Raw genomic sequence first — 114,960 nt, 5'->3', positions numbered from 1 at the left:
TGGTGCGGGCCGGGCTCGAGGGGGTCGTGCACTACCAGGAGACCTACGACCGCACCCGGTACGCGCAGGTGCACGTCGCCGGATGGAAACGGGACTACGACCGTCGGCTGTCGTCGTTCGAACGCGCCGCCTCGGCCGGGGCCCGCCGCCTCGGGATCGGCGCCCTGCTCGGCCTCGCCGTGGACTGGCGGGCCGATGTGCTCGCCCTCGGTGCCCACGCCGCGTTCCTGACCCGGCGGTACTGGCGGACCGAGGTGAGCGTGGCGCTGCCCCGGATGAAACCGTCCGCCAGCGCGTTTCCGCCGGTCGTCGTGGTCAGCGACGCGGAGTTCGTCCAGGCCCACGCCGCGTTGCGGTTGTTCGGACCGGATCTGGCACTGTCCCTGTCGACCCGGGAACCGCCGGGTATGCGCGACGGACTGGCCCGGATCGCGGTGACCACGATGAGCGCCGGATCCTCCACGGAACCCGGCGGATACGCGGCGCCCGGCACGGCCGGCGAACAGTTCTCGATCTCGGACGAACGACCGCCCGCCGAGGTCGCCGCGATGCTGGTGGCGGCCGGTTATGAGCCGGTCTGGAAGGACGCCTTCCCGCTCTACGGCGGGAATCTCGCAGGGCAGTCGTACTAAGCTGCGCCGATGCAGCGAATTGTCATTGTCGGCGCCGGTATGGCGGGTGGCCGGGCGGCCGTGGAGCTGCGTAAGCGCGGCTTCGAGGGCGACGTGGTGTTGGTCGGTGCCGAGGCGCACCGCCCCTATGACCGTCCGCCGCTGTCCAAGGCGGTGCTGACCGGGCGGATCGACGACACGACCATCCCGCTGACGCTCGACGGCGTCGAGGTCGTCACCGGGCGCCGGGCCACCGCGCTTCGGCCCGGCACTCTGGAGACCGACGGCGGCCCGCTGGCCTACGACGGGCTGGTGCTGGCGACCGGGTCCGACCCGATCCCGCTGCCCGGTGACGGTCCGGTGCGGGTGCTGCGCACCGTCGACGACGCCATCGGGCTGCGCGAGGTGCTGCGCCCCGGGCTGCGGCTGGTGATCGTCGGCGCGGGCTGGATCGGTGCCGAGGTGGCGACGACGGCGGCGGCCGCCGGCGTCGAGGTGACCGTGGTGGAAGCGGCGGACACGCCGCTGCGGGCGGCGCTGGGTGCCGAGATCGGCGCGCACACCATCGACTGGTACGCCCGCGCCGGGGTCACGCTGCGCCTGGGCGTCGCGGTCGAGCGCACCACGGCGGACGGTCTGGTCCTGGCCGGCGGTGAACTGCTGCCCGCCGACGAGATCCTGGTCGGTATCGGTGCCCGCCCTGATCTTGGCTGGCTCGCCGACAGCGGTCTCGTCCTCGACCGGGGCATCGTCGTGGACGAGTACCTCGCCGCGACCTGGTCGGGGGTGGACGGGCCGCCGGTCGTCGCGGTCGGTGACTGCGCCGCCTGGTGGTCGCGGCGCTACGAGCGGCGGTTGCGGGTCGAGCACTGGGACTGCGCGCAGCATTCCCCCTCGGTGGCCGCGGCGACGTTGCTGCGCGCACCCGGCCCTGGTGCGGCCGCGGCCGACAGTTCCACCGACGCGCCGGCCACCGACGCCGCTGTCTACGACCCGGTGCCGTATTTCTGGTCCGAGCAGTTCGGCCGGATGGTGCAGTACGCCGGACTGGCCGACCCCGACCATGAGCTGATCTACCGGGGTGACCCGCGTGAACCCGAGCCGCCGGCGGGTACCCGCCCGCCGGGTTGGTCGGCCGGCTGGTTCACCGCGGACGGAACGCTGCGAGCCCTGGTCTCCATCGGGCGTCCCATGGATGTGGCACCGGTGCGGCGACTGCTGGTCGCGGGCGGAACCGTCGATCGCAAGGGATTCGCCGACCTGTCGGTGACGATGAAGGAGCTGGTCGCCGCCGGGTGATTCCGGGCGATTCACGCGATACGCCAGTGGCCGCGGCGAATCGTGTCAAGACAAAGCGCGACAGCCGGTCGGTCAGCCAGTTGCTTCTGCACCCGAATGTGAGCAACGGGGCGCTTAGCGCACTAGAGTGCCGGGCGTGCCCCGCATTCACCTGGTGTCAAACCTTCCCGGTGTGAACGTGCTCGGCGACCATCTGCGTGCGGCGGGTCTTGGCCCGACCTCGGCGCGGTCGGCCGACGCGTTGCTCGTGCTCATCGACCGACCGCTTGATCACGTCGAGCAGGAGTTGCTCGACCGGGCCCGGCAGTCCGTTCCCGTCCTGCTGGCCGGGCCCACGGCGCGGGCGCTGCCGCCGGGAAGTCCGCTGCTGGAGGCCTCGGGGCTCACCCCGGGGCGGGTGCTGCCGGCGCACGACCTGCACCTGATGCCCGGGCCGCACGGCGGTGCGCTGATGGCCCGCGCGCCGCGGTTCGTCCCGCGGGAGACCTGGGTGCTGCCGGAGAAGGTCGCCGACGATGTCGAGCGGCTGATCCACCTGCGCCACGACGGCACCGAGCACGCGGTGTGCACCTGGCGGCCGGCCACGGGCCTGGGCATGTTCACCCTGGGTGCGGGGCCCGCCGTGCTGGCCGATTCCGCCTACCACCGGCTGGTCGGTCGGTGGCTGCGCCACTGCCTGGGGGTGCCGGACGGGCCACCGGTGCTCGTCGGTCTGCTCGGGCTGCCCGACACCACCGCCGTGCACCAGCCCGCGATCGAGGCCACCGAGGGCCTGGCCCTGACCGCGGTGTGCGACGGTGAACCGCGCCGGACGCCCGCGCACGCCGCGTCCCGGCTGCCCCGCCAGGTCGACGACCCCGACGACCTGGTGCACGACCCCGAACTCGACCTGGTGGTCGTCGCCACCGGCAACCAGTCCCACCTCGACTGGGCCAGCCGGGCGCTGGAAGCCGGTAAGCACGTCGTCGTCCAGGCTCCGTTGTGCCTGGCTCCCGCCGATGCCGATCATCTGGCCGAACTCGCCGCCGCCCAGGGCCGCGTGCTCGCCGTCGTCGCGGCGGGTCGCAGCGACCCCGGGTTCGAGGTGCTGGCCGCGGCCGTACGCCGCGGCGCCATCGGTGAGCCGCTGCGGCTGGAGGCGTACCGCGGCGGCTGGAGGCGTCCCACCGGCGGGTGGCGCGACGACGCCGCGATCAGCGGCGGGCAGCTGTTCGCCCAGGCGACCGGGGCGGTGGAGCAGATCCTCGCCCTGGTGGACGAGTCGGTGGAGAGCGTGACCGCGACGGCGTTCAAGCGGGTCTGGCACCACGTCAGCAACGCCGACCACAGCAGCCTGACGCTGCGTTTCCTCAACGGCGCGCAGGCCCAGATCACCGTCTCCGACCTCACGGTCTGGCCGCGACCCCGGTTGGAGGTCCTCGGGACGACCGGCAGCCTCCTGCTCGACGTGGATCGCGGCGAACATGACGTGGCCGGGTTCGCGGCCGCGGGCGCGCTGGCCCCGGCCGGTCGCCATACGGGCGGCCCGCCGGTCGGTATGGCCGGCTTCTCCGCGGTGGGTGGCCTGGGCGGCCTGGGTGGCATGGGTGAGGCTGGGGCAGGGGTGCTTCAGGTCACGGCCGACGGCGTCTGGACCCGGTATCCGATCCCGCTGTTGGCCGGCACCGCGCTGGATGGCGGTGCGTTGGGTGGCGGCGGGGGGGCGGCGGCCTTCTATGGGGCGCTCGCCGATCGGCTGGTGTCCGGCTGGCCGCTGTCGGCGGACGTGGGCCTCGCGACCGCCCGTCCCGTGGTGTCGGTGCTGGCCGCGGCCGTGCGGTCGGCGGCGACCGGTGGGGAACCGGTCACACCGGCCTGAGGCCGCCGGCACCACGACATGGGTGTTTACTGATGACCATGGATTGGCTGACCCTGCCCGACGTCGCGGAACAGCTGCGGGTTCCCGTGACCAAAGTCCGGCAGATGGTGAACGAACGTATGGTGCTGGCGCGCCGCCAGGACGGTGTCCTGCGGATCCCGGCGGAGTTCATCCAGGGCGGTGCGGTGGTCAAGGGACTGCCCGGGCTGCTGACGGTGCTCGCCGACGCCGGCTTCACCGACGACGAGGCGATGGACTGGATCTTCCGGGAGGATCCGAGCCTGCCCGGCACCCCGATGCGCGCCCTCGCCGAGAACCGCGGCCGTGAGGTCAAGCGTCGGGCGCAGGCCGCGGCGTACTGATCCGCGCGGCTGGCGGGAACGGTTCACCACGCGGCGGGGCCTGCCGTAGGGTCAGCGCATGGGCAGTCCCGCATCCGAAGCCAGGCCGGTGCCTGAGGTCAGGCCGGTGCCTGAGGTCAGGCCGGGGTCGGCGGCCGTCGTCGTCAACGGAGCACGCCAGCTCGTGGTCGAGGGGCAGCCGCTGACCGACCTGCTGGTCGGGCTGGGGCTGCGGCCGGGGTCGGTCGTCGTGGAGCGTAACGGCGAGGCGCTGACACCCTCCGAGGCGAGTACCGTCCGACTCGCCGACGGCGACGTTCTGGAGATCGTCCGTGCCGTCGCCGGGGGATGACGCGCGGGCCGAGCGGCTACGGCGGTTGGCCGACGCCCGGCTCTACCTGTGCACGCCGCGGCGGGCCGAGTTCAGCCTGTTCCTCGACGCGGTGATCGGTCCGCCCGGGCGGGGCGGGGTCGATCTCGTCCAGCTGCGGGAGAAGAGCCTGGAGTGGTCCGACGAGGTGACGGCGCTGCGTCGCATCCAGGTCGCCGGGGCCGGGCAGGGCACGCTGGTCAGTGCCAACGACCGGGCCGACCTCGCCGCCTTCGCCGGTGTCGACGTGCTGCATGTCGGGCAGGACGACGTGCCCCCGGAGTTCGCCCGGCGGATCGTCGGGCCGGACGTGCTCATCGGGCAGTCCACCCACAGCCCGCAGGAGTTCGTCAGGGCGCTCGACGATCCGAACGTCGACTACGTGTGTGTCGGCCCCGTGCACGCCACCCCGACGAAGGAGGGGCGTCCGCCGGTCGGGCTGGGTCTGCCGCTGCTGGCCGCCCGGCACGCCCCGCCGTTCGAGGCGGGCGCCAAACCCTGGTTCGTCACCGGCGGCGTCGCACCGGACACGTTGGATGACATCCTGGCGACCGGGGCGCGTCGGGTCGTCGTCGTGCGCGCCCTGACCGATGCCCCCGACCCGGGGGCGATGGCGGCCGACCTCGCCCGCCGGCTGCGGGCCAGCTGACCCGCCGGATCACCCACGTCCGATGCGGCACCTCGTCTACCTGGCAGTTCTCCTCGGCTGCCTGCTCGGCACGGCTCCGCTGGAGCTGTTTCTCGGTACCCGCGTGTACGCCCGCCCGCGTCGGCTGGCGCTCACCCTGCTGCCGGTCCTCGTCGTCTTCGTCGGCTGGGACGTGTACGCGATCGCCGCCGGGCACTGGACGTTCGATCCGCGTCACATCACCGGCGTCCGGCTGCCGGGCCGGCTGCCCCTCGACGAGGTGCTGTTCTTCGTCGTCGTCCCGGTGTGCGCGATCCTGACGCTGGAGGCGGTGCGGGCGGTGCGCGGCTGGACCGTCGGCGACGAACCCGCGGCCGACCTCGACGGGGCGCCGGCGCGGACCGACCGCCGGTGAGCTACACGGCGCTGGCGGTGCTGGGCGTGGCGGGCGCGGTGGTGGCCGATCTGTGGGTGCTGCGCACCCGACTGCTCACCCGGCGAGTGTTCTGGGTCACCTACGCGATCGTGGTCTGCGGGCAGCTGGCGGCCAACGGCGTGCTGACCGGGCTGCGGATCGTCCGCTACGACCCGGGTGCCATCCTCGGGCCGCGGATCGTGTTCGCCCCGGTCGAGGATCTGCTGTTCGGGTTCGCGCTGGTGACCTGGACGCTCGTCTGGTGGGTCTGGTGGGGCCGCCGAGGGGTCAACTAGCAAACCACAGCCGCCGCGTGATCTGCATGAAACTGAGTGAATTGTTGACGGAGGTGGTGACAGAAACGAGTCATTTGGCCCTGGGGAGGTGACCCGTCGCTCTAGCCTCGACCCTAATGACGCGGGATGTTGCGGGAGATGCCGTTGCGACCGGACGCCACCGGTCGCCCTGGGGCCGTTCGGGTCGCATCCTGCCGATCCGGTGGGGGCGGATCGGCGCCGCGGTGCTGGCGCTGGTCGTGGTGCTGGCAGGCCTCGTCCTGGTGCGCCTGCGGCTGGACGAGAGCGGCCATCAGGGCCGCACCGGCGCGCCGGGCGAACGGCGGGCGATGACCGGCACCGCGGCGCCGGACGTGCTCACCGCCGCGCCCGGCTCCCCACGTCCGCACAGCAGTGCGGCCGCCGGCTCGGCCGCGCCCGGCGTCGCCACGGCGAGTCCACCCGACGGCCAGCCGGGCAGCGCCGACGGCGTCGCCGGCACCGCCGTCGGCCCGCCCGCCGGGCGACCGAGTGCCACCGGCGGCCCACCGACGGCCCGGCCGGTCGGAGCGGTGCTGGGGCTGAGCGCCACCCGGGTCGACCTGGGCACGGTCGACTCGACCTGGCGGCTGGACCTGCGCGGGGAGGGCACGGCACCGGTCGATGTCGTGGTCGGTCGGACGCCGTCGTGGCTGGCCGTCGTCGCGGACACGCCGCGGGTCAACCCGGGTGCGAGCGTCCCGCTGGTGATCAGCCTGAACCGGTCGGCGGCACCGGTGGGCACGCTGGACGTCTCGGTCCCGGTCAGCGCCGCCAACGGCACCGGCGGCGCGGACCTGCGCATCACCGCCCGGGTGGACGGCTCACCGCGGGTCGAGTCGGCGACCGCCACCCCGAACCGCATCACCCGCGCGGGCTGCCCGGCCCCGGCGGCCGCCGGCGCCGCCGCGCCCGTGACCTCCGCCGCGGCCGGAACCGGCGGGTCCGCCGCCACCCCCGATCCGACCGGCGCCACCGGGGCCGGGGCCGGGGCGGACACCGCGGCGGCGCCGGTAAGCACGGACACGACGACGGTGACGGTGACGGCGGTGGACGAGACGGGCGTGCGGTCAGCCCGCCTGACCGGGACGTTTCCCGACGGTCGGACCCTCGACCAGCCGCTGACCCTGGGCCCGGCCACCGGCGACCGCACGACCTGGACGGCGAGACTCGTCGCCCAGAGCACCGGGACGATCGCCTACACCGCCGTCGTCACCAGCATCACCGGCCGCACCGCACAGGCCTCGGGAACCGTCGCCGTCCTGCCGTGCCCGGCCTGACCGGCGGGCGCCGAACATGATGGTGCCGCCCGGCTCGGGGGGGGCCGGGCGGCCTGTCCCATGATGACAGGCTCGCGGATTCCCGCCAAGCTCGACGCAGGTTCCCTGACCGCGAATCGCGATCACCGAAACGAGTAACGCCAGCTCACGGCGCCTCGCCCTGGCTTTCGGCGGCCATTGTGGACACCCCGGCTAACGAAGGTGGCATGGCCAGCGTGTGCTGGGTGGGTGTGGGGAGGGGGCGTGTGTACAGGCGCGTCGCGGTCACGGTGCCGAGTGGGGTGGCGGCCGCCGGGGGTGCGGCGATGAGGCCGGGGCGCAGCCGTTCGGTGACGCGCAGATACTTGCGTCCGGCTCGCAGGTCGGCGTCGTTGCGTAGTCGGACGATCAGAGGGAACGCGGACAGCGCCGCCGTGTCGAACAGTCCGGTGGTGTAGACGAGCTGGACGCCGAGCCGGTCGGCGACGGCGAGTTGCAGGTCCAGCAGGTAGCCGGCGCTGGCCCGGCCGATCGGGTTGTCCAGGAACAGCACACCGGCGTGCGCGGCGCGGACCTGCCCGCGGTCGTTGGCGCGCAGCGCCGCCATGGTGCAGTACAGGATGATCGCCGTGGTGAGCTGCTGACCGCCGGAGAACACGTCACCGAGGTCGCTGACCCGGACCCGCTCGGTGCGCAGCACCGCGTCCGGTTTGAGGATCTCGACCCGCACCCCGCGTGGCTGCGCGGCCCGCACGCCGCGCAGCAGCAGAGCCATCCCGTCGCGGCGGGCGCCGGTGGCGGCCGCCGTCTCGTCGACGACCCGGCCGAGTGCCTCGGTCAGTTCTCGGTCGTCGGGTTCGGCGAAGGTGACGCGCAGGAACTCCTGACCGGACCAGTCCCCGAGCCGTTCGGGCAGGCGGGAGAGCCGTCCGGCGGCTCGCAGGGTGCCAAGCGCGGCCCGGACCATGCCCTCCAGCCGGGCGACGATGGCCTCACGGTTACGGCCGATGTGCGCGAGATCGTCGGAGAGGCTGCGTAGCCGTGGTTCGAGTGCCGCAGACCAGGCCGCGGCGTGGTCGGCGACCGTCTCCTGGCCGGCACGCGTCATCTGCCGCCGGGCCGGGGCGGAGACCTGGTCGAACTCGTCCTGGGCCGCCCAGGCGGTGACGGCTTCGGCCGCCGTCCGCACGTCCGCCGCCGCCCGCCCGTGGGCCGCGGCGCTGTCACGCCAGGCCGCTCGCAGCGCGCGGGCCTGTTCCCGGGCGTCGCCCGCGTCCCCGTCGAAGGGGATGGCCGGCGCCGCCGCGGTGCCGCCGCCCTGGTCGGGCGGCCGGGTGGCGGGCAGGTCGGCGAGGTTCTCGGTGACGGCCTCGAGTGCTGTGAGCTCCTCGACGATCCGGGCGGAACCCTCGAGCAGGGCCTCCGCACCGGCTCGGGCCTGGGCGTGCGCCGCCTCGGCCCGTTCGACGGCGCTGGTCGCGGCGTGCAGCAGTTCGGCCGCCTCGGACTGGCTGGCCGGAACGCGTCCGGCGGCCAGGGGGGCGGCACCGAACCGGCGGGCCGTCTCGGTGGCGGTGCGCAGCTCCTCGCGCAGGGCACCGAGCCGTTCCCGGGCGTCGTCGAGTTCGGCGCCGAGCGTGGCGGCGGTCTCCCGGGCCCGGGTCTCCCCGGCGAGCCGGGCCGCGCCGTCCCCACCGCTGACGCCCGCGAGCAGCGCCGAGGCCCGGGTCCGCACGGTCGCGCCGACGGCGTCGAGGGTGCCGCGCAGCGCCGCCTCCTCCCGCCGGGCCCGGTCGAGCTCGCCGCGCAGGTCGGCACCGACCTCGACCTGCGCGTAGGTGCGGCTGGTCGCCTCGTAGGCGACCCGCAGGACCGCGACCGGAGGCGCCGGCGGGGAGATCGCCGGGTCCGCGGGATCGGCGGCCGCGGCGCCGAGGACACCGGCCGCCTCGGCGCGGGCCGCCGCGGCGTTGCGGAGTGCCTCGTCGGCCCGGCGGACGGCCTGGGCCGCGGCCCGTCGGGCGACACCGGCGTGTTCCTGCGCGGCGCGGGCCGCGGCGAGGGCGTCCTCGGCGATGGCGGCGGCCTGCGTCGCCTCCCGTTCGAGACCGGCCGGCTCACCGACGGTGCGCGCCAGCCGGTCCAGCGCGCCGGCCCGCGCGGTGGCCGTCTCCGCGGCGGCGCGCAACGGTTCGACGTCCTCGAGCGCGTCCCGGGCGCCGCGCTCCGCCTGGGCGACGGCGTCATGGGCGTGGGCCAGCCGGGTTCGAGCGGCGTCGACGGCGTCGTGTGCGGTGGACACCTCGGTGGCCAGCCGCGCCGGCTGGCCGGGTGGCCAGGCGCGCAGCCAGGCGGCGAGGGCCACGGCGAGGTCACGGTCGGCGGTGATCCGGGCGAGCGTGGCCGCCGCCTGTTCCGTCCGCTCGTCCTGCCGGGCGCGGATCCGCTCGCGTTCCGTCGCCGCCGCGGCCGGGTCGAACAGTGCCGGGTTGGGGCGGACGAGGACGACCCGTTCCCCGTCGACGACCGGGTCCTGGCCCGTCGCCGCCGCGGTGAGGTCCTCGGCGAGACCGACGGCGACGAGCGTGTCGGGTAGCAGCGCCGCCTCGGCCAGCGCCTCGCCCACCCGGGCGAGGCCGGTCCGGTCGGTGACGACGACCCCGTCGACCAGGTGCGGGCGGGCCCGCACGATCCGGTCGCGTTCGCCGGCGGGCACGGTGTGGGCGAGCCGGGTCCAGCCGGCGACCGCGGCGATCCCGGCGTCCCGCAGCGCCTCGACGGTGGCGGTGACCTCGGCTCGGGCCGGACGCAGACCGTCGCCACCGAGGGCGCCGAGCAGCCGCCGATCGCGGTCGGCGGCGACGGACAGTTCCAGCTGCCGCGCCTCGGCCGACCGGATCGCCGCGGCGAGCTGCCGCGCCGCGGCCTCGGCGAGGGCGGCCAACGTGCTGGCCGCCCCGAGCGTGCCGCCGTTCGCCGGATCGCCGTTCGCCGGGTCGCCGTCGGGACCGAGCAGGGCGGCGATCCGGCCGTCGGCGAGCAGCGCGGCCGCGCCGGTGTCGGCGGCGCTGACCTGAGCGCGGAGCTGGTCGAGGGTGTTCTCGGCGAGGGCGAGGGCCCGTTCGGCGTCGCGCCGTTCGGCCTCCACCGCGGTGCGGTCCTGGGCGCGGGCGGCGGCGCTGAGCGCATCGCGGACGGCCACCCGGGCCTGTTCGGCCTGGGTCGCCGCCTGCCGCGCCTGGGCGGCCGGATCGGTGCCGCCGGGGCTGACCAGCCCGTCCCGGACGGCGGTGGCCAGCGCGTCGCGTGCCGCCCCGCTCTGCTCCCGGAGGGCCTGCTCGCGGGCACGGGCGGTCGCGGCGTCGTCGGCGGCCCGTCGGGCGCTGTGTTCGGCCGCCCGCGCCCGCTGTTCGTGTTCGGCGCCGTCGCGCTGGGCCGCGCGGGCCGCGTCGTCGGCGGCCTCGGCGAGGTGACGCAGGCCGCGTAGCAGGTCGCGGGCGGCGGCGTCCCGGTCGGCCAGCGCCGTGGCGGCGGCCCCCTCGGCGTCGGTGGCGAGCAGGGTCAGCCGGGTGGCCTCGGCGCTGGCCGCCTCGAGGCGCAGCACGTCCTCGACGGCCCGCCATGCGTCGATCTCTGTGCCCGCGTCGGCGACGGCCGCGGCGAGCCGGTCCCGCTCGGCGATCGCGTCGTCGACGCGCAGTTCGACGCCGCGTCGGCGCAGCGCGAGCACCTCGCCGTGGGCCCGGGCGCGGGCCTGAGCGGCGTCCCGTTCCGCGCCGCGGGCCGCGTCCAGCTGGGCGTCCAGACCCGCCCGCGTGGCCTCGTCGCGGCGCAGCCGGGCGCGCAACCGGTCGTGCAGGTCGCCGGTGCGGGCGGCGGCGCCGGCGTGGACCCGCGCCGCGGCGGTGCGCTGCGCCACCGCGGTGACCAGCGGTGCGAGCCGTTCCAACGCCCCCTGGACGAAGTCGCGTTCGGCGCTGAGCACCGCCCGTTGGGCCAGCCGCGCCGCGTACCCGTCGACGACGTCGGCGAGGCCGTCCGGATCCTCGGTGGCGGTGACCGCGCGCAGCAGGAACTCGACGAACTGTTCGTCGCTGCCGAAGGAGAACGCCTCCGCGGCCTCACCCTCGCCGGCGTTCATCGCCCGCTGGTAACGGAAGAGCTCCGGGTCGAGACCGAGCGTGTCGAGCTGCTCGCTCCACGCGCCCTGCTGGGTCACCCAGGCCAGTTCCAGCGCGGGCTCGAGGGTGTGCGCGTCCTGCAACCGGGTGCGGAACCCGGACAGCGTGACATGACGCCCCGCCTCGGTGAACGGCAACCTGTCGATGCCCACCCCGGACGCCCCGGACGCCCGGCCGTCGTCGGCTTCGCAGGTGGGACGCAGCGAGTACCAGGCCTCGGCGGGTCGTCCGGCGTCCGCGCCGCGCCCGCGCCACTCGCTGACCTTGCCGGTCAACAGGCGTCGTCCGGTGACGGCGTGCTGCCATTCGCAGACGACGTGGCCGGTGTCACCGGGCAGGACGAAGTTGTCCAGCACCCGTCCGTTGGACGTGCCGACCACCTGGCGTCGTCCCGGCAGGACCACCGAGAAGATCAGTTTGATCAGGACGCTCTTGCCGCCCCCGTTCTCCAGGAACAGCACCGACGCCGGGGACGGCCGCCGCGGCCGCACGCCCCCCGCACCGGCCGCGACGGATCGCGGGGCGACACCCGCCACGGGCGCCGGGCCGCTGCCCGTGGTCGAGCCCTGGGCCGGGGCGGTGGTGAAAAGGGCGTCCTGGCGGGGCCCGGTGACCTCGTCGCCGACGCCGGAGAAGTCCAGCGTGACGTCGGCGAACCGGGCGCCGGGTGGCCCGATGGCGTGCAGCCGCACCCGGGAGAGCTCATACATCGGCGGACTCGAGATCGTCGGTGGAGTCGAGCCTGCCGGGGGAGCCGGGGCTGTCGGGGGAGCCGAGGCTCGCGGCGGAACCGGGCAGGGACGGTTCGTCCGGGCGGACCTGGAGGGTGCCGGAGCCATCGGTGACGGTGACGACACCGAGCGCCAGCAGCTCCTCGAAGGCGGCGTCCGCGGCGAGTTCGCGGACCTGGACCTGATAGCGCCCGGTGGTGCGGAACGTGCCGCCGGCCTGGTCGCCGACGTGGACGAGGCAACCCGAGTCGACCAGGAAGTTCATCGCCCGCGCGACGATGCCGGTGGTGGAGCCGGCGAGCCGGCGGGCGTCGCGGGTGCTGCCGGTGGACGCCCGCCGGGCGTACAGCCGCCACGCGGCTTCCAGCCGCGGCGCGTCCACCGGCGGGTCGAGGGTGAGGTCGTCACCGTCGCAGCGTTCGGCGAGCAGCCGGCAGGATTCGCGGACGAACGCGTCGACGCCGTGCACACTGACCCGCCCCACATAGGACGCGTCGGCGAGATCCGCCGGTCGGGGGAAGGCGAGGGCGGCCACGGCCAGCTGGGCGAGCGCGTGCAGCAGCCGGTCGGCGGCCCGGTGTTCCCCGCCGGCCCGCCGGGCGTAGTCACCGATCCGCACGGTGAACGCGGACTCGGCCGCACCCGCCGGCACGATCCCGGCCCGTTCGGAGACGTCCAACACGATCAGCCCGAGACCCGCGGCGATCGCCTGGGTGAGCGCGGCGAACCCGTCGTCCGCCAGATAACGGCGGACCAGCTCGCGATAGTCGGGGTCCCGCGCCGGCACCAGCCGTGGCCGCAGCCCGAACGACAACAGCCGGGCCGCGTCCTGCGCCCCCCGCAGCGCCTCGCTCATCGCGCCGACTCCGCGGCCAGCGCCCGAGTCGGCTTCGGCTTCGGCTCAGATGCGAGCGCGAGCTCGGACCTCGTCGCGGGGCCGGGTTCCGGTTCGGCTTCCGGCTGGACGAGCCAGGCGCGTCCGACCAGCAGGTCCGCTCCGCCGATGCGCGGGTCGGACAGGGGCGTGCCGTCATCGACGGCGATCATCAGGGTCGGGTCCCCGGCCTGGCGGGCCGGCTCGATGCGCGGACTGACCGCGTGCAGTGCCAGCAGTGCCACCAGCTCCGCCACCTCGTCACCACCGGCGACCGTCCCACCGGCGACCGTCCCGCCGGCGGTGACCCGGCGGGCGTCGGCGAGCAGCGCGGACAACCGGCGCGGGCCGGACGGGTCGAGGTCGAGCAGTTCCAGGGCCCGGGCCCAGGTGTCGTCGTCGAAGCGTGGCGGTTCGACGAGTTCCACCAGGTCGGCCTCGACGACCTCCGCGCCGAGCACCTCACGGTCGAGCGGGGGACGCAGCAGCAGATCGACAAGATCGAGCACCCGGGGCGCCCGCGGGGTACGCACACCGACCGCACCGGGAAAGAAGGCGACCGCGGGCCGCTCGGCCGCACCCGCCGGCAGCGCCAGGGTGGGCACCAGCAGTTCGGCGTGCAGGTCGATTCCGCCGCGGGCCGATGACGCGGCGAACTGCTGGCGGTCCTGCTCGGCGCGGAACACCCCACCGGCCTCCAACAGCCTGGCCTGCAGCTGGGTGTGCCGGCGGATGCAGTCACCCACGATGGTGACCAGGTCGGCCGCCTGCCGCTTGTGGTCCGGGTCGTCGGCGGAGTCGCGATAGCGACGAATGTGGGTCAGGATCGCGTTCTCGTACCGGTAGCGCTGCTCGACGTGGTGCAGCGCCTCGTCGATGAGCGTGGGCATGGCCTCCAGCCAGTCGACGGCGAGGACGTTGCGCCTGGTCGCCTCGAGTCGGCTCCGCAGCTGCTCGGCGTACTGCACCGTGCGGTAGCGCGCGGCCTCGGCGGCGGCCCGGGCGTCGGCGAGGCGGCCGCGGCGGATCAGCGTGTCGAGCGCGACCTCGGCGGCGATCTGCGCCGAGGTGATGTCGGTGTCGAGCGCGCCGACCAGCACCGTCACCGCCTCGTCGGTGGCGCGCAGGTAGATGTCGCCGGCCGGGTCGGCCAGCTCCACCAGAAGCTTGAAGTCGAACCGGCGCCGGACGTAGCGACCGTCGGCGTGCACGGTTCCGTAACCGGCGTCGAACCCGCGGTTGACGTTGCCGACGTTGATCAGGCTGTGCAGCACCCAGGACGCCACCCGCTCGTGCTCGGCCGCGGGCCGTTCGGGCGCCTGCGCCGCGGCCAGGGGCACCAGCCGCCGCAGCACCTGATCGTGATCGGCCCCATGGTCGAAATCCATCGACACGGTGACCTGGTCGATCGCGTGCAGGCCGAGTTCGGCCATCGCGTACCTGGAGAAATCCGCCGTGTTCTCGTCGCCCGCACCGGCGCCCACCAGATGCGCCTTGCGGACATCAAGATCGTGGAGAGGCTGGGTCAGCGCGAGCGCCTTGAGCCGGCGCACCATCCCGACATCACCGACGAGCCCCATCGCCACCGGGGACGACACCGGCGACGCCACCGGGGGCGGCACGGGGGACGAGGTGGGCTCGATCATCGCCTCCGACACTAACGGGTGGCTCCGACAGTTCTGTCGTCCACCCGAACGGGGACCCCGCTGCCGTGGCCCGTCGGTGGTCCGGGTGGGACGGGCCCGGTTGACCCGCGTCGCCGCCCAGGAGTGCGCATCGTGGCGTCCTCACATCGCGCGAAGCCGCAGCGTCCGGGTGGCTGTGTCCGTCCCCACGGGAGCGCGGGGCTTCGGGCCGTCCGGGCGGGCACGGGACGTCCATACGCTCGTGATGGATCCGGTGCCGGCGTCAGGCGTCGCCGTGCGGCCCGACCGCCGTCGACTCCCCTGACCGTATGGAGGCACGACGCCCATGACCACGATGCCCGACGCTTCCCCCAACGCCCCAACCCCGCGCACCCCTACCTCGGACACCTCGGCCACCTCGACCAGGTCGGCTCCGAGCGCCCCAGCTCCCCGCACCTCGACGTCCGGCATCTCGACGCAGCCCGGCACCGCCGCGGTGCCGGTCCAGCGCCGGGCGTTGCCGCCGGTGGAGCAGATCCGCCCGGGGCTGTGGAGCGTGCCCGTCCCGCTGCCGGTGCGCCGGCCGGCGTACATGTTCGTGTACGTCTTCGAGACCGCGGTCGGCCCGTACCTGGTCGACGCCGGCTGGGATCACGACGAGGCCTTCGCCGCCCTGGAGGCCGGCCTCGCCACGATCGGCACGTCCGTCGCCCAGGTGCGGGGCATCCTCGTCACCCACGCGCATCCCGACCACTACGGGCTGGCGCACCGGGTCCGGGCGGCCAGCGGCGCCTGGATCGCGCTGCATCGGCTGGAGGCGGCCGCGCTGCACCACAGCGAGATGATCCGGGACGCCGAACTCGCCGCCATGCTCGTCGACGCGGGCGCCCCCGACGACGTCACCGCCGAGCTGCTCGCCCGCGACCCGCTGCCGATCGCCACGGTGCGCCCGCCGGACCTGCTGATCTCCGACGGCGACCGCCTCGACGTTCCCGGCTGGTCCCTGCACGCCCTGTGGACGCCCGGTCACACTCCCGGCCACCTGTGCTTCTGGGAGTCCGAGCAGCGGCTGCTGGTGTCCGGCGACCACGTCCTGCCGGCCACGATCATCAGCACCCCGCTGCCGAGCCCCACGAACCCGGATCCGCTCGGCGACCACCTGCGCTCGCTGTCCCGGCTGCGGGGGCTGGGCGCCGACCTGGTCCTGCCCGCGCACGATCACCGCATCACCGACCTGGACCAGCGCCTGCTCGAACTCGAGGCCTGTCACCGCGCCCGGATGACCGAGCTTGTCGAGGGCCTGCGCGCCGGCGTCGGCACCGTCTGGGAACTGGCCTCCCTGGTCAGCTGGCACCGCCCGTTCACCGAGCTGCGCGCCATCGCGATGCAGATCGCCGTCCAGGACACCCTGTCCTACCTGGCCGCGCTCGCCGCGACCGGTATCGCCACCGTCGAGGACGCCACCCCCACCCGCTGGCGCCTCGTCACCTGACCATCCCGCACCACCCGACCATCGCTGTCCGCCGGCATCCGGGACCCTGGCTGACCATCCCGCGTCTCCCAGTGCCCTGACATCCATCCGCAGCCCGGCGGGGACACCCCATGGCGTGCCGACCGGTGAGAGCGCGCAACGGGGGTCGGACGCCGGGTGTCGGGTCGCCGACGTCGCGGGCGACCGGGCGGGGGATGTCGGGGCGGATGCGTCGGTACTAGGGTGTGGTCATGACGTCGGTGTCGTTGTCCAAGGGCGGGAATGTCTCGCTGAGCAAGGTCGCGCCGAACCTCACGACGGTGACGGTCGGCCTCGGTTGGAAGGTCCGCCAGACCAGCGGCGCCGACTACGATCTTGACGCGAGTGCGATCGTCGTCAACGAGGCCGGTCGGGTGCTCTCCGACGGCTACTTCGTCTTCTTCAACAACCTGGTGAGCCCCGACGGCGCCGTCCAGCACCTCGGCGACAACCTCGTCGGTGGCGGCGGTGGCGACGACGAGCAGATCAACGTCGAGCTGCGCACCCTCACCCCGCAGGCGTCCAAGGTCGTCTTCACCGTGTCGATCTACGACGCCGACCAGCGCCGGCAGACCTTCGGCCAGGTCCGCGACGCCTTCATCCGGGTCACCGACGCCAACACCGGCGCCGAGGTCGCCCGCTACGACCTCACCGAGGACGCCTCCACCGAGACCGCCATGATCTTCGGCGAGCTCTACCGCTACGGCGGCGAGTGGAAGTTCCGCGCCGTCGGCCAGGGCTACTCCACGGGCCTTCGCGGCATCGCCCTCGACTTCGGCGTCAACGTCTCCTGACCCGCGCCGTCTCTGACCTGCGCCGTGAGCGGCGGCAGCGTGCCAGGCGTGGCGCCGCTGGATGAGTTCGACCCTCCTCGGCCTGGCCCTTACACCTTTCTTGGCCGTCTCGGTTCCGGGGGAATGGGCACCGTCTATCTCGGTCGCCGCGGTGATACCGATGGCTCGCTCGTGGCGATCAAGGTGATCAGGTCCGACTTCGCGTCCGATCCCGAGTTCCGCCGACGTTTCGAACGGGAAGCCCGGACCGCGCAGCGGGTTCACCACACCTATACGGCGGCGGTGCTCGATGTCGACATCAACGGCAGCCGGCCGTATCTGGTCACCGAGTACATCGAGGGGCCGACGCTGGCCGCCCGGGTCATCGACTTCGGCATCGCCCGCGCCCTGGAAGGGCGGAGATGGCGACAGTGCTGGTGTTGGAGGCTTTTGGTGGGGAGTCGGAGCGCCGCGAGATAGCCAGGCCCGAGCGGGGATGGGTGAGGTGCTGGTCGAGGGAACGTTCCCTGATGCGGGGTCACCCTCGCCTTCGGCGTCATCACCTGCACGGTCTTGTGACCTGCGGGTCCCGACGGGTTTCGGGCAGCCAGAACGGAACTGTGAAACCCTCTTTCATGCGAAACTTAGCGGCCACTGACCCGTTACCGGCTTTCCACCCTGATCTGCACGCGGCCCGGTTCCTGCCTCGTTCCTCGGTAGGGCCACGCAGGCTGCGGGTGGTCCGGGCGCTTACCCGGCTGTCCACCCGCAGCTCGAAGGCCCAGACCTCGGTGGAACAGATCGTCCCGGGCGTCACGGTCCGGGTGTACCGGCCAGCCCGGCCGACGCCGGATGAGCCGACCCGGTTGCCCGAGCAGGGTCGTCCGGCGTTGCTGTGGATCCACGGCGGCGGCCTCGTTTTCGGGGTCGCGGCCATCGACGACCCGTTCTGCCGTCAGATCGCCGATGATCTCGGCATCGTGGTGGCGTCGGTGGACTACCGGCTCGCCCCCGAACACCCGTACCCGACCCCGCTGGACGACTGCTACCGCGGGCTGCGCTGGCTCGCCGAGCAACCCGACGTCGACCCTGAGCGCATCGCGGTCGGCGGCAACAGCGCAGGTGGTGGACTTGCCGCCGCGCTCACCCTGCTCGCCCGGCAACGCGGTGAGATCCGGCTGGTCTTCCAGCTGCTGACCTATCCGATGATCGACGACCGCAGCAGCGACCGCACCGACATCACCCCGCGGCAGCTGCGGCTGTGGAACCAGAAGAGCAACCGGTACGCCTGGACCTCCTACCTTGGCCCCGCCGCGACCGACGCCGCCGGCCAGGTGTCACCGCTGGCCGCGCCGGCCCGGGCCGAGGACCTGACCAACCTGCCCCCCGCCTGGATCGGCGTCGGCACCCGCGACCTCTTCCACGACGAGGACGTCACCTACGTCCACCGGCTGCGCGCCGCCGGCGTGACCTGCACGTTGCACGAGGTACCCGGCGCCTACCACGGCTTCGACGTCGTCGAGGCCACCGCCCCCGTCTCCCGCGAATTCCGCCGCGCCCAGATCGCCGCTCTGGCTGTCGCCCTAACAGATCCAGCCCCCGGGAACGAGGAGAACAGTGTGGCATCGCCCCCGGCTTCGGGGTCACCCTCGCTTTCGGACGAGGCGTGAACAGACGCCGTTCGCGGTGGCCGGAGCCCGCTGGTTTCTCGCTGGTCAGGCGCGGTGCAGGGCGGCAGTGACCTTGCCGCCGAGTCGTCCGGTGAGCTCTGTGGCGGGAACCCAGCGGTGGGCAGTGACTTCCTCCAGTTGAAGATCAACGCCGGTACCTGGGCCCAGGGGCTGTATTCCGAGGAGAAAGCGAAAATCGTAATGGGTGTGCGCCGGTTCGCCTTTCCCGAGGTTTTCGGGGATCTCATGGGCATCGATATCGATCGGGTACCCGGCGATGGGAGTAACAGCCGAGGCCGAGATCCCGGTCTCCTCGGCAAGTTCGCGGACGGCTGCGTCCAACAGCGTGCGGTCGTCGGCTTCGACATGTCCACCGGGCAACAGCCAGCGGTCAAGGCTCCTGTGCCGGATCTGGAGCACTCCCCGATCCTCACCCACGGCGATCGCACCACAGGTGACATGTCCCGGCACCGTACGGCGGGACGCGACCGGCTCTGACCCGGTGGCCAGGTCGAGCAGAGGAGCGAGCGTGTCATGTTCCTCGGGGTGGACGTCGAGATACTGCCGAACCGCGGCCAGGATGTGTTCGTTCACCGAGGATCCTCACTCTTCGTCGAAGGTGCGCAGCCATGCCCGCGCGATGCTCTCACGGACCCGGTGGGCGACCTGATGCAGGCCCGGTTCCGCCAGCCGGCCCGAGGTCAGCAGGGACAGCGCCGCCAGGATCTCGCCCTGTACCAGGTAGATGAACGGTCCAACGGCCGCGCCGTGGACGAAGTTGACGGCGTTACCGTCGTTGAGGAGGTAGAAATGATGGCCGGTCGCGCACGCCACGATGTTCGCGCGTGCCAAAGCTTCCGCTTTCGACCTGCTCACCGCGAACGCGCGGGATCTGGGCCGGGTGCCACTCGGCGTGGCCCAGGCTCGTTCACTGGTCGCCGGGTGGGAGCCGGACGCGGTAATCGCGACCGGCGGGTATGTCGGGGTGCCGGTGGGGCTCGCGGCGCGGATGTGCCGTCGTCCGCTGGTAGCGTACGAGCAGACGGTTCGGCTGGGCTTGGCGAATCGGACGTTGGCAGAATCCGACGTTGGCATGGGTGGCCGCGCGGGAGCACGGCGGGTCTGGCGGCGCCGGGACGATACTTCCTGGCGGGGTTCCCCTCTGCGGAGAGGTCGCCGACGTCCTCGCGCTTGCGGATGTGGTGGTGTCGCGTAGTGGTGCGGGGGCGATCGCTGAGCTGACCGCTCTTGGTGAGGCCGCTGTGCTGATCCCGTTGGCGTCCGCCGCGGGCAACGAGCAGGCGGTGGCCCGGGCGGGCCTCGTCCAGCGCCCGGGGAAGAAGAGGACCACCTCCTGCTCACTGCAGCGCTCCGCCGTTCTGCTGCCGGAGCCGACATTTATACTTCAGTACGAGGATATCGGGCCTGAGGTGACACTCAATTCATCGCGGTTTTCTGGTGAAAGTCGCACGATGTTTTTTGTGTTACCTATATGGCCTCCAAGGACGATGAGGATAGGTTCCACCGCCTGATGGGGGTCGATGTCGGCTCGGCAGGTGAAGATGTCGATGTGGGCGAGTCGGTGTTCGGGCCAGGTGGATACGGTGATGTGCGATTCGGCGAGGATGAGGACGCAGGTGGCGCCGTGGGGCTGGAATGGTTCGATGAGGTGGGATCTGATGGTGCAGCCGAGTTGGCGCGCGGTTTCTCGCATCGCGTCCATGATGTGGTCTGCTGAGATATTTCCGGGGTGGCAGGCAGTGACGTCGAATATGGCGTGAATCATGGTGTGATCCGGTGTTCAGGCGGTGCGGATGGGGGTGATGGGCAGGGTGGCGTCGAGGAGGGCGGTGATGTAGTCGACGGTGTAGGTGCGGTGCAGGCGGCGGGGTTCAGCGGCCCAGCGGGTGGCTTCGGCCCAGAGGATTTCGAGGACGTCGTCGCCGTGCTGGGCGAGCAGGGTGTCAAGGTTGAGGAAGAGCTCGGGTAGGTCGGCGTAGGCGCCGTGGGTGACGTAGAGGGTTTTGGACAGCTTGCCGCCGGTGCGGTCGGTGATGAGCGGGGTGAACAGGGAGATCGGCCAGTCGGTCGGGGAGATGCCGAGGGTGGCGAGGGCGGGGGCGAGGACGTGGGCGTGCCAGGCTCCGCCCCAGTCGGCGCCGTCGACGGAGACGGAGCAGGCGTCGTACAGGTCGCGTTCGGCGGCGAGTAGGTAGCCCTTCTGAATGGACCGGACGGGGGTGTTGGCGTCATACCAGCCGCCGCCGTCCACGGGGATCATCTCGGTGTAGGGGCCATGGTGGGGGCAGCGGCTGTCGAGGCGGATCGCGTCAACGAGCGCGGTGATGCGCAGATCTTTGGCGGATTTCTGCATGAGCCGGCAGACGGGGCAGCGGGGGCGGATACGGATGATGCCGTCTCGGGGGGCGACAATCGGCGCGAAGTCGTTGTGGCGGTAGGCGAGGGTGCGCAGGCAGGTGCGGACTGAATGCAGGCCCTGGTAGGCGTCGTAGGGCCGGAACTCAAACGGAACACCGCAGCGGCGATGTGCCCAGGCAAGGAGGTGTTCGAAGCCGCTGACACGCTCGGTACGGTCAAGGTGGCCGGAGTCGATGAGGTCTCCGACGGTACGGGTGTAGGTCTCGCCGTCGATGGTCAGGTGTTCGGCGGGGGCGTTGTCGAGGGCGTCGAAGACGATGCTCGCGGGCAGGCCGAGGACGTCGCTGGTGTGCTGCGCGAGGGCAAACACGGTGAGCAGGGTGACGACGGTGCCGAAGTGGGGGACGCCGTTGAGCTGGGCTGCGGTGGTGAACCGCAGCCGGGAGCGGCCAGCCGCGGCGGCGCGCAGGAGATCGGCGTTGTCGGCCGTGAGGTGGGAGATGCCGACGGGCGCGAAAATCAGCCGGTCGCTGGGGCTGGTCCCGATGGGGGTCATGGTTTCCTCCCGAGGTAGATCCAGACGGCGTTGAAGTCGGGGTCGCCGGTGATGGGGATCCGTTCGAGGTGGTGCACGGTGATGCGGCTGCGGGCGAACGCCGCGGTGTAGAGCTGACGAGACAGGTGGACCCGGTTGGTGTCGGGTCCGGTGGTGGTCCAGTTCGCTCCCGCTGTCCAGCCACCGGTCGCCAGGAGCTGGTGGGCGTGGTGCCAGCCGGACAGGAACTGCTCGGGGCTGGTGGTGAGGCCGAGCAGTCCGAACTGGGTGACGAGGTCGACGCTGCCGGGCCGTAGCGGTAATGACCGGCCGGTGAGACAGTCCGCGACGACGACGGCGGCCAGACGGTCGCAGCGTTCGGCGAACTCGGCCGCGGTCCGACCGCGCAGGGCGAGCGCGGTCTGGTAGGCGGGACGGGGCCGGCGGGTGGCCGCGAAGGCGCGTAGGAGGGTGAGCCGGCGCGGATCGAGGTCGACGGCAACAAGGCGGCGGGTCTGCAGGGCGATCGACCACAGCAGGGACTCCGAGCCGGCTCCGAGGTCGATCCAGGTCCCGACGGGCGGAATCTCGGCGAGAGCAGCCAGGACGGTCTCGGTCCCGAGTCCGGCGATGAACTCTCCGCTGTAGTACCGGTCCCAGTAGTCGTCTGCGTCGGCGATGGTGCGCGCCGTCACTTGCGGTCCCCGAGAGGGCGGGCCGCGAGGAGCTCGGCCAGACCACCGGCGCCCGGAGTGAGACGCACGTCGGCGAGGCCTGCGGCTTCGAAGGCGGCACGCAGGTCCGCTGCGGTCAGGGGGCGCACGGTGACGCGGTCTCGGTAGACGAGTTCGTCGCCGCGGTGCAGCTCCAGGTCGAGGTCGACCAGGCCGGCCTGGTGCTGCTGGCGGCGTCGACGGACCATCGGCTGCCCGGTGTCGTCGGTGAAGCGGCGATCGACCTGCCATCTGCCGTCGTCTGCGTGAGGGTCGTAGAAGCTGCAGGTGCGACCGGCCGCCAGCACCTGGGCGAGCAGGCGCCCTCCCGGTGCCAGCAGCCCAGCGGCCACGGTAAGCAGGTCAGCCGGGGCGGTGTCGACCGCAAGCTGGTTGAGGGAGCCGTTGGGCATGACGATCAGGTCGAACGGGCCGGCCTGCGGTGAGAGGTCTTCGAGGGCTGAGCAGAAGAATCGTGTCTGTGGGGTGTGGGCATCGGCGTGCTGGCGGGCGATCTGCAGCATCTGCTCGCAGATGTCGACCAGGGTGACCTCAGCGCCCGCAGCCATGTAGGCGGCCAGGAAATGGCCGGTGCCGCTGGGCATTTCCGCGACCCGCAGTCCCGGGCGTAGCAGGCCCGGCAACACCATCGGCGGGGGAACCTGGGCGATCTCGGCCGAGTAGTGGCGGGAGCGTGTCGCGTAGCCGCTGGTCATGGCCGCATCCCGTAGATCCGGGCATGTGCTCGTAGCACCGGATGGACCAGCTCGCCGTCGCTGGCGATGCGGGCCGCCTCGATCGCGGGGTCCGCGGCGCCGGCGAGCGCGGCCTGGGCGAGCCGCACCAGGTACGGTGCCGCGTTGGCCGCATAGGCGGCGGACGCGGTGACCGGGACCAGCGTCGGAAACACGGCGATCTTCACATGGAGGATGCCCGCGACGACCCGGGGTGGATCGCCTGGGGCCTGCACCGGCCCGGCGGTGGGCAGATAGCCGGGCCCATAGCCGCAGGTAGCATCCACGATCACCGCCCCCGGCCGCATGAATTCAAGATCGCCATGGTCGATCATGGGTGGGGTGTCATAGGTGGACACCAGGATCGTACCGATCACCAGGTCCGCCTCCGCCAACCCTGCCAACAGGTTCTGCCGGGTGTTGACCTGGATTCGCACCCCCTGCGGCGCCTGACGCTGGTAGTCCGCGGCGGACCTCTGTGTGCGGGTCAGGACAGTCACCTGGGCGCCGAGAGCGGCGGCGGTCTGTGCGGCTGCGGCGCCGACGTTCCCGCTGCCGATCACCAGCACGCTCGCCCGCGGGGCCCCGTCGACCGGTGCCAGCAGCACCCCACGCCCGGCCGGGGCCTGCAGGGTGTGCGCACCGGCGAGGACAGCTTGAACGCCGGCGATCCGGCCACTTGGCCGGCCGAGGGGGAACCGTCCGTCTTCGGCGACGAATTCGTAGCTCCACGCGGTCGCGCCGCATCGCCGCAGTGCGTCGAGCAGGTCGATGTCACCTTCGGCGTGGAACAGGGCGGCGATGTGCTGCCCGCGTGCGAGCCGGCTCAGGTCGGCGGGATCCGTGCAGGTGTAGCGCGCCACCAGCGGCGCCGCCCACACCTGCTCGCCCGCGGCGAACCGCACTCCGGCGGTGGCGTACTCCTTGTCCTCGAGGAATATCCCGGCCCCGATCCCTGGTTCGGCGATGACGTCGATCCCGGCGCCGAGCAGGGCGCGGGCGAGTAGGGGGGTGAGGATCGTGCGCCGGTCGGTCCCGCTCTCACGCGGGAATCCGACGGTGGCCTGGAGGGGGTGGGTGTGCATGACCGTGTCCTTCGCGGCAGGCGACGGCTGACACGATCAACGATCGGGCGCGGAGTGCCCACCGACCAGCGCACTGGCTGGTGTGCGTCTGCTGCCGGGGTGTCGACCGGTTGTCGACGACAGGTACGTCCCCGCAGCTCAGCGCGAGGGCAACAGGGTGAGGAGCGCCTGGTGGTAGACGGCGTGGACGAGGGGGATCGACGCGACCGCGATCTGTTCGTCGGTGCCGTGTAGCCCGCGGTAGTCCACCCCGAATCCGGCGGTCGCCGGGATCCCGAGCCCGGCGAGATAGTTGCCGATGTTGGACGGGCCGGCGATCTTCGCGTTGGTGCGGATCCCGACGGTGTCCGCGGCGGTCAGCAGCGCGGCGTGCAGCGGCGCCTCGGTGTCGAGGGCGAACGCCGGCCAGCGGGTCGTCACCTCCACCAGCGTGGGTTGCGTGCCCGTCCAGGCGGCATCCACCTGTGCAGCCTGGGCTCGCAGCAGATCCAGCGCGGCCGCGTCGTCGAAGGCGGGGGTGAGCCGGATATCGACGTGGAACGTGCACAGATCCGGGACCGCCGAGTACCCCTGCCCGCCGCTGATCGCCGTGACCGTGAGCCGGGCCGGCAACGGGAACCCCACCCCCGACGGCCCCGGCAACGCAGCATCATGCAGGCGGGAGATGAGCGTGGCGGCCTTCGCGATGGCCGACGGCGTGGGGGTACTGCCACCTGAATGGCCGGCGATGCCGTGGACGTGCATCCGGGCCCGCAGCACGCCACGGCCGCCGGTGACGACATGCGCCAGCCCCGGATAGCCGATCATCACCCCGTCCACCCGCCCCGCATCCGGTCCGTCGAAGAAGGCCTTCGCTCCGCCGAACACGCCGGTGTGCTCGTCGACGTCGAACAGCAGCACCACGCTGCCCGCCCACCGATCCGCCGTCCGCGCGAGCCGAACCGCGAGATGCGCGAAGATCGCCGCCCCCGCCTTCGAGTCGGACGAGCCACGCCCGTGCAGCCAGCCGTCCACAACCTCCCCGGACGTCGGCGGGTAGGTCCAGGCGTTCTCGTTCCCGAACGGGGCGGTGTCCAGGCAGGCGTTGAGCACGTACCGCGGCCCCCGATCATGTCCGTGGACCTCGCAGACCAGCGCGACCGTGGCCCCCGCTGGCCCCGCCAGACGGCGGCTGACCAGTCCTTGGCCGTGCAGCCAGGTACTCATCCGGTCCAGCACCGGCTCGTAGGAGTCGACCCCGCCGCGGCTGGGAATCCGCACCAGCTCCCGGGTCAGGTCCACCACCCCGGCTTGGTCCGCCGCCGCGGCGTGCAGCAGGCCTACCGCGGCCGCGGTTATGTGCCCGTGCGTGCTCGTCATGCCGGTGCTCTCCGTTCCCGCAGGACGTCCAAGGCGCGGACCTCCCCCAGACTCTCCACCCGGCGGGCTGCCGCATAGGCCTGACGGCCGTGGTCGAGCAGCCGTGCCGCCGCGGCCCTCCCGAGCAGCACCCCGGAATCGAAGGCCTCGTGCGAGGTCAACGACGGGATCGGCACCACCGCCTTCTGTTCGCTGGCGCAGAAGAACCGCTCCGGTACCAGCGCGGTGTCCTCCACGATGCCCAGATGCAACGTCTTGATACCCACACTCCGATCGTGCGGATCTCGCAGCTCCAACAGTCGCACCAGATGATCCTTGAGGACCTGGTGGTGTGGTGGCCCGAACAGGACCCGGTAATAGATCAGTGGGGGGCGTTCTGCCAGCGCCATCTCGATCGCGGCGAGGTAGGCGCCGTCACGAGACCGTGACCCCATCACCACCAGACACTCCTGGGCGCCCTCGACGATGGACAGCATCGCCTTCTGCAGGTCTGCGAAGCCGGCGAGCAGTCTCGGCTCGGTCGAGTCGGTCAGCTCCTGGTCCTGGTGGGCGAACAGCACCTCCGGTGGCTGCCCGTAGATCGCGCACAGCGTCGCACGGTGCCCGATACTCGTCGTGTGCCGGCCCAGCTCCCAGCCCGACACCATGCTCGGCGTCACCCCGCTGTGACCACCCACGGTCCGCAGATCGATCTCCTGAACCATCCGCTCCAACGTCCAGTTCCGGGCCAGCCGGACCTGACGCAGCGGCGAGACCGGCCGCGCCGAACGGGAAGAAGAGGGAGACATGTCCGGTCACCATCCAAAGCCCGTTTCGGGACGCGGCGCGAGCGCGACGCTGGCCTCAGCGATGATGCACGGACATCGTCCGCAACGGGTTCTCCATGGCGATTTTTTCGCAGACCGCCAACAGCTGCGGATGCCCCCTCAACCGGACATATCCCTGCGGCGGATGGAACACCCCCAGCTCCACCCGCAGCTCGTCCACTGACCGGCCCGGGTACTCGGCGACACCCAGGATCGGAATCGCATACGCCCGCTCCAGATCCTGCACGTACTCCAGCACGCTCGCGCCGTTGCCCACCCGGGCCCGCTCCGCGATCGCCGCGACCTGCCCGGGGACATCCACCACCGCCGGCCCCAGATCGATGACCGCCGCCAGCCGCGACACCGGCGCGTTCAGGTACACGAACCAGCGGACCGGACGATCCTCAAGAAACCTGCGCCGGAACTCGTGCGTCTTCAACCCCTGCCAGATCTGCTCGTAATACTCGGCATGCAACGCCATCAGCACCGGCTCGCCAGCCACCGCCTCGCCAGAGATACCGAAGAGATCCTGCTGCAGGGCGCCCGCGCCATCCCGACCCATCACAAGACCTCATCGTGCCCAACCCACACCTCCTCCGCCCACCCGGGGGTGCCCCGTGCCACGGCCAGCCCCACTGGCACCGCACCTGTCCGAAACGGAACGTGAGACCAGCTACCACCAGCACGGCGAAACCGTGCGCCTCATCGGCCCGCGCCGCGCTGGCACAACCCGCGGCTATGACGACGGCACTTACGTTGGAGACCTTCGGTGGTGGGCTGGAGCGCCACGAGGTACCCAGGCCCGTGCCGGCGGCCGGTGAGGTGCTGGTGGAGGTGGAGGTGGCGGCGAGTGGGGTGAATCCGCTGGATCTGAAGATCCGGGACGGGGGAGCGGCCCACGCGCGGGTGAGTGTGCCGGCAGCGCTAGGGATCGACCTGGCCGGGACGGTGGTAGCGGCCCGGCAACTACGACAGGCCGGCGCTCAGATGCGGCGCCAGCCGGCGGCGGTGCCGGTGCGGCCGACCGTCGGGACGACCCGGGTGCGGGCGCCACGGGGGCCGATCACCATGACCCGCACGGTCTGGGTGTTCGCGTCCACCCGGTAGAGCACCCGCCAGGTGCGGGTGGTCGCCTCGAACATGCCGACCTGCTCGCCGGGGATGGGTGTGCCGGCCTTGCGCGGGTCGTCGCGCAGCTTGCCGTCGAGGAAGCTGCGGACCTCGGCGCGGGTGAGCTCGGCCAGCTTGGCCAGATCCCGTTCGGCCGAGGCGGACAGGGTCACCTCGTGCTTGTCGCTCACCGCCGACCGCCCACGTTCATCACCAGATGATCCTATGCGTCCGGCAGTCGACAAGCCGCCCGTTCGCCGCCTCGCCTCCTCGTCTCCTCGCCCCCTCGCCTCCTTGCCGCATCGGGCGACGGGACGTGGCGCAGAGCCGGATCACCGGGGACGGGCCGCCGCGGCGCGGATGACGTCGACGGTGAGGTCGGCGGTGACGGGGACGGTCGCCGCGGCCAGGGCCAGGGCGTCCGCGGCGGGTGGGAAATGGGCGTTCGGGACGGCCACCACCGCCATGCCCGCGGCCGACGCGGCACGCAGCCCGTTGCTGGAGTCCTCGACCGCGACACACGCCGCCGCCGGCACACCGAGGCGACGGGCGGCCTCGAGGTACACCTCCGGCGCGGGCTTGCCGCGCGACACCTCCTCCGAGGACACCGCCACGGCGAACGACGCGCAGAGCCCGGACCGGTCGAGCACCAGCTCGATCAGCGCCCGCGGAGACGAGCTGGCCAGCCCCAACAGGTGGTGCGCCGCGATCGCCTGGACCGCCTCGACCGCACCGGGCAGCAGCGGCGGTGCCGCGCCGTACCGGGCGGCCACCAGGTCGATCACCTCGGCGGCGATCCGCCGCGGCGTCCCGGCGATGCCGAGGCTGGTGAGGTACGTCGACCATTCGGCGGTGCTCATGCCCATCATGCGGGCGGTGCTGTCCGGCTCCCAGCGCCCGCCTCGCTCGGCGACATACGCCTGACGCACCTCGTCCCACACCTGCTCGGAGTCGATCAGCACGCCATCGAGATCGAACACCACCGCCGCGACCGGGTTGGTGCCGCCGCCCATCGCACCTCTTCCGGTTCTCGCCCGGAGACCAGCTCCGGTTTCGCACAGCCGGTGTCGGTTCCGGCGGATATCCCAGCCGGACGATACGCCTGGCCCGTCCGGGCCAGCGGGGGTCGACCGCGTCGAATCCCGGATGACCTGGAGGGGGCCCGGTGTTGTCAGTGGTCATGCGCCACGGAGACGACGAGACGATCCGGCATCTGCTGACCGACACCGAGGTGTGGGCGGTCGTCGGCCTGTCCACCAACACCGCCCGAACGGCCTACGCGATCGGCGAGTACCTGCGCCGCGGCGGCAAACGGGTCATCCCGGTGCATCCCACGGCGCCGACGATCGCGGGGGAGCGTGGCTACGCCACACTCGGCGACATTCCGTTCCCGGTGGATGTCGTCGACGTCTTCGTCCGCTCGGAACTCGCCGGTCCGGTCGTCGATGAGGCGATCAAGGTCGGCGCGAAGGCCGTCTGGTTGCAGCTCGGTGTGCGTGACGAGGCCGCCGCGCGACGCGCCGAGGACGCCGGCGTCCCCATCGTGATGGACACCTGCCCGGCGATCGAGGCCCCCCGCCTCGCCCTGTCCTGGCCGCCCCGCTGACATCACCATCCACGCCGCGGTGGTGGGGCCACGGCGGCCGCCGCCACGCTGACATCGGGGCTATCGCTATGGCCCGGGGCGTCCACAGGGCAAAATGATGCGCCATGTCGGGGGATCGTGACGCAAAGCCAGGGTGGGACTTCTTCGTCTCCTACACCGCGACGGATCGGCCCTGGTCGGAATGGATCGCCTGGCAGCTGGAGGAGAACGGCTACCGTGTGCTTGTCCAGGCCTGGGACTTCGTGCCCGGTGTGGACTGGCGACGCAAGATGGACCAGGGTGTCACCCACGCCACCCGCACCATCGCGGTCGTCTCCGCGGCGTACCTGATCTCCGTCTACGGTGGTGAGGAGTGGCGCGCCGCCCGGGCCGCGGACCCCGAGGGCCTGCAACGTCGCCTCCTGCCGATGCGTGTCGAGGACTGTGACCTGCCCGACGAGCTGCAGACCGTGGTGTCGGTCGACCTGTTCGGTCTCACCGCCAGCACCACCCGCGACCGTCTGCTCACCGCGGTGCGGGCCGCGCTGCTGGGCCGGGAGAAACCGACCGTCGAGCCCGAGTTCCCGCTGTATCCCCGACGCTCCTCACAGCGCCGCCCCGGCACACCCACCAGCCCCACCGCGGACGTCGAGGACCCCACGATCGATGCGGGTAGCCCGGGCGCCGGCAGCGACGATGTCACCCTGCCCCCCTCGAACGGACTACCCCAGCCCGTCCCCCCGTCCGTGGATCCGCCCACCCCGCCGTCCTTCCCGACCACCCCGACGCCCTCCTTCGCCGAGACGGTCCCGGTGGACGCCTCCGCGGCGACCCTCCCGGTCGCGCAGGACCACCCCGCCATGGCAACCGTCCCCGTCCCCGTCCCCGCGGCCGACCTGAACCCGACCGCGGACCGCACTCTCCCCGCGGATCGCACCGCCCAGAAGCCCCCGACGGTGGCGGCAGGCCAGCAACGCGGCCCCCGACCGATCAGCGGACGCCTCACCGGCCACGCCAGCTGGGTGCGATCGATCGCGTTCGCACCGGACGGCCGCACCCTCGCCAGCGGCAGCCACGATCGCACCGTCCGGCTGTGGGACGTCACCGCCGCGCGACACGCCCCGACGGTGGCAGCCTCCCTGACCGGACCTGCCGACCGGGTCCTCTGCGTCGCCTTCGCCCCCGACGGCACACTGCTCGCCGCGGGCAGCGCCGACGGAACGGTCCGCCTCTGGCAGGTCACCAACCGACGCCACCCGAACCTGGCCGTAGTCCTGCGCGCCGGCTCCACCAAGGCGCCCTCGCCGGTCTGGTCCGTGACCTTCGCCCCGGACGGCCGGAGCCTCGTCGCCGGCTGCCACGACGGCCGGGTACGCCGCTGGGACACCAGCTGGCACACGGCGACGGGACGCCCGCCCCGCGGCGACGCCCTCACCTCGCACGTGTCCCTGCCCGGACACCCCGACCGCGTACTCTCCGTCGCCTGTTCGCCGGACGGACACCTGCTCGCCGCCGGTGGCGCCGACGGGACGGTCCGGCTGTGGGACATCTTCGACCGCTTCCCCGCCCATCCGCACGTCACCCTGCGTCCCTCCCCACCGGCCGCCTCGACCACGCCCGGCCCCCGGCCCCCGCGCGCGGACGGCCAGGCCGGCCGGATCTGGTCCCTCGCCTTCGCCCCCGACGGCCGCACCCTGGCGGCCAGCGGCGACGGAGCCATCCGCCGGTGGGCGCTCGGCCGGACAGCCGCGCAGACCAAGCCCCTGACCAGCATCCCCACCGGGAGCGCCGCCCGCGTCCTGTCGGTGGCCTTCGCCCCGGACGGCCGCACCCTGGCCGCCACCAGCGCCGACGGCGCACTACGCCTGTGGGACCTCACCCGCCCACCAGACCCCGCTCACCCTTCGGGCCCCGCTCACCCTTCGGGCCCCGCTCACCCTTCGGGCCCCGCTCACCCTTCGGGCCCCGCTCACCCTTCGGGCCCCGCTCACCCGCCAGGCCTCGACCCCGCCCATCCGCTGGACCCAGTCCGCCCGATCGGCGAAAGCCTCACCGGGCACGCCGACCCGCTCGTCTTCGCGGTGGCCTTCGCCCCGGACGGCCTCACCCTCGCCACCAGCAGCGCCGACGGCACCATCCGCCTCTGGGATCGCTCCGGCCCCTGACCGCAGCCAGGCACGGTCGGTTGCCGAGGGTTGTGCGGCCACATGCCGAGGGTTGTAGGGAAAATCGACCCCCGGAAATCCGAACAACCCTCGGCAGAGCATGATCTCGGCCGCGATCTGGACGCGCCAGCGCGCCCGACATCCGAGCACCGACATCGGAAAGTAGCCGATTTCGTCCTATATAGGACGGTCGAGCAGTGACGTGCTGGTTCGGATCGACCGACTGTCAGCGGCGACGGCGACGCCGTGGACCAACGTCATCCAGGTGATCACCGAGTCGGACGGGCGCGGTGTCGAACCCGGCATCGTCGGCCCCGACCGCCGATGCCCCGACCGCCGACTCCCCGACCGACGCGGCGGCCGATCCCGTCGAAGCCGTGGCGGCGGGGCCGCTCGGAACAGTCGGACGGATCTCGGCGCCGCGCCGGTCATCGGCGCCGGCTCGGTCATCGGCGCCGGCTCGGTCATCGGCGCCGGCTCGGTCATCGGTGCCCACGTGGTGATCGACCTCGGCGTGCCGCTCGGCGTCCGCTCGGTGATCAGCGCTCGGTTGGCGGTCGGCTTCCATGCGGTGATCGGCCTCGACGCGCCGGTCGACGTCCACTCGGTGATTGGCTTCGAGTCGGTGATCGGCATCGGGCTGGATCTCGGTATCGGTGTCGACCTTGGTGCTGGTGCTGGTGGTGGGGCGGGGAGCGAGGGGGTCGGGGGCCCACAGGTCGGTGCTGGTGATCTCGTCGGGGGCGCGCCGGGATCGGTGGACGAGGGTGAGCCGGCGGGCACCCAGCGCGGCGGCCGGGGGGAACAGGACGAGCACCGGCAGCATGTAGCGGTAGTCGAAGCAGACCGTGGCGGCGGGGACGACGAGGAAGGCGAGGCCGGCGGCGGCGAGCAGGGCGATGTCGGCACGCAGCCGGGCCTGTTCCACCGTCCGAACGCGGAAACGACGGCGGGCGGAGCCGCCGCGCGACCCCAGGCGGGGGGCGCGCCGCCGTCCGGGGATGACGATCGCGAGCACGGCCAGGGCGAGCAGGCCGGCGAGCAGCGGGCCGGGGGTGTAGCCGTACCGACCGTAACCGCGCAGGTGGCCGGCGATCGGTTCGCGGATGGTTCGGGTCGGGTGCTGCCCGTCGAAGCCCAGCAGCGGCTCGGCGTTGTGCAGGTAGCGGGGCTCGTCGACGGTGGGGAAACGCCAGGTCTCGATGGGCCAGTCGCGGTGGCCGACGGGGTGGCCGGGGCGGAAGTAGTGCAGGACCTCGCCGGCGACCATCCGGGTGTAGTCGACGAACTGGTAGCGGATCACCTGATGGGTGAACTCGCGCATCAGGGCTTCCTGCTCGTCCGGTGTGCCGGGCAGGCGCCAGTGCGGGCTGGAGCCACTCCACACGTAGAAGCTCGGGTCGGGCCGTTCGGCGACGGGATGCGGCGAGCACAGCACGAGTGCCTGCACCGGCAGGCGCAGTCTGTCGCATTCGGCGATCGGGGCGACCCGCCCGTACATCCAGACGGCGTCCCCGCCGGTCAGCGAGTACGTGCCATGGGCGGAATGGAACCAGCTCGCGTAGCCCGCGAGCGGGACGGCTAGGGCCACCGCGAAGGTCCCCAGCCGCAGCCAGCCCACCCGGCGCAACAGCAGCCAGCCGAGCACCAGGACGGCGACCCCGACCCCGATCGTGCGTACCAGCCCGGCCCCGGCCAGCAGCAACCCGGCCAGGCCGCACGTCCACAGGGCGGGGCGGGGCGACCACAGCAGAGCGACCAGTGCCCCGACCAGCAGAGCCAGGTAGAGGCTCTCGGCCATCACGTAGTGCTCGAGGACGAGTTCGTACGCGTCGAGCAGGACGGGTGCGGCGGCGAGCGCGGCGATCGGCGCCGCCACCCGACGGTGGACGAGCAGCGCGTACAACGCCACGCCGATCGCGAGCCCGGCGCCATGCTGGATGACGGTGACCCACCACAGGTCGCCGGTGTGCGACATCAGCCGCAGAAAGGCGGGATAGCCCGCGGGACGCATCGGGTCGGGGGAGCGCAACGTCGACAGACGCAGGTAGGCGTACGAGTCGCCGTTGAACTCGAAGGCGGGACGGTACGCGTAGGCGACCAGGGTCCGCAGCACCACACCGGCGGCGAACAGCACCGCGAACGGCAGATGCCGCACCAGCCGACGGCCGTGCCATGGCCGCACCTCACCCCCGGCCGCGTCCACACCGCCCAACCGGACCGGCGCGACCGACGCCGCCTCGTGGGCCGGCTCGGCTGCCTCGTGGGGGAGGGTCGGGTCGGCTGTCTGGTGGGTGGGGTCGGTGCGGGGAGCCGGGCGGTCCGGCGAGGTGACCATGGTGGGGGAGCCGTCCGGGGTTCCGTGGGTGGAATGGCGTCAGAAGCCGAAGGTCCCAGGGGCGGACCGGGCCGTCTCCCGGGCATGTCCGCCGAGTGCTGACGCATCGGCGGACGAGGTTGACCGGGCCGGTGGCGTCCCGCCGGCTGGCAGCGTCCCGCCGGCGGGTAGCGCGCCGCTGGCAGGTGGCGTCCCGCCGGCCAGCGGCGTCGGGCCATCCGAAGGGCCGCCGGACGGGCCGCCGCCAAGCGGACGGTCCGCCGGTGGCGGCGTCGGACGGGCGGTGGCGCGCTGGTGTTCGCCGCTGGGCCCGGCTGTGAGCAGGCGAAGGAAGAACGAACCGAAGGCGGTCTGGGCGCCGAGCACCATCAGCGTCATCGCCAGCAGCGCGGGCCGCATCTCGTCCAACGGGCCAAGATCGTTCGCGAGCCAGCGGATGAGGACCACGACATCGACCACGAAACCGAGGCCGAACAGCAGCCCGCCGAGTGCCAGGCCACGCTCCAGGGTGAAGGACCGGTGGATCTGCGGCAGCGGCCAGCGGCGCCGTTCGGGCCAGCCTGCGGTGTGGTTGTGCACATCCGCGCAGACGCCGAGCAGCACCACCTGCCAACCCAGCAGCGCCATCAGGGCGAACAGGATGCTGAAGTGCAGATCCAGCCGGTGGAAGCCGAGATCGAGCGCGCCGGGCAGCAGCACGGCCTGGCCGAGCAGTCCCAGCACCAGCAGGACGAGCCCGGGCAGCACGAACAGGTGGCGCGGGGCGAGCAGCAGCATGAACCGCAGGTGGCGCCAGCCGTCGCGCAGCGAGTGCAGCTTCGAGTCGCCCACCCGCGGGTGGTAGGTGATCGGGACCTCTTCGATCCGCAGCTCGGCCCGGCCCGCGGCGATCACCAGCTCGCTGGCCAGCTCCATCCCCTCGCAGCGCAGCCGCATCCGCAGGTACGCCTCGCGGCTGAACGCGCGCATCCCCGAATGGGCGTCGGACGAGCGGACGTCGAACAGGCGGTTCAGGACGCCGGTGAGCGCCGGGTTGCCGACATAGCGGTGCAGCCAGGGCATCGCCCCGGGCAGGATGCTCCCGGCGAACCGGGAGCCGAGCACGTAGTCGGCGCGACCGGCGCGCAGCGGGGCGAGCAGCGCGGACAGATCGGAGAAGTCGTAGGAGTCGTCCGAGTCGCCCATCACGATCAGCCGGCCGCGGGCGGCGGCGAACCCGGCCAGGTAGGCGTTGCCGTAGCCGCGTCGGGACTCCGGCACCACCCGGGCGCCGGCCGCACGCGCGACCTCGGCGGAGTCGTCCGTCGACCCGTTGTCGACGACGACCACCTCACCGGAGGCGCCAGCCGCCGCGAGACCGGCCACCGCCTTGCGCACGCACACGCCGACCGAACCCTGCTCGTTGAGGCACGGCATCACCACCGACACCTCGATCGGCCGTGCGGGCGCCAGCACGTCAGCCTGTGCACCCTCCATCGTGCGTACCCCCTCCATGGGCGGGCGGGCCGCGGAACACGGCGGGACCGACGCGAGTCATTGTGGCCGCCGACGCCAGCGTTCGCCGGGCCGCAGCCCCGTAACCTACCGATCTGCCCACCAGGTTCGGATACCGGTATCGGAAGACGGACACGCCGTGACCTGTACAGGGATGCCCGGATGTGGGCCTACTTGCGTCATCGCAGGTCAGTGTGGGTGGCTGGCGAGGACAGTCCCCACTGGTACGTCCACGGACCGGGCAGCCGACAGACACGCCAGGCCCTTCACATGCGCCTCGGTGTGACGCTTCTTACGAGGAGGCGTAACGTCTGGTGCTCGTGCAAGGTGTTCGTGTTTCAGACGAGTCGCAGGCGCCCCAGGTGCTTGGCGACGACCCGGATCCCTCTTCTACCTCCACCGGCGCCGCGGCCCCCTCGGTTGCTGCCGTGCCCGCCTCGGCCGACGCCGTGGTTGCCTCGGCCAACGCGGGCGTGCTCGCCGGTTCGGCCGGTTCGGCCAGAGCCGGGGGCCCGACCCCGCACGGGGCCGGTCCAGCGCCCTGCGACTGCCCGCACTCGCCACCCTGCCCTGCCGCCGACGACGTCGACCGCGACGCGGCCCGGCTCGCCAGCGAGCACTGGGACCAGGGCTGGTGCCTGCTGTGCAACGGCGTGATCCGTTTCGAGGACACCGGGGAGATCCTGCCGACCGGCCGCACGGTGGAGCCTCGACGCACCCCGCCTCGAGCGGCATCGTTTCCTTGCACGCCGGCACCGCGCCGGGCCGGTCACACCGCTCTGCCCGTCTGAACCGACCCGGGGCATGTGACGTTCGCCCCTGATGATCGGACGGCGGCCCAGCTGGGTACGGTGCGGTCGTGGCGGTGAGATCGAAGGACTCGCGGGCAGTGGCAGCGGTCGCCCGCGCCGGAACGGTTTTCCGGCGCGGGGCGGATCGCTGCGGACCACCAGGCTGGTCAGGACTGCCGGGAGCGCTGAGTCCGCCTGGCCGGTCAGGGCCGCCGGGCTTGGCGGGCCTGGCGGGGCTGGCGGGGCTGGCGGGGGGCGGCGAGGGGCCGGGGCTGCGGCGGGCCCGACTCCTGATGCGGCGTGACATCGCGGCTGGTCAGACATTCGCCGCGGCGTTCTCGCGGGCGGACCGGTCGCTGTTCACCGCGCTGGCCGGTGGGCGGCCACTGATCGACCCGCTGCTGCCCAGGCTGTCCCACGCGGCCGACCACGGCCTGCTCTGGTGGGGTGTGGCCGCCGCGCTGGGCACGACCAAGGGGCGGCGCCGGCCGGCGGCGGCCCGGGGTCTGCTCGGCCTCGGTGTGGCCAGTGTGATCGCGAACGGCCCGGCCAAGTTCGTGTTCCGCCGCGACCGGCCGCCGACCCACGGCATCCCGCCGCTGCGTCGGCTCTCCCGCGACATGTCCACGTTCTCCTTTCCGTCCGGACATGCGGCGTCGGCGGCCGCGTTCGCCACCGGTGTCGCCCTGGACGCCCCGGCCGCCGCGGTGCCGGTGGCCGCGCTCGCCGCGGCGGTCGCGTTCTCCCGGGTGTACGTCGGTGTGCACTACCCCGGGGACGTGCTGGCCGGCGTGGCGCTGGGTGTCGGTGCGGGGCTGCTGACGACCAAGGTGATGCCACGCCGACCCTGGGCTCCGGCCCGGGCGAGCCCGGCGTCGGCGTGGGCGCCGGCCCTGCCCGACGGTGAAGGTCTCACCGTGGTCGTCAACTCCCGTTCGGGCCAGGGGCATCACGACGACCTGGTGGCGGTGTTGCGCGCGGATCTGCCGCGGGCCCGCGTCATCGAGGTCGGCCCGACCGAGGACATGGGCGACGCGCTGGCGAAGGCGGCGGCGTCGTGTCGAGTACTCGGGATCGCCGGCGGCGACGGCAGCATCAACTCGGCCGCGCAGCTCGCGGTCGCCCAGGGCACCCCCCTGGCCGTCTTCCCGGCCGGCACGCTCAACCACTTCGCCGCCGACCTCGGCCTCAACGGCGCGGGTGACACGGTGCAGGCCATCCGGACGGGCTCGGCGGTCGCCGTCGATCTTGGGTACGCGGACGGCATCTCGGCGAAGTTCGACCGGATCTCCCGCATCTTCGTCAACACGGCGAGCCTCGGCGGCTATCCCGACATGGTCGCCCTGCGCGAACGGTATGAACGTCGGCTCGGCAAATGGCCATCGATGATCATCGCGTTGAGCTGGGTGCTGCGCCACGAGACGCCGTTCGAGGTCGAGATCGACGGCGAGCGACGGCGGGTCTGGCTGATCTTCGTCGGCAACGGCGTCTACCATCCCGACGGCTTCGCGCCGACCTACCGCAGCCGCCTCGACGAGAGCAGACTCGACCTGCGGGTCGTCGACGCCGCGGCGCCGCTGGCCCGGGCCCGCCTGATCGGCGCGGTGCTCACCGGTCGGCTCGGCCGCAGCCGGGTCTACGAGCAGCGCACCGTCGAACGGGTCCTGATCGCGTCCAGTGCGGCCAGCCCGCTGCCCTTCGCCTGCGACGGCGAGGTGACCGAGGGCGTCGACCGGATCGTGATCGCCCCCAGTTCGGCCCGTCTGATCGTCTATCGTCCCCGCCGGGCCGGCGAGGCCTGACGACCGTTCCGTCACACCCCGCCGGCCCGCCGGTCCGGTGATCCCGCCCGGTCAGCTACCGCGGTGCTGCAGCGGGACGAGGGTGTGCAGTGGCCGGGTGAGCTGGGTGAACTGGTCGGTGTCGAGGAGGTCCTCGACGAGCAGGGCGCAGGCGAGATCCGCGCACAGCTCCATCACCCGGTGATCCTCACCGGAGTCGAGGCCGGCCCGTCGCCCACGGCAGTCCGGGCACAGCCGCCAGAATCCCTCGGCGGCGCTGCGGCGTACCAACGTCCAGACCCGGCGCCGGCCGGTGACCACGGCGCTGGCGAACGCCGCCTCCATGGCCTGCTGGTGAGCGGTGTCATCCCGGGTGAGCGCGCTGACCAGCAGGCCGTCGTAGACCTCGAGGCTGTCCGGGTTGTGGCAGCGACCGGCGAGTACCGGCAGGGCCGCCAGGACCCGTTTGACGTCCGCCGCGGCGGGGCCGAGGTCAGGCTCGTGTGAACGAGCCCGCGGGTAGACCGTCCGCCATGGCCGCATCAGCGCCGCGTACTCGGCCCGGCCCAGGATCGGCCGCGAGTAGGAGGCGGCGACCGCGTCGCGCATCGCCCGCAGCGCGGTGGCCGCCACCGACGGCTCGACCGTCACGTACTGGGCGCCGGCCAGGTCGTCGGCGTAGATCGCGCTGAGTGCGTCGAAGGCGGCGAGCACCTCGACGATCAGCGGCGAATCCGGTGACAGCGCCTTGTCCCGCGCCGCGGCCAGGTAACCGGAGTTGCGCCAGGCACCGGCCAGCGCGCCCAGTTCGGTATCGCTGGTGTGCACAAGCTGGGCGAGGATGCCGAGGATGCCCCGCAGGTTGGGATGCTCCTCCAGCCGTTCGATCCGACGCGCCCGCAAGATCATGCCGCCCACCAGGCGGCTGTCGGGACCCCGTTCAACTTGTCCTCCTCGACCGTCACGGCGTGGTCCTCCTCGACCGTCACGGCGTGCACCGGGCAGCCGTCGTCCACATCCTTGCGCGCTGTGCCGGTGAACCGGGGGCCGGCGTTGATCAGCCGGCTGGACCGGATCCCCACGTGGCCCGCGATATCGCGAAGACCACGCACCGTTGTTCTCGGACACCGTAGCGGCGTGTGGCGGCTGATGAGGGGAGTGCCACACACAGCCGGTCCGTGGCTACCTACTCCACGTCGCCGATCTCCGGATGCCACGCTCGTGAGACTAATGATTGGCGACCCGATGTGGAACTCGTCGTGCCATTCGGTGGGGCATGACAGTGCTGGTCCGGGGGTAGCTCCGCGTTGGACGGGCCGCCCTGCGCAGCTGGCCCGCGCCGCCTCGCCCGCGCAGCGCCCTGCGGTGTTCGTCACTGACCGCGACGATGGTGCCGGCGTGCGTTGGCCCGTCCGCACCCCGCCTCACCTGCACCACCCGCTGTGCCCAGCCGGATGCCGAGCCGTCTCGCCTGTCCGTTGCGCGGTGTACCGGACCGCTGGCGGAGAAATTTTTTCTCGGTTCACCCTCACCCGGCCCGCCGCGCCGCCCGCGTGGGCGCCTCCCCCCGACCGTGCCGGTCCGAACGGGCTCCCCCGCGGCTCCCCGCCGGCGCCCGGTGGTCGGCGTCCGGGTGGCCGCGTCGCCCTGGCGGGCTCCGTCGTCCACCCGTGAGGCCCAGCGGGGTTCCGGTGTGCGGCCGGGGCGCCCACCGGCGGCCGGCGCCGGTGGACGTCCGGTGGCCGCGCACACGCGAGTGGGTTCCGAGACGTCCCGGCCGAGGCCGCTCCCGCGTTCGTGGCCGCCACGCCCGGCACATCGGGTAGCCGGATCGTGCCCGCTGCCCCCGTGGGCCTCACGTCGCCACTTTCGAAGTCGTAAGGATCCGCCGGACGGGCGGTGGGGACGGACGCCGACGCGGGTCGGGCCCGCACCGGAAGCCATGACGGCTGCCGATGCGGGCCCGAGACGACGCGTGCGACCGGGGTCGGTCAGGCGTCGGGGGTGCCGCGCAGGCCGAAGCGGCGGATCGCGTCCTCGACCGTGCTGGCCTTGACCTCGCCGGCCCGCACCAGGGATTCGAGGGTGGCGACGACGATGGACTCGGCGTCGACCTTGAAGTGGCGGCGCAGGGCGGCCCGGGTGTCGGAACGGCCGTAGCCGTCGGTGCCCAGTGAGGTGAAGGGCTGCGGTACCCAGCGGGAGATCTGGTCGGGGACGGCACGCATCCAGTCGGAGACGGCGACGACCGGGCCGGGGGCGCCGTCCAGGACACGGGTGATGTACGGAGCGGGGCTGTCGGCCTCGGGGTTGAGCAGGTTGTCCTGCTCACGCTCGAGCGCCTCGCGCCGCAGCTCGTTCCAGGACGTCGCCGACCAGACGTCGGCGGCGACACCGTAGTCGCTGGCGAGCAGCTCCTGCGCGGCCAGCGCCCAGTGGATGGACGTGCCGCTGGCCAGCAGCTGCGCCCGCGGCGCGGTGCCGCCGTCGGAGCCGCCGTCGGGTCCGCCGCCGGTCAGCGCGGTGGCCCGACGGAACAGGTACAGGCCGGCGAGGATCTGGGCCGGGTCGAGACCTTCGGGCTCGGCCGGCTGCGGCACCGGCTCGTTGTAGACGGTCAGGTAGTAGAAGACGTTCTCGTCGCGCTCGCCGTACATCCGGTCGAGGGCGTCGCGCACGATGTGCGACACCTCGAACGCGAACGCCGGGTCGTAGGAGATGCAGGCCGGGTTGGTGCTGGCCAACAGCAGCGAGTGGCCGTCCTGGTGCTGGAGCCCCTCGCCGTTGAGCGTGGTGCGTCCGGCGGTGGCGCCGAGCAGGAAGCCCCGGCCGAGCTGGTCACCGAGAGCCCACATCTGGTCACCGGTGCGCTGGAACCCGAACATCGAGTAGAAGACGTAGACGGGGATCATGAACTGCGCGTGGGTCGAGTAGGACGTCGCGGCCGCCATGACCGAGCCCATGCTGCCGGCCTCGCTGATGCCCTCGTGCAGCATCTGCCCGGACTCGGACTCCTGGTAGGACAGCAGCAGTTCGCGGTCGACGGCCTCGTAGCGCTGCCCGTGCGGCGAGTAGATCTTCGCCGTCGGGAACATCGCGTCCATACCGAAGGTGCGGGCCTCGTCCGGGATGACGGGGACGAAGCGCGGCCCGAGGTCCTTGGTCTTCATGAGGTCCTTGAGCAACCGGACGAACGCCATCGTCGTGGCCACCGGCTGCTTGCCCGAACCCCGGCGCAGCTCGTCGAAGATCTTCGCGGGCGGCTGGGGGAGCGGCTTGGCCCGCACGACCCGCTTGGGCATCGAACCGCCGAGGCCGGCCCGACGCTCCCGCATGTACTGGATCTCCTCGGAATCCTGCCCCGGGTGGTAGTAGGGCGGCAGGTCGCCGGTCAGCGCCGAGTCCGGGATCTCCAGGTAGAGCCGGTCGCGGAACTCCTTGAGCTCCGTCTTGGTCAGCTTCTTCATCTGGTGGGTGGCGTTGCGGGCCTCGAAGTCCTTGCCCAGCGTCCAGCCCTTGATGGTGTGCGCCAGGATGACGGTGGGCTGGCCGGTGTGCTCGGTGGCCGCCTTGTACGCCGCGTACAGCTTGCGGTAGTCGTGGCCACCGCGGGAGAGCTTGCGCAGCTCGTCGTCGGAAAGGTCCCCGACCATCCGGCGCAGCCGCGCGTCCGAGCCGAAGAAGTGCTCACGGATGTAGTCGCCGGACGAGGTCGAGTACGTCTGGAACTGCCCGTCCGGGGTGGTGTTCATCCGGTTGACCAGGACACCGTCGGTGTCCTTGGCCAGCAGCGGGTCCCAGTCGCGACCCCAGACGACCTTGATCACGTTCCAGCCGGCGCCGCGGAACAACGACTCCAGCTCCTGCATGATCTTGCCGTTGCCGCGGACCGGACCGTCGAGGCGCTGCAGGTTGCAGTTCACCACGAAGATGAGGTTGTCGAGCTCCTCGCGGGCCGCGACGCCAAGGGCGCCGATCGACTCCGGCTCGTCCATCTCGCCGTCGCCCAGGAACGCCCACACCCGGCTACCGGAGGTGTCCTTGATCTGGCGGTTGAGCAGGTAACGGTTGAAGCGTGCCTGGTAGATGGCGTCGATCGGGCCGAGCCCCATCGAGACCGTGGGAAACTCCCAGAAGTCCGGCATGAGGCGCGGATGCGGGTAGGACGACAGGCCGCCCGACTCGCTCTCGCGTCGGAACGCGTCCAGCTGGCGCTCGGTGAGCCGGCCCTCCAGAAAGGCCCGCGCGTAGATACCCGGCGAAGCGTGACCCTGAATGAAGATCTGGTCGCCGGAGTCGCTGCCGGGGGAGTGCGACAGATGGTCCTTGCCCCGGAAGAAGTGGTTGAATCCCACTTCGTAGAGACTGGCACTCGAGGCGTAGGTGGCGATGTGACCACCGACGTTGAACTCCGGGCGGTTCGCCCGGCTGACCATGATGGCCGCGTTCCACCGGATATAGGCGCGGATACGGCGTTCGATGTGCTCGTCCCCGGGGAACCAGGGCTCCCGCTCCGGGGGAATGGTGTTGATGTAATCCGTACTGGTCAGGCCGGGAACGCCGACCGCCTTCTCCCGGGCTCGCTCGAGCAGCTTCAGCATGAGGAACCGGGCCCGGCCGCGGCCGGACTCCTCGATGACCGCGTCGAGGGACTCCAGCCACTCGCCGGTCTCCGCGGGGTCGATGTCGGGCAGCTGGCTCGGCAGACCATCGGTGATGATCGAGAAACTCCGGTTCGTGTCCTGCGCCACGCCTTCTCCTGCTCCTCAAGCTTCCGGGGCCGTCGGACCACGCGGGAAGATCCTCCCCGCGTGGGCGGCGGCCCATGTGTCATGCCTCGTGGTCTGACCTCGTCCAGGCCGGCAGCGCCCCGGATGTGGGGGCGGCCGGCCACCGCTCGGGCATGCGCCTTGGTTCCATCGTGCTCCGTCGTCGGGACGTCGTCACGTACGTCTCGGTTACTTTTGAGTAGTGAATCGGGCGATGGGCGTGGCGTTGTTGACATGTCGTCCGCGTCGATGCCGCGCTCACGGCACTTTCTGCGGCACAATCACCGTGATGGACACCCGGATGAAGACCACCACGGTGACCGTGCACACCGGCCATCGTGAGTGTGTGGTGGATCTCACGGCGAGTGCGGCGCAGTTCGTCGCCGATTCCGGTGACGGCCTGTTGTCCGTGTTCGTGCCGCACGCCACGGCCGGCCTCGCCATCCTGGAGCTGGGCTCCGGTAGCGACGCCGACCTGCTCGCGGCCCTGGCCGAGCTGCTGCCCGCCGACGATCGCTGGCGTCACGCCCATGGTTCGCGGGGTCACGGTCGGTCCCATGTGCTGCCCGCGCTCATCCCGCCGTCCCTGACCGTCCCGGTGCTGGCCGGTCGGCTCGCCCTGGGCACCTGGCAGTCCATCGCCCTGGTGGACCTCAACGTGGACAACCCCGACCGTACGGTCAGGCTGTCCCTCATGGCGGGGTGAGACGGGGCCGGGCGAGGATGAAGGTCCGTGTCGCCGGGATGAAACGACTCGCAGCCGGGTACCTGCCACCCACCTCCATCATCGAGGATGCCCTGGTCGGCCCACGATTGACGGCGTGGCACTTGCGCAGCCACCGGCAGGTCCGGTGGACTAGGTCGAGACGCGTCGCGTGATGGACACCATCGCGGGCTGTGTCGACACACGAACAGGACGTCTCCGCGCCCACCGCGGAGCGTCAACAACGAACAGGAGGTAGCGCAGGGTGAGTCCGACCGCGGCGAACGCCGAGGGTCAGCGCCGGGCGGAGCGGCTGGGAGTCTCCGCCGGGACCCAGGTGCAGTCGCTCAACGAGGACGATGACATCGCCCAGGACCTGCTGGACGCGGTGACCAGTGCCAGCGGTACCGAGCTAGTCCCCGAGGGCTCCGACGACGTCGTCGACATCGTGCTGCTGTGGTGGCGCGACGACGACGGTGATCTGGCGAACGCGCTTATCGACGCGCGCCGCCAGCTCTCCGACGATGGTGTGATCTGGCTGCTGACACCCAAGGCGGGACGGGACGGTCACGTTGCTCCCAGCGACGTGCTGGACGCGGTGCCCACCGCCGGCCTGGTGCAGACCAGCACGCTCAGCGCGGCCCAGGAGTGGTCCGGTCAGCGGCTCGCGGCCCCCAAGTCGCAGCGCACGCGCCATCGCTGAGTAGCGCGTCGGCGTCGTCCCCGGGTGCCAGGCCGGCCCGGGGGATCGGCGTGGCCGGAGCCCGCCTTGGGGGTGGGCGGCTTCCGGTCGGCCGAGCGGCGCGTGGCCGGAGTCCGCCGCGCGGCGGCGTCCCGGTGGTGGTGTGCCACCGTCGGCGCCGCGGGCGCGCGCGGGCGTGGTCCGACCGCGTCCGCGGTTTTCGCCTGCCCGCGGGCGACACCCGGGCACGGGCCGGAGGGGTTGGGTCAGCGGTGATGGGTTGGGTCAGCGGTACAGCGGGACCTGCTGGCCTTCGACGGCACCCGGGTAGCGATCCCAGAGGCGGTTGAGCTCGAGCTGCAGGAACAGCGGTCCGAAACCGATCAGGAACAGGACGAACGCGAGCACCGGGTTGGTCTCCGGCACGCCCGCGGCGTGCTGGGCGGCGCGGGTGCGGGTACCGAGCCGCCAGGCCGCGACGAACGGTGGCACGATCACCAGCCAGCCGATCAGGAAGGCCAGCACTGACAACGTCGGGTTGACCTGGATGCGCCGGTCGTACTCGGCCAGTTCCCGGTTCGTCTTGTAGACCCAGACGAACGGGTAGACGCCGAGGGTGAGCAGCGGCAGGCCGAGCCAGGCGGCGAACGGGTTGCGATGCCTGCCGAGCATGCCGGCGCCGCCGAGGTCGCGGACCGGGCCAGCGGGCCCGTCCGGCCCGGGGAAGCCGTAGTCGGGGGTCGCCGGGTAGCCCTGCTCCGGTTCCGCCCCGGACAGCGACTCGCGGAACGCGTAGATCGGGAAGCCCCCGGTGGACGTGCCCGGCCCGTCGATCGGGTGCGGCTCCCTGGCCGGCTGGCCGCCCGGACGCGGCTGCTCGGCGGGGTAGGGCGGCTCCGGGGGAAGACCCGTCTGGTAGGCACGATCGGATGACCAGCCATGGCGGTCGTGGACATCTGGTTGGCCATGCGGCTCAGGGAAGCCGTGGGGGGTCGCGCTCTGGTCGGTCAACGTTGGTCCTGCCCTCATCGGTGTCCATGCCGGTGGCGTACGCGGATCGTGCACCCTGGTACCGCACGTCTGGTCGATGGCTCCCGCGTCGATCGGCCAGACTAGGCCAGTCTGGCCGATGACACCTCAACACTCGCCGCCTGTGTGTCTCGGGAGCGTGAAACTTGCCGGCGGCGCGGGCCCCGAAACATCCACGCCGCCCGTTGTGGGCCACACCGCGCCGCACCGATCGGTTCCCGGCCGGCGGAAACTGGCATGCTGGCGGTAACTGGCATGCTGGCAGTAGGGGACGGCGGGCCCGGTCGTGGTGGTGTCCTGGACGGATGTCGGCCTGATCGGAGTTGGCGTCACCGTGATCATCCCCATCGTTGTGGAGAGGAAGCGCTCGTGACTGTCGAAGTTGGCTCCGTCGCCCCGGACTTCTCGCTGAAGGACCAGAACAACGAGGTCATCACCCTGGCCGACTTCCGCGGCAGGCGGAACGTCGTGCTGCTGTTCTACCCGTTGACCTTCACCGGTGTCTGCCAGGGCGAGCTGTGCTCCGTGCGGGACGACCTCGGTTCCTTCCAGAACGACAACGTGCAGGTCCTCGCCGTTTCCGTGGACTCGCCGTTCGCCCACAAGGTCTGGGCCGACCAGCAGGGCTACGAGTTCCCGCTGCTGGCCGACTTCTGGCCGCACGGCGCCGTCGCGTCCTCCTACGGCGTTTTCAACGAGGAGCGGGGCATCTCCGTACGCGGCACCTTCGTGATCGACAAGGAGGGCGTCGTGCGCTGGAAGGTCGTCAACAACATTCCCGACGCGCGCGACCAGGCCGAGTACCTCAAGGCCCTCGCCGCCCTCTAGACTGTGGGTACGGGAGTCGGTGCGCGTTGCCGGGCCCTCGGGGCCCAGGTGCCGCCATCCGCGAGCACTGCCGCCACCGGCTCCCCCTCCGCCGCGCTACGGCTGCGGTGTCGTCCTCATGGCGCACAGGCGTAAGCTTGGCGGGCTGTGGCTCCGGCTACTTCTGGAGCTCTGGCTACTCCCGGGCGCGTAGCTCAGCGGGAGAGCGCTCGCCTTACAAGCGAGTGGTCGCAGGTTCGATCCCTGCCGCGCCCACCCACCGATTCCGCACGATCACCGCTCCTGTGGGCCAGCCGCGGCATGGCCGTTGGCCGTTGGCTGAGCCCCCGAATCCCTCCACGTGGTGGTTCCGCGGTGTCGGCGAGGGCCCTACCACGTGGGGGCATGGCTGGCACGAAGGACCGTTAGGGTCGAGGGAGCCGGGCGGCGGGCCGGGTTCCGCGGGCGGGTGTCGTCCGGAGGCCGGTCTGCTTGCCTCCATCGAGGTAGGAGAGGCATTTCGCATGGGTGTTTCGATCGAGACGCTGTCGCCGGGGGATGGCAGGACGTTCCCGAAGAAGGGCGACACGGTGACGATCCACTACGTCGGCACCTTGCGCAGTGGCAAGGTCTTCGACTCGTCCCGTGACCGGGGTACACCGTTCACGACCGAGATCGGGATCGGCCGGGTCATCCAGGGCTGGGACGAGGGCGTGCCCCAGCTCTCCCTCGGCCAGAAGGCCGTCCTCACCATCACCTGGGACTACGCCTACGGTGAGGCCGGCTTCCCACCGGTCATCCCGCCGAAGTCCGACCTGCTCTTCGAGGTCGAACTGCTCGGGATCTCCTAGTCCGGCGGGCGGCCTGGCCGGCTGGGGTGTCCTCGCACCGGGCAGGCCGCCGCGGCGTGGCAGTAGTGCGATCCTGGGCGTAGCGCGGCCGGGCGGCTGCGCGCAGTGGTCATCAGTGCTGCCCATGTTGTTGGTGGCGCGTTCAGCGGGTCGTCGCCGGTGTGCGGAAGGCTTCGCCACGGCAGGGAGCGGGGTTTCCCCCCTGCCTGGTCCGTGGAACAGGAGTCCGCTCCGTGCGCCGATGGTCACGTGGTTCCCTACCTTCCCTGCCGACATCTGCCCCGTCGGCAGCTACCCCACCGGCGGCTTCCCGATCGGTGTGGTCACGGTCGCGCTCGGGGTCGCACCGCCGGCCCGCGATCGCCGCGGCGGGGACAGCGCTGGTGCTGGGCCTGGCGAGTGTCGCCGGCCTGGTGGCGCTGCCCCAGGCGGCCCAGGCGGCGACGACGGTGCGGATCAACGAGATCGAGTCCAGCGGCGGCAGCCCGGGTGACTGGGTGGAGCTCGCGAACACCGGGACGACCGCGGTGGACGTCTCCGGCTGGAGCGTGCGGGACAACGACGACACCCACGTGTTCACGATCCCGGCCGGCACCTCCGTGGCCGTCGGCGGCCACCTGGTCCTCGACGTGGACCCCGTGTTCGGGCTCGGCGCCGCCGACTCGGTGCGGCTCTACCAGGCCGGCGTCACCACCCCGGTCGACTCCTACACCTGGACGTCGCACGCGTCGACGACCTACGGGCGCTGCCCCGACGCCACCGGGGCGTTCACGACCACCGCGGCGTCCACCCGCGGGGCGACGAACTCCTGCCCGCCGGCGACCTGGCCGGGCGGCAGCGCCGTGTCCGTCGCCGACGCGGCGAACGTGTTCGGGGAGAACCTCAGCGGCCTGTCGTTCGAGAACGCAAGCCAGCTGTGGGCGGTGAAGAACGGCCCCGGCACCCTCTACCGACTGGTCCCCAGCGGGTCGAACTGGACGCCGGACACCACCGGTGGCTGGACGTCCGGCAAGGCCCTGCACTACCCCGGCGGCACCGGTGACCCGGACGCCGAGGGCGTCGTCACCACCCCGGACGGACTGTTCGTCGCCACCGAGCGCAACAACGCCAACAGCGGCGTGAGCCGCCCGGAGATCCTCCGGTTCGACGCCACCTCCAGCGCGTCCGCGCTGACCGCGACGGGGGAGTGGAACCTCACCGCCGACCTGCCGGCGGTGGCCGCGAACAGCGGACTGGAAGCCATCTCGTGGATTCCCGACTCCTACCTGACCGCGCACGGCTTCCATGACGACCACACCGGCGCCGCCTACAACCCGGCGAGCTACCCCGGGCACGGCACCGGCCTGTACTTCGCCGGGCTGGAGGCGAACGGCTCCGTCTACGCCTACGCGCTCAACCAGGCCGGCACCACCTACACCCGGGTCGCCACGTTCGCGAGCGGGTTCTCCGCCGTCATGGACCTGGAATTCGATCCGAGTACCGGTCACCTGTGGGCGGAATGCGACGACACCTGCCAGGGTCGGACGGCGGTCCTCGACATCAACGCGTCGGGAGTCTTCGCCGGCACCGCCGTGTACGCGCGTCCCAGCGGAATGAGCAACTACAACAACGAGGGATTCGCGCTCGCACCCGCGGCGAGCTGCTCCGGCGGATCCCGTCAGGTCGTCTGGTCCGATGACAGCAACGATGGCGGCCACGCCCTGCGCCGCGGAACTCTGACCTGCTGACCTGTTGACCTGTGTGCGAGCGCCCGCTCAGCCCGGCCGGCGCTCGCACACAGGAGGATTCGTCAGGCGGCGCCGCCGACAGCACATGCACCCGGCACCACACCGCCGGGGGTCGACGTCGAGCAGGGCGACCCGCAGCCGGTGCACACTCACCCGATCACCGTAGTGAGCGGGATCCGGGCTGCGGGGGCTGGTACGGCCAGTGACACGAGGACGAGGAACGACCGCGCATTCAACCAGAACGGTGCGGGCCCCCGATCCGTGCAGCTACCGCACCGCGGCGCCAGCGCTGGCGCGTTCGAGCGCCAGGCTGCTCTCTGACCCACCCATCCAGTCGCGGTTCTTCTGGTCCCTCGACCATGAGCGCGGCGTGACATCCCATGGTTTGCCCGGTCTGTCCGGCTCGCCGACGCTGTGACGGTGATCCGAGAGGCTCAGGTTCAGTAGGTGACGATGATCCGGCGCGCCGGGCCGTCCACCCGGATTCGTCCTCCGACGGGGATCACGAGTTGCGGGTCGGTGTGGCCAAGGTCGACGTCGAACACTGTCATGGTGCGGGGAGCGTACTGCCGGAGAGCCCGTATGACGGCCGCACGCTGTTGCTGGCGGAAGTGCGCTTTCTCCTGAGTACTGAGCGGCTTCTCGAACGACCAGCTTTTAGCCCTACCCATCAGCAGCGCGGGAAACTGTTGCAGTAGCCCTCGCTCGCCCATGTTCCGAAGAATCCGGTAGACCTCCTCGGCGCGTGGCATTTCCTCGGAAGTCTCCAGGAACAACACGTTGCCTGCGTAGGCGTCAACCGGTTGTACTGTGCGGTCGGCCATCAGTAGCCAGGAGATGATCTCCAGATTGCCGCCCCAGCTGATGCCTTCGACCACCCGGTCGCCGTTGTGCCAGGACCAGCCGTCCGCGGGTTCCATCTCCGGTTCGGACCCGAAGGTGTGCGGGTCCTCCCACGGTCGGCCAACGTCCCCACAGGTGTTTGACGAGGTGAGTTCATACTTGCCAGAGGTGAACAACGCCGACCGAAGGGAGCCCTCGGTCATCGGGTGCATCGCGCCGGGCCGTCCGAACTCGACCATCACTGAGCCACCGTGGTAGCCGACGATGCCCAGGTTTCGCAGGAACAGCAGCAGGTTCGTGTTGTCGCTGTAGCCGAAGAACGGCTTGGGGTTGGCGCGGAGGAGAGTGTGGTCGAGGTGCGGGAGGACAGTGATCTGGTCGTCGCCGCCAATGCTGGCGAGCACCGCCTTGATGCCGGGGTCCGCGAAGGCCGCGTGGATGTCCGCGGCCCGTTCCTGCGGCGTGGCACCCATCTTCCGGCTCGTCGGATATTCGACTGGCTTCAGACTGAAATCCTCCAGGAGCCTGCGCAGGCCCAATTCGTAGGGCAGCGGGAAGAGACCGGGCAGGCCGGAGGAAGGGGACAGCACTGCGATCCGGTCTCCTGGACGGGGCTTGGTTGGGTAAAGGGGATCAGTCATCTGCCGATCGTAGGAGGCGGTGGCATGATGCCGCCTTCCGTGAAGATCCCTTCAATTGGGCTGCCTGGGTGGGCTGGCTGCCTGTCGGACCGGTGGGGGTGCGGCTCAGTGGGCCTTCCAGACCGGGGGGCGGCGTTCGAAGAAGGCGTCGATGCCCTCGCGGAAATCGGCGGTTCCCATGAGGTCGGCGTGGGCGGCGTCGCTGCGGGCCCAGATCTCCGTCTCGTCGGGAGCGATCTCGTGACGGGCGATGCCCAGGGCCGCGCGCACGGCCAGCGGTGCGTTGGCGTTGACCCGCTCGGCCAGTGCGAGCGCGCCCTCGAGGGCCCCACCGGGCTCGGTGAGGACGTTGACCAGGCCGAGACGTTCGGCCCGTTCGGCGGACAGGTCGTCCCCGGTGGCGAGCAGCTCGAAGGCGACGTTGCGCGGCAGCACCCGGGAGATCCGGAAGGCACCGCCGAAGTCGGGCATCAGGCCCCGCTTGACCTCGGGTAGGCCGAACCGTGCGTCGCGGGCGGCGACCACCAGATCGCAGCACAGCACGAGTTCGACCCCGCCGCCGAGCGCGAAACCCTCGACCGCGGCGATCAGCGGTTTGGTCCGCTGCCGGTGGATGAGCCCCACCAGGCCACCGCGTTCGGTCGGTTCGCCGGCGCCGGTCCTCAGATCGGCGCCGGCGGAGAACATCCGCGGCCCGCCGGTGAGGATGGCGCACCACAGCTCGGGATCATCCTCGACCTCGTTCATCGCCTGGTCGATGCCCGCGGCGATGGCGGGGTTGAGCGCGTTGCGTTTGGCCTCCCGGTCGATCCGGATCACCAGGGTCCGGCCGTGCCGGTGCGTGGTGACCGGCTGGGGCCCGTCCACCCCGGTTGGACGGGCGGAGTCGACCGGGGTGGCGGGGATCGTCATCGGCCGAGCTTGCGGTGGTCCCAGGAGGCCGCCTTCTCGGGGGTCAGGCGCAGCCAGCCGTGCCGGCCGTCGTGGAACATCGAGCCGTCGGGGCGGCCGCCGTACTTGGCGGCGAACAGCCGCTCGGGCGTGGCGAGTTCGGGGGCGTCCTCGTCGCCGGTGCGGGGGACCGGGCCGACCGGCTCGAAGCGGCCGCGCAGCTCCACGCCGTGCAGCTCGGTGAACCCGCCGCCACCGTCGACGACGACGGCCGCCCGGGGGTCGCGCCGCACGTCCGTCCAGCGCTGGCTGCGCACGATCGAGTAGAGCCACAGGGACGTGCCGTCCCAGACGAACCACAGCGGGCTCAGATGCGGGGCACCCGAGGAGGTCAGCGTCGCGACGCGGCAGATGCGTTCCTCGGTCAGCAGTGTGTCGACCTCCGCGCCGGTCAGCGCGATCTTCCGGCCGCGGCGCTGGGTCTCGATCAGGTCAGGCTGCATGGATTCTCCTGCTGGGGTTGTGGTTGCGGCCAGTGGGGGCTGGCGCTGTCCGTGCGCGGTGCTCACCGCCTGGTGGCCGCCAGGGTGAGCACCGCGTCCGCGGCCACCCGACCCATGACCTGGTAGGCCGCCCGGTTGGGATGCAGGTAGTCGCCGGCGCTACCGGCGCTGCTGGGCACGAACGGCGCCGGCAGCGTCCCGGTGGCCGGGTCGGTCACGGCGGCGGCCAGGTCGGCGGTGGCATCGAAGACACCGCTGGTGAGGATGAACTCGTTGAGTTCCCGGCGGTACCGGTCCACCTGGTGGCCGCCGATGTGGGCGGCCAGCTCCGCGCCGACCGACCGCAGCGGGCTGTCCGCCGGCGGCGTGCCACCGGGGGCCAGCGCGGGTGGGATCGTCGCGCCGACCACCCGCACCCCGGCGTCGTGCAGCACGTCGACCACCTGCCGGTAGCCGGCCAGCACGGGCCCCGGGGTGCCCCGGCCGATCCCCAGATCGTTGATCCCCTCGAGCCAGACCACCACGTCGAGCCCGGACAGGCCGAGCACGTCCCGGTGGACCCGCACCGTCGCCGGCTGCCCGATCATCGCCGCGGCCACCGCGTTGCCACCGATCCCCTGGTTGACCACGCTCACCCGGTCGCCGAGCGCGGCGTGCAACCGGCGCGACATCGCGTTCGACCAGCGGTCGTACCCGCCGTGGGTGGAGAACGTGCCGTCGGTCAGGGAGTCACCGAACGCACAGACCACCAGGGTGGCATCCGGTAACCACATGTCGACGGCCTCGACGAACAGCACCGAGTTGATCGTGTAGGGGTAGGCGTGGTCATCCGGCGCGCCGGTCTGGTCGCCCGAACCCGGCGGGCTCAGATAGCCGGTGACCAGGCCGTCGGAGTGGGCACTGATCGGCCCGGACGCGCCGCGCACCGCGAGGCTGACCGCGAGCTCGCGACCGGCCAGCCAGCGTGGGGTGATCCGGTCGACGAACGGCAGGGCGACCGGGTCGCTGAACCTGCGCTCGCCGGGCGGGATCGTCACCTCCGGTCGGCCCTCGAAGGTCAGGGCGACCGAGGTGCCCTCGACCAGGTTCGCCTGGTACTCCCGTAATGCCACCGACGCGGCGCCGAAGGTCACGGCGTTCGGGCCGAACGCGTTGGACAGCCGCACCCGGGCGACGGCGCCCCACACGTCCGGCTTGACGATCATGCGGATGGTCTGGTCGCGGGCGCCGTCGGTGACGGGGCGGGTGAGGGCGAAGGAGAGGTCGGGCTGCGGCATGTACGCCGCCACCGCGGCGCCGGGCGGGGCGAGCGGGCCGAACGGGCCGGCGATCGACGTCGACCACGACGCCACCCATCCCGCGCCGCGGTCGGCCGCCGCCGGCCCGGACGTCGCGTCCTGGCGACCGGAGTCAGCCAGGCGACCGGAGTCAGTCATGGGTGCGCGCGTCTCCCGGAACCTGCTCCGCCGTTGCCGGGTTGTCGAGCTGTGTGACCTGGCCCGGGGCCGAGAGGAAACCGATGGTTCCCGTGATGGCGGCATGGGCCAGGGCGCTGGCGGTCTGCCAGTCGCGGCCGGCGTCGATGATGACGGCGGCGGTGAAATGGGAGCTCAGATGGGCTCCCACGGTGGTGAGCAGCGCGTCGGGCGGAGGGCCGCGGTGGCCCTGTTCGTGCCACAGGGTCGCGGCGATCTCGAGGATCCGGTCGTTCCAGCCGCGCCGGGTGGACAGCTGGAACGTGGCGAGGTCCGGCGGCAGATCGGTGCGGGCGGCCATCTCCCAGTAGCCGGGGCCGATGGAGGCGTTCATCCGGTGGGCCGCATCACAGGTCGCCCGCAGCCACTGGTCGACGTCGCCGCGAAAAGGTGGCAGCGACCGCAGGTAGTGCGTCATCGCGGCCTGGAAGGCGCTGGCGATGAGCTTCTCGCGCGTACCGAAGAGCCGGAACAGCGTGCGCCGGCTCACCCCGGACGCCTCGGCGAGCTGGTCCATGGTCGCGTCGACGCTGTTCTCGATCACGTACCGGCGAGCAGCGGTGAGCACATGCTCGAGTGCTGCCTGCCGCTTCACCTCCGCGAGGGGTCGGGTGGTCACCGGCATGGGGCCACGGTAGCCGTTGACACCCATTAGTGCCACGTACGACGCTGTGCGGTGCACAAGCGAAGGATCTGCGGGTTGGCGTGGAAGGACATTCATGGCGCACGGTCATCTGCACGTCGAACCTGTCACTGACGGAGACGACGAGATCGCGGCGGCGCTCGAGGACGTCTCGGTTCCGGCGCTCACCGCCGTCCTCGTCGGGCTCACCGGTGACCCCGCCCCTGTGCGCGGGCCGATCCGGCCCCGGCAGTGGGTGCACAACGAGTTCCAGGGCGCGCTCACCGAGGACGAGAAGGCGCTGCTGCGCCGCGACGCGCTGGCGGTCATCCGGTCCTGGCGGGACGCCGGCTGCCCCCCGGCGAAGGAGCTCGACCCCGCCCTGGTACACGAGATCATGAACTGGATCGCCTGCGAGCCGGTGCCCGACGACTACGTGGCGATGTACCGCGACGAGATGGATCTCGAGGGGCGCAACCCACGGGCGATCCGGCTGCCCGACCCCGAGCAGGTTCCGCTCGACCCGGGGTTCGGCGTTCTCGTCATCGGCTGCGGCGAGTCCGGCCTGCTCGCCGGGATCCGGCTCAAGGAGGCCGGTATCCCGTTCACGATCCTCGAGAAGAACGCCGACGTCGGCGGAACCTGGTACGAGAACCGGTACCCGGGCGCCCGGGTCGACGTCGCCAGCCACTACTACAACTACTCGTTCGGTCCGAACGACAGCTTCAGCGAGTACTACGCCCGCCAACCCGAGCTGTACCGCTACTTCCGTGCCCGCTTTGACGAGCACGGCATCGGTGCGCACGTCCGCTGGCGTTGTGAGGTCGAGCGGGCCGTCTGGGACGACGACGGCGCGCGCTGGCAGGTCACCTACCGCACCGCGGACGGCACCACGCACACGGCGTCCGCGAGTGCGCTGATCAGCGGGGTCGGCCTGCTGAGTCGACCGCTGATCCCCGACATCCCCGGGCTCGCCGACTTCGCCGGCCCGGCGTTCCACTCGGCGCAGTGGGATGAGCGGGTCGACCTGGGCGGCCGGCGGGTGGCGCTGATCGGCGCCGGGGCCAGCGGGTTCCAGCTCGGGCCGGCGGTCGTCGACGAGGTCGAGCGGCTCACCGTCTTCCAGCGGACCCCGCAGTGGATGGCGCCGAACCCGCGCTACCACGACCAGATCCGGCCGGGGGAGCGGTGGGCGATGCGCCACCTGCCCGGCTACGGCCGGTGGTACCGGTTCATGCTGATGTGGCAGTCCAGCGACCGGCTGCTGGAACTGGTCCGGGTGGACCCCGAGTGGCCCGACTTCCCGCGCACCGCCAACGCGTTCAGCGCCACCCGCCGGGAGGCCTTCGTCCGCTGGATCGACGAGCAGGTCGGCGACGATCCCGACCTCGCCCGCAAGGTCACACCCGACTACCCGCCGATGGCCAAGCGCATGCTGCAGGACAACGGCAGCTGGCTGCGCTGCCTGCGACGCCCCCACGTCGACCTGGTCAACGACCAGATCCTGCGGGTCGAACCGGATGCCATCGTCACCACCGCCGGACGCCACGAGGTCGACGTCATCGTCATGGCGACCGGGTTCCGGGCCAGCGAGGTGCTCTGGCCGATGGAGATCGTCGGCCGGGGCGGGGTGTCGCTGACCGACGTCTGGCAGGGGCGACCCGCGGGCTACCTCAACATCACGGTTCCGGACTTCCCGAACCTGTTCATCCTCGGCGGTCCGGCGACCAGCCTCGCCCACGCCGGCAGCGTCATCTTCCTCACCGAATGCCAGATGCGCTACGTCGGGGACGCGCTGGCGCTGCTGGCCGGCGGTCGGCGGTCGATCGAACCGACACCGACGGCCTACGCCCGTTACGCCGAGGATCTCCAGGCCGAGATCGGCACGCTGATGTGGGGCCACCCCTCGATCGAGCACTCCTGGTACAAGGCCGCCGACGGCCGGGTGTACGTCCTGTGCCCCTGGCGACTCGTCGACTACTGGGCGATGACCGCTCGACTGAAACCGGAGGACCACACTGTGAGCTGACCGGGTGGCTTTTCCGAAACCGACCCGCGGGCACGGTCCGGGCGGGATTTCGGTTGGTCCGGCACCGTGTCCTCCCGGTTCCTCCGGGTATTTTTTCCGCTGTTTTCGAGAGCGGCTTCTTGCTATTCCCGTCCGCCTGGCAGCGGCTGTTCTGGTCTGTTGTCGAATCGATCCCCAGTGTGTTCGACCGGTTCGGCAGAGAAGCGTGGGAACTCCCTTGACGGGATGATTTTCGGGACTCACTATCAAGGCAATCTCCATGGTGAGACCGAATTCATAACGGCCTGCACGACGGCCTGAGGGAGGACCGTGTAATGGCGACCTACGATCTGGTCATCAAGGGTGGAACCGTCATCGACGGGTTACAGACGCCGCGGTATCGGGCGGATGTCGCCATCGCCGGCGGGAAGATCGTCCACATCGGAAAGGTGCGTTCCTCCGACGCCGCGGAGGTCGTCGACGCCACCGGCCGGGTCGTGGCACCGGGCGTGGTGGACCTGCACACCCACTACGACAGCCAGCTGTTCTGGGATCCGTGGTGCACGATGTCGGGCTGGCACGGTGTCACCAGCGTCGTCATCGGCAACTGCGGGTTCGGCTTCGCCCCCTGCAAGCCGGTCGACCGTGAGCGGGCGATGCTCAGCCTGTCGCGCAACGAGGCCGTCCCGATGGAGACGATGCGCCAGGGCATGCCGTGGGACTGGGAGACCTTCCCCGAGTTCCTCGACAGCGTCGAGCGCACGCCCAAGGGCGTGAACGTGATGTCCTTCGTGCCGCTGGCCCCGCTCTACGGCTACGTCGTCGGTCTGGACGTGGCCAAGGGCAGGCCCGTCACCGACGAGGAGCTGCAGCTCATGTGCAAGCTCCTGATCGAGGGGATGGAGGTCGGTGGCTGCGGTCTGTCGGCGCAGATCCTCGGGGACGTCGGCAACGTGCAGCTCGACTACGACGGCACCCCCATGGTGACCGACCTGATGAGCGAACGGGACCTGCGGGCGTTCAGCCAGGCCCTGGGCGCGCTCGGGCGCGGGGTGGCGCAGGTGACCTCGCCGCTGGAGACCGCGGCGTTCATGGCCCGCGAGAGCGGGCGGCCGATCATCTGGAACGCCCTGCTCGCCGACGGCGCGCTCAACCAGCACGGCGGCCAGCAGATGTCGCACCGCGACGCCCTGACCCGCCTCACCGAGCTCAACGAGCAGGAGGGCCTGCGGGTCTTCGCCCAGGCGCTCACGACCAACTTCGCCTCCGAGTTCACCCTGGAGGACTACAACCTGGCGGATGCGATTCCCTGCTGGAAGGAGGCGCTGATCGGCACGATCGCCGAGAAGCGGGTGAAGCTCGCCGACCCGCGGCGCCGGGCGCAGATGAAGCAGGTGCACGCCGAGCGCGGTGGTCTGTTCGGCGCCGGCTACGTGCTCGCCGACATCAAGTGCCACTGGATCTCCAGCGACGTCGCGGACGCCCGCACGCTCAAGGACACCTACGAGGGCTACACCATCGGCGAGATCGCCGCGCGGGAGAACAAGCACCCGATCGACGCGATGCTCGACCTGGCCGTCGCCGGTGAGCTGCGGGTCGGCTTCGCCACACCGCTGCTGCGCACGCCGCCGCAGGCCATGAAGGAGATCGCCACCGGGTCGGTCTCGCTGCCCGGGGTCAGCGACGGCGGCGCGCACACCAAGTTCGTCACCACCGCCCGCTACCCGAGCGAGCTGCTCGGCCTGTGGGTGCGCGAGCACGAGATCATGTCGCTGGAGCAGGCGCACTGGCGGCTGTCCGCCTACCCGGCGCAGGCCGCGGGCCTCAAGGGCCGCGGTTTCCTCGCCGAGGACGCGCCCGCCGACGTCATCGTCTACGACCCGGACACGGTGGACAGCCTTCCCGCCGAGCGGGTCTGGGACTATCCCGCCGGTGAATGGCGGCTCATCCAGAAGGCCACCGGCTATGACCGGATCGTGGTGAACGGCACGACCACCTTTGTCGACGGTGAATGCACACAGACCACTCCCGGTCGGCTGCTGCGACACGGCACCGAATGACCGTCCGACCGATCCAGCAGATCCGACCGATCCGGTTCGACCAGACAGCAGAAGGCATTTGACGTGACCGACATTTCCGGATTAGCCGCAGTTTTCGACGCCGACAACCACTACTGGGAATCCAGCGACGCCTTCACCCGGCATCGCGATCCGGCTTTTCTCGACCGTGGACTGCGGGTCGTCGAGCGAGACGGCGAGATTCGCTACCTCCTCGGTGATCGGGCCCATCCGATCCTGCCCGGGCCGGGCGACGTGCATCCCCGTCCCCGTCCCGGCGCGCTCTACGACTACTTCGGTGGACGCGGCGACAAGGGTTCGGTCGGCGCGGAACTGGCCTGCGAGGCACCGGCGGACCATCCCGACTGGTTCCAGCGGGACGCCCGACTGCGCCGCATGGACGAACAGGGCCTGGCCGCCGTCTGGATGTTCCCGTCCCACGCGGTGTGCGTGGAAGGTCCGATGCAGCCCGACATCGAGGCGTCCATCGAGGTGCTGCGGGCGTTCAACCGGTGGCTCGAGGAGGACTGGGGCTTCGCCTACCAGAACCGGATCTTCGGCGTGCCGTTCCTGACCCTGTCCGACCTGGACCGGGCGGTCACCGAACTGGAGTGGTGCGTCGGGCGGGGCGCGCGGGTGGTGAGCATCCGCAACGGCCCGGTGTTCACCCCCGAGGGCTACCGGTCACCCGCCGATCCGCGGTTCGACCCGTTCTGGGCCCGGGTCCAGGAGGCCGGGATCGTCGTCGCCCCGCACGCCGGGTTCGACGACGGCTACCGGGAGGTCGAGGCGGCGATCGCGCAGAGCTGGGGCTACCACGAGACCAGTCGCGGCGGCGACACGAACGCGATCACGCGGGACGTGCCGTTCCTGAAGATGCTGATGAAGCATCGGCTCGTGCACGACTTCGCCGCGGCCCTGGTCGCCCACGGCCTGTTCGAGCGGTTCGGCGACCTGCGGATCGCGTTCATCGAGAACGGCGGCACCTGGGTCGGCCCACTGCTGCACGGTCTGCAGGTGATGCAGGGCCAGAATCCCGGGATGTTCACCGGCTCGCTGGTCGACCAGTTCATCGAGCACTGCTGGGTCGCCCCGTTCGTCGAGGACGACGTGGCGGAGCTCGCCGTGCACCTGCCGGTCGAACGGATCCTGTTCGGCTCCGACTGGCCGCACGCCGAGGGGCTCGCCGAGCCGAAGGACTTCCTCGGCGGCCTCGGCTCTTTCTCGGCGCACGACCGGCGGCGCATCATGCACGACAACGCCAGCGAGCTCACCCGGCCCGCGAGGTAACACAGCAGCCGGCCGGAGCGCTCCTGGTGGTCAGGCGCTCCGGCCGGTCCGGACAGTTCTGGCCGGCGAGGTGTTCTGGCCGGTCAGCGGCCTACTGCTGGTCGGGCAGGGTGAGGACGACGCCCGCGGTCTGGCCGCCGTCGATGGCGATCTCGGCGCCGGCGATGAAGGCGGCCCTGTCGGAGAGCAGGAAGACGACGAGCTCCGCGATGTCCGTGGGCAGGCCGGCGCGGCCCAGCGGCGTGGCGGCCAGCCGCTTCTCGGCCACCGGGTCGCCATCGCCGATGACCATCGGGGTCAGCACCGGCCCGGGGAGCACGGCGTTGACCCGGATGCCGTACGGGGCGAGCTCGAGGGCCGCGACCTTGGTGAGGCCGCGCAGCGCCCATTTCGACGAGGAGTAGGCACTGTGCAACGTCCAGGCGGTGGCCGCCGCGGCCGACACGGTGTTCACGATCGCCCCGGCGCCCGCGGCCCGCAGGTGCGGGGCGACCGCCTGCAGGCCGAGGAACGGCCCGAGGCAGTTGATCCGCCACACCCGCTCGAAGTCGGCCGGGTTCTCCCGCTCCAGGGACTCGCGGCGCAGCACACCGGCGTTGTTGACCAGACCGTCGAGACGTCCGAAGCGATCCAGGCCGCCCTGGACGGCCTGCGCCCAGGCCGCCGCGTCGGTGACGTCGAGGGAGACGGCATGAACCGCGTCCGGCAGGGCGTCGGCAAGCTCGTGCACGTCGGGCAGGACGTCACCGGCGATGACACGGCCCCCGGCCGCCACCACCCGCTCGCTGATCGCCCGGCCCTGCCCGCGGGCGGCACCGGTGACCAGCACGACCCGGCCGTCGAGCTCCACGGCGGGCGTGGGGCTGGCGGTCGCGGGCGTGCTGCCGGTGGACGATGGTGTGGTCATGGCTGGCCCGGTCAGATCGCCGACTCGCCCTTGAGCATGGCGCCGGCGTCGATGCGGAAGTTCTGCCCGGTGATGTACTTCGACTCGTCGGAGACGAGGAAGAGCACCAGGTCGCTGACGTCGCTCGGCTCGATGTAGGGGATCGGCATCGCCTGCATGGCCGGGAACGCCAGCTCCGCGTCCTCGCGGGTCGGGTTCTCCAGGTCGGGCCGGAACGCCTTGTAGATGTCGTCGTTCTGCAGCAGGTGGGTGTTGGTGTTGGTGGGGTGCACGGCGTTGAGCCGGATGCTGCTGGCCGCGAGCTGCAGCGCGAGGGTCTGGGTGTACTGGAAGATGACCCGCTTGGCCCACGCGTACCCGACGCCACCGCTGTTGCCCAGGTTCTCCGTGGTCCCCTTCATCATCCCGGCGGTGGAGCCGGTGATGACGATCGACGCGCCGGACTTCAGGTGCGGCAGGCTGACCGCGACGGTGTTCATCGCACCGATCAGGTCGACGTCGGTGCCGTCGACGAACCCGCTGAGCAGGGTGATGTCCTTCCACGGGCAGATGCCGGCGTTGGCGAGGACGATGTCGAGCCGGCCGAAGCGGGCGATCCCCTCGGCCAGGGCGGCCTGCAGCTGCGAGCGCTCGCGGACGTCGGCCCTGACCGCGACGATGCTGCGCCCGAGCGCCTCCACCTCCTTGACGGTCTGGGCGAGGTCCTCCGGCGTGGCCAGCGGGTAGGTGACGGTCTCGATCTGCTCACAGATGTCGACCGCGACGATGTCCGCGCCCTCCTGGGCGAGGCGTACCGCGTGGCTGCGGCCCTGGCCGCGGGCGGCTCCGGTGATGAATGCGACCCTGCCATCAAGCTTGCCCATGGGAGACCCTCCAGTTCGTTCGACGCCTGCTGCGACCGTCGGTCGTCACAGCGACCGGCGCGGCCCGGCCACGCGTCGGCCGGCTCTTCAGTCAGATCGGATGCGGCGACGTCCGGATGACACCTGACATTAGGTGCCAGCGACACCGGGTGCCAGCGACACCGGGTGCCGTTGATGTCGGATGCCTGCGACAGCCGTTCCGGCGATATCCGGTGCGTCGCGACCCGGGCGTTGCGGCCTGTCCGCGGACCATCGCTGACAGGGGTCTCCGGCGCCGAAAGGGACGGGCGGCAACCGCTGCTGCGGCGGGTTCTGGACGGTGTCGCTCCGGCCGAATCATGATCCCCGGTCGTCGCGCCTATGACATCGCACCGCAACGAGCGATGTCAACGCCGACGGGGAGGTCGGCCGATCCCGCGCGATGAACTGGCCGATCCGGCGTGATGGTCAGCCCACAGGGCTGGCCCGGTGCGACAACCCGGTCGCCCGGTGGTCGTGAGAACTCCCCGCCCCGGGGCCCGGGTAACCCACGGTCGCCACCTGGCCGGGTCCCGCCGCAGGCGGCAAACTCGACATCGACCTCATCGCTGACCTTAGAGTCGAACGGGTTCGGCCCCATCGGATCGGCCTGCCGTGCGCCTGCGCCGCGCGCACCCGACGACGGCCCGACGAGGACGACACAGCGGCGACCGCGCGGCGGGGACCAGGCGGGCGACCGCCGAGCGGCGGCGACATGGCGATGACGGGACGGCCGACAGTGACGACACAGCGGTGAGCACGACGGCGAGCCGGGGCACGGCCGGCGCCGGCAAGGGGACCTCGAACGTGATCGGCGAGCTCGCCCTGACGGTCGAGGAGGTCGGCGACGAGCTGCACGGTCTGCTGCCCGCGGTCCCCGAGCTCGCCGTGCCGGGCACGCCATGGCTGCGGGCCTCGGCGCTGGCCGCCCTCGCGGACGTGGTGCTCGGCCTGCTGGGGGTGCGCGAGATCGCCCCACGAGTCCCCGTCACCCTCGCGCTCGACGTGCACCTGTTCCAGGAGATCCCGGCGGGCGGCCAGACGGTGCGGGGAATCGGCCGGACCGTCAAGTCGGGCCAGACGGTCCTGGTGTCCGCGATCGACTTCGTCGGCGAGGACGGCCGCCTGCTCGGCATCGGCAGCAGCATCTTCGTCCCGGCGCCCGACCCGGCACTGCGGATGCCGCCCGGCGGGTGGGCCCTGGACTCGATGCGGCACCTCCGGGGCCGGCTGCGCGAGCCGATCGCCACCCGACTGCGCTGCGAGCCGGTCGTGCCCGGTGTGGTGTCGATGCGGGTGGGGCCGGACATGTCCAACGCCGCCGGCACGCTCAACGGCGGGCTGGTGCCGGTGCTCATGGAGGAGGCGCTGTTCTCGTTGCCGCCGCGGGTGTCCCCGCCGGGCACGACGCTGGCGTCGTTGGGGATCCGGTACCTGCGTCCGGTCCGCCGCGGCCCCGCCGTCGCGACGGCCAGCGTGGCCGGGGGAGAAGCGGCCGGGGGAGAGACCGGCGGGAACGGGTCGGCCGTGGTGCGGGGCGTGGTCGCCACGATCGAGGTGCGGGACGAGGCCACCGACGTCCTGGCCATCCTCGCGACGGCCCGCACGTTCCCGGCCCGCCCGCACCTGCCGACCGCCCGGGGCGTCTCCGATCCTTCCTCCGAGACCAGTCCGTTTCTTCCTGCTGGCCCGGCCGTCCACCCCGGCCCGGCCGTTCACGCAGGTCCAGCCGTTCACGCAGGTCCATCTGTCCACGTCGACGGAGAGTGAGATCATGACAGCTCCAGAGCAGGCGGCCTCCGAACCGGCCGAGGCCGGCGCACCGGCCCTCGTCGCCGTCCCCATCCCGTTGCGGGCCCGGGCCTGGTGGGGGGACCAGCTGATCGCCGAGTCGACCGCGACGGTGTGGGGACGGCAGCCGGATGGGACGTCCGCGCTGTACTTCCCGCGCGAGGATGTGCGGCTCGACCTGTTCACCCCGACGTCGACGCCGGCCACCTGCCCGGTCCGGGGCGGCGCCCAGACCTGGTCGATCGACGGCAAGGTGCCGCCGGCGCTGCGCGGCTGGGGCGCGCCGCCGGTGCCGGGCGCGGTCGTCGACGGGCAGGACGTGGCGTGGCTGTCCACCGAGCCGGCCGCCGGCCTGGAGTGGCTCGCGGGGCTGGTCACGTTCGACCATGACCGGGCGCTCGTCGAGATCGTCGACGGGGTTGACGGGGGCGATCCGCGCGACGTCACCGTCAAGCAGTTCCCGATCTGGGGTGACGTCGCGGATCTGGTCGACATTCTGGACGTGCGCCCGGACGGCGAGCGCCGGTACGTCAGCGGGTTCCTGTCGAGCCCGGGGCGGCCCGTGGTCGAGGCCAGCCAGATGCTCGGCCAGGCGATCGTCGCCGCGAGCCGGCATGCGCCGGGCCGCCGCGTCGTGTCGGCGCACATGGTGTTCTACCGGGCCGCCGACGCCCGCGAGCCGTTGGCGTTCGAGCTCGAGGAGCTCAACAACGGTCGCAGCTTCACCTCCGTCATCGCGCACGTCGACCAGGGTGGCCGGCGGCGCGCGTCCGGGACGCTGCTGCTCGACGTCACCGGAGAGGACGTGTTCCGCCACGCGGCGCCGGCACCGCCGGCCCCGGGGCCCTACGAGTCCGAGCCGCTCGACATGGCGGTCACCGGCCGGGATCTGCGGATCCCGGCCGGGGAGTACGACGACGATCCGGCGGCGCCGGTCGGGCCGCCGACCATCGACACCTGGGTGCGCTTTCGCGCGGTGCCGGCCGACCAGCCGCTGCATGCGGCACTGCTCGCCCAGTTCACCGGGCACATCTCGATCTCGGCGGCGATGCGCCCGCACGCCGGCGTCGGCCAGTGGCAGGCCCACCGCAGCCTGTCCACCGGTATCAACGCGATCGCACTGTCGCTGCACGCCGATATCCGCGCCGACCAGTGGCTGCGCTATCACCATCACTCGACTGTCGCCAACGGGGGAATGACCCACAGCGAGTGCCGGGTGTACACCGAGGACGGGGCGCTGGTCGCGTCGTTCACGGTGGACGCGATGGTCCGGCCGATGCCCGTGCGCCCCGGCACCGGCGACCATCGGACGGCGATGTGAGCGGGCGGCCAGACTGATCATCGATGGCGGGCCGGGCGTCTGGCGTCAGGGCGTCACCATGTGATCGCGTATCGCAGGGTTTTGGCGTGCGCGGGCCGTTGTGCCGGGTGATGCTGGGCGGGGAGGGAGGACGCCGTCCATGCGTCGTGCTGGTGTTCCGCTCGCGACCGACCCGGAGGCCTCGCCCGGCGCGCCGTCCACGTCAGGGGTCGCGCTGGCTCTCCCGCCCGCGGCGCCACTGGGCGGTCGGGCCTTCGTCCTGCTCGCGTGCGCCACCGCGGTGCTGGTCGCCGCCGTCCTCATCCCCCAGGCCGCGCTCGACGGCGGGAGTCGGCGTCCCTTCGAGATCTTCGGGCCGCTGGTCCTGAGCGGATGGTCGCTGCTGCTGGGCGTGGTCGCGGTGCTGCGCACACGCCGGGAGGAGCGGCGCTGGCGGGCGCTGCTGACCGGAGCGCTGGTCTTCGTCGTGGTCGGGGCGATCCAGTGGATCGTGGTCTTCGGCGTGGACCACGACCGGCGGGTGCACTACACCAGTCTGAACGCGGTGCACCTGGTGCCGGTGGGGCTGGCGTTCCTGGCGGTGCTGGCGCTGCCGGGAGAGCCCCGGCGCGACGCGGCCGACCCGCGCCGGGCGAAGCCCGACCTGGGTCGCTACCTGCTGATGCTCCTCGACGGACTGCTCATCGCCGGGTCCGTCCTTCTGCTGCTGTGGGTGGAGGTGCTCGGCGACCTGCACGGCAGCGGACTGTCCGCCGCCCGGTACTGGCTGGGGCTCGGGACCATCCTCGGCAGCGCCGCCCAGCTGTTCGCCCTGCTGCTGCTGCTCACCTTCGGCCGTCCCCGCAGTCCCCGGGCGGTCGTGCTGTACGCGGCCGGCGCGCTGTGCATCACGGTCGCCACCGGCGCGAGCGTCCAGTGGGCGCTGATCCAGCGGGTGGAGATCAACCAGACCGCGAGTGCCTGGGTGGGGCTGGCGCTCGGTCCGCCGCTGCTCGGGCTCGCCATGCTGGTCCCGCCCGGGCGCAGGCGGCCCGGCCCGGGCCTGACGTCCGCGCCGGGCACGCCCGGCCGGTCATGGGGCGACCAGTTCGCGGTGTGGGCGCACGTCTACCTGCCGTACCTGCCGCTGAGCGCCGTCGCCGGGCTGGTGGTGGCGACCGCGGCGCGCGGCGACGCCCTGCGCGGAGTCACCCTGGCGCTGTTCATCGCGCTGGTGGGGCTCGTGCTGATCCGGCAGATGGTGACCGTCGCCCAGAACACCCGGCTCCTGGTCAGTGTGCGCGTCGCCCAGCAGGAGCTGCATTACCAGGTGCTGCACGACCCGCTGACGGGTCTGGGAAACCGGATGCTGTTCGACGCGGAGGTCGCCGACGCGGTCCAGGACCACCGGGCGCACGGAACGCCGGTGGGGCTGCTGTACTGCGACCTGGACGACTTCAAGGCGGTCAACGACACCCTGGGCCATGCCGCCGGTGACGAGCTGCTGCGCGCGGTCGCCGGCCGGATACGCGGCGCGGTGCGCCGGGGGGATCTCGCCGCCCGCATCGGTGGGGACGAGTTCGCCGTGCTGCTGCGCGATCTCGGAAACGACCCACGGGCGGTCGGGGAGCTCACGGCACAGCGGGTCCGCGAGGCCATGTACACCCCGCTGCGGGTCCACGGGCACGACCGTCGGGTGTCCGTGAGTGTCGGGCTCGCGGTGGTGGCCGCGGCCGGTCCGCTGGAGAGCCCGGAGGAGCTGCTGCGGCGTGCCGATCGGGCGATGTACGCGGCGAAGAGCGGCCGGCGCCGCCGCCCCCCAGCGGCCCCCGACCCGGCGGCGGCGCCCGCGACCGGGCCACCCGCCGCCCTACGGCCCGCGCCGCCGACCGGTCATGGTGGCGCCATGACGGACGGCGACCCCGTGATCCCAAGACCCGTGTGACCCGTGACCCCGGTGATCCGGGCCACGGGTGGGTCGGATCCCGCGCGGGTCAGGCCTCGCGCAGACGTTCGGCCAGATCGCTGTCCATCGCCGGGGCGTCCATCACCAGGCGGGAACGGACGATCTTGCCCGAGGCGGTGCGGGGCAGCGGACCCTTCCAGCGCACCAGCTGCTCGGGCAGCTTGCGCTTGGCGATACCCAGCTCCAGCAGATGCGAGATCGCGTCCTGCAGGGTGACGTTCGCGCCGTCGGCGACCGCGACGGCGACCACGAGGCGTTCGCCGGTGGCCGGGTCCGGCAGGCCGAACGTGGCGTGTTCGGTCGAGCCCGGCAGCCCGAGCAACGCCTCGTCGAGCTCGCTCAGCGAGATCTTCAACCCGTTGCGGTTGACGATCTCCTTGAGCCGTCCGACGACGGTCAGCCGGCCGTCGGTGACATCGATCTGGTCGCCGGTGCGGTACCAGTCGTCCTCGAAGGCGCCCTTGTCATCGGCCGGGTCGAGGTAGCCCAGGAACAGGTTCGGACCACGCAGCAGGCCCTCCTGCGGGTGCTCCGACGAGCCGATGCGCACCTCACCGCCGCGGATGGGCACGCCGTCATCGGCCAGCCGCCGCTCACGCGGGTCGTCGGGCAGACTGCCGGAGAACACCGGTGCCTCGGACGAGCCGTACATGCGCACGATCTCGATGCCATAGCGGTCGGTGGCGAGCTCGAGCAGCGGGCGGGGCAGCATCGAGCCGCCGAGGGTGAGCCGGCGCAGCCGCACCGGCACGTCCGGCCCGGCCTCGGCCGCGGCGGTCAGCAGCCGCTGGGGGATGACCGGGGCACCGCCGAGCAGCGTCGGTTCCTCGGCGTTGATCCGCGCCAGGGTGGCCGTCGGACTGAAGCGGTCCTCCAGCAGCAGGGTGCCGTGCCGATCGGCCGCGAGCTGCAGCTGCATCAGGCCGGTGATGCTGGTCAGCGGGCTGACCAGGAACGTCGCCACGTGGTCGTGGGCGACGGACCGCTCGAGGTTGAACAGGCCCGCGGTGAGGGTGTTCAACGAGTGGACGACGCCCTTGGGCCGGCCGGTGGTGCCCGAACTGAACATGATGATCGTGGCGCGGTCGCGGTTCGGTTCGGTCCAGGTGGCCGCCGGCACCGACGGGTCGACCTCGGCGCCGAACAGCTCCAGCGACAGCACCCGGTCCCCGGCCAGGGCCAGGGCCTCGCCGAGTCGTTCGGCCTCCCGGTCGGGCACGAGGATCCACGGATCGGTCGGGAGTGCCTCCAGCGCGAAGCGCACCTCCGCCGCACCGCTGCGCCGGTCCAGCCCGACCACGGTCGTCCTGGCCCGCAGCAGGGACTGGTAGGCGATGACACCCTGATGGGTGTTGCCGGTGACCAGGATCGCGGCGTCGCCGGGGCGGACCCCGCGGGCGGCCAGCGTGGACACCCCGCCGGCGACCGCGGCGGCGAGCTGGGCGTAGCTCAGGCGCACCTCGTTGTCGACGACGGCGAGTGCGTCCGGAGTGCTGGCCGCCGCGGCCTCGATGCCGTCGGCGAGGCGGCGCTCGTCCCACTGGCCCTCGGCCCGGTAACGCTCACCGAGCTCGGCCCGCACCCCCGACAACCGCGGGTAGCGCGCGGTGCGGGCACCACCACTGCCGCCGGTGCCCGTCCCCGTGCTGTCGTCAGAGCCGTTGTCGTTGCCGTCCGCCACGATCAGGCTGCTCCCGTCCTGCTCAACATCCGGGCCAGGTTCTTCTGGAAGGCCGGCTCGTCGAAGGACTCCGATTCGCTGTCGAGCCCACCGGACAACAAGGATGCCACTGCTTGGCGCAAGCCGCTGTTGATGAGCTTTTTCGACTCGACGACCGCCTGGGGCGGCAGGGCGGCGAGGCGGTTGGCGAGCTCGACCGCGGTGGTCACCGACTCGCCGCGGGGCACCACCCGGTTGACCAGGCCCAGGTTCAGCGCCTCGGCCGCGGGAATCCGGTCGCCGAGCAGGATGTACTCCTTGGCCCGCTGCAGGCTGATCAGCAGCGGCCAGACCAGTGCGCCGCCGTCGGCCGCGGTGAGGCCGAGCAGGACGTGCGGGTCGGCGAGGAAAGCCTGTTCCTCGATCACGACCAGGTCGCTCATCGCGGCCAGGCTGCAGCCCAGGCCCACGGCCGGGCCGTTGACGGCGGCGATGATCGGCACCCGCACCGAGGTCATCCCGCGCACGATCGCCGCGGCCTCGGCCATCACCTTGGCGCGCAGCCGGGGGTCGGTGACCATCCGGTCAAGCAGGGCGAGATCACCACCGGCGGAGAACGCCTTGCCAGCGCCGGTGAGGACGACGGCCCGCACCTCGCTCGCCGCGTCGATGGCCGGCCACACCTCGGCGAGGGCGGTGTGCAGCCCCTCGTCGGAGGCGTTCAGGGTGGCGGGACGGTTCAGGGTGACAACCCGGACCGGGCCCCGATCCTCAATGAGTACCGGGGCTTCCGGCTCCTCGTGCTCGACCACGTCACTCCTTGAAAGACGACCCGGGAACTTCGACGTTGCTTCGAGGTTCGCGGGTTCCTATATTGACGTCAATGTTGCATATAACTGCCAGCAGTGGAAGCGGTCCGCTTCGTGACGATGCGTGCTCGTACGCCGCTGCCCTCGACGACTGGCTGGCCACCCGGCCGGCGGCGTTGGAGGCTGCTTCGCGTCCGATCGCCGCGTACGACCAGCGGGTGGCCGTGACTTCCGCGCTCATGGGTGTCCTGTACGACGAGGGTTGGGCCCGTTACGGGTGGCCCGAGCAGCTGGGCGGCTTCGGTGGTGACATCGTGCACCGAGCCGTCATGTGGGACGCGCTGGCGCGGCACGGGCTGCCGGCGATGGCGCTCTACGAGCATCTCGAGGTGCTTCTGCCCACGCTCGTGGCACTCGGTAACCCGACCTTCATGGCCGAGGCGCTGCCCCGGTTCCTGCGCGGCGAACAGGTCTGGTCCCAGGGTTTCTCCGAACCCGAGGCGGGTTCGGACCTGGCCAGCGCCCGCACCCGGGCCGTCGAACGCGACGGCGGTGGGTACGCCATCACCGGGCGCAAGATCTGGACGAGCTGGGCGCGCTACGCCCGGTGGTGTCTGGTGCTCGCCCGGACCGGGACGACCGAGTCACGCCACCGCGGGCTGTCCGCCTTCATCGTCGACCTGCAGGATCCCGGCGTCGAGGTGCGGGCGATCGAACAGGCCAACGGCACCGACGAACTCGCCGAGGTGACCTTCGACGAGGTGCTGGTCGGCCCGGAGCGCCTGGTCGGGGAGATCGGCGGCGGCTGGCGGGTGGCGATGCACATCCTCGCCCACGAGCGCGGGACGTTCGGCTGGTTCCGGCACAACTTCCTGACGCGGGAGGTGCTTGACAATCTCTCGCTGGGCGGACCGGCGGGCGATACGCTGCTGGGCAACGCTCTGCTTGATCTGGCCGCCGTCCGCGCCAGCAGTTTCGGTGGTGTGCGGGCGCACGCGGCGGACACGGTGCTCGGTCCTCGGGCCGCGTTCGTGAAGCTGATGCTGGCCGCCAGCGAGCAGGCCGTGAACGACTGGGTGCTCGCCAGCGATCCGGATCTTGCTGTTGGCGTGCAGGACGACCATGTGGCGGTGAACCGCCAGGACTATCTGTTCTCGCGCATCGTCACCGTCTACGGAGGGTCGCAGCAGATGCAGCTCGACACCATCGCCAAGCAGATTCTGCGGCTGCCATGACGTCGGTCGTGGAGTCACCGGACCGCGAGTTCCTCGAGGCGGCCGGTGCCGCGCTGCGCGGCACCGGGCCCGGTGAGGACCCGCTCGAGGCGCTCGGCTGGTGGGATCTGCTGGCCGAGTTCGACGACCGCGACGCCCGCGGGGCCGCCCTGGCGCTGTTTCGCGCCCAGGGCCGCGAGCTCGCGGACACCGCGGCGCTCGGCGCCCTGATCGCCCAGCCGTATCTGGCGGCGGCCGGGGCGGAACCCGGCACCCTCGTCGCCGTGATCGTCCGCCGTTCGGCCCGTGGCGAGCGGCTGCTCGCCGTCGGTGATGTCGCCGGGCGCACGCTGCTCGTCGACCGGCCGGGTCAGGGCGCGTCGGTCATCGCCGCAGAGAAGACCGAGCTCGTGCCGGTGACCGTGCCCGGTCGCCTCACCCTGCACGAGGTCCGGGTGGACGACGCGGCGCTCACCCCGGCGATAGCCGAGGCCGAGGCCGCGGCCGTGCGGGCCCGGGCGGTCTGTCTCGGCCGGATCGGCACGTCGCTGGAGATCCTCGGCGCCGCCGAGGGGACCCTCGCGCTCGCCGTGGCCTACGCCGCCTCCCGAGAGCAGTTCGGCCGGCCGATCGGCACGTTCCAGGCGGTCCGTCATCTGCTGGCCTGGGCACAGACCGACAGCGTGGCCCTGGAAAGCGTCGTGACGACCGCCGTGGCGCTCGACGCCGCGGCACCGCAGCGTCACGACGAGGTCGTCAAGGCGCTGGCGGGGCGCAACGGCCGGCGCATCTGCGAACGGGCCATGCAGGTGTTCGGCGGCATCGGATTCACCGCCGAACACGACCACCATCACTTCCACAGCCGGGTGCTGGCCCTCGACGCGCTGCTCGGCACGTCCGCGGAGCTGACCCACACGCTCGGCGCGTGGTGGCGCGAGTCCCGCGCCGACCCCAGCGCATCCGCGCGCGCCCTGCTGGCCGCAACCGGCTCGTGACAGCGTCCGCGGTTCCCACGTCCACCATCTGATCAGCAAGGAGAGGCCCACATGACGTCGAGTCCGTCGCCCTATCCGATCTTTGACGCCGACAACCACATGTACGAGACCGAGGAGGCGTTCACCAAGTTCCTGCCGGAGCAGTACCGCAGCGCGGTGCGCTACGTCGAGGTCGACGGTCGTACCAAGATCGCTATCAAGGGTCAGATCAGCGAGTACATCCCGAACCCGACGTTCAGCGTCGTGGCGCGCCCCGGCGCGCAGGAGGAGTACTTCCGTATCGGCAACCCGGAGGGCAAGTCCTACCGGGAGATCATCGGCAAGCCGATGCGCTCGATCCCGGCGTTCCGCGAGCCCGAGGCGCGCCTGAAGCTGCTCGACGAGCAGGGCGTCGAGCGCACCCTGATGTTCCCGACGCTCGCGAGCCTGCTCGAGGAGCGCATGCGGGACGACCCGCAGCTGACCCACGTCGTCATCCACGCGCTGAACCAGTGGATGCACGAGACCTGGTCGTTCAACTACGAGAACCGGATCTTCGCCACCCCGGTCATCACCCTGCCGATCGTCGACAAGGCGATCGAGGAGCTGGAATGGGTGGTGGAGCGCGGAGCCCGCGCCATCCTCATCCGCCCGGCGCCGGTGCCGACCTACGGCTACTCGCGCTCCTTCGGTCTGCCCGAGTTCGACCCGTTCTGGAAGAAGGTCGTCGAGGCCGACATCCTGGTCGGGTTCCACTCGTCGGACAGCGGCTACAACCGTTACACCGACGACTGGGAGGGCGCGAACAAGGAGTACCTGCCCTTCAAGCCGGAGGCGTTCCGGATGGTCAACCAGTGGCGCCCGATCGAGGACACCGTCTCCTCGCTGATCTGCCACGGCACGCTGACCCGGTTCCCCCAGCTCAAGATCGCCTTCGTCGAGAACGGCGCCTCCTGGGTCGAGCCGCTGATCGCGAGCCTGAAGAACGTGTACAAGAAGGGCCCGCAGATGTTCGAGGAGGACCCGATCACGGTCCTTCGCCGCAACATCCACATCAGCCCGTTCTGGGAGGACGACATGTCGAAGTTGGTGGAGCTGCTCGGCGAGGACCGGGTGCTCTACGGCTCCGACTACCCGCACCCCGAGGGCCTGGCCGAGCCCGCGAGCTTCGCCGCCGAGCTGACCAACGTCAGCGAGGAGGTCAAGGCCAAGATCCTCGGCGGGAACATGTCCCGGCTCATCCCGGTCTGACCGGGGCTTCGGCCCGTCGGCCCGGTGGGTCGACGGGCCGCCCGGCCGGCGCCCTGGCGCGCAGGCGAAGGGGGATCTGGTGACAGATCGCGTGGTCCTTGCCTTCGGCGAGCGCGGCTACGGCCGGGCCGAGATCGAGGCGCTGACCGAGGGGCTGGCCCGTCGGCTGGTCGCCCGCGGGGTGCGCCCCGGTGACCGGGTGGCGTTGATGTCGTCGAACCGCCCCGAGTTCGTCGTCGCGGTGCGGGCGCTGTGGCGGGTCGGTGCGGCGGCGGTGCTGTTCAGTCCGACGTGGCGGGCCGGTGAGGTCGAGGACGCCCTCGCTCTCACCGAACCGCGCCACGCCGTGGGCGACCACCCCGCGCTCGCCGCCGCCCTGCCGATGCTGCACCTGGGCGAGCCGATCGAGGCGGTCACACCGGGTCGGCCGGCGGCCGGGTCGGCCACGGGTTCGCCCCGTTGGCCGGTGCCGCGCCCGGACGCCGAGGCGCTGCTGGTGTTCAGCTCCGGGACGACCGGGCTGCCCAAGGCGGTGCGGCACACCCACGCGTCCTTCGACGCGGCGGTCGGGCACTGGCGGCGTGCGCTGGGAATGACCGGCGCCGACCGGATGCAGATCGCCACACCGCCGTCGCACATCCTTGGCATCCTCAACATCGCCACGGTGTGGGCGGCCGGTGCCTGGATGCGTCTGCACCGCCGGTTCGACCTCGACCGGGTCCTGCGTGCCATCGAGGCGGACCGGGTCACCATCGAGATGGCGGTGGCGCCGATCGCCCTGGCGATCGCCGGGCATCCGACACTGGAGTCGTTCGACCTGTCGTCGCTGCGCTACATCATGTGGTGCGCCACCCCGGTCACCCCGAGTGTCGCCGAGTCGGTGACGGCGCGTACCGGGGTCGGGTGGGTGACGGCCTACGGGGCCAGCGAGGTGCCGCTGTTCACCTGCACCCCGCCGGGGCGCACGTCGCTCACCGGCGCGCCGCTGGACAGCGTCGGCCAGGCGGTGGACGGCGTCGAACTGCGGGTGGTCGACCCCGACCGCGGCGTCGTGCTGCCCGTCGGCGCCACCGGCGAGCTGCAGGCCCGGTCGGCGTCGGTGATGGCCGGCTATCTGCCGGCCGCGGCGACCGCGGACGTCATGGTGGACGGCTGGTACCGCACCGGCGACCTCGGCCAGGTGGACGCGGACGGCTGGGTGCGGCTCACCGACCGGCGCAAGGAGATGATCAAGGTGCGGGCGTTCCAGGTGGCGCCGGCCGAGGTGGAGGCGGTGCTGCACCGACACCCCGCCGTGGCCGACTGCGCCGTGTTCGGCGTCCCGGACGCCGCCGACGGGGAGGCGGTCATCGCCGCCGTCAGTACCCGGGCGCCGGTCACCGCGGACGAGCTGATCGCGCTGGTCGGCGGGCGGCTCGCGTCGTACAAGCGGCCCCGCCGCGTCATGTTCACCGACGAGATCCCCCGGTTACCGTCCGGGAAGGTGCTGCGTCGGGTGCTACGGGCACGCTATGAAGAACAGTAGAGCCACGGACACGGACCAGTAGAACATCACAAGGGGCAACGTCCGCTACGGGCAGTGCCTACCAGGGGCAACATCGCGATGCGGGTATCGAGCTGGTCGGCCCGACGCGCGGCTGAGGAGCTGCAGGTGTTCATTCGCTACGAGGTCGCCGACAAGATCGCGACCATCTCGCTCAACCGGCCTGAGGTCGCCAACGCCCAGAATCCCGAGCTGCTCGACGAGCTCGACGAGGCGTGGCGTGCCGCCGCCGCCGACGACGACGTCGCCGTCATCATCCTGCGCGGGGAGGGCAAGCACTTCTCCTCCGGGCACGACATCAAGGGCGCGGGCAGTGCGAACGGGCACGGGAAGATGACCCTCGAGGAGATCATCCAGTACGAGTCGCGCCGCTACCTGGAGTACACGCTGCGCTGGCGCAACACCCCGAAGCCGTCGATCGCGGCCGTGCAGGGCCGCTGCATCGCGGGCGGGCTGCTGCTGTGCTGGCCGTGTGACCTCATCATCGCCGCGGACGACGCGAAGTTCTCCGACCCGGTGGTGGCGATGGGCATCGGCGGGGTCGAGTACCACGGGCACACCTGGGAGCTCGGGCCGCGCAAGGCCAAGGAGATCCTGTTCACCGGCCGGGCGATCACCGCCGAGGAGGCGGAGAAGGTCGGCATGGTCAACCGGGTCGTGCCCCGCGCCGAGCTGGACACCGCGACCCGGGAGCTGGCCGCCAGCATCGCGAAGATGCCGCCCTTCGGCCTGCGCCAGGCCAAGCGCGCGGTCAACCAGACCTTGGACGTGCAGGGCTTCTACGCGGCGATCCAGTCGGTGTTCGACGTCCACCAGACCGGCCACGGCAACGCGCTCAGCGTCTCCGGTTACCCGATCCTGGTGAACCTCGACCAGATGAAGACCAAGGTCAAGTCCGAACTGTAGGACAGGCGAACGGCGCCACGGCGGGAGCCGGACGGTCGCCGAGGCGAGGAGAGAATGGCGTGACCAAGGTAGCGTTCGCCCCCGACGTGTTCACCTGGCCGGCCGACGAGCCGCAGCTGATCGGCAGCCGCTGCCCGGTCTGCCAGGCGGTGACGTTTCCGCGCAAGCCGTCGTGCCCGCGCTGTGGCAACCCCGACATGGCCGAGCGTCTGCTGCCCCGGCGCGGGACCCTGGTGGCCTGGACCATCCAGGGTTTCCTGCCCAAGGCGCCGTACGCGGGCGGGGAGACCGAGGAGACGTTCCGACCCTACGGGGTGGGGCTCGTCCAGCTCGGCGACGAGGTCCGGGTCGAGACGCGGCTGACCGAGGCCGACCCGGAGAAGCTGCGTTTCGGCATGGAGCTGGAACTGGTGGTCGTGCCGTTCCGTACGGACGCGGACGGTACCGAGGTCGTGATCCACGCCTTCGCGCCGACCGAGTCCTGACCCAAGAACCGTCCCAGCGCACGAGTCGTCCCAGCCCTGGATCGAGGAGATTGACATGCACGACGTCGCCATCGTCGGGGTGGGCATTCACCCGTTCGGCCGGTTCGGGCCGAAGTCGGCGATCGAGATGGGTGCGCAGGCGGTGCGGGCCGCCTGCGCCGATGCCGGAATCAGCTGGTCGGATGTGCAGTTCGCGTTCGGTGGCAGCAACGAGGTGGACAACCCGGACGCGGTGATCAGCCTGCTCGGCCTCACCGGCATCCCGTTCATGGATGTCTACAACGGCTGCGCCACCGCCGGCACCGCCCTCGAGCTCACCGCCGACGCGATCCGCTACGGCAAGTACGAGCTCGGCGTCGCCGTCGGCATGGACAAGCACCTGCCCGGTGCGTTCACCGCCGACCCGGAGTACTACAGCGCGCCGTCCTGGTACGGCGAGGCCGGCCAGTTCCTCACCACGAAGTTCTTCGGCATCAAGATCAACCGCTACATGCACGACCACGGCATCTCACACGCGACCCTGGCCAAGGTCGTGAACAAGAGCCTGCGCAACGGGGTGCTCAACCCCAACGCGTTCCGCCGCAAGCCGCTGGACGAGGAGACCATCCTCGGGGCGCGGATGCTCAACTACCCGCTGACCCAGTACATGTTCTGCTCGCCGGACGAGGGCGCGGCGGCCGTGGTGCTGTGCCGGGCCGACATCGCCCACCGCTACACCTCGAACCCGATCTACCTGCGGGCCACCGCGCTGCGCACCCGGCGCTACGGCGCCTATGAGGTGCACAGCTCGTGGGCCGCGGTGGAGGAGGACGTCGCGCCGACGGTCTACGCCAGCCGGGCCGCCTACGAGGCCGCCGGCATCGGCCCGCAGGACGTCGATGTCATCCAGCTGCAGGACACCGACGCCGGCGCCGAGATCATCCACATGGCCGAGAACGGTTTCTGCGCCGACGGTGAGCAGGAGAAGCTGCTCGCCGAAGGCGCCACCGAGATCGGCGGCCGGCTGCCGGTCAACACCGACGGTGGTCTGATCGCCAACGGGGAACCGATCGGTGCCTCCGGCCTGCGCCAGATCCACGAACTGGTCCGCCAGCTGCGCGGCCAGGCCGGCGACCGCCAGGTCCCCGGCAACCCCCGGGTCGGCTACGCCCAGCTCTACGGCGCCCCCGGCACCGCGGCCGTCTCCATCCTCACCACCTGACGGGGACGTCCCCCCCTGACGCGGAAGGGGGGGCCCCCCCGGGGGGGGCGCCCCGTGCGGGGGGGGGGGGGCCGCCCGTTTCCGGTTCGTGGCCGGCCTCCCGTGTGGCCTGCCCGCGGAGGCGGAACGCGTATCGCGCCCCCGGCGGAACAGGACCGGCAATCCCGCGCCGACACACAGGAGCCGGCGCGGGCCCAGGATCAGAGCAGCTCGAGGACCATGGCGGCGCCCATGCCGCCGCCGGCGCACATCGACACGACGCCCAGCGTGGCGCCGCGGCGGCGCAGCTCGCCGAGCATGGTGACGACCATCCGGGCGCCGGTGGCGGCGATCGGATGGCCGAGGCTCGCGCCGCTGCCGTTGACGTTGACGATCTCCGGGTTGATCCCGAGCTTGCGCACCGCCGCGACCGGCACCGAGCAGAACGCCTCGTTGATCTCGAACAGGTCGATGTCGGCGAGGGTGAGACCGGCCCGGTCGAGTGCCTTCGGGATGGCCAGGGTGGGGGACATGCCGGTACGGGCGGGCTCGATGCCGACGGCGGACCACGAGCGGATCCGGGCCAGCGGGGTGATGCCGTGAGCGGCGGCGTAGGTGTCGCTGGTCACGGTGACGGCCGCGGCGGCGTCGTTGAGCCCGGCGGCGTTACCCGCGGTGACGGTGCCGGCCTCCCCGAGTTCCGGGTGGATGAGCTTGAGCGAGGCAAGCCGCTCCAGCGTCGTGCCACGCCGCGGGTGCTCGTCGGTGTCGAAGCGCACGACGCTGCCGTCGGGCCGGGTGACGTCCAACGGGATGATCTCTTCGGTGAACGCGCCCGCGTCGATGGAGGCGATCGCGCGGGCGTGGCTGTAGACCGCCCACTCGTCGACGTCGGTACGGGTCAGGCCCATCTCGCGGGCGGTGTTCTCGCCGACGGTGATGGACATGTCGAACGCGGGGGCCTCGGGGGTTTCGGGGTGCGACGGGGGGCGCCACAGCGTCTGGTTGCCCTCGGCGTCGAACTTCACGCTGGGAGCGGCGTTGGTGAGGCTTTCGGTGCCGCCGGCGATGACGACCTGGTCCATCCCGGCGCGGATGCTGCCGGCGGCGATCGAGACCGCGGACAGGCCGGCCGCGCAGTGCCGGTTGTCGGCCAGGCCCGGCACGTCGTTCAGACCGAGCCGGACGGCGACGTTGCGGGCGATCACCCCGCCGCCCTGCATCGACTCGGCGAGGACGATGTCGTCGACGTCCTGCGCCGGGATCCCGCTGCGCTCAAGCACAACCGGGATGACCGCCTCGGCGAGGTCGAAGGCGTCGAGGCCGACGAGGGTGCCCTTGCGGGTTCGGCCGATGGCCGTGCGGCCGGTCGAAACGATCACTGCTTCGGTCACGGGGATCCTCCCTGGGGGAACCGGCCGCGCGCCCGCCGACGGCACCGCCGCGGCGCGACACGCCGCCCATCCGCGCAGATGTCGATATTGATATCGACAGTAGTCAGCGCCCCTGCCACTCGCAACCGACCCGTGGCCGACCCCGGGCGTTCCCGTAACGCCGCAGGTCCAGCTGTCGCCGGGCCGTCCGTGCCGGGCCGTCCGCGCCGGTCTCCATGTCCGCACGGGGAGACCGGCGGCGGCGAGGACGGGCCCCGGGCCGGGGGAGGTCCTACTTCGGGGGGAAGCGCAGCGCGCCGTCGAGACGGATGTTCTCGCCGTTGAGGTAGGGGTTGCGCACGATCGACTCGACCAGCAGGGCGAACTCCTCCGGCCGGCCCATCCGCTTGGGGAACTGGATGCTGGAGGTCAGCTTCTCCTTCAACGCCTCGGGCGCGGAGAGCATGATCGGGGTGCCCATGGTGCCGGGCGCGATCGCGTTCACCCGGATGCCGGACGGGGCGAGGTCACGAGCCAACGGCAGCGACATGCCGAGGATGGCGGCCTTGGCCGCGGCGTAGGCCAGCTGACCGACCTGGCCCTCCAGTCCGGCGATGGAGGCGGTGTTGACGATCACGCCACGCTCGCCGTCCTCGGTCGGGGTGTTGTGGGCTATCGCCGCGGCGGACAGCCGGGTGACGTTGAACGTGCCGACCGCGTTGAGCTGCAGGACGCGGACGAACGAGTCCTTGTCGTGCGGGGTTCCGTCGCGGTTGAGGGTGCGGGCGGCGATGCCGCCGCCGGCGACGTTCACGACGATCGAGAAGGTGCCCAGCGACTGGGCCGCGCTGATCGCGGACTGCACCACGTCGTCGTCGTTGATGTCACCGCTGACCGCGAGGGCGTCCGGCCCGATGCTGTCGGCGACCTCCTTGGTACCGCCGTCGTGCAGGTCGAAGACCACGGTCTTCACGCCGAGGCCGACGAGATGCCGCACGGTCGCGGCGCCGAGACCGCCGGCACCTCCGGTGACGATCGCCGAACGTCCTGTCAGATCCACAGTGTCCTCCTGCCCCGGGACGCCGTTCCCAGCCGGGAACCCGCGTCCGTGCGTGTCCCGAAATCGGGACCCATGCCCTGCCTGCTGTGGGCAGCCGCCGCTAGGGGCGACCGCGGAAGTCCAATCCCGGCCGCGAACCCAGGCCATCATGGACAGCGTGACCATAACGGGTCCGGTCCTGGCGGGACAACGGACGCGGCGTCCGCCCGGCCGCCACGGCGTCCGCCCGGCCGCCACGGCGCCCGCCCACCGCCGAGCCGGCCGCGGTGCGGCAGGTCCTCGTGGGCAGCGCTCGTGGGCAGCGGAGGTGGGCAGGCATGCTCCGGTGCCAGACGTTGACATTGACATCGAGTTTTGCGTCGGGCTAGCGTCGAATACGTGACAGAGGTAACGCTTGGCCTGAGCCTGGCTGGAATCCGAGGCAAGGGCGCCTCGCTCGCCGAGGTGGCACGCCGGGCCGAACAGGTCGGCTATGACTCGGTGTGGACCGGCGAGGCCTGGGGTGCCGACGCCTTCACACCGCTCGCCTTCATCGCCGGCATCACCACCCGGCTGCGACTGGGCACCGCGATCGCGCAGATGCCGGCCCGGACCCCGGCGGCCACCGCGATGACGGCCCTCACCTTGCAGCAGCTGTCCGGGGGCCGGCTCATCCTCGGCCTTGGCGCGTCCGGGCCGCAGGTGGTGGAGGGCTGGCATGGCGTGCCGTACCGCCCGCCGGTGCAGATGACCCGCGAGTACCTGGCCATCCTGCGTCAGGCCCTCGCCGGCACCGGCAAGGTCGCCTTCGAGGGATCCGTCTACCAGGTGCCCTACACCGGCCCCGGGTCCACCGGCCAGGGGCGGGCGCTGCGTTCGCAGTTGCCGGGTGCGCCGCAGACGCCGGTTCTCATCGCCGCGCTCGGGCCGAAGAACGTCGCGATGACGGTCGCCGAGGCCGATGGTCTGCTGCCGTACCTGTGGAGCCCGCGGCACTGGAAGAACGCCTGGGGTGAGGCGCTCGCCGCCGCCCCCGCGGGCTTCCAGATCGCGCCGACGGTGCTCGCCTGCGTCGGTGACGACGTCGAGGCCTGCCGCGACGAGGTCCGCCCGCGGATCGCGTTGCACATCGGCGGCATGGGGTCGAAGACGAAGAACTTCTATGCCAATCTCGTCGCCCGTTACGGATATGTGGAGGAGGCGAACCGGATCCAGGACCTGTTCCTTGGCGGCGACCGGGCCGGGGCGTGCGCGGCCGTCCCCGACGACCTGGTCGACGACCTGGCCCTGGTGGGTCCGCCGGCGCGGATCGCCGACCAGCTCGCCGCCTGGCGGGACGGCCCGCTGAGCACCGTGATCGTCGAGCCGACCGACCACACCATGCTGGAGGCCATCGCCGGCATCTGGTGAGACCGCCAGTGGTCGGCCGGACGGTCGAGACCGCCGGTATCTGGTGGCGCCGCCGGCTGGTGGTGAGGCAACGTGACGGTGGGACCGGGTCCGAAGTCGACGTGGAAAGTGGGAGTACGGCCTTGGCACAGGGTGCGCAAACAGGGACGACAGCCGCACGGCTGCTGCGGGCGCGGGCCGCGGACGACGGCCCCGGCCTGATCATCGGCGATGACCGGTGGAGCTACCGCGAGCTGGTCGCGCAGGCCGCCCGCCGGGCGAACCACTTCGCGTCGGTGCGCGATCCGCGGCGCCCCCCGCACATCGGTGTCCTGCTGGAGAACGTGGCCGACTACGTGTTCTGGCTGGCCGCGGCCGCGCTGTCGGGGGCGACCGTGGTCGGCGTCAACGCGACCTACCGGGGCGAGCAGCTCGGCCAGCTCGTCCGCCACACCGACTGCCAGCTGCTGGTGACCTCCGCCGGTTACGCGCCGCTGCTCGAGGGGGTGGACACGGCGGTGTCGGCCGAGCGCGTCCTCGTCGTCGACACCCCGGAGTACGCCGCGCTGCTCGAGGCGGCTCCGGCCACGCTGCCGGCTGTCGAGGTCGGTCCCGAGGACCTGTTCCTGCTGATCTTCACGTCCGGTTCGACCGGCCTGCCCAAGGCGGTGCGCTGCACCAACGGCCGGTTCGCCCGTACCGGCGGGCACGTCGCGAAGGTCACCGAGCTGCGGCGCGGTCGGGACCTGGTGTACTCGCCGTTGCCGTTCTTCCATTCCAGCTCGCTGTTCACCGGCTGGTCCTCGGCGCTGAACGCCGCCGTCCCGATCGCGACGCGGCCGAGGTTCTCCGCCTCGAACACCCTGCCGGACCTGCGCCGCACCGGCGCGACGGTGATGACCTACACCGGCAAGGTGCTCAACTACATCCTCGCCACCCCCGAACAGCCCGACGACGCGGACAGCCCGCTGCGGGTCGCGGTCGGCAACGAGGCGTCGCTGCGCGACATCCGCGAGTTCGCCCGCCGCTTCGACGCCACCGTGCGCGACAGCTACGGCTCCACCGAGGGCATCATCATCATCCGCCGCGACCCGTCGATGCCCGACGGCGCGCTCGGCCGGCCCGACCCGACCGTCCGCGTGCTCGACGCGACCACCGGCCAGGAGTGCCCGCCGGTCACCTATGGTCCGGACGGGCGGCCCAGCAACCTGGACGTCGCCGTCGGCGAGATCGTCGAGACCGCGCCGACGGAGGGCTTCGAGGGCTACTACAACAACTCCGAGGCCACCTCGGCCCGGTTCCGCGCGGGCGCCTACTGGTCGGGGGACCTCGCCTACCGCGACGACGACGGCTGGCTGTACTTCGCCGGACGGTCCAACGAGTGGCTGCGGGTGGACGGGGAGAACTTCGCCGCCGCCCCGGTGGAGGCGATCATCGGGCGGTTCGCGGACGTGCGCTCGGTCGCCGTCTACGCCGTGCCCGACGATCCGGTGGGCGACCGGGTCATGGTCGCCCTCGAACTGCGCGCCGACGCCCGCTTCGACGCCGCCGCGTTCGACGCGTTCCTCGCCGAGCAGCCCGACCTGGGGCCCAAGTGGCTGCCATCATTCGTCCGGGTCACGGCGGAGCTCCCCAAACTCGCCAGCATGAAGATCGACAAGATGCGCCTGCGGCGGGAGGCCTGGCAGGTCGACGGGGTGGTGTGGCGCCCGGAGCGGGGCGCTGCGCTGCGTACGCTCGAACCCGCCGAACGGGCCCGCCTCGATGCCCTGCTCGGCTGACCGCCTGCCGGGTTCGGGCCCCGGCCCCGGCCTTCGTGGGCGTCCGCGGGCTTCTGCTGGCTTCCGGCAGGTGGTTGCCCGCACACTGAAACCCGAGCTCGATATGAAGGTCATCGACCGGATTCCGCAGCGGTGGCGGCCGATCATGGAGTCGGTGCCGGCGAACCAGGAGACCTGGGCCGCGGTCCGGCCCTGACGACGGCGCCACCCCGACGACGGCGCCACCCCGACGACGGCGCCACCCCGACGACGGAGGAGATCAGATGAGTGCCGCGGCGCTGCCCGGTCCGGTCGGACTGTGGGGCGGGTTCCTGGACCGGCTGCCGGCGGCGCAGGCCGTCGAGGCGGTGCGGGAGGTCGAGGCCGCCGGGGTGGCGAGCCTGTGGCTGCCCGAGCACAGCGGCGTCGACCCGTTCGTCCGCGCCGCGCTGTACCTGTCGGCGACCACGCACCTCACGGTCGCCCTGGGCGTCGCCACGATCTACGCCCGGGATCCCGAGGCGATGGTGGCCGTGTCGAGCACCCTCGAGGAGGCGTTCCCCGGCCGGTTCATCCTCGGCCTCGGGGTGAGCCACCGCAGCATGGTCGAGGCCCGCGGCCACACGTTCGGCCCCCCGCTGGCCACCATGCGGGCGTATCTCGCCGCGATGGACGCCGCGGCCGGGCAGCGGCGCCGCCCACCGACGGTGCTCGGCGCCCTCGGGCCGAAGATGATGACGCTCGCCGGTACAGCCGCCGACGGCGCGCACACCTACTTCGCCCCGGTCCCGCACACCGCCGCGATCCGCGCGGCACTGGGACCGGGCCGTTTTCTCGCCCCCGCCCAGATGGTGGCGCTGACCGACGCGGACGGCGCGGTCGACCAGGACGCGGTCCGCCAGTATCTGCGCTTCTGCCTGAGCCTGCCCAACTACACCGCCAACCTGGCGCGTTACGGCTTTACCGACGAGGACTTCGCCGCGGTCAGCGACCCGCTCGTGGACGCCCTCGTCGTCGCGGACGACCCGGACCTGCTCGGCGAGCGGGTCAGCGCGCACCTCAAGGCCGGCGCCGACCAGGTCGTCCTGCAGTTCGTCCCGCCGCCGCACGCCGACGTCATCCGCGGCCGCCTGGTCGCTCGCGAGCTGGCCACCGTCACCCCCAGCTGACCGGCGCCGCCGCCGGGATCATGTCAATCCGATAGCTGTGCTCCATATCCGTGGCGATACGGTTACCTGCTCGGCGGCAAGGAGAACGTCCTCGCCGACCGGGAGGCCGCCGAGCGGTCGCTGGCCGGGTTCCCGCACATCCGGACCAGCGCCCGGCAGAACCAGGCGTTCAGGACCCGCGCCGTGCGTCACCTGGCGACCGATGCCGAGATCCGGCAGTTTCTCGACATCGGCACCGGCATCCCCACCTCGCCGAATCTGCGCGAGGTCGCCCAGGGCATCGCCCTCGAGGCCCGGGTGGTCCACACCGACAACGACCCGACCGCCCTCGTACCGCTCTCAGGATTCTGACCTGCGTCTTTTTGGTGATCGGGCCGTATCCGGGTCCGTACCCGGGTGATGCGCTCAGTGCAGCAGGCCGAGGTAGCGCGAGAGGGTGTGCTCGACCTGGGCCATGTCGTCGCGGGAGAGGTAGTCCACGAGTTCACCCGTGACATAGGAGCTGTCGATGGTGCGGATCTGGTCGATCAGGATCCTGGCCGACCGTCCCGTAATGATCACCTCCGGCCTGAAGGTGGACGCCTGTGCGCTGGACGACGTGGGCACGATCGTGACCGTGGACCATGCGTTCTGCTCCATGCTCAGGACGAGGCCGAGTCGACGTCCCCGCTGCTCATGCCCGCGCTTGGCGTCGCCGAGGTCCACCGGGTACACGGCGCCGCGGATCACGGGTGGTCCTGGGACCTGGCTGGTACCGCGAGGTTCGTGCCTGTGATCACAATGTTGCCGTCGGTGTCGTACTCCCACGCATCGGGCTCGGCGGACAGGTCCTCATTCCGCAGCCGGTGCATGTCCTCGCGGGCACGCACCTCCCACGCCTCCCGGTCCAGCAGTCGCAGGGCGCGCCGGATGACGTCGCTGGTCTTCTCGTCCTGGCGGCGGTTGGCCTCAACGATCCGGAGGTCCTCTTCGGTGGGGCGGAATCCGACACTCATGACCCCACCGTACAACAAACGTACAACATTCGAGGGGGACGGTGGACGCGTAGGGCAGGGGCATGTGTATCCCGGGGGTGGTACCCATCGCGCTCACCCATGCTCGCGCCCTGTTCGCCAGTACACCGGCCTGTGCCACCGCCTGTCTGGACGCCGACCCGCGTGATGTCGAGAGCATCCTCGGCGCACCCGAGTCGCAGGACACTCTCGACCTGTCCCGGCCGGTGGCCAGGGGGCGCAGGCCTACCGCGACCGCGGTATTCCCCTACAGACGCGCGGCCGGGAGGACATCGCCCGATTCTTCACCGGCCTGGATCTCGTCGAACCGGGCATCACCGCGCCGCACCGCTGGCGCGCCGACGCTGACCCGAGTGGCGTGACCGACGCCGAGGTCAGCATGTATGGGGCCATGGGCCGCAAGGGCTAGTACTACAGCACCAGCGGTCGGAGTGTGGTCTCTTGCTTCGAGTGCGGTGTGGTGTGGGCGGACGAGCGGCCACCGTGTGTTTCTCCATGTTTTGTGGAAACAAAGCGAGAGACCGCGGTGGCCGCGGCTCAGAGTGTATCCGAGGTGGATGTGGCGATGTGGGAGGCGGGGTTGGAGGAGCTGTTCGGCCGGATGGAAGACTGCTTCCGGTCTGATCAGCCCCGGGCGCAGGCACGGGCGTATGTGGCGGGATTGCTGTCTCGGACCGAACGGAAGAACGGGTGGACGCTCGCGGAGTTCGGCCGTGAATCCGGGCCGCAGAAGATGCAGCGGTTGTTGAACGAGTACGCGTGGGACGCCGACAGGGTACGCGACGTGGTCACGGCCTATGTGGTGGAGCATCTGGTCGAACCGGACGGAGTGCTGGTGGTCGACGAGACAGGTTTCGTGAAGAAAGGAACCTCCTCGGCAGGGGTGCAACGTCAGTACAGTGGCACGACCGGCCGTATTGAGAACTGTCAGATCGGGGTGTTCGCCGCCTATGTTTCCGCCAGGGGGCGGGCACCGGTCGACCGGGAGCTTTATCTCCCCGAGAGCTGGACCGAGGACCGGGCCCGGTGCGCGGCGGCAGGCGTGCCAGGCCGGGTCGGGTTCGCGACGAAGCCACGGGTCTCCACGGCCGCTGGGCGCTTCCGGGTCGATACCCTCGCCGCGAAGATACCCGCCCGCGCGTGGAAAACATATTCCTGCGCGGACGGCTCGAAAGGACCCCGGATGTACGACTGGGCGCTGGTGGACACCACCGACCCTGCCGGCCCGGACGATCGACCCAAACAGATCCTGATCCGCCGCTCACGCTCCGGCAGACAAGAACTCGCTTTCTTCGTCACGCACAGCCCTCGGCCGGTCTCGCTGGGAACACTCGTCACCGTCGCGGGACGCCGCTGGGAAATCGAGGAATGCTTCCAGTCCGGGAAGAACGAGGTCGGCCTCGACCACTACCAGGTCCGGCTCTACCACGCCTGGTACCGGCATATCACGCTGGCGATGCTCGCCCACGCCTGGCTCACCGTCACCGCGACGAAACACCGCGAACAGCACCCGCCGGCCGTCCCGCCCACAATGACCGCCGTGGGATACAAGCGCCTCCCCGGCGGCCTACCCGTCGCCGCACAGCCAGAACCAGACAGGCACATGAGGACACCATTCACCCTCAACGAGATCCGCCACGTCTTCGCCCTGTTCACCGAAGCCGTACTCCCACCCAGCATGATCACCTGGTGGTCGGACTGGCGCCGCGGCCACCAGGCCCACGCCCGCTACTACCACTACCAGACCCGGATCCACGCCGCCCAAGGCATCGCCAGGCAGGCAGCGACCACACAAAGATCACTGGTTCTGTAGTACTAGCGGGGCAGGCCGAGGCCGCGTTCGGCGATGGTGTTGCGCTGGATCTCGTCGGTGCCGCCGCCGAGGCGCAGGCCGGGGGCGAACAGCAGCCGTTCGATCCAGGGGGCGGACTCGGGGTCGTCGGCCACGGTGCCGGCCAGACCCAGGACGGTCATCGCCGCCTCGGAACTGAGCCGGGCATGCTCGGAGTAGAGCAGCTTCGTGACCGAGCCCGCCGCGGCGACGCGATGACCGGCGGCGATCCGGAAACGGGTGAAGTCCAGGGTGCGCTCCCGGATGACGGCGGCGGCGACGATCTCGCGGACGCCCTCGTCGTCCTGCAGGCCGAGCCGGCGCACCAGACCGATGAGCTGGGTGGACGACCGGGCGCCGGTGCCGCCGCCGATCGCGGCGCGCTCACTGGCGAGCATGGTGCGCAGCACCAGCCAGCCGTCGCCGAGGCCACCGATCAGGCCGATCTCGGGGATGAACGCGCCGTCGATGAAGACCTCGTTGAAGTGGTATCCACCGGACATCTGCCGCAGGGGGCGGATGTCGATGCCGGGCTGCGTCATCCGCAGCGCGAAGCAGGACAGCCCCTTGCGGCCCTCCTCGCGGGTGCCGGTGCGCGCGATGAGCAGCGCGTACTCGGCGCCGCCGGCGTGCGAGGTCCACACCTTCTGGCCGCTGACCGACCAACCGCCCTCAACCGGGGTGGCCCTGGTCTGGACGTTCGCGAGGTCGGAACCGGCGCCGGGTTCGGACAGCAGCTGGCACCAGGTCTGCTCACCGCGCACGATCGGCGGCAGGTAGTGGGCGCGCTGCTCGGCGCTGCCGTGCCCGAACAGCACGGCCGGGGCCATCTCCAGGCCGACGGCGAACATCTTCGTCGACACGCCCCAGCGGGACTGTTCGGCCAGGACGACCTCGTCCGCCCACTCGGGCGCGCCCCGCCCGCCACACCCGGTCGGCCAGGAGGGCGAGGCGAGCCCGGCCTCGTACAGCTTGCGCTGCCAGTTCCGGGTGACCTCGACGGCGTGTTCCTCGCGCTCGTTGAACTCCTCGACGGTCTGGCCGGACACGACGTGGACGGCGGAGAAGTCCTCGGCCGAGCCGCGCCGGGGCGCGTTGGCCTCGAACCAGGCCCGCACGCGCGCGGTGAACGTGGCGCGGTCCTCGAAGTCCTCGGAGCCCGCTTCGGAGCCCACGGCGGACGAGATCGACATCAGGTCTCTGCCTCCACCCGCCGTACTGGCGGTCAGGTAACGGTCAGTCGGTCGACGCGGCCAAAACCAGGCCGGCGAGGCGCTGGCGGTGCTGCGCGGGCGTGCCGAACAGCAGTCGCGAGCTGTGTGCCCGCTTGAAGTACAGGTGCGCCGGATGCTCCCAGGTGAAGCCGATCCCACCGTGCACCTGGATGTTCTCCCGGGCGGTGGTGACGAACGCGTCGCCGCAGCAGCCACCGACGAGACTCGCCGCCTCGGGCAGCTCGTCCGGGCTCTCGGCGGCGACCCACAGCGCGTGGTAGGCGGCCGAGCGGGCGGACTCGACGGTGAGGTGCAGGTCCGCCAGCTTGTGCTTGATGGACTGGAACGAGCCGATGGGCCGGCCGAACTGCACGCGGATCTTCGCGTACTCGACCGCCTGCTCGAGCACGCGGGCCGCCCCGCCGACCTGCTCGGCGCCGAGGGCGACGGTCGCCAGATCGAACACCCCGGCCAGCGCCGCGCAGGCCTCGCCCTCCTCGCCGACCAGCCGGGCCGCCGCCGCGTCAAGGACGATGGTGGCCTGCCGGCGGGTCTGGTCGACGGTCTGCTGCGGGGTGCGTGCCACCCCGGGCGCGGCCCCGTCCACGGCGAACACCGACAGGCCCGCCCCGGTGCGGGCGACGACGAGCAGCAGGTCGGCGGTGTGACCGTCCAGGACGTACGAGGTGGTGCCGGTCAGCGTCCAGCCGCGCGCGTCGCGGGTGGCGTCGACCCGCACGGCGTCCGTGTCGACGAGGCGTGCCGACGGCGGGGCGAAAGCGAGCGTGGCGGTGGTCGTGCCGGCCGCGATGGCGGGCAGGTAGTCGGCGTTCGCCGACTTGTCGCCGAGCGCGAGCAGGGTCGAGGCGGCCAGGACCACGCTGGACAGCAGCGGGGCACCGAACAGCGCCCGCCCGGCCTCCTCCAGCACGATGCCGAGCTCGACGAACCCGTAGCCCGCGCCGCCGTACTCCTCCGGGATCGCCAGGCCGGCGAGGCCGAGCTCGCCGGCGAACCGCAGCCAGACGTCGGGGTCGTAACCCAGGGAGGTTTCGGCCAGCCGCCGGACCTCGGTCTCCGGTGAGGTCTCGTCGAGGAAGTCGTGCACCATACGGCGCAGCTCGTTCTGCTCATCGGTGAAAGCGAAGTTCACGAGACCTTCCTCATCCGGAGATACCGAGGATGCGGGCGGCGTTCCCGCGCAGGAACTTCGGCCAGACGCTTTCCTTGAGCGGCAGATCCGCGAGTTCGCGGATGATGCGGTCGAGGGAAAGGCCCATGGGGAAGTAGCCGGCGTAGAGAATCTTGTCGGCGCCGCGGGAGTTGGCGTAGTCCAGAATCGCCTTCGGGTAGTATTTCGGGGCGAAGGCGCTGGTCGAATAATAGAGGTTCGGCCATTTGATCATCAACTTGACCGCGAGTTCGGTCCAGGGTTCCGCGCCGTGGCGCATCACGAAGACGAGCTCGGGGAAGTCGTACATCACCTGGTCGACGAGCTCGACGTGCTGCACCCTCGACGGTACCCGGGGGCCGGCGATTCCCACGGTGACGAACACCGGGATGCCGAGCTCCACACACTTGGCGTAGATCGGGTACATCAGCGGCGCGTCGATGGCGACCTGCGGAACCCACTGGTGCGGGGCGATGTTCACCCCGCGGACGCCGAACTGCTCGTGCGCCCGGACCAGGGCTCGGATGCCTTCCATTCCCCGGTTCGGGTCGCAGGTGATCGAACCGACGAACCGGTCGGGATGCTTGGCCAGTGCCCGCTCGGCGACCTCGGGGTTCGCGGTCAGGCTGATCAGCCCGACCTCGACGCCGTGCCGGTCCATCTCGTCGAGCAGGAACGCGATGGGGTCGACATCCTGGCCGTGCGCATCCGGAACGTCATGAAACATGTAGGACGCCGGCATCACGAACTCTTCGCGGGACTCCCGGTCGCGGGTCGCCGCCCGGATCGACCGGTACAACGAGTCCGGATCCTGCGGAATCCCCACCAGGGTGTCGATGATGCCGAGATCCGCAGGCCAGGGCCGCCCGCCCGCGGCGGGGGGTGAGAACGTGGAAGCCACCTAGCTGCCCTTCGTACGTCGCTGCTGGTCCGGCCGTGCGGCCACAGTAGCCTGGATTTAACCTTGATGTCGACATCAACATTGACATGCGCTAACCTGACGCCCGTCCTCGCACCCTGCGGACTGCTCGCCGCACCGGCCGCACGTGGCTCCGGTGGCACGTGGTTCCGGTGGCACGTGGTTCCGGTGGCACAGAGTGTCGCCCGCGGGCCGGGCCAGCTGTGTTCGGCGAGGGGGAGCGGAACCGGCATCGTCGGCCACTGCCCTGCGCGACCGGTTGATGCCTGCGTGCCACGCCGCGGAAACGACGCCTGGAGGCAGCATGTATCCCGGGAGTATCGCCGAGCTCACGCCCGACAAGCCAGCGATCGTGATGGCCCGTTCCCGAACGGTCGTCACGTACCAGGACCTGGAGCTGCGCTCCCGGCAACTGGCCCGGCTGCTGCAGGAGCGCGGTCTGCGCCGGGGCGACGCCCTCGCCCTTCTCGCGGAGAACCATCCCCGGTTCCTCGAGGTGCTGTGGGCCGCGATGCGCTCCGGCCTGTACCTGACGGCGATCAATCGCTATGGCACCGCGCCGGAGGTCGCCCACATCCTGACGGATTCGGACGCCCGCGCACTCGTCACGACGTCGTCGCTGGTCGAGGTCGCGGCCGAGGCGGTCGCGGACTCGCCCGGCTGCGCGACCCGCCTGGTCCTCGCGGGGCCGACCGACCCGGCGCATCCCGACACCCCTGGCAACGGGTGGCCCGCGGGGTTCGAGTCGTACGAACCGGCGATCGCGGCCTGTCCGGCGCAGCCGTTGGCCCACCAGCCGCGCGGGGACATCCTGCTCTACTCGTCGGGGACGACCGGGCGGCCGAAGGGGATCAAAAGGCCGCTGGCCGACGCCGAGATCGACGCGCCCGGTGACTCGCCGGGCGCCACCCTGTGCCGCACCGTCGGCGCCATGGACGAGAACTCCGTCTACCTGTGCCCGGCCCCGCTCTACCACGCGGCCCCGCTCGGCTGGGTCCGTGGTGTGCACGAGATCGGTGCCACCGTCGTCGTCATGGAGAAGTTCGACGCCCGGGAGGTGCTCGAGCTGATCGAGCGCGAGCGGGTCACCCACCTGCAGGCCGTGCCGACCATGCTCGTCCGGCTGCTGAAGCTGCCGGCGGAGGTCCGCGGCGCCTACGACCTGTCGTCCCTGCGGCGGATCATCCACGCGGGCGCCCCGTGCCCGGTCGCGGTGAAACGGGACATCATCGACTGGTTCGGGCCGATCGTCACCGAGTACTACTCGGGTACCGAGGGCATCGGCATGACCCGCATCGACTCGGACGAGTGGCTGGCCCACCCCGGCTCGGTCGGTCGGGCCGTCGTCGGCACGATCCGGGTCTGCGGCCCGGACGGCGCGTTGCTGCCCGCGGGACGCACCGGCTCGATCTACTTCGAGCGCGACACCTCCGTGTTCGAGTACCACAACGATCCGGATCAGACCCGCGACGCCCGCCATCCCGACCACGACACCTGGCTGTCCCTCGGTGACCTGGGCTACCTGGACGAGGACGGCTACCTGTACCTGACCGACCGAGCCGCCTTCACGATCATCTCGGGTGGGGTGAACATCTACCCGGCCGAGATCGAGGGTGCCCTGATCACCCATCCGGACGTGGCGGACGTGGCGGTGTTCGGCCTGCCCGACCCGGAGATGGGCGAGTTCGTGCAGGCCGTCGTCCAGGTGGCGGACCAGGCCCGGCCGTCCGCGGAGCTGGCCGAACAGCTGCGGGCGCATGTGCGGCGCCAGTTGTCCGGACCGAAGGTGCCGCGGGTGGTCGACTTCCGTGACCAGCTGCCCCGGCTGCCCACCGGCAAGCTCTACAAGGTCCCGCTCCGACAGGAGTACCTCGACCGCCTGGCGGTGCCCGCGGCGCCGCAGGGCACAGCAGGAGACACCCAGTGACCACATCTGCGGGGCACCAGCTCAACGAGCTGGGCTTCTACACCCTGGCCGGGCACAGCGACAGCCCGCGCGACCTGGTCGACGAGGTACGCGTGGCCGAACGGATCGGCCTCGGCGCCGCGTTCGTCTCCGAGCGGTTCAACACCAAGGAGGCGGCCACCCTCTCCGGCGCGGCGGGTGCGGTGAGTGAGTCCATCGGCATCGCGACCGCGGCGACGAACCACAACACCCGCCACCCGATCGTGACCGCCACGGTGGCCACCACCATGCACCGGCTCACCGGTGGGCGGTTCGCGCTCGGCCTCGGCCGGGGCTTCGACGCGATGTTCCGCGGGCTCGGCCTCGACCCGATCACCTCCGCCCAGCTGGAGGACATCGCCGGGCTGCTCCGCCGGCTCTGGCATGGCGAGACGGTGCTGCGCCACGACGGTCCCGCCGGCCGCTACCCGTACCTGGCCCAGGACCGCGACTTCGACGAGAACATCCCGCTGCTGCTCGTCGCGCTCGGGGAGAAGTCACTCGAGCTCGCCGGGCGCTGCATGGACGCCGTGGTGCTGCACACCTACTACTCGGAGGAGGCGGTCAGCCGGGCGCTGGCCGCGGTCGCCCGGGGCGCACAGGCGGCCGGGCGCGACCCGGCGAGTGTGCGGGTGTGGTCGGTGCTGGCCACCGTCTCCGACGAGATCCCCGAGGATCTGCGGCTGCGCAAGACCGTCGGGCGGCTCGCCTCCTACCTGCGTGGCTACGGCGACCTGATGGTCCGGGTCAACGACTGGGACCCGGCGGTGCTCACCCGTTTCCGCGAGGACCCGCTGGTCAAGGGGTTCCAGGGGGCGATCGACGGCAAGGCCACCACCGCCCAGCTCGAGCACATCGCCACCCTCATCCCGGCGCAGTGGCTCGCGACCAGTGCCACCGGCTCGCCGAGCCAGTGCGCGCAGGCTGTCGTCGACCAGTTCGACCTGGGTGTGACCGGCGTGATCCTGCACGGCGCCACCCCCACCGAACTCGTTCCCGTGGTGGACGCCTATCGCCAGATCCGTCCGAGCACCGTGCGTGACCTGCCGGCGAACCCGGGCTGGGTGGCCTGATCCTCCGCCCGCCCGGCCGGCGCCGTCATGGACGGCGGTCCGGTCCGCTGCCGGGCCTCGCGGCGGAGTCAGGCGCGGGGGAGACCGAGAAGCTGGCGGCCGATCAGGCCCCGGATGATCTCCGAGGCGCCGCCGGAGATGGTCAGGGCCCGGCCCCACAGGAAGTTGTGGTGCCAACGGGCGACGACCTCGGCGGCGATGTCGTCGACGACGACGGCCGAGTCGATGATCTCCATCGCAAGTTCGGTCAGCGCGACGTTCAGCTCGGTGTAGGCCAGCTTGCCGACCGGGCCGTCACTGGGATGCTCCTCGTCGACGAGGATGCGGTCGACGGCGTCGCGGACGATCAGGCGGACCTCCTCGACGCGGACCAACGCCCCGGCGAGCTTCGCCTGGATGTCCTCGTGGGTGATCGCCGCGGTGCCGTCGGCGAACCGGGCCGCGCGGGCGAGCGCGACCAGGTCGGTGAACATGCGCTCGAGCTGTACCGAGTTGGCGCCGACGAACGCCCGCTCGGACGCCAGCCCCGAGGTGACGACCTGCCAGCCCCCACCCACCTCGCCGAGAACGTGTTCGGGGCCGACCCGCACCTCGTCGAGGAACACCTCGCAGAACTCGGCATGCCCGGTCATCTCCCGGATGGGGCGGATGTCCAGACCGGCCAGGGTCATCGGGATGACGAACGCGGTGATGCCGGCGTGCCGGGCGACGTCGGGGTCGGTGCGGGCCAGCAGGATGCCCATGTCGGCCCACTGCGCGTCGGTGCTCCAGATCTTCTGCCCCGAGACGAGCCAGCCGTCGCCGTCGGGCGCGGGCCGGGCCCGGGTGCGCAGGGCGGCGAGGTCGCTACCGGCCTCCGGTTCGCTGAACAGCTGGCACCAGATGTGCTCGGCACCGCGGATCTTCGGCAGCAGCTCGCGCCGCTGTGCCTCGCTGCCGAACTCGAGCAGCGAGTGGGCGGCGAGCATCACCTGGTCGATGGGGCGGTAGGCGTCCCCGCGGATCAGCTCCTCCATCAGCACCAGGTCGTGGACGGGCAGATGCCCGGCCCGCCCGCCCCATCGCACCGGCCAGCCGGCACCGAGATGGCCGGCCGCGTACAGCGCGGCGAGCCAGGCCCGGATCCGCTTCTCGTGGTCGGCATCGCGGGGGACGCGCACACCCTCGGCCGGCATGCGCACACCGTGCTCGGCGATGAACGCGCGGACCTCGCGGCGATAGGCGTCGATCTCGTCGCGGGCCTCGGCCTGTCGGCCGGTGTCGACGTCAGCGGGCATCGGCCCATCCCGCACTGTGGACGAGCGAGCGCAGCGCCGCTCGTGGGTTCGCGGCCAGCCGGGCGTCCTGGTGAACCCGTCGCTCGTGCAGGTGCAGCCCGTACTCCCAGGTGAAGCCGATGCCCCCGGTGAGCTGCACGAGGTCGTGCAGCAGGTGCGGCGCGCCGGAGCTGACCGACGCCCCGGCCAGCGCCACCCACCGGCTGCGCTCACCGGCTTCCGAGGTCCCGCTGGTTCCCGGAGTCCCGCCGGTGGCGTCCGTGTCGTGCGATGCGTCCGTCCCGAGCCGTCGGACGGCCTCGGCGACGACCAGGTTCATGCCGCGGGCGCGCACCGTGTGGTCGGCCAGGCGGTGCTGGACGGCCTGGGTGGCGCCGATCGGCCGGCCGAACGTGTGCCGCGTCGCGGCGTAGGCGACGGTGCGTTCGAGCATGCGCCGTACGCTGCCCAGGGCATCGGCGGCGAGCAGCAGTTCATACAGGTCGACGGCCTGGCCCAGGTCGGTGAGCCGGCGCCCGGTTGCCAGCGCGTCGGCCCGTACGGCGACGTCGGCGCATCCTCGGGAGACGTCGAAGCCGTCGGGGCCCGTGGTGAGCTGCCAGGTGTCCGGCTCGGTGAGCAGGACGGCGCACTGGCGCGTCGGGTCGAGCAGCAGAAGGGCGTCGGCCTGCGGGGCACCGTCGACCCGACGGGCGAGCCGGACGCCTTCGCCGCCGACCGCACCGCGTGCGCCGTTGTCCGTGCTGTGCTGACCGGTGGGGCTGTGCTGACCGGTGGGGCTGTGCTGACCGGTGGGGCTGTGCTGACGGGTGGGGCTGTGCTGGCCGGCAGGGGCGAGGCGGCCGAAGGCGCAGATGCGCTCACCGACAAGGATGCCCTCGAGCACTTCGTCCACCACCGGGTCGCCGTTGCTGCGGGCAAGTACATGGGCGCTGGCTGTCAGGCCGGCCAGCGGGCCGCCATGCAGGGCGGCGCCGCACTCGGTGGCGCAGGCCGCGGCGGCGTCGACCCGTAGTCCCACCCCGCCGCGATCCTCGGGAACACACAGGCCAGGTAGGCCGATGCCGGCCAGCTCCGGCCATCCGTCGCGCCACGACGGATCGACCACCGGGGCGCCCGCTGGTCTGGCCGTCTCTCCGAGTACCGCTCGCACCGAATGGGTAAGTTGCTGTATCTCAGTAGTAGAAGTGTTGGACAGGTCGGCGTCAGCTCCTGTGGCGGGCGGTCGGGATGACTGCGTATTTCTCGACATCGATTGACACCGATGTCGGGATCAATACTCTGGCGCCGCCGAGTTCGGCGTCAAGCCGTGTGGGCAGTGATCGGGAATGAGGCGGATCGTGACGGACCAGGTGACGGAGACGGACCAGGCGTCGAAGCCTTGGATCTTCGACTTCGACAACCACTACTACGAGTCGGAGGACGCGTTCACCAGGCACGCCGACCGCTCGTTGCGCTACCGCGGGGTGCGGTGGGCCGAGGTGGACGGCCGGCGTCGCCTCCTCGTGGGCGGAACGGTCAACTCCTACATCGCGAACCCGGTGTTCGATCCGGTTGCCAAGCCCGGTGCCCTGTTCGACTGGTACCGGGGCAACCCGCGCCAGCAGTTGATCAAAGATGCCTTTGGTGAGCTCGAGCCGGTGCGGCCCGAGTACCGCGACCGCAAGGCGCGTCTCGCGGTGATGGACGAGCAGGGCCTCGCCGCGACCCTGCTGTTCCCCACCCTCGGGGTCGGCGTCGAGGACGCCATCCGTGCCGACCCGGAGGCCAGCAACTCGGTGTTCCGGGCGTTCAACCTGTGGCTCGACGAGGACTGGGGCTTCCGGTACGAGAACCGGCTGTTCGCGGTCCCCTACATCCCGATGCTCGACCCGGAGTTCGCCGCGAAGGAACTGCGCCGGGTGCTGGACGCCGGCGCGGTGGCCGTCAACATGCGTAACGCCCCGGTGCCGACGCCGGGCGGCCACCGCTCGCCGTTCGACCCGGTGTACGACGCGTTCTGGGGTCTCGCGGCCGAGGCGGGCATCCCGGTGGCCACCCATGCCGGGCTCGACGGTTACGACGTCCTGGTGAAGATGTGGGAGCCCGGCGGCGAGGAGACGTCGCTGTTCCGTTCGCCGCTGCGCGGCATCGTGACCAAGAGCCGCGCGGTCAGTGACTTCTACGCCGCCGCGGTCTGCCACCGGGTCTTCGAGCGGTTCCCGACGCTGCGTTTCGCCAGTGTCGAGAACGGCGCCTCCTGGGCCCCGGAGCTGCTGCACCGTCTCGACGACGCGGCCAACCGCAACCCGGGCTACTTCAAGGAGAAGCCGAGCGACACCTTCGGCAAGCACGTGTGGATCACGCCGTTCTGGGAGGACGACATCGACCACCTCGTCTCCCACGGGGTGCGGGTCGACCGGCTGCTGCTCGGCTCCGACTGGCCGCACGCCGAGGGCACCCGGGAGCCGGCCGACTTCCTCACCGAGTCGCTGTCCGGTCTGTCCGAGAGCGACACCCTGCGCGTTGCCCGCACCAACGCCCTTGAGGTCCTGAACATCTCGATCGACTGATCCTGCCTGGCCGTCGCCGGTTCCTCGGCGGCCAGCACCGAACGTCAGAACGGGGCCGGCGATCGCCGGCCCCGTTCGTCGTACGCGAGCACGTCGTACGCGAGCGGAGGAGGGGGCGGGGCAGGCCGTTCACCCCACCGCCGCGACCGCTCAGGAGGACGGTTCGGCCAGTGCCTTCTGCTCGAGGTACTCCTCGAAGCCGGCGACGCCCATCTCACGGCCGATCCCGGACTGCTTGTAGCCGCCGAAGGGAACGTCGGCGCCGTACCACATGCCGCCGTTGACCGACATCGTGCCGGTGCGGATCCGTCGGGCGATCCGCAGCGCCCGCTCCCGGTCGGCGCCCGAGACCCCGCCGGACAGGCCGAAGATCGAGTCGTTGGCGATCCGGATCGCGTCGTCGTCGGTGTCGTAGGGGATCGCGACGAGCACCGGCCCGAAGATCTCCTCCTGGGCGATGTTCATCGAGTTCTCGACGTCGGCGAGCAGCGTCGGCTGGAAGTAGAAACCCCGGTCGAACTGGGTGGCGATGCCGCCACCGGTGACGACCCGGGCGCCTTCCTCGACGCCCCGGCGGACCAGGCCGTCGATGCGGGTCAGCTGCGCCCGGTTGACGATCGGACCGGTCATGTTCGACGGGTCCTCCGGGTCGCCGTAGGAGATGGCGCCGATCAGGGCCGCGGCGGCCTCGATGCCCTCCTCGTAGCGGGAGCGGGGCAGCAGCAGCCGGGTGGCGGTGGCGCAGCCCTGTCCGCCGTGGGTGCAGATCCCGAACACGGCCAGCGCCGACGCGGCGGCGATGTCCTCCACGTCGTCGAGGACGATCTGCGCCGACTTGCCGCCGAGCTCCAGGAAGACCCGCTTGATGGTGGCCGCGCCGGCCTCCATGATCCGCCGGCCGACCGCGGTCGAGCCGGTGAAGCTGACCATGTCGACGTCCCGGCTGGTGGTGAGCACCTCGCCGATGGTCTTGTCAGCGGCGGTGATGACGTTGAAGACGCCGGCCGGGATGTCGGTGTGCTCGGCGATGAGCCGGCCCAGGGCCAGGCCCGTCCACGGGGTGTCGGGGGCGGGCTTGAGCACGACGGTGGCTCCGGCGGCCAGCGCCGGAGCCACCTTGGCGATGTTGATCTGGTTCGGGTAGTTCCACGGGGTGATCGCGGCGACGACCCCGACCGGCTCGCGTTCCACCCAGCGGTTCGCCGGGCCCGCCAGCGTCTGGGCGACGCCGAGCTGCTCGGTCCAGGAGTACTTCTCGGCGAGGTCGGCGTAGTAGGAGACGAACTCGATCGGGCCGTCGAGCTGGGGCCCGCCCAGCAGCATCCGCGGCGCGCCCACCTCGGCGACGGTGATGTCGGCGAGCTGGTCGCGGTGGTCGAGCAGGGCCTGGTGCAGCTGGCGCAGACCGCGGACCCGCAGGTCCAGGTCGTGCGCCCAGTCGGACTCGTCGAACGCGCGGCGGGCGGCGGCGATCGCCCGCTCGGTGTCGGCGCGCGAGGCGTCGGCGGCCGAGCCGATGACCGACTCGTTGGCAGGGTTGATGTTCTCGTAGACCGCGCCGTTCTCGGCCTCGACGAGCTCGCCGTCGATCAGTAGTCGTTCCTCATGCCACGAGTCGGAGGTCAGCGGCATTGGATCTCCTTTGAAGTGATCACGCGGCGTGACGTGCGCACGCGTGGTTGGTGCATCGGCAGGGGACCTGGCTCAGGCCACGACGCCCTTGATCTTCAGGTTGATGATCGTGTCCCAGTCGAGGCCCAGGGCCTGCAGCAGGTCGTCCCCGTGCTCGTTGAGCTCGGGAGCGCGCCCGGCCACCGGCGGCTCACTGTTGTACTGGATCGGCGCGCCGACCAGCTTGAACTCGGTGCCGTTCGCGGAGACGACGTCCTGGAGATAGCCGTTCTCCAGGGCCTGCGGGTCCTCGCCGATCTCGAGAGTGGTCTGCGCGACGGCCCACTGCCCGCTGAAAGTGGCGAGCTTCGTGCGCCACTCGGCGAGTGGGGCCGAGGCGAGCACAGCGGTGAGCTCGTCGGCCGCGGCGTTGGCGTTCGTGCTGAGCGCCGCATGGTCGATGAAGCGCGGGTCGGTGGCGAGCTCGGGGCGGCCGATGAGCTGGCAGAACTCCGCCCAGTACCGCGCCGCCTGCAGGCAGGAGAAGACCAGGGAACGGCCGTCGGCGGTCTGGTAGATCCCGACGAGCGGGTTGTTGGTGCGCCCGGTGGTCGACTGGTGCAGCGGGATCCTGTGCTGCTGGGAGATGGCGATGGCCTGGCCCTGCGCCCACATGCCGACGCCGAGCAGCGACACGTCCAGCACGGTCGCCTCGCCGGTGCGCTCCCGGTGGAACAGCGCGCCCATGATGCCGCCGGCGATGGTCAGGCCGCCGATCGAGTCACCGAAACCGGGGCCGGGGGGAAACGAGGTCCGCTCGCTGTCGCTGGTCGTCATGGCGCTGCCGATGCCGGACCGCGCCCAGAAGGAGAGGAAGTCGTACGAGCCGCGGTCGGCGTCCGGCCCGCGCTCGCCCTGGCCGGTGCCGCGGGCGTAGATGATCGCGGGGTTGTGGGCGCGGATGTCCTCGACGTCGATCTTCAGCTTCGCCCGCACGCTCGGCAGCTTGTTCGTCAGGAACACGTCGCTGGTCGCCGCCAGCTTGTAGAGGATCTCCAGACCCTCGTCCGTCTTCAGGTCGAGCGCCAGGCTCTTCTTGTGCCGGTTGGAGTGCTCCAGCAGCACGTGCACCGGCCCGCCGACCATCGCGACGCCGGTCTGCGCGAGGCCCCGCATCGCGTCGCCGCGCTCGACGTGCTCGATCTTGATGACCTCCGCACCCCAGTCGGCCAGCAGCGCCGAGGCTGCCGGTACGAACGTGTGCTCGGCGACCTCGAGGATACGGACGCCCTTCATCACTGCCGTCATGCCGACCTCCGGCCGGTGGATGCGCTGCTGCCGGTGACACGCTGCGCAGGTGGATGGAAATCATGGATGGGGTGCGCGGTCCGGGATGGACCGTGAGGGCTGGATCCGGGTGGACCGGCGCCGGACCACGCGGCCCGCTCAGGTGGCGGCTCACCGGTGGAACTATCTATATTGATCTCGATATTCGTTGACCCTAGCGGCGGTGGATACGACCGGCAACGCGTTGCGAACCGGTCCCTCCGGATGATCGCCGCAAATGTGGACCGAGTCCAGACTACCGGTCTACTGTGAACGTACAGGCGCGCCGTCGCCCCTGCTGGAGGGATCCTCCGAGCTGCTGTTCTGCGCACGTCGCCAGGGTTCGGGATCGCCGTACCGGACGGGTTGACAGCGGGCGAACCGGGCCGGCGGCGCCGGAGCCCGGCGAGGCGGAGGCATTGATGAAGGTGGGACTGAGCGCCGACCAGGAGCTCCTGGTCGGCACTACCCGCAAGTACCTGCAGGACAGCGTGCCCAGCGACGTTCTGCGCGGGTTGCGCAACCGTCCCGAGGGCTACGAGTCGGAGTACTGGACGACCGGCGCGGAGCTGGGCTGGGCGGCGCTGTTGGTCGCCGAGGAGCACGGCGGCGGCAGCGTCAGTGGTGAGGGCCTGCGGGACCTGGCTCTGGTCGCCTACGAGTTCGGCCGCCAGGCGTCTCCCGGCCCGCTACTGGGAACGAACATCGTCGCCGGGGCGCTGTCGCGGGCCGATGGCGCGGCGTTCGAGTCGGAGCTGGAACAGCTCGTCTCCGGCACGGCCGTCGGGGCCTGGGCGTATGCGGAACCGGTGCCGCACGGCGGCCTCGGTGAGGTGGCGGCGAGCGCCGTCGAGTCCGACGGGCAGTGGGTGCTCTCGGGCGACAAGGTCGCCGTGGAGCACGCGGCGCAGGCCACCTACCTGCTGGTCACCGCCCGCACCGGGGACGGCCTGACCCAGCTGCTGGTGCCGACCGACACCCCCGGCGTCACCATCACCGCGCAGCGCACGATCGATGTGTCGCGCCGGTACGCCCGGGTGGCGCTGCGCGACGTGCGCCTGCCCGCCACCGCGCTGGTGGGCACCGCGGGTGCGGCGGCGGCGGACGTCGAGCACCAGCTGCAGACGGCACTGGTCATCCAGACCGCCGAGATGGTGGGCGCGCTGGACCGCGCCTTCGAGCTCACGCTGGGCTGGCTGACCGACCGGTACTCCTTCGGCCGGCCGCTGGCGTCGTACCAGGCGCTCAAACACCGGGTCGCCGACCAGAAGCTGTGGCTGGAGACCTCCCACGCCCTCGCGGACGCGGCCGCTGTCGCGGTGCAGAGCGGCGACCCGCGGGCCGGTGAGCTGGCCAGCGTCGCCAAGTCCTACCTGGCCGAGTACGGCCCGGAGCTGGTCCAGGACTGCGTCCAGCTGCACGGCGGCATCGGCGTCACCTACGAGCACGACCTGCACCTGTACCTGCGGCGCGTGGTCATCGGCAGCGCCCTGCTGGGCACGGCGCGGGAACATCGCCTGCGGATCACCACCCTGTTGGAAGCCCGCAAGGGCGCGCGAAAGGTCGAGGCGTGAGCGAGATCGAATCTGTCGAGGACTTCCGGGCGCGGGCCCGCGCGTGGCTCGCGGAGAACATCCCGCGAATCGGCCCTGACCACCGTGGCCGGTCGTTCGTCCGCCCGGACGACGAGGAGCTCGCCGAGGTCGCCGAGGAACGGCGCATCCAGCGGCTGCTGTTCGACGGCGGGTTCGCCGGGATCTGTTTCCCGAAGGAGTACGGCGGCCAGGGCCTGGCCCGCGAGTACGCCGAGGCCTTCGACCAGGAGCTCGCCGGCTACTCCTTCCCCGAGCGGCTGCAGGTCCCGAACATGACGCCGTGCGCGACGGTCATCCTCGAGTTCGGTACCGAGGAGCAGAAGCGCACCCACCTGCCGAAGATCCTGCGCGGCGAGGAACTGTGGATGCAGTTCCTGTCCGAGCCGGGCTCGGGTTCGGATGTCGCGGGCGCGAAGCTGAGCGCGGTGCGTGACGGCGACGACTGGGTGCTCAACGGCTCCAAGATCTGGACGACCGGTGCCTGGTGGTCCGACTGGGGCCTGTGCCTGGCCCGCACCAACTGGGACGTGCCCAAGCACCGCGGGCTCACGGTGTTCATGGTGCCGATCCACCAGGCCGGCATCGAGATCTCCCGCATCGAGATGCTCGACGGCAGCAACGAGTTCTGCCAGGAGTACCTCACCGACGTCCGGGTGCCCGACACCGACCGCATCGGCGGCATCGACGACGGCTGGACGGTGGGCACCCGCTGGCTGCTGCACGAGCGGTCGTTCAGCTCCTCGCCGTACGCGCTGCACCCGACCGGTTCCAACGCCTATGGCTCCGCCCAGGGCGACCCGGCCGGCAACCTGCTCACCCTGCTGGAAAGTGCGGGGCGGGTCGACGACCCGGCGGCCCGCGAGGATGTCGGTCGGGCCTACACCCTGCAGGTCGCGACGAGCGAGCTGGACCGCCGGCTGCACGCCCTGATCCTGTCGGGCAAGGGCTCCGACCAGCTCGCCGCGGTCGGCCGGCTCATGCACGGGGTGGCCGGAGCACAGCTGGCGACGATCGCCTTCGAGCTTGCCGGGCAGAGCGCGATCGCCGGTGACGTCGACGACGACGTGCTCGGCGATCTCGGCATGCGCTACCTGTTGCGCCAGGCCGGTTCGATCGGCGGTGGCACCACGGAGATCGCCCGCAACGTCATCAGCGAGCGGGTCCTTGGCATGCCCCGGGAACTGGCACTTGACCGAAACGTCCCCTATCGGGAGGTGCGCACCGCGCCGTCCGGTGGTTCGTCCGGGGCGCGTCGGTAGAACCGTGCCACGCCGGTAGCCCGGGACCGGTAGAACGAACAAGGAAAAGCCAGGCCGATCTCGGGCCGGTCGCCCTGCGTCGGGCGGGATCTCCGCCGTCGGCGCGCTGCGGCGACCGGCCCGGGCCGGCCTCGTGCCGGAGCCGGCTGGCGCCGGGCGCATCCGCAGCTGCGGGGCACCTCTGCCCGCGGGGGATCGTGAGGAGAAGACATGTCCGACGCCGTGGCCGACGAGCTCGCCATCCGTGACACCCTGGTCCGTTACTGCCACCTGCTCGACGACGGGAAGCTGGACGAACTGCTCGCGCTGTTCACCCCCGACGCCGTGTTCGCCTTCGGCGCGGAGCACCAGGGCACGGCCGCACTCGCCGCGTTCTTCGAGAAGTCGCAGGGCACGGCGGAGCAGCGTGGCCGGCACGTCACCGTCAACACCCTCGTGGAGATCGACGGCGACGGCGCCGTGGCCGTCTCGGACTTTCTGTACTTCGGCCTCGGCAGCCCCGCACCCGAGCCACGTCTGATCGGCCGGTACACCGACACCCTGAGCCGGAACGGAAACCGCTGGCGGATCGCCCGCCGCGACGCCGTGCTCGCCAGCAGGTCCTGAGGAGTTCGCCGTGACCGTTGCATCCTCCACCCCATCGGCTTCCACCCCATCGGAACCCGGTCTCGACGGCTCCAGGTCGCCGCTGTCCGGCGCGGAGGCCCGGCTGCCCGGCCCGGCCGACCAGGTGGCGATCAGCCAACTGCTGGCCCGCTACTGCCTGGCCCTCGACCTGGACGACGCCGAAGGCTGGGTCGCCCTGTTCACTCCCGACGCCGTCTACCACGTGTACGGGCGGACCTTCGACGGCCATGCTGGTCTGCGCCGGATGGCGACGGCCGCCCCCGGCGGCCTGCACCTCGGCGGCCCGCCGGTGATCGAGATACTCGGCGCGGACACCGCCCGCACCACCCGCAACCTGTTGTTCATCGACCGCACTGATGGCGTTCCCCGCAACGCGGTCTACACCGACGAACTTGTGCGCACCCCGGACGGCTGGCGTATCCGCTCGTGCCGGTGCCAGTTCATCACGGCGGACGGGCTGTCCGACCGACCCGCGCGCTGACGCGGATGGGGGCGGTTCCCAAGCGTTCACAGCTTGCCCAGGAACGTTCCCGAGACACCCGGCGTGCGATTCTGCGGGCCGCATTGGAGCTGTGGGCGCAGCGCGGCTATGAAAACGGCTTCGAGCGAACGACGGCCGAGGAGATCGCGACCCGGGCCGGCATCTCCAAGGCGACCTTCTATCTGCATTTTGCGCGTAAGGAGGACATCCTCCTGCACACCGGCTGGATTACGGCCGGGGTGGTCTACGAGGACGCCCTCGCGGAGATCGCCGCCGGGCGGGAGCTGGACGCCGCGGTCGACCGGATGATGAACCGGCTCGGCCGCCGGGTGCAACGGGTGCCGCGGGCGGCGTTGCGCCGGATCCTGGACGCTCAGATGAGCATGCCGCGGGGCTCCGCGATCGAAGGCGAGTCGTTCGGGCTGGAGCAGGCTTTTCTCGCACTTCTGCAACCGGCTCTCGAAGCGGGTCAGCTACCCGAACGGGTCAGCATCACGGCGCTGGCGACCATGTTGAAGGCCATCACCATCGATGCCATCTGGCAGTGGTCGGAGGATGGCTCGGACCAGCTCTCGGTCGTCCTTCGACAACGTGCCGCGCTGGTAATCGTCGGCGCTCGCAACATTCCTGATGCGGTGCGTTGACAGCTGACGGCGGCCGCGGATCAACCGAGGCCCGGGCGGTCACTCGTCGGCGCTGATACCCAGGGCGTTGCGCCACAGCAGGGTGAGCTGGTCGACCGAGGCATCCAGGTCGAATCCGACGGTGTTCTCCGAGTTGAACAGCAGCTCGGCGAAGTAGGCGACCATACCGCCGAGGGCCTGCGCGGCATAGGCGGCGTCGACCCGCTGGTCGGCCAGTTCGGCGGCCTGCAGGGATCGGGTCCGCCGCTCGATGGCCAGAGCGAACTCGTCGTGGCGCTGCACCCGAATGCGCCGCACGTCCGCGTCGAAGGTGGACACCTGCTGGATCACGCGCATGATCTTGGCGTTGGCGGCGTAGGTCTCGAGGTAGTGGCGGTTCGCCGCGCGGATGCGGGCGATCGCGTCGGTGCCTGCCGGTGCCGGTTCCGGGGTGAGCAGATCGAGTTCGACCGAGTCGACGACCTCCCGGAAGACCTCCTCCTTCGAGTGGAAGTACGTGTAGAAGGAGCCGTGCGAGAGCCCGGCCAGATCGCAGATGTCGGCGACCCGGGCATGCAGGAAACCGTCGCGTTCGAAGACCGTGCGGGCCGCGTCGACCAGCTGGCCGCGGGTCTGCCGCCCACGCCGGGTGCGGCCGGTGCCGCGGCGCTTGCTCAGCTCGCCGACGTCGCGCCGGGCGCGGGACGCGTTGGGCAGGGCGGCTCCGCGATCAGTACGTTCGGGCACCTTGGTCCTCTCGGGCGCTGTGTCACCGCTGGGCCGGCGCACGCCATGTTCTCCGGCGCGGGTTCTCCCGCTGGACGTCGTCCGGTGGACATGGTGTACCGGTGTCGGGCCGCTGGCCGGTGTCGCCGCTGTGACACCCGACACCTGGTGGTCGGCCATGGCCTGCCGGCCGCCTGGTCGTCCGACTCATTGTCGGTCATCTTCCTGGCCTTTTACCAGGTGAATGACACAGAGCCACCACTATGTCGTCGCGTGGACGACAAACGGCCCGCTCCGGAGGGGAGCGGGCCGTTGTGGCGAGCGGGCGACCTGTCGGTGCCGCGGCGGGTGTGCGCTACCGGATGAAGACCGGCAGCTTCTCCCAGCCGCGTACGGTCGAGGTGCGGGCCTGAACGGCGTTGTCCCAGTCGACCTCCCAGCTCGGGAAGCGCTTGAGAACCTCGTCGAGCGCGACCCGCCCCTCGAGGCGGGCGAGCGCGGCACCCAGGCAGTGGTGGATGCCATAGCCGAAGCTGAGGTGGCGCGCGCTGCGGTGGATGTCGAACCGGTCGGCGTCGGGGAAACGCCGCTCGTCACGGTTCGCCGAGGCGTTGAGCAGCAGCATGATCTGGCCCGCTTCGACGGTCTGACCGTGGTGGGTCACGTCGCGGGACAGCTTGCGGGCCTGCACGGGGCTCGGCGCCTCGTAGCGCAGCAGCTCCTCGATGGCGTTCGGGATGAGCGACCGGTCCGCGGCCAGCTCGCGCAGCTGGTCGGGGTTCTCCCCGAGGACCTTGCCGGTCCAGCCGATCAGCCGGGTGGTGGTCTCGTTGCCGGCGCCGGCCAGCAGGAAGGCGACGGTGACGACCTGCTCCCGGGTCAGCTTGCGCACCTTGCCGTTCTCGTCCTCGAACTCGGCGTTGAGCAGCTGGGTCATCAGGTCGTCCGAGGGGTGCTTGGCCCGCCAGTCGACGTAGTCGCCGAACGACTCGGGGCTGAAGTCCCCGGAACGCTGATAGTCGCTGAGCGTGCCGTCGGCGCTGAGCCGCAGGCCGTCGTCGATCTGGTCGCGCAGTGCCACCTGGTCCTCCTCGGGAATACCGAGCAGGAAGCCGATGGTCCGCATCGGCATCTGGGCACCGAGATCCTCGATGAAGTCGAAGCGGTCGGCGCCGACGAGGGGATCGAGTGTGTGCGCACAGTACCCGCGGACCTTCTCCTCGAGCGCGTTCATCGCCCGCGGTGAGAACACCCGGATGAGGAGCTTGCGGTGCAGGTCGTGAATCGGCGGGTCCTCGAAGAGGATCGCGCCGGGGGGAAAGGTGATGCCCTGCTTGACGAACTCCAGCACCGTTCCCTCGCCGGAACGGTAGGTGTTCCAGTCGCCGAGGGCGGGCTCCACGTCCTCGTACCGGGTGAGCGCCCAGAAGTCGTGCTTCTCGTTGTAGTAAAGCGGCGCCTCGTCCCGCATCCGCTTCCACACCGGGTACGGATCGGTGTCGATCTCGGAGTCGTAGGGGTCGTAGTAGACATCGCTGGGGCTGGTCACCGACATGCGCGAGCTCCTTGGGACTTCCGGTATGGCGCCTGTGCACGGCGTGGCCCGGATCGCGCTGGACCAGGTCCGGCGACACGGGCAGATATCCTCACGAATACCTGGCGTGCCCATCTGTGCGCGGAGAGGTCACAGTTGCCGGCTCGCGAGCCCACCGTCGCCGACAAACGGCCTGGTTGGACGGTCGGCGCTGCGGTGACAGACCGGCTAAACTGATCATTAAGGAAACTATACTCCGTCCAGCTTCTGGTGTCCTGCGACCTCTCCGTCCTGTGGATCATGAGGGTCGGCAACACCGGCGTCGGTGTGGACGGTGCGCTAGTCTGCACCTGCCCGGGATACGTGGCTGACCCGGCTTCCTGGCCGTTCGGGGGCCGCGATGGTCTGACTGTTCCCGTTGCCAGCCGTCGGCCACGCCCCGATTCCACCGCCTCTGCAGGGAGGGCCCGTGAGCGATCCCGTCCCGCTCGTCGACTATCTCGTCCTGACCGGACAACCGCATCTCACGGCACACGAGTGCACCGCATGCGGAGCCCGCTACTTCGACCGCCGCAATGCCTGCGCCGCCTGCGAGGCGGACACGTTCCAGACCGTCGACGTGCCGACGGAGGGTGAACTTCGAGCCTTCACGATCGTCTCCTACGCGGCGCCGGGGATCCCGGTGCCGTTCGTGGCCGGGGTGGTCGACTGCGGCGGGACGTCCGTGCGAGCCAACGTGGTGAACGTGCCGGCAGATCCGGAGCATGTTCGGGTCGGGATGAAGCTGCGGCTGACGACGGTTCCGCTCGGTACGGACGCCGCCGGTACGGAAGCGGTCGGGTTCGGTTTCGAACCGGCCGGCTGACAGCACCGGGACTGATCAGGCCGGAGCTGGTCGCACCGGGGGCTCGCGGCATCGGACGGCGTGGGAACAGTGGGGACGGGAGAGGGCGATGGCGGAGAACGTGTGGATCCTCGGCATCCACATGACGAAGTTCGGCAAGCACCCGGATCTTGACACCGTGGACCTGGGAGCGCAGGCGGCCCGCGGCGCGCTCAGCGATGCGGGCCTGCACATGCGTGACGTGGGTGTGCTGGCGGCGGGCAACCTGATGCGGGCCGCCGCGAGCTTCGGCCAGCAGCTGCAGAAGCAGATCGGGCAGACCGGCATCCCGGTGTTCAACGTGGCCAACGCCTGCGCCACCGGGGCCACCGCCCTGCGCGTGGCGATCATGGCGATTCGGGCCGGCGAGACCGACGTGGGCCTCGCGGTCGGCGTCGAGAAGCTGTCCGGGGCGGGGCTGCTCGCCGGCGGAACCGCCCAGCGGCAGGGGGACACCTGGTCGCCGCAGGGTCGGTTCGGCGCGGTCGCCCCGATCGACGGGCGGATCGGCACCGAGACGATGCCCGGCGTGTTCGCGCAGATCGGCATGGAGTACGACCACAAGTACGGTGGCGCCGACTTCGAGCTCTTCGCGCGGATCTCGGAGAAGAACCATGCCCACTCGACGTTGAACCCGCTGGCGTCCTACCAGAAGCGGTTCAGCCTTGAGCAGATCATGAACGAGGTCATGGTCGCCTACCCGAACACGCGGCCGATGTGCTCGGCCAACTGTGACGGTGGCGCCGCGGCGGTCGTGGTCAGCGAGTCGAAGCTGCGCACCCTCTCGCTCGAGCAGCAGCGCCGGGCCGTCAAGATCAGCGCCTCGGTGCTGACCAGCGATCCCTGGCAGGAGGCCTGCCAGGTGCTGCCCGACGTCAACACGCTCACCCGGGCCGCCGCGAACCAGGCCTACGAGCAGGCCGGCGTCGGCCCCGACGACCTGGACCTCGTCGAGCTGCACGACTGCTTCGCCACCGCCGAACTCGTCCACTACGACAACCTGCGGCTGTGCCCGCCCGGCGGCGCGGTGGACTTCTTCAACTCCGGGGCGAGCTGGCGTGACGGCACCACCCCGGTGAACGTCTCCGGCGGGCTGGAGTCCAAGGGCCACCCGGTGTCCGCGACCGGTATCGCGAACATCTGGGAGGTCGCCACCCACCTGCGGGGCGAGGCCGGTCCCCGCCAGATCGAGGGCGCCCGCGTCGGGCTCGCCCACGTCATCGGCCTCGGCAGCGCCTGCGGCGTGCACATCCTGGAGAAGGCGGCTGTCTGAGATGACTGGTTCCACGCAGGCCGCCCCGGTCGTGAGCACCGGCTTGACCCGGCCCCTTCCCGCCCTGCTACCGCAGGTCGCGCCGTTCTGGACAGCCGGCGCGGACGGTGAGCTGCGGCTGCCCCGCTGCGGCAGCTGCGCGCGGTTTCGCCATCCCGGCGAATCGGTCTGCCCGGACTGCCCGGGGGCCGAGCTCACCTACGCCCCCGTCGGCCCGGCGGGTGTCGTCGTCGCCGTCAGCGTGAACCACCAGATGTGGCTGCCGGGGATCGCCCCGCCCTACGTCGTGGTCGTCGTCGAGCTCGACGACGCCCCGGGCGTACGGCTCACCTCCAACCTGCTGGTGGACGACCCGGCCGAGATCGCGACGGTGGCCCGGGTGGGCCTGGCGGTCACCGTCGTGTTCGACCACCAGGACGACGTGTGGGTGCCGGTGTTCCGCCCGTCCGGCGAGCCGGACCGGCCCGGCCTGGTCCGCGAGGCCCGGGTCGTCCCGCGAGCGCCGATCAGCGACGAGCGGTTCGAGCGGCGCAGCGTGCTGTCGGGACTGGGGATCTCCGCGGTCGGGCGGCGGCTCGGGCGCACACCGGTGAGCCTCGCGGTCGAGTCGAGCCTCGCCGCGATCGCCGACGCCGGGCTCACCCGCGACGACATCGACGGCATCGCCACCTACCCGGGTCCGCTGGGCGCCGGGATGTCCGAGGGTGGCGTCGCGGCCCTGGAGGAAGCCCTCGGGGTGCGTCCGACCTGGTTCCACGGCGGGCTCGACCAGCCCGGCCAGTCGGGGGCGATCGTCGCCGCGATGCTCGCCGTCGCCGCCGGGCTGTGCCGGCACGTCCTGTGCGTGCGCACCGTCTGGGAGGCGACCTACACCGACTACCAGCGCCGTGGCCTGGTCGGCGGCGGCGGTGGCCGGCTCGAGGGGGACATCCAGTGGCGGCTGCCCTACGGCGCCGCCTCCGCCGGCACCTGGATCGGCCTGGCCGCCTCCCAGTACCTGCACCGGTACAAGGCGGACCGGGAGGTGCTCGGCCGGATCGCGGTGAACGCCCGGGCCGGCGCCGCCCGCAACCCGTACGCGGTCTACCGCGACCCGCTGACCCTGGACGACTACTTCGCCGCCCGGATGATCTCGACCCCGTTCGGTCTGTACGACTGTGACGTGCCCTGCGACGGCTCGGTCGCCGTCATCGTCTCCGCCGCGGAGACCGCCGCCGACGCCCCGAACGGCGTCGTGCGGATCAACGCCGTCGGCACCCAGATCGCCGAGCGTCCGTCCTGGGACCAGGGCACCCTCACCCACGAACCGATGGTGCTCGGCCCCGCCGCGCACCTGTGGACCCGCACCGACCTCACGCCGTCCGACGTGGATGTCGCTTTGCTCTACGACGGTTTCTCGTTCAACTGCCTGTCGTGGCTCGAGGCGCTCGGCTTCTGCGGCTTCGGGGAGGCCAGCGACTTCATCGGTGACGGTACGACGATCGGTCTCGGCGGCTCCCTGCCGCTGAACCCGCACGGCGGCCAGCTCTCCGCCGGACGCCTGCACGGGTTCGGCTTCCTGCACGAGGCGATCACCCAGCTGCGCGGTGTGGCCGGGGAACGTCAGGTCACCGGCGCCGAGGTCGCGGTCGTCTCCACCGGCGGCGGCGCCCCCGGCGGCGCCTTCCTGCTCACCCGGGACGCCTGACCCGGGCGGGCCCGTCCGGGCACGCTCGGAGTCAGACGCCGGTGGTGTTGACCAGGGCGCCGACGAGCGCTGTCACCGCCATCGCCACGCAGCCGCCGACCACGACCCGCAGGGTGGGACGGGCCAGCGGCGTGCCGGCGGTACGCGCCCCGAGCGCCCCGGCGACCGCCAGCCCGACCACGGTGGCCGCGACGATCAGCGCGATGCGTGCGGATCCGGAGGGCGCGGCCATGCCCAGGAAGGGCACCAGCGCGCCGGCGGCGAAGCTGCTCGCCGAGGCGGCGCACGCCTGCAGGGGGCGGGCCTGGTTCTGCTCGTTGTGGCCGAGTTCGTCACGCAGATGCGCACCGAGCGCGTCCCGCTCGGTCAGCGCCGCGGCGACCTGCCGGGCCAGTTCCGGGGGCAGGCCCCGGCGTTCGTAGATGCCGGCGAGTTCATAGAGCTCCGCGCGGGGGCTGTTGGTCAGCTCGGCCCGCTCCGCCACCAGGTCGGCCCGCTCGACGTCGGCCTGGGCGCTGACCGACACGTACTCGCCAGCCGCCATCGACAGTGCCCCGGCGGTGAGCCCGGCCAGGCCCGCGGTGAGCAGCGCCCCGCTGGACGCGCCACTCGCGGCGACGCCGACCATCAGGCTCGACGTCGACACCAGCCCGTCGTTCGCCCCGAGCACGGCGGCCCGCAGCCAACCGGCTCGCCCGGCGCCGTGCCGTTCCCGGTGACGTGTTCTGATCCCCGGTGCCGTCACGCCCGCCAGTACAGCATGGCCGGCACCGCTATGCCTCGGTTCCGAGGGCCGCCTCCAACAGGACAAGGGCGACCGATCGGGCGTCGGCCATCGGAGCCGCGTCGTTCAGGGTGGTCGACAGGGCGGTCGCACCCTCGAACAGCACGGTGAGCTGGCGCCCGAGCGAGGTGGGGTCGGTGGCACCGGCCGCGCGGGCGGTGTCGATCAGCAGCTGGGTGAAGCCCTCCTTGTGGTCCAGCACGGCCTTCTCGACGGCCGGTACCGTGCCCGCCAGCTCCACCGCCGCGTTGTGGAACGGGCATCCACGGGCCCGGACGCGGCGGGCCCCATCCCGATCGTCTGGTTCGCCGCCCGACTCGCCAGCCGCCCCGCCGGCCGGGTCCTCGCAGAAGAGAGTGATCAGCCGGGCGCGGGGCGGGAGATCCTCGCGGCGCAGGACGCGTTCCCGGGGGACGGGTTGGGTGTCGAGCCGGCGCAGATACTCCTCCACCAGCGCGTTCTTGCTGGGGAAGTGCTGGTAGAAGGTCCGTTTCGACACCTGGGCGACCTCGGTGAGGCGCTCCATACCGGTCGTGTTGATGCCCTCGGCGTAGAAGAGCTGCTCCGCCGCCCGCAGGATGCGCTCCCGCGCGCCACGCCCACCGCGCCGTTCGCCACCGCGGGCGACGCCAGCCGCCGCGGCCGACGACGGCGCCAGGACCTTCACCGCCTGCATGTCCACCGGCGGTTCCGCGGAACCCCGGGGTTTTGCGGAACCGCCGGACCGGAGCGCCGCCGGCTGGCCGGCGGCGGGAACCGGTAGGGGGGCTTCCTCGTCGGTGGGCATGACATCGAAAGTAGACCGACCGTTGTACTCGCGTCCAGTCCGGTGTTACGGTGAAGTCGTCCTCGAGGTAAACCGATCGTTCTACTGCGCTGGATGGCGCCGGCTGGCGCCGTCGGCTGCTGTCGGGAGGTAGCGATGAAGCACACGACGTTCGGCCGGGCCACGGGCCTGCGGGTCAGCGAGCTGGCGCTCGGCGCCGCGAACTTCGGCACCGGGTGGGGTGCCGGCGCCGAGCCGGAGGAGGCCCGGCGCATCCTCGAGCGCTTCGCCGAGGCGGGCGGCACGTTTCTCGATACCGCCGAGAGCTATCAGTTCGGCGAGTCCGAACAGATCCTCGGGCATCTGCTCACCGGCCAGCGGGCGCACTTCACCCTGGCCACCAAGTTCGGCGTGGGCCGCGCGCCCGATGCCGGCGTGCTCGCCACCGGCAACGGGCGGCGTGCGCTGATCGGTGCGGTCGAGGGCAGCCTCACCCGGCTCGGCACCGACTATCTCGACCTGCTGTGGGTGCATTTTCCCGACCCGGTGACGCCGGTGGAGGAGATCATGCGCGGCCTCGATGATCTGGTCCGTTCCGGCAAGATCCTCTATGCGGGCCTGTCGAACTTCCCGGCCTGGCGTACCGCCCGCGCGGCCACCCTGGCCGACCTGCGCGGCCTGGCTCCCGTCACGGCCGTGCAGTTCGAGTACAGCCTGGTGGAACGCGGCGCCGACCGTGAGGTCCTGCCGATGGCCGAGGCGCTGGGCCTGGGCGCGGCACTGTGGTCACCGCTGGGCGGCGGGCTGCTCACCGGCAAGTACCGCACCAGCAGCGCCGGGCGCCTCACCGACCTCGGCCGCGTGATCCACACCGAGGACGAGCCCCGCAAGACCGCGGTGGTCGACGCCGTGCTCGCCGTCGCCGCGGAGCTCGCCGTCCCGCCGGCGCAGGTCGCCACGGCCTGGGTCCGGGAGCGGGCCGCGCGCTCGTCGACCGCGCTCGTCCCGATCATCGGCCCGCGTTCGGTCGCCCAGCTCGACGACTACCTGGCCGCTCTGCAGGTGAGGCTGGAGGACAAGCAGTACCAACGGCTCGAGGAGGTCAGCCGGGTCGACCTCGGTCAGCCCCACACCGTCTCCGCCTCCCAGTATCCGGTCACGCTCGGTGGTGCCGAGGCCGCGAGGTCCTTCCGCGCCTACCTCCCGGTCGCCTGAGGTCGGCGCCGGGGTTCGGGAGATCCCCGGGGTGGCCGGGGTGGCCGGGGTGGCCGGGGTGTCGGTGGAGACCGTCTACGCCGCGGTCGGCCGTAAGCCGGCGCTGTTCGCCGCGGCCATCGACGGTGCGGTCGTCGGCGACGCGGTGCGGCGATGAACCGGCTGCCCCGTGCCTGCGAGGTCGCGGTGGCCTCGGCGGGCGCTCAGGTCGGGTTGCCCGCCCACGGGTCGGGGCCGAAGATCTCGTAGCGGATGTGGTCGGGGGACAGGCCGCGGCGCAGCAGGCCGGCGCGGACGTCCCGCATGAACGGCAGCGGGCCGCACAGGTAGACGCGGGCGCCGTCGGGCAGCGGCAGGGCGTCGACGTCGATCTGGACCGGGCTGTGCGGTTCGTAACGGGTGTGCAGCTGGAAGTCCCGCAGCAGGGCGCCGATCTCCAGCATCTCCGCCCGCAGCGGATGGTGCTCGGGGGAGCGGTCGGCGTGCGCCGCGACCACCGTGCGCTGCGGGCGCAGCCGAGCGGTGTGACCCATCATCGCGATCATCGGTGTGATGCCGATACCGGCGCTGACCAGTACGAGCGGGTCGGTGCCGGGGGTCAGTGTCACGTCGCCGGCCGGCGGGCTGACGTCCAGCACGTCGCCGACCTTGACCTGCTCGTGCAGATAGGCGGAGACGACACCCTGCGGGGCGGTGCCGACCGCGGGTACCCGGCGCACGGTGATCCGCAGACTGCCCGAACCCGGTGCCCGCGACAGACTGTAGGGGCGGGCCTGGCGGCCGCCGTCGGGCAGGTCCACCGCGACCGTCACGTACTGGCCGGGTCGGAAGGTCGGCAGCGGGTCGAGCCCGGTCGGCAACAGGTCGAAGGACACCACCTCCGGGGTCGCGACCGTACGGGCCGTGACCCGCCAGGGTCGCCACGGCCGCGCCGGATCGGTGCCCATCCGCTGGTAGGCACGTGCCTCCTCGGCGACGAGCGCCGTGGCGAACAGCCAGTAGGCCTCATCCCAGGCGTCATGGACCCGCGGTGTGACCGCGTCCCCGAGCACCTCGGCGACCGCGGCCAGCAACTGCCGTCCCACCAGTGGGTACTGCTCCGGCGCGACACCCAGCGAGGCGTGTCGATGCGCGATGCGGCGCACCACCGCGTCGAACGGGCGTCGCGGCTCGCCCAGCAGGTGTTCCGTGAAGGCGACCAGTGCGGCGGCCAGCGCCCGCTGCTGGGCGCCGCTGGCCTGACCGCTGCGGGAGAACATCGGCGCGACCCGCGGATGCGTCGAGAGCAGTCGCCGGTAGAACACGGCGCTGATCTGTTCGGCATGCTCGGCGACCACGCCGGCCGTCGCCCGCAGGACCGCGGCGGACTGTTCCGTCGGGACGGCGCTCATCCGGCCTCAGCTCCGCTTCTACACGTCGTAGTAGCAAACCGCTTCACCGTAGTGACGCCCGATCGCCCCTGTCCCCGCCTGGCCGCACCTGCTCGCTCGCACGGGCGGTCCCATCGCCGCCACCTGCACGTTCACGGACCCGCACCCCGGCTGACCCCGCCGGTCAACCACCCATCGGTGACCTTGCCCGCGCTCGCAGGTGCCGGTGCTCGCGGGTGCCGGCGTCACGGTGTCACGGTGTCGAGGTCTCGATGGGCGGCGCCGCGTCGGATGGGATCAGACGTCCAGGGGCGGTTGGGCGCGAGTCGGGATGGCGATGCGGTTCCAGGCGTTGATCGTGACGATGGCGAGGATCAGGTTGGCGGTCTCCTCCTCCGACCAGTGCTTGGTGACAGTCGCCCAGGTGTCGTCGCTGACACCGTCCGGGCCGAGCCGGGTCACCTCGTCGGTCAGCGCCAGCGCGGCCCGCTCCCGTTCGTCGAAGAACGGCGCGTCGTGCCAGGCGGCGACCGCGAACAGCCGCCGGGCGGACTCACCGGAGGCCAGGGCGTCCCGGCTGTGCATGTCCACGCAGAACGCGCAGCCGTTGAGCACCGACGCGCGCAGCTTCACCAGCTCCAGCACGGTCGCGTCCACATGCCGCCGGACGTAGGCCTCCAGCCCCAGGACCGCCTTGTACCCCTCCGGTGCCACCTCGGCGATGTTCATCCGCTGTGTCATCGTGCGCCTCCTTCGGTCGAATGTCTCCGGACCGGCCGCGGCAGGGCCCGGCCGGCGGGAGCGCCTCCCGTGGCGCTCCCGGGAGCCGCCCTCGCGGCGACCCTCCACCCAGATGGACGGGCCTGCCAGCCGACATGTGACAGGCCTACCCGCGGCCCTCGGCGCGTCCCCTGGCCGTGCCAGCCCCCCGACCGCGGGAACCCCGCCTACGCGGTGGCGGTGGGCAGGAGACCGACGCTGGTGGACGCGGCGTCCAGCACGTCCGCGAGGGTGTGCCGGGGCAGGTCGATCAGGCGGGCGGTGAGCAGATCCGCGGGGAGAACGGTCGCGTCGGCGCCGGCGTCCCGGCCGCCCTCGCGGCCGGTGGTCAGGGCCGCGTGGACCGTGGTCAGAGCCGCCCGCTGGGCCAGCGGCGCACCGGGCTGGTCACGGGCGACACGGATCAGACCGTCGCGCCAGACGTTGCCGAGACGGCCGTGGGCGCGCTCCAGCAGCCAGCGGACGAGACGTTCCGGTGCGGCCCCGGCGGTCTGGTCGGTCGCGGTGAGGGACAGCAGTCGGGTTCGTCCGGCACCGGTGGGGGTCTCGTCGTGTTCGGGTGTGCGCGTCCACTTGGCCCGGACAAGGTCGAAGGGCTGCCCGGAGCGCAGGTCAGGATGGTCGGCGTCGACCAGGACGGCGAGCCGGTCGGCGTTGGCGGCCAGCAGCAGCCGCAGCAGCCACGGACCGGGATCGTCGGTCAGGTCGACCACCACGCTGCGGGTGTCCCCGCCGGACGGGCCGGTGGTGGACGGCGGCAGACCGCGATCGAGCACGGTGGGCAGTCGGGTGTGCGCGGCGGCCTGGGGCAGCGGCCGATCGCCGACGAACACGCCCCGGCCGGGCACGGCCGCGAGGAACCGCTGGGCCGCGGTGATGGCGCCGGCGGCCAGCTCGTCGGCCTGGCTCTCCTCGGCGTGCCGCCCCCGGGTGTAGATGGAACGCGGCGGTGTGGACGAGCCACCGGACTCCCACTCGCCACCCGAGCCACCCGAGCGATCCGAGCGGTCGAGGCGTTTCCAGGTGGCGGCGGTCGGTTGGCAGCTGTACATGTCGGCGCGGGCGCCCACCGCTTCGGCACCGTCGTAGACGTGGAAACCCGGCCAGATCGCCTCGAAGGCGAACCCCTGGTCCAGCAGCGCCTTCTGGACCCGGGCACCGAGCGCGGGCGTCCGCTCGCTGTAGCCGTAGGCGACGAGGACCCGGCCGCGCTCCCGGTCGGCGAGGCCCTGCGCGCCCCGGGCGGCGAACAGCGACACACCGGACGGGGTGTACGGCGGGTCGGTGAACACCAGGTCGGCGTGGCCGGCGACCGACGGCGGCAGGCCAAGGCGCAGGTCCGCGTACAGGCAGCGCAGGGCCACCCCGTGTGCGCGTGCGGAACGGTCGAGGAACGCCAGCAGCTCCTCGTCGATGTCGACCACGGTGACCCGCAACCCACCAGCCGTCCCACCCGGTGCTCGGCCGTCCGTCCCGGCGGACGACGGGCTGTCCGTCCCGTGGACGGATCGGCTGGCGCGGGCGGCGAGCAGGAGCAGGGCCAGCGAGGTGAGATCGTGGTCGCCGACGCAGAGCAGCTCGGCCTCCCGCAGGTCG

102 protein-coding genes, 1 tRNA gene and 4 pseudogenes (2 of these 107 cut by a window edge) are annotated in these 114,960 nt (G+C 71.6%); 60 read left to right on the top strand and 47 right to left on the bottom strand.

From position 1 onward, the window contains the following. The 9 genes from thiH to MXD59_RS06415 all read left to right on the top strand — a co-directional run. Positions 1–632, top strand: partial view of a 2-iminoacetate synthase ThiH gene (gene thiH, locus MXD59_RS06455; RefSeq protein WP_248823839.1) — the 3' portion only. 565 nt of this gene lie to the left of the window's left edge; the window shows 632 of its 1,197 coding nt (coding positions 566–1,197); its start codon lies off the left edge, out of view; it ends in the stop codon at positions 630–632. Positions 633–641: 9 nt separating this feature from the next. Next, on the top strand, positions 642–1,910 hold the full coding sequence (locus MXD59_RS06450) for an NAD(P)/FAD-dependent oxidoreductase (RefSeq protein WP_248823838.1): 1,269 nt from the start codon (positions 642–644) through the stop codon (positions 1,908–1,910). A gap of 136 nt (positions 1,911–2,046) precedes the next feature. Further along, the gene (locus tag MXD59_RS06445) at positions 2,047–3,768 is read left to right on the top strand and encodes a Gfo/Idh/MocA family protein (RefSeq protein WP_248823837.1); all 1,722 of its coding nucleotides are present in this window, start codon (positions 2,047–2,049) and stop codon (positions 3,766–3,768) included. A 32-nt stretch (positions 3,769–3,800) separates the two neighbouring features. Next, a complete protein-coding gene (locus MXD59_RS06440) occupies positions 3,801–4,130 on the top strand; it encodes an Rv2175c family DNA-binding protein (RefSeq protein WP_248823836.1) in 330 nt (109 codons plus the stop codon). A 106-nt stretch (positions 4,131–4,236) separates the two neighbouring features. After that, positions 4,237–4,461: a sulfur carrier protein ThiS gene (gene thiS / locus MXD59_RS06435; protein ID WP_308301656.1), complete on the top strand. Its 225-nt coding sequence runs from the start codon at positions 4,237–4,239 to the stop codon at positions 4,459–4,461. Further along, entirely contained in the window at positions 4,442–5,128 is a 687-nt protein-coding gene (locus MXD59_RS06430) for a thiamine phosphate synthase (protein WP_248823835.1), read from the top strand. The genes thiS and MXD59_RS06430 overlap by 20 nt, the downstream gene beginning before the upstream one ends. Before the next feature lie 22 nt (positions 5,129–5,150). After that, positions 5,151–5,522 carry a lycopene cyclase domain-containing protein gene (locus MXD59_RS06425; protein ID WP_163548494.1) on the top strand — a complete coding sequence of 124 codons (372 nt, stop codon included), beginning with the start codon at positions 5,151–5,153 and terminating at the stop codon, positions 5,520–5,522. Further along, positions 5,519–5,818, top strand: a complete 300-nt coding sequence (locus MXD59_RS06420) for a lycopene cyclase domain-containing protein (protein ID WP_163548493.1) — start codon at positions 5,519–5,521, stop codon at positions 5,816–5,818. The genes MXD59_RS06425 and MXD59_RS06420 overlap by 4 nt, the downstream gene beginning before the upstream one ends. Before the next feature lie 116 nt (positions 5,819–5,934). Continuing rightward, entirely contained in the window at positions 5,935–7,116 is a 1,182-nt protein-coding gene (locus tag MXD59_RS06415; protein ID WP_248823834.1) for a hypothetical protein, read from the top strand. Positions 7,117–7,261: 145 nt separating this feature from the next. On the opposite strand, the gene MXD59_RS06410 is transcribed toward MXD59_RS06415, so the two are convergent. The 3 genes from MXD59_RS06410 to MXD59_RS06400 are packed head-to-tail and all read right to left on the bottom strand — an operon-like array spanning position 7,262 to position 14,527. Continuing rightward, positions 7,262–11,986, bottom strand: a complete 4,725-nt coding sequence (locus tag MXD59_RS06410; RefSeq protein ID WP_248823833.1) for a hypothetical protein — start codon at positions 11,984–11,986, stop codon at positions 7,262–7,264. Beyond that, positions 11,979–12,863 (bottom strand): hypothetical protein, encoded by an 885-nt coding sequence (locus MXD59_RS06405; RefSeq protein ID WP_248823832.1) that lies wholly within the window; start codon positions 12,861–12,863, stop codon positions 11,979–11,981. The genes MXD59_RS06410 and MXD59_RS06405 overlap by 8 nt, the downstream gene beginning before the upstream one ends. After that, positions 12,860–14,527 carry a hypothetical protein gene (locus tag MXD59_RS06400; protein ID WP_248823831.1) on the bottom strand — a complete coding sequence of 556 codons (1,668 nt, stop codon included), beginning with the start codon at positions 14,525–14,527 and terminating at the stop codon, positions 12,860–12,862. The genes MXD59_RS06405 and MXD59_RS06400 overlap by 4 nt, the downstream gene beginning before the upstream one ends. Before the next feature lie 325 nt (positions 14,528–14,852). Between MXD59_RS06400 and MXD59_RS06395 the strand changes: the two genes are divergently transcribed. From MXD59_RS06395 to MXD59_RS06380, 4 genes are all read left to right on the top strand, one after another. After that, entirely contained in the window at positions 14,853–15,998 is a 1,146-nt protein-coding gene (locus tag MXD59_RS06395) for an MBL fold metallo-hydrolase (RefSeq protein ID WP_248823830.1), read from the top strand. 230 nt (positions 15,999–16,228) lie between these two features. Continuing rightward, positions 16,229–16,810 carry a TerD family protein gene (locus MXD59_RS06390; protein ID WP_248823829.1) on the top strand — a complete coding sequence of 194 codons (582 nt, stop codon included), beginning with the start codon at positions 16,229–16,231 and terminating at the stop codon, positions 16,808–16,810. 48 nt (positions 16,811–16,858) lie between these two features. Further along, on the top strand, positions 16,859–17,269 hold the full coding sequence (locus MXD59_RS06385; protein WP_308301655.1) for a protein kinase domain-containing protein: 411 nt from the start codon (positions 16,859–16,861) through the stop codon (positions 17,267–17,269). 257 nt (positions 17,270–17,526) lie between these two features. Then, entirely contained in the window at positions 17,527–18,459 is a 933-nt protein-coding gene (locus MXD59_RS06380) for an alpha/beta hydrolase (RefSeq protein WP_248823828.1), read from the top strand. 45 nt (positions 18,460–18,504) lie between these two features. Here the strand turns inward: MXD59_RS06380 and MXD59_RS06375 are convergent, their stop codons facing one another. Together MXD59_RS06375 and MXD59_RS06370 are read right to left on the bottom strand one after the other, a co-directional pair. Then, positions 18,505–19,053, bottom strand: coding sequence for an NUDIX hydrolase (locus MXD59_RS06375; RefSeq protein ID WP_308301654.1), 549 nt, complete (start codon positions 19,051–19,053; stop codon positions 18,505–18,507). 9 nt (positions 19,054–19,062) lie between these two features. After that, on the bottom strand, positions 19,063–19,311 hold the full coding sequence (locus MXD59_RS06370) for a hypothetical protein (protein WP_248823827.1): 249 nt from the start codon (positions 19,309–19,311) through the stop codon (positions 19,063–19,065). Between MXD59_RS06370 and MXD59_RS27270 the strand changes: the two genes are divergently transcribed. After that, entirely contained in the window at positions 19,295–19,675 is a 381-nt protein-coding gene (locus tag MXD59_RS27270) for a glycosyltransferase (RefSeq protein ID WP_372511944.1), read from the top strand. The genes MXD59_RS06370 and MXD59_RS27270 overlap by 17 nt on opposite strands. Beyond that, positions 19,659–19,706: pseudogene (locus tag MXD59_RS27265) on the top strand (hypothetical protein); the annotation flags it as partial. The gene MXD59_RS27270 and the pseudogene MXD59_RS27265, both read left to right, overlap by 17 nt. Before the next feature lie 158 nt (positions 19,707–19,864). Here MXD59_RS27265 and speD read toward each other — a convergent pair. From speD to MXD59_RS06330, 8 genes are all read right to left on the bottom strand, one after another. Then, positions 19,865–20,245 (bottom strand): adenosylmethionine decarboxylase, encoded by a 381-nt coding sequence (speD, locus tag MXD59_RS06365; protein ID WP_248823826.1) that lies wholly within the window; start codon positions 20,243–20,245, stop codon positions 19,865–19,867. A 15-nt stretch (positions 20,246–20,260) separates the two neighbouring features. Beyond that, entirely contained in the window at positions 20,261–21,394 is a 1,134-nt protein-coding gene (locus MXD59_RS06360) for a hypothetical protein (protein WP_248823825.1), read from the bottom strand. Continuing rightward, entirely contained in the window at positions 21,391–22,068 is a 678-nt protein-coding gene (locus MXD59_RS06355; RefSeq protein WP_248823824.1) for a class I SAM-dependent methyltransferase, read from the bottom strand. The genes MXD59_RS06360 and MXD59_RS06355 overlap by 4 nt, the downstream gene beginning before the upstream one ends. Then, positions 22,065–22,802 (bottom strand): class I SAM-dependent methyltransferase, encoded by a 738-nt coding sequence (locus MXD59_RS06350; RefSeq protein WP_248823823.1) that lies wholly within the window; start codon positions 22,800–22,802, stop codon positions 22,065–22,067. The genes MXD59_RS06355 and MXD59_RS06350 overlap by 4 nt, the downstream gene beginning before the upstream one ends. Continuing rightward, complete coding sequence (locus MXD59_RS06345) at positions 22,799–23,905, bottom strand: NAD(P)-dependent oxidoreductase (RefSeq protein WP_248823822.1); 1,107 nt, start codon at positions 23,903–23,905, stop codon at positions 22,799–22,801. Before MXD59_RS06345 ends, MXD59_RS06350 begins: the two co-directional genes overlap by 4 nt. Before the next feature lie 138 nt (positions 23,906–24,043). Continuing rightward, positions 24,044–25,264: a M20 family metallopeptidase gene (locus MXD59_RS06340; RefSeq protein ID WP_248823821.1), complete on the bottom strand. Its 1,221-nt coding sequence runs from the start codon at positions 25,262–25,264 to the stop codon at positions 24,044–24,046. Next, positions 25,261–26,052: a helix-turn-helix domain-containing protein gene (locus MXD59_RS06335; protein ID WP_248823820.1), complete on the bottom strand. Its 792-nt coding sequence runs from the start codon at positions 26,050–26,052 to the stop codon at positions 25,261–25,263. The genes MXD59_RS06340 and MXD59_RS06335 overlap by 4 nt, the downstream gene beginning before the upstream one ends. Before the next feature lie 55 nt (positions 26,053–26,107). Next, positions 26,108–26,632 (bottom strand): hypothetical protein, encoded by a 525-nt coding sequence (locus MXD59_RS06330; protein WP_248823819.1) that lies wholly within the window; start codon positions 26,630–26,632, stop codon positions 26,108–26,110. Positions 26,633–26,808: 176 nt separating this feature from the next. On the opposite strand from MXD59_RS06330, the pseudogene MXD59_RS27260 reads away from it, so the two are divergent. Beyond that, positions 26,809–27,021: pseudogene (locus MXD59_RS27260) on the top strand (alcohol dehydrogenase catalytic domain-containing protein); the annotation flags it as partial. Positions 27,022–27,053: 32 nt separating this feature from the next. Here the strand turns inward: MXD59_RS27260 and MXD59_RS06325 are convergent. Together MXD59_RS06325 and MXD59_RS06320 are read right to left on the bottom strand one after the other, a co-directional pair. Further along, positions 27,054–27,371 (bottom strand): type II toxin-antitoxin system RelE family toxin, encoded by a 318-nt coding sequence (locus tag MXD59_RS06325; protein ID WP_163550603.1) that lies wholly within the window; start codon positions 27,369–27,371, stop codon positions 27,054–27,056. Between the two features lie 141 nt (positions 27,372–27,512). Continuing rightward, entirely contained in the window at positions 27,513–28,193 is a 681-nt protein-coding gene (locus MXD59_RS06320; protein WP_248823818.1) for an HAD family hydrolase, read from the bottom strand. A gap of 152 nt (positions 28,194–28,345) precedes the next feature. Here MXD59_RS06320 and MXD59_RS06315 point away from each other — a divergent pair, with 152 nt between their 5' ends. From MXD59_RS06315 to MXD59_RS27255, 3 genes are all read left to right on the top strand, one after another. Further along, a complete protein-coding gene (locus tag MXD59_RS06315; RefSeq protein WP_504858341.1) occupies positions 28,346–28,786 on the top strand; it encodes a CoA-binding protein in 441 nt (146 codons plus the stop codon). Positions 28,787–28,890: 104 nt separating this feature from the next. After that, entirely contained in the window at positions 28,891–30,930 is a 2,040-nt protein-coding gene (locus MXD59_RS06310) for a toll/interleukin-1 receptor domain-containing protein (RefSeq protein WP_283096423.1), read from the top strand. Positions 30,931–31,132: 202 nt separating this feature from the next. After that, positions 31,133–32,515, top strand: a complete 1,383-nt coding sequence (locus MXD59_RS27255; protein ID WP_372511943.1) for a hypothetical protein — start codon at positions 31,133–31,135, stop codon at positions 32,513–32,515. Between the two features lie 792 nt (positions 32,516–33,307). On the opposite strand, the gene MXD59_RS06290 is transcribed toward MXD59_RS27255, so the two are convergent. Continuing rightward, positions 33,308–34,744 (bottom strand): glycosyltransferase family 2 protein, encoded by a 1,437-nt coding sequence (locus MXD59_RS06290; RefSeq protein ID WP_248823816.1) that lies wholly within the window; start codon positions 34,742–34,744, stop codon positions 33,308–33,310. A 446-nt stretch (positions 34,745–35,190) separates the two neighbouring features. Between MXD59_RS06290 and MXD59_RS06285 the strand changes: the two genes are divergently transcribed. Next, complete coding sequence (locus MXD59_RS06285; protein WP_248823815.1) at positions 35,191–35,553, top strand: DUF5999 family protein; 363 nt, start codon at positions 35,191–35,193, stop codon at positions 35,551–35,553. A gap of 218 nt (positions 35,554–35,771) precedes the next feature. Continuing rightward, the gene (locus tag MXD59_RS06280) at positions 35,772–37,355 is read left to right on the top strand and encodes a bifunctional phosphatase PAP2/diacylglycerol kinase family protein (RefSeq protein WP_504858340.1); all 1,584 of its coding nucleotides are present in this window, start codon (positions 35,772–35,774) and stop codon (positions 37,353–37,355) included. Positions 37,356–37,406: 51 nt separating this feature from the next. On the opposite strand, the gene MXD59_RS06275 is transcribed toward MXD59_RS06280, so the two are convergent. The 3 genes from MXD59_RS06275 to aceE all read right to left on the bottom strand — a co-directional run bounded on the left by MXD59_RS06275 (position 37,407) and on the right by aceE (position 42,085). Continuing rightward, the gene (locus tag MXD59_RS06275; protein ID WP_248823814.1) at positions 37,407–38,243 is read right to left on the bottom strand and encodes a hypothetical protein; all 837 of its coding nucleotides are present in this window, start codon (positions 38,241–38,243) and stop codon (positions 37,407–37,409) included. Next, on the bottom strand, positions 38,240–38,416 hold the full coding sequence (locus MXD59_RS06270; RefSeq protein ID WP_248823813.1) for a hypothetical protein: 177 nt from the start codon (positions 38,414–38,416) through the stop codon (positions 38,240–38,242). Before MXD59_RS06270 ends, MXD59_RS06275 begins: the two co-directional genes overlap by 4 nt. Positions 38,417–39,325: 909 nt before the next feature. Further along, positions 39,326–42,085: a pyruvate dehydrogenase (acetyl-transferring), homodimeric type gene (gene aceE / locus MXD59_RS06265; protein WP_308301653.1), complete on the bottom strand. Its 2,760-nt coding sequence runs from the start codon at positions 42,083–42,085 to the stop codon at positions 39,326–39,328. 319 nt (positions 42,086–42,404) lie between these two features. Here aceE and MXD59_RS06260 point away from each other — a divergent pair, with 319 nt between their 5' ends. After that, positions 42,405–42,809, top strand: a complete 405-nt coding sequence (locus MXD59_RS06260; protein ID WP_248823812.1) for a secondary thiamine-phosphate synthase enzyme YjbQ — start codon at positions 42,405–42,407, stop codon at positions 42,807–42,809. A 262-nt stretch (positions 42,810–43,071) separates the two neighbouring features. Then, the gene (locus MXD59_RS06255) at positions 43,072–43,509 is read left to right on the top strand and encodes a DUF3052 domain-containing protein (protein ID WP_163549925.1); all 438 of its coding nucleotides are present in this window, start codon (positions 43,072–43,074) and stop codon (positions 43,507–43,509) included. Positions 43,510–43,773: 264 nt separating this feature from the next. Here the strand turns inward: MXD59_RS06255 and MXD59_RS06250 are convergent, their stop codons facing one another. Then, complete coding sequence (locus MXD59_RS06250) at positions 43,774–44,499, bottom strand: DUF4234 domain-containing protein (protein ID WP_248823811.1); 726 nt, start codon at positions 44,497–44,499, stop codon at positions 43,774–43,776. A 387-nt stretch (positions 44,500–44,886) separates the two neighbouring features. Here MXD59_RS06250 and MXD59_RS06245 point away from each other — a divergent pair, with 387 nt between their 5' ends. The 4 genes from MXD59_RS06245 to MXD59_RS06230 all read left to right on the top strand — a co-directional run bounded on the left by MXD59_RS06245 (position 44,887) and on the right by MXD59_RS06230 (position 47,902). Then, positions 44,887–45,345, top strand: coding sequence for a peroxiredoxin (locus tag MXD59_RS06245; protein ID WP_248814621.1), 459 nt, complete (start codon positions 44,887–44,889; stop codon positions 45,343–45,345). Between the two features lie 183 nt (positions 45,346–45,528). After that, positions 45,529–45,600 (top strand) — tRNA-Val (locus tag MXD59_RS06240). Positions 45,601–45,848: 248 nt separating this feature from the next. Beyond that, on the top strand, positions 45,849–46,175 hold the full coding sequence (locus tag MXD59_RS06235) for an FKBP-type peptidyl-prolyl cis-trans isomerase (protein WP_163549922.1): 327 nt from the start codon (positions 45,849–45,851) through the stop codon (positions 46,173–46,175). Positions 46,176–46,558: 383 nt separating this feature from the next. Further along, positions 46,559–47,902 (top strand): lamin tail domain-containing protein, encoded by a 1,344-nt coding sequence (locus MXD59_RS06230; RefSeq protein WP_248823810.1) that lies wholly within the window; start codon positions 46,559–46,561, stop codon positions 47,900–47,902. 440 nt (positions 47,903–48,342) lie between these two features. Here MXD59_RS06230 and MXD59_RS06225 read toward each other — a convergent pair whose 3' ends face one another. The 5 genes from MXD59_RS06225 to MXD59_RS06205 all read right to left on the bottom strand — a co-directional run bounded on the left by MXD59_RS06225 (position 48,343) and on the right by MXD59_RS06205 (position 52,880). Beyond that, positions 48,343–49,386: a S66 family peptidase gene (locus MXD59_RS06225; RefSeq protein WP_248823809.1), complete on the bottom strand. Its 1,044-nt coding sequence runs from the start codon at positions 49,384–49,386 to the stop codon at positions 48,343–48,345. 105 nt (positions 49,387–49,491) lie between these two features. Then, entirely contained in the window at positions 49,492–50,298 is an 807-nt protein-coding gene (locus tag MXD59_RS06220) for an enoyl-CoA hydratase-related protein (protein ID WP_248823808.1), read from the bottom strand. Continuing rightward, complete coding sequence (locus MXD59_RS06215; protein WP_248823861.1) at positions 50,295–50,765, bottom strand: pyridoxamine 5'-phosphate oxidase family protein; 471 nt, start codon at positions 50,763–50,765, stop codon at positions 50,295–50,297. Before MXD59_RS06215 ends, MXD59_RS06220 begins: the two co-directional genes overlap by 4 nt. A gap of 77 nt (positions 50,766–50,842) precedes the next feature. Beyond that, positions 50,843–52,216: a GDSL-type esterase/lipase family protein gene (locus MXD59_RS06210; RefSeq protein ID WP_248823807.1), complete on the bottom strand. Its 1,374-nt coding sequence runs from the start codon at positions 52,214–52,216 to the stop codon at positions 50,843–50,845. Next, a complete protein-coding gene (locus tag MXD59_RS06205; protein WP_248823806.1) occupies positions 52,209–52,880 on the bottom strand; it encodes a TetR/AcrR family transcriptional regulator in 672 nt (223 codons plus the stop codon). Before MXD59_RS06205 ends, MXD59_RS06210 begins: the two co-directional genes overlap by 8 nt. A 94-nt stretch (positions 52,881–52,974) precedes the next feature. Between MXD59_RS06205 and MXD59_RS06200 the strand changes: the two genes are divergently transcribed. The 3 genes from MXD59_RS06200 to MXD59_RS06190 all read left to right on the top strand — a co-directional run bounded on the left by MXD59_RS06200 (position 52,975) and on the right by MXD59_RS06190 (position 58,232). Continuing rightward, complete coding sequence (locus tag MXD59_RS06200) at positions 52,975–54,906, top strand: flavin-containing monooxygenase (RefSeq protein WP_248823805.1); 1,932 nt, start codon at positions 52,975–52,977, stop codon at positions 54,904–54,906. 314 nt (positions 54,907–55,220) lie between these two features. Next, positions 55,221–56,945 carry an N-acyl-D-amino-acid deacylase family protein gene (locus tag MXD59_RS06195; RefSeq protein WP_248823804.1) on the top strand — a complete coding sequence of 575 codons (1,725 nt, stop codon included), beginning with the start codon at positions 55,221–55,223 and terminating at the stop codon, positions 56,943–56,945. Positions 56,946–57,008: 63 nt separating this feature from the next. Further along, positions 57,009–58,232, top strand: coding sequence for an amidohydrolase family protein (locus MXD59_RS06190; RefSeq protein WP_248823803.1), 1,224 nt, complete (start codon positions 57,009–57,011; stop codon positions 58,230–58,232). A gap of 91 nt (positions 58,233–58,323) precedes the next feature. On the opposite strand, the gene MXD59_RS06185 is transcribed toward MXD59_RS06190, so the two are convergent. Both MXD59_RS06185 and MXD59_RS06180 read right to left on the bottom strand, forming a co-directional pair. Further along, positions 58,324–59,139 carry an SDR family NAD(P)-dependent oxidoreductase gene (locus MXD59_RS06185; RefSeq protein WP_248823802.1) on the bottom strand — a complete coding sequence of 272 codons (816 nt, stop codon included), beginning with the start codon at positions 59,137–59,139 and terminating at the stop codon, positions 58,324–58,326. 11 nt (positions 59,140–59,150) lie between these two features. Further along, positions 59,151–60,002 carry a mycofactocin-coupled SDR family oxidoreductase gene (locus MXD59_RS06180; RefSeq protein ID WP_248814631.1) on the bottom strand — a complete coding sequence of 284 codons (852 nt, stop codon included), beginning with the start codon at positions 60,000–60,002 and terminating at the stop codon, positions 59,151–59,153. A gap of 771 nt (positions 60,003–60,773) precedes the next feature. Between MXD59_RS06180 and MXD59_RS26870 the strand changes: the two genes are divergently transcribed. The 3 genes from MXD59_RS26870 (at position 60,774) to MXD59_RS06165 (ending at position 65,056) form a co-directional block, all read left to right on the top strand. Beyond that, the gene (locus MXD59_RS26870) at positions 60,774–61,790 is read left to right on the top strand and encodes a hotdog domain-containing protein (RefSeq protein WP_248823801.1); all 1,017 of its coding nucleotides are present in this window, start codon (positions 60,774–60,776) and stop codon (positions 61,788–61,790) included. A 4-nt stretch (positions 61,791–61,794) separates the two neighbouring features. After that, on the top strand, positions 61,795–63,132 hold the full coding sequence (locus tag MXD59_RS06170) for a DUF427 domain-containing protein (protein ID WP_248823800.1): 1,338 nt from the start codon (positions 61,795–61,797) through the stop codon (positions 63,130–63,132). A gap of 139 nt (positions 63,133–63,271) precedes the next feature. Next, the gene (locus tag MXD59_RS06165) at positions 63,272–65,056 is read left to right on the top strand and encodes a GGDEF domain-containing protein (RefSeq protein WP_248823799.1); all 1,785 of its coding nucleotides are present in this window, start codon (positions 63,272–63,274) and stop codon (positions 65,054–65,056) included. Positions 65,057–65,105: 49 nt separating this feature from the next. On the opposite strand, the gene MXD59_RS06160 is transcribed toward MXD59_RS06165, so the two are convergent. Further along, positions 65,106–66,758 carry a class I adenylate-forming enzyme family protein gene (locus MXD59_RS06160; RefSeq protein ID WP_248814635.1) on the bottom strand — a complete coding sequence of 551 codons (1,653 nt, stop codon included), beginning with the start codon at positions 66,756–66,758 and terminating at the stop codon, positions 65,106–65,108. Positions 66,759–66,760: 2 nt separating this feature from the next. After that, positions 66,761–67,549, bottom strand: coding sequence for an enoyl-CoA hydratase/isomerase family protein (locus MXD59_RS06155; protein ID WP_248814636.1), 789 nt, complete (start codon positions 67,547–67,549; stop codon positions 66,761–66,763). Positions 67,550–67,620: 71 nt separating this feature from the next. On the opposite strand from MXD59_RS06155, the gene MXD59_RS06150 reads away from it, so the two are divergent. The 7 genes from MXD59_RS06150 (at position 67,621) to MXD59_RS06120 (ending at position 75,120) form a co-directional block, all read left to right on the top strand. Next, positions 67,621–68,781: an acyl-CoA dehydrogenase family protein gene (locus MXD59_RS06150; protein WP_283096420.1), complete on the top strand. Its 1,161-nt coding sequence runs from the start codon at positions 67,621–67,623 to the stop codon at positions 68,779–68,781. Beyond that, on the top strand, positions 68,778–69,755 hold the full coding sequence (locus MXD59_RS06145) for an acyl-CoA dehydrogenase family protein (protein WP_248823797.1): 978 nt from the start codon (positions 68,778–68,780) through the stop codon (positions 69,753–69,755). Before MXD59_RS06150 ends, MXD59_RS06145 begins: the two co-directional genes overlap by 4 nt. Before the next feature lie 51 nt (positions 69,756–69,806). Next, positions 69,807–70,985 carry an amidohydrolase family protein gene (locus tag MXD59_RS06140; protein ID WP_248814639.1) on the top strand — a complete coding sequence of 393 codons (1,179 nt, stop codon included), beginning with the start codon at positions 69,807–69,809 and terminating at the stop codon, positions 70,983–70,985. Between the two features lie 79 nt (positions 70,986–71,064). Continuing rightward, a complete protein-coding gene (locus tag MXD59_RS06135) occupies positions 71,065–72,510 on the top strand; it encodes a class I adenylate-forming enzyme family protein (RefSeq protein ID WP_248823796.1) in 1,446 nt (481 codons plus the stop codon). 126 nt (positions 72,511–72,636) lie between these two features. Continuing rightward, positions 72,637–73,434 carry an enoyl-CoA hydratase gene (locus MXD59_RS06130; RefSeq protein ID WP_248814641.1) on the top strand — a complete coding sequence of 266 codons (798 nt, stop codon included), beginning with the start codon at positions 72,637–72,639 and terminating at the stop codon, positions 73,432–73,434. Positions 73,435–73,493: 59 nt separating this feature from the next. After that, positions 73,494–73,919 carry a Zn-ribbon domain-containing OB-fold protein gene (locus MXD59_RS06125; RefSeq protein ID WP_248814642.1) on the top strand — a complete coding sequence of 142 codons (426 nt, stop codon included), beginning with the start codon at positions 73,494–73,496 and terminating at the stop codon, positions 73,917–73,919. A gap of 55 nt (positions 73,920–73,974) precedes the next feature. Then, positions 73,975–75,120, top strand: a complete 1,146-nt coding sequence (locus MXD59_RS06120; RefSeq protein ID WP_248814643.1) for a thiolase family protein — start codon at positions 73,975–73,977, stop codon at positions 75,118–75,120. 200 nt (positions 75,121–75,320) lie between these two features. On the opposite strand, the gene MXD59_RS06115 is transcribed toward MXD59_RS06120, so the two are convergent. After that, entirely contained in the window at positions 75,321–76,493 is a 1,173-nt protein-coding gene (locus tag MXD59_RS06115; RefSeq protein WP_248823795.1) for a thiolase family protein, read from the bottom strand. Between the two features lie 271 nt (positions 76,494–76,764). Then, complete coding sequence (locus MXD59_RS06110; RefSeq protein WP_248823794.1) at positions 76,765–77,532, bottom strand: SDR family NAD(P)-dependent oxidoreductase; 768 nt, start codon at positions 77,530–77,532, stop codon at positions 76,765–76,767. A 378-nt stretch (positions 77,533–77,910) separates the two neighbouring features. Between MXD59_RS06110 and MXD59_RS06105 the strand changes: the two genes are divergently transcribed. The 4 genes from MXD59_RS06105 (at position 77,911) to MXD59_RS06090 (ending at position 82,180) form a co-directional block, all read left to right on the top strand. After that, positions 77,911–78,921 carry an LLM class F420-dependent oxidoreductase gene (locus MXD59_RS06105; protein ID WP_248823793.1) on the top strand — a complete coding sequence of 337 codons (1,011 nt, stop codon included), beginning with the start codon at positions 77,911–77,913 and terminating at the stop codon, positions 78,919–78,921. A 122-nt stretch (positions 78,922–79,043) separates the two neighbouring features. Next, positions 79,044–80,681, top strand: coding sequence for an AMP-binding protein (locus MXD59_RS06100; protein WP_248823792.1), 1,638 nt, complete (start codon positions 79,044–79,046; stop codon positions 80,679–80,681). Between the two features lie 263 nt (positions 80,682–80,944). Continuing rightward, entirely contained in the window at positions 80,945–81,829 is an 885-nt protein-coding gene (locus MXD59_RS06095; RefSeq protein ID WP_248823791.1) for a TIGR03620 family F420-dependent LLM class oxidoreductase, read from the top strand. A gap of 66 nt (positions 81,830–81,895) precedes the next feature. Next, the gene (locus MXD59_RS06090; protein WP_308301658.1) at positions 81,896–82,180 is read left to right on the top strand and encodes an SAM-dependent methyltransferase; all 285 of its coding nucleotides are present in this window, start codon (positions 81,896–81,898) and stop codon (positions 82,178–82,180) included. 54 nt (positions 82,181–82,234) lie between these two features. Here the strand turns inward: MXD59_RS06090 and MXD59_RS06085 are convergent, their stop codons facing one another. Together MXD59_RS06085 and MXD59_RS06080 are read right to left on the bottom strand one after the other, a co-directional pair. After that, positions 82,235–82,558 carry a type II toxin-antitoxin system PemK/MazF family toxin gene (locus MXD59_RS06085; protein WP_248823790.1) on the bottom strand — a complete coding sequence of 108 codons (324 nt, stop codon included), beginning with the start codon at positions 82,556–82,558 and terminating at the stop codon, positions 82,235–82,237. Continuing rightward, entirely contained in the window at positions 82,555–82,824 is a 270-nt protein-coding gene (locus MXD59_RS06080; RefSeq protein WP_248823789.1) for a hypothetical protein, read from the bottom strand. The genes MXD59_RS06085 and MXD59_RS06080 overlap by 4 nt, the downstream gene beginning before the upstream one ends. A gap of 62 nt (positions 82,825–82,886) precedes the next feature. Here MXD59_RS06080 and MXD59_RS26865 point away from each other — a divergent pair. The 3 genes and pseudogenes from MXD59_RS26865 to MXD59_RS06070 all read left to right on the top strand — a co-directional run. After that, a pseudogene (locus MXD59_RS26865) lies at positions 82,887–82,994 on the top strand (SAM-dependent methyltransferase); the annotation flags it as partial. A gap of 72 nt (positions 82,995–83,066) precedes the next feature. After that, positions 83,067–83,251 (top strand): annotated as a pseudogene (locus MXD59_RS26860) (SAM-dependent methyltransferase); the annotation flags it as partial. 150 nt (positions 83,252–83,401) lie between these two features. After that, the gene (locus tag MXD59_RS06070; protein WP_248823860.1) at positions 83,402–84,655 is read left to right on the top strand and encodes an IS701 family transposase; all 1,254 of its coding nucleotides are present in this window, start codon (positions 83,402–83,404) and stop codon (positions 84,653–84,655) included. Between the two features lie 2 nt (positions 84,656–84,657). On the opposite strand, the gene MXD59_RS06065 is transcribed toward MXD59_RS06070, so the two are convergent. The 3 genes from MXD59_RS06065 to MXD59_RS06055 are packed head-to-tail and all read right to left on the bottom strand — an operon-like array spanning position 84,658 to position 87,959. Next, complete coding sequence (locus MXD59_RS06065) at positions 84,658–85,866, bottom strand: acyl-CoA dehydrogenase family protein (RefSeq protein ID WP_248823788.1); 1,209 nt, start codon at positions 85,864–85,866, stop codon at positions 84,658–84,660. A 43-nt stretch (positions 85,867–85,909) separates the two neighbouring features. Then, positions 85,910–87,040, bottom strand: coding sequence for an acyl-CoA dehydrogenase family protein (locus tag MXD59_RS06060; protein WP_248823787.1), 1,131 nt, complete (start codon positions 87,038–87,040; stop codon positions 85,910–85,912). Positions 87,041–87,050: 10 nt separating this feature from the next. Then, complete coding sequence (locus MXD59_RS06055; RefSeq protein WP_248823786.1) at positions 87,051–87,959, bottom strand: amidohydrolase family protein; 909 nt, start codon at positions 87,957–87,959, stop codon at positions 87,051–87,053. A gap of 322 nt (positions 87,960–88,281) precedes the next feature. Between MXD59_RS06055 and MXD59_RS06050 the strand changes: the two genes are divergently transcribed. Both MXD59_RS06050 and MXD59_RS06045 read left to right on the top strand, forming a co-directional pair. Then, positions 88,282–89,904, top strand: coding sequence for an acyl-CoA synthetase (locus MXD59_RS06050; protein ID WP_248823785.1), 1,623 nt, complete (start codon positions 88,282–88,284; stop codon positions 89,902–89,904). Continuing rightward, the gene (locus tag MXD59_RS06045) at positions 89,901–90,995 is read left to right on the top strand and encodes a TIGR03857 family LLM class F420-dependent oxidoreductase (protein WP_248823784.1); all 1,095 of its coding nucleotides are present in this window, start codon (positions 89,901–89,903) and stop codon (positions 90,993–90,995) included. Before MXD59_RS06050 ends, MXD59_RS06045 begins: the two co-directional genes overlap by 4 nt. Before the next feature lie 68 nt (positions 90,996–91,063). Here MXD59_RS06045 and MXD59_RS06040 read toward each other — a convergent pair whose 3' ends face one another. Then, positions 91,064–92,272: an acyl-CoA dehydrogenase family protein gene (locus MXD59_RS06040; protein ID WP_248823783.1), complete on the bottom strand. Its 1,209-nt coding sequence runs from the start codon at positions 92,270–92,272 to the stop codon at positions 91,064–91,066. Further along, complete coding sequence (locus MXD59_RS06035) at positions 92,262–93,380, bottom strand: acyl-CoA dehydrogenase family protein (protein ID WP_248823782.1); 1,119 nt, start codon at positions 93,378–93,380, stop codon at positions 92,262–92,264. The genes MXD59_RS06040 and MXD59_RS06035 overlap by 11 nt, the downstream gene beginning before the upstream one ends. Before the next feature lie 232 nt (positions 93,381–93,612). On the opposite strand from MXD59_RS06035, the gene MXD59_RS06030 reads away from it, so the two are divergent. Then, complete coding sequence (locus tag MXD59_RS06030) at positions 93,613–94,824, top strand: amidohydrolase family protein (protein ID WP_248814658.1); 1,212 nt, start codon at positions 93,613–93,615, stop codon at positions 94,822–94,824. A gap of 150 nt (positions 94,825–94,974) precedes the next feature. Here the strand turns inward: MXD59_RS06030 and MXD59_RS06025 are convergent, their stop codons facing one another. Beyond that, the gene (locus MXD59_RS06025; protein ID WP_248823781.1) at positions 94,975–96,456 is read right to left on the bottom strand and encodes an aldehyde dehydrogenase family protein; all 1,482 of its coding nucleotides are present in this window, start codon (positions 96,454–96,456) and stop codon (positions 94,975–94,977) included. A 72-nt stretch (positions 96,457–96,528) separates the two neighbouring features. Next, complete coding sequence (locus MXD59_RS06020; protein WP_248823780.1) at positions 96,529–97,743, bottom strand: CaiB/BaiF CoA transferase family protein; 1,215 nt, start codon at positions 97,741–97,743, stop codon at positions 96,529–96,531. A gap of 440 nt (positions 97,744–98,183) precedes the next feature. Between MXD59_RS06020 and MXD59_RS06015 the strand changes: the two genes are divergently transcribed. The 5 genes from MXD59_RS06015 (at position 98,184) to MXD59_RS05995 (ending at position 102,367) form a co-directional block, all read left to right on the top strand. Then, positions 98,184–99,335, top strand: coding sequence for an acyl-CoA dehydrogenase family protein (locus MXD59_RS06015; protein WP_248823779.1), 1,152 nt, complete (start codon positions 98,184–98,186; stop codon positions 99,333–99,335). Next, positions 99,332–100,615, top strand: a complete 1,284-nt coding sequence (locus MXD59_RS06010) for an acyl-CoA dehydrogenase family protein (RefSeq protein ID WP_248823778.1) — start codon at positions 99,332–99,334, stop codon at positions 100,613–100,615. The genes MXD59_RS06015 and MXD59_RS06010 overlap by 4 nt, the downstream gene beginning before the upstream one ends. A gap of 210 nt (positions 100,616–100,825) precedes the next feature. Then, positions 100,826–101,221, top strand: coding sequence for a nuclear transport factor 2 family protein (locus tag MXD59_RS06005; protein ID WP_248823777.1), 396 nt, complete (start codon positions 100,826–100,828; stop codon positions 101,219–101,221). Between the two features lie 103 nt (positions 101,222–101,324). Then, on the top strand, positions 101,325–101,723 hold the full coding sequence (locus tag MXD59_RS06000; protein ID WP_372511942.1) for a nuclear transport factor 2 family protein: 399 nt from the start codon (positions 101,325–101,327) through the stop codon (positions 101,721–101,723). Positions 101,724–101,728: 5 nt separating this feature from the next. After that, entirely contained in the window at positions 101,729–102,367 is a 639-nt protein-coding gene (locus MXD59_RS05995; RefSeq protein ID WP_163547232.1) for a TetR family transcriptional regulator, read from the top strand. A gap of 39 nt (positions 102,368–102,406) precedes the next feature. Here the strand turns inward: MXD59_RS05995 and MXD59_RS05990 are convergent, their stop codons facing one another. Then, positions 102,407–103,093, bottom strand: a complete 687-nt coding sequence (locus MXD59_RS05990) for a TetR/AcrR family transcriptional regulator (RefSeq protein ID WP_248823776.1) — start codon at positions 103,091–103,093, stop codon at positions 102,407–102,409. A gap of 334 nt (positions 103,094–103,427) precedes the next feature. After that, entirely contained in the window at positions 103,428–104,627 is a 1,200-nt protein-coding gene (locus MXD59_RS05985) for a cytochrome P450 (protein ID WP_248814667.1), read from the bottom strand. 448 nt (positions 104,628–105,075) lie between these two features. Between MXD59_RS05985 and MXD59_RS05980 the strand changes: the two genes are divergently transcribed. The 3 genes from MXD59_RS05980 (at position 105,076) to MXD59_RS05970 (ending at position 108,449) form a co-directional block, all read left to right on the top strand. Further along, on the top strand, positions 105,076–105,471 hold the full coding sequence (locus MXD59_RS05980) for a Zn-ribbon domain-containing OB-fold protein (protein ID WP_248823775.1): 396 nt from the start codon (positions 105,076–105,078) through the stop codon (positions 105,469–105,471). 88 nt (positions 105,472–105,559) lie between these two features. Continuing rightward, the gene (locus tag MXD59_RS05975) at positions 105,560–106,762 is read left to right on the top strand and encodes a thiolase family protein (protein ID WP_248823774.1); all 1,203 of its coding nucleotides are present in this window, start codon (positions 105,560–105,562) and stop codon (positions 106,760–106,762) included. A gap of 1 nt (position 106,763) precedes the next feature. Beyond that, positions 106,764–108,449 (top strand): thiolase C-terminal domain-containing protein, encoded by a 1,686-nt coding sequence (locus MXD59_RS05970; protein ID WP_248823773.1) that lies wholly within the window; start codon positions 106,764–106,766, stop codon positions 108,447–108,449. A 31-nt stretch (positions 108,450–108,480) separates the two neighbouring features. On the opposite strand, the gene MXD59_RS05965 is transcribed toward MXD59_RS05970, so the two are convergent. After that, entirely contained in the window at positions 108,481–109,194 is a 714-nt protein-coding gene (locus tag MXD59_RS05965) for a VIT1/CCC1 transporter family protein (RefSeq protein ID WP_248823772.1), read from the bottom strand. Positions 109,195–109,222: 28 nt separating this feature from the next. After that, the gene (locus MXD59_RS05960; RefSeq protein WP_248823859.1) at positions 109,223–109,909 is read right to left on the bottom strand and encodes a TetR/AcrR family transcriptional regulator; all 687 of its coding nucleotides are present in this window, start codon (positions 109,907–109,909) and stop codon (positions 109,223–109,225) included. 246 nt (positions 109,910–110,155) lie between these two features. On the opposite strand from MXD59_RS05960, the gene MXD59_RS05955 reads away from it, so the two are divergent. Together MXD59_RS05955 and MXD59_RS26285 are read left to right on the top strand one after the other, a co-directional pair. Beyond that, entirely contained in the window at positions 110,156–111,214 is a 1,059-nt protein-coding gene (locus MXD59_RS05955) for an aldo/keto reductase (protein ID WP_248823771.1), read from the top strand. Between the two features lie 31 nt (positions 111,215–111,245). Next, the gene (locus MXD59_RS26285) at positions 111,246–111,371 is read left to right on the top strand and encodes a hypothetical protein (RefSeq protein WP_283096419.1); all 126 of its coding nucleotides are present in this window, start codon (positions 111,246–111,248) and stop codon (positions 111,369–111,371) included. Between the two features lie 46 nt (positions 111,372–111,417). Here the strand turns inward: MXD59_RS26285 and MXD59_RS05950 are convergent, their stop codons facing one another. The 3 genes from MXD59_RS05950 to MXD59_RS05940 form a co-directional block, all read right to left on the bottom strand. Then, on the bottom strand, positions 111,418–112,605 hold the full coding sequence (locus tag MXD59_RS05950; RefSeq protein ID WP_248814675.1) for a globin domain-containing protein: 1,188 nt from the start codon (positions 112,603–112,605) through the stop codon (positions 111,418–111,420). Positions 112,606–112,881: 276 nt separating this feature from the next. Beyond that, a complete protein-coding gene (locus MXD59_RS05945) occupies positions 112,882–113,325 on the bottom strand; it encodes a carboxymuconolactone decarboxylase family protein (RefSeq protein WP_248823770.1) in 444 nt (147 codons plus the stop codon). Positions 113,326–113,531: 206 nt separating this feature from the next. Further along, positions 113,532–114,960, bottom strand: partial view of a bis-aminopropyl spermidine synthase family protein gene (locus MXD59_RS05940; protein ID WP_248823769.1) — the 3' portion only. It continues 629 nt past the right edge of the window; the window shows 1,429 of its 2,058 coding nt (coding positions 630–2,058); its start codon lies beyond the right edge, outside the window; it ends in the stop codon at positions 113,532–113,534.

Origin of the sequence: Frankia umida (genome assembly GCF_023242945.1) — a bacterium.
Classification (GTDB): Bacteria; Actinomycetota; Actinomycetes; order Frankiales; family Frankiaceae; genus Frankia; species Frankia umida.
This window is presented reverse-complemented; position numbering and strand designations above follow the sequence as displayed.

What these genes read in the sequence shown, in the direction of transcription:
- MXD59_RS06450 (WP_248823838.1), top strand. Translation starts at nt 642, where the DNA reads ATGCAGCGAATTGTCATTGTCGGCGCCGGTATGGCGGGTGGCCGGGCG.
- MXD59_RS06440 (WP_248823836.1), top strand. Translation starts at nt 3,801, where the DNA reads ATGACCATGGATTGGCTGACCCTGCCCGACGTCGCGGAACAGCTGCGG.
- MXD59_RS06425 (WP_163548494.1), top strand. Translation starts at nt 5,151, where the DNA reads ATGCGGCACCTCGTCTACCTGGCAGTTCTCCTCGGCTGCCTGCTCGGC.
- MXD59_RS06415 (WP_248823834.1), top strand. Translation starts at nt 5,935, where the DNA reads ATGACGCGGGATGTTGCGGGAGATGCCGTTGCGACCGGACGCCACCGG.
- MXD59_RS06410 (WP_248823833.1), bottom strand. Translation starts at nt 11,986, where the DNA reads ATGTATGAGCTCTCCCGGGTGCGGCTGCACGCCATCGGGCCACCCGGC.
- MXD59_RS06405 (WP_248823832.1), bottom strand. Translation starts at nt 12,863, where the DNA reads ATGAGCGAGGCGCTGCGGGGGGCGCAGGACGCGGCCCGGCTGTTGTCG.
- MXD59_RS06400 (WP_248823831.1), bottom strand. Translation starts at nt 14,527, where the DNA reads ATGATCGAGCCCACCTCGTCCCCCGTGCCGCCCCCGGTGGCGTCGCCG.
- MXD59_RS06395 (WP_248823830.1), top strand. Translation starts at nt 14,853, where the DNA reads ATGACCACGATGCCCGACGCTTCCCCCAACGCCCCAACCCCGCGCACC.
- MXD59_RS06390 (WP_248823829.1), top strand. Translation starts at nt 16,229, where the DNA reads ATGACGTCGGTGTCGTTGTCCAAGGGCGGGAATGTCTCGCTGAGCAAG.
- MXD59_RS27270 (WP_372511944.1), top strand. Translation starts at nt 19,295, where the DNA reads ATGTTCGCGCGTGCCAAAGCTTCCGCTTTCGACCTGCTCACCGCGAAC.
- speD (WP_248823826.1), bottom strand. Translation starts at nt 20,245, where the DNA reads ATGATTCACGCCATATTCGACGTCACTGCCTGCCACCCCGGAAATATC.
- MXD59_RS06360 (WP_248823825.1), bottom strand. Translation starts at nt 21,394, where the DNA reads ATGACCCCCATCGGGACCAGCCCCAGCGACCGGCTGATTTTCGCGCCC.
- MXD59_RS06350 (WP_248823823.1), bottom strand. Translation starts at nt 22,802, where the DNA reads ATGACCAGCGGCTACGCGACACGCTCCCGCCACTACTCGGCCGAGATC.
- MXD59_RS06345 (WP_248823822.1), bottom strand. Translation starts at nt 23,905, where the DNA reads ATGCACACCCACCCCCTCCAGGCCACCGTCGGATTCCCGCGTGAGAGC.
- MXD59_RS06340 (WP_248823821.1), bottom strand. Translation starts at nt 25,264, where the DNA reads ATGACGAGCACGCACGGGCACATAACCGCGGCCGCGGTAGGCCTGCTG.
- MXD59_RS06335 (WP_248823820.1), bottom strand. Translation starts at nt 26,052, where the DNA reads ATGTCTCCCTCTTCTTCCCGTTCGGCGCGGCCGGTCTCGCCGCTGCGT.
- MXD59_RS06330 (WP_248823819.1), bottom strand. Translation starts at nt 26,632, where the DNA reads ATGGGTCGGGATGGCGCGGGCGCCCTGCAGCAGGATCTCTTCGGTATC.
- MXD59_RS06320 (WP_248823818.1), bottom strand. Translation starts at nt 28,193, where the DNA reads ATGGGCGGCGGCACCAACCCGGTCGCGGCGGTGGTGTTCGATCTCGAT.
- MXD59_RS06310 (WP_283096423.1), top strand. Translation starts at nt 28,891, where the DNA reads ATGTCGGGGGATCGTGACGCAAAGCCAGGGTGGGACTTCTTCGTCTCC.
- MXD59_RS06290 (WP_248823816.1), bottom strand. Translation starts at nt 34,744, where the DNA reads ATGGAGGGTGCACAGGCTGACGTGCTGGCGCCCGCACGGCCGATCGAG.
- MXD59_RS06275 (WP_248823814.1), bottom strand. Translation starts at nt 38,243, where the DNA reads ATGATCTTGCGGGCGCGTCGGATCGAACGGCTGGAGGAGCATCCCAAC.
- MXD59_RS06260 (WP_248823812.1), top strand. Translation starts at nt 42,405, where the DNA reads ATGAAGACCACCACGGTGACCGTGCACACCGGCCATCGTGAGTGTGTG.
- MXD59_RS06235 (WP_163549922.1), top strand. Translation starts at nt 45,849, where the DNA reads ATGGGTGTTTCGATCGAGACGCTGTCGCCGGGGGATGGCAGGACGTTC.
- MXD59_RS06225 (WP_248823809.1), bottom strand. Translation starts at nt 49,386, where the DNA reads ATGACTGATCCCCTTTACCCAACCAAGCCCCGTCCAGGAGACCGGATC.
- MXD59_RS06220 (WP_248823808.1), bottom strand. Translation starts at nt 50,298, where the DNA reads ATGACGATCCCCGCCACCCCGGTCGACTCCGCCCGTCCAACCGGGGTG.
- MXD59_RS06210 (WP_248823807.1), bottom strand. Translation starts at nt 52,216, where the DNA reads ATGACTGACTCCGGTCGCCTGGCTGACTCCGGTCGCCAGGACGCGACG.
- MXD59_RS06205 (WP_248823806.1), bottom strand. Translation starts at nt 52,880, where the DNA reads ATGCCGGTGACCACCCGACCCCTCGCGGAGGTGAAGCGGCAGGCAGCA.
- MXD59_RS06200 (WP_248823805.1), top strand. Translation starts at nt 52,975, where the DNA reads ATGGCGCACGGTCATCTGCACGTCGAACCTGTCACTGACGGAGACGAC.
- MXD59_RS06195 (WP_248823804.1), top strand. Translation starts at nt 55,221, where the DNA reads ATGGCGACCTACGATCTGGTCATCAAGGGTGGAACCGTCATCGACGGG.
- MXD59_RS06185 (WP_248823802.1), bottom strand. Translation starts at nt 59,139, where the DNA reads ATGACCACACCATCGTCCACCGGCAGCACGCCCGCGACCGCCAGCCCC.
- MXD59_RS06180 (WP_248814631.1), bottom strand. Translation starts at nt 60,002, where the DNA reads ATGGGCAAGCTTGATGGCAGGGTCGCATTCATCACCGGAGCCGCCCGC.
- MXD59_RS06170 (WP_248823800.1), top strand. Translation starts at nt 61,795, where the DNA reads ATGACAGCTCCAGAGCAGGCGGCCTCCGAACCGGCCGAGGCCGGCGCA.
- MXD59_RS06165 (WP_248823799.1), top strand. Translation starts at nt 63,272, where the DNA reads ATGCGTCGTGCTGGTGTTCCGCTCGCGACCGACCCGGAGGCCTCGCCC.
- MXD59_RS06150 (WP_283096420.1), top strand. Translation starts at nt 67,621, where the DNA reads ATGTTGCATATAACTGCCAGCAGTGGAAGCGGTCCGCTTCGTGACGAT.
- MXD59_RS06145 (WP_248823797.1), top strand. Translation starts at nt 68,778, where the DNA reads ATGACGTCGGTCGTGGAGTCACCGGACCGCGAGTTCCTCGAGGCGGCC.
- MXD59_RS06140 (WP_248814639.1), top strand. Translation starts at nt 69,807, where the DNA reads ATGACGTCGAGTCCGTCGCCCTATCCGATCTTTGACGCCGACAACCAC.
- MXD59_RS06120 (WP_248814643.1), top strand. Translation starts at nt 73,975, where the DNA reads ATGCACGACGTCGCCATCGTCGGGGTGGGCATTCACCCGTTCGGCCGG.
- MXD59_RS06095 (WP_248823791.1), top strand. Translation starts at nt 80,945, where the DNA reads ATGAGTGCCGCGGCGCTGCCCGGTCCGGTCGGACTGTGGGGCGGGTTC.
- MXD59_RS06080 (WP_248823789.1), bottom strand. Translation starts at nt 82,824, where the DNA reads ATGAGTGTCGGATTCCGCCCCACCGAAGAGGACCTCCGGATCGTTGAG.
- MXD59_RS06065 (WP_248823788.1), bottom strand. Translation starts at nt 85,866, where the DNA reads ATGTCGATCTCGTCCGCCGTGGGCTCCGAAGCGGGCTCCGAGGACTTC.
- MXD59_RS06050 (WP_248823785.1), top strand. Translation starts at nt 88,282, where the DNA reads ATGTATCCCGGGAGTATCGCCGAGCTCACGCCCGACAAGCCAGCGATC.
- MXD59_RS06040 (WP_248823783.1), bottom strand. Translation starts at nt 92,272, where the DNA reads ATGCCCGCTGACGTCGACACCGGCCGACAGGCCGAGGCCCGCGACGAG.
- MXD59_RS06025 (WP_248823781.1), bottom strand. Translation starts at nt 96,456, where the DNA reads ATGCCGCTGACCTCCGACTCGTGGCATGAGGAACGACTACTGATCGAC.
- MXD59_RS06020 (WP_248823780.1), bottom strand. Translation starts at nt 97,743, where the DNA reads ATGACGGCAGTGATGAAGGGCGTCCGTATCCTCGAGGTCGCCGAGCAC.
- MXD59_RS06015 (WP_248823779.1), top strand. Translation starts at nt 98,184, where the DNA reads ATGAAGGTGGGACTGAGCGCCGACCAGGAGCTCCTGGTCGGCACTACC.
- MXD59_RS06005 (WP_248823777.1), top strand. Translation starts at nt 100,826, where the DNA reads ATGTCCGACGCCGTGGCCGACGAGCTCGCCATCCGTGACACCCTGGTC.
- MXD59_RS05995 (WP_163547232.1), top strand. Translation starts at nt 101,729, where the DNA reads ATGGGGGCGGTTCCCAAGCGTTCACAGCTTGCCCAGGAACGTTCCCGA.
- MXD59_RS05985 (WP_248814667.1), bottom strand. Translation starts at nt 104,627, where the DNA reads ATGTCGGTGACCAGCCCCAGCGATGTCTACTACGACCCCTACGACTCC.
- MXD59_RS05975 (WP_248823774.1), top strand. Translation starts at nt 105,560, where the DNA reads ATGGCGGAGAACGTGTGGATCCTCGGCATCCACATGACGAAGTTCGGC.
- MXD59_RS05970 (WP_248823773.1), top strand. Translation starts at nt 106,764, where the DNA reads ATGACTGGTTCCACGCAGGCCGCCCCGGTCGTGAGCACCGGCTTGACC.
- MXD59_RS05960 (WP_248823859.1), bottom strand. Translation starts at nt 109,909, where the DNA reads ATGCAGGCGGTGAAGGTCCTGGCGCCGTCGTCGGCCGCGGCGGCTGGC.
- MXD59_RS05955 (WP_248823771.1), top strand. Translation starts at nt 110,156, where the DNA reads ATGAAGCACACGACGTTCGGCCGGGCCACGGGCCTGCGGGTCAGCGAG.
- MXD59_RS05950 (WP_248814675.1), bottom strand. Translation starts at nt 112,605, where the DNA reads ATGAGCGCCGTCCCGACGGAACAGTCCGCCGCGGTCCTGCGGGCGACG.
- MXD59_RS05945 (WP_248823770.1), bottom strand. Translation starts at nt 113,325, where the DNA reads ATGACACAGCGGATGAACATCGCCGAGGTGGCACCGGAGGGGTACAAG.